The 112,075-nt window shown below is 60.0% G+C and carries 110 protein-coding genes and 1 pseudogene (2 of these 111 only partly in view); 45 read left to right on the forward strand and 66 right to left on the reverse strand.

The window, feature by feature from the left end:
• Window positions 1-1,556, reverse strand: partial view of a lytic transglycosylase domain-containing protein gene (locus tag QA646_RS03590; protein WP_283057654.1) — the 5' portion only. Its footprint begins 499 nt before the window's first position; the window shows 1,556 of its 2,055 coding nt (coding positions 1-1,556); the start codon lies at window positions 1,554-1,556; the stop codon falls past the left edge of the window.
• A gap of 218 nt (window positions 1,557-1,774) precedes the next feature.
• Between QA646_RS03590 and dapA the strand changes: the two genes are divergently transcribed.
• Together dapA and smpB are read left to right on the forward strand one after the other, a co-directional pair.
• Window positions 1,775-2,659: a 4-hydroxy-tetrahydrodipicolinate synthase gene (gene dapA, locus QA646_RS03595; RefSeq protein WP_283057655.1), complete on the forward strand. Its 885-nt coding sequence runs from the start codon at window positions 1,775-1,777 to the stop codon at window positions 2,657-2,659.
• Window positions 2,660-2,901: 242 nt separating this feature from the next.
• The gene (gene smpB, locus QA646_RS03600; RefSeq protein ID WP_283057656.1) at window positions 2,902-3,381 is read left to right on the forward strand and encodes an SsrA-binding protein SmpB; all 480 of its coding nucleotides are present in this window, start codon (window positions 2,902-2,904) and stop codon (window positions 3,379-3,381) included.
• A 64-nt stretch (window positions 3,382-3,445) separates the two neighbouring features.
• Here the strand turns inward: smpB and QA646_RS03605 are convergent, their stop codons facing one another.
• Window positions 3,446-4,027 carry an NYN domain-containing protein gene (locus QA646_RS03605; protein WP_283057657.1) on the reverse strand — a complete coding sequence of 194 codons (582 nt, stop codon included), beginning with the start codon at window positions 4,025-4,027 and terminating at the stop codon, window positions 3,446-3,448.
• 310 nt (window positions 4,028-4,337) lie between these two features.
• Between QA646_RS03605 and rpoZ the strand changes: the two genes are divergently transcribed.
• The 11 genes from rpoZ to recO all read left to right on the forward strand — a co-directional run bounded on the left by rpoZ (window position 4,338) and on the right by recO (window position 13,602).
• Window positions 4,338-4,742 (forward strand): DNA-directed RNA polymerase subunit omega, encoded by a 405-nt coding sequence (rpoZ, locus tag QA646_RS03610; RefSeq protein WP_283057658.1) that lies wholly within the window; start codon window positions 4,338-4,340, stop codon window positions 4,740-4,742.
• Window positions 4,743-4,841: 99 nt separating this feature from the next.
• Window positions 4,842-7,067 (forward strand): bifunctional (p)ppGpp synthetase/guanosine-3',5'-bis(diphosphate) 3'-pyrophosphohydrolase, encoded by a 2,226-nt coding sequence (locus QA646_RS03615; protein WP_283057660.1) that lies wholly within the window; start codon window positions 4,842-4,844, stop codon window positions 7,065-7,067.
• A gap of 189 nt (window positions 7,068-7,256) precedes the next feature.
• Window positions 7,257-7,406, forward strand: coding sequence for a DUF3563 family protein (locus QA646_RS03620; RefSeq protein ID WP_283057661.1), 150 nt, complete (start codon window positions 7,257-7,259; stop codon window positions 7,404-7,406).
• A 229-nt stretch (window positions 7,407-7,635) separates the two neighbouring features.
• Window positions 7,636-8,223, forward strand: a complete 588-nt coding sequence (locus tag QA646_RS03625; protein WP_283057662.1) for a DUF2062 domain-containing protein — start codon at window positions 7,636-7,638, stop codon at window positions 8,221-8,223.
• A 40-nt stretch (window positions 8,224-8,263) separates the two neighbouring features.
• Window positions 8,264-8,668, forward strand: coding sequence for a holo-ACP synthase (acpS, locus tag QA646_RS03630; RefSeq protein WP_283057663.1), 405 nt, complete (start codon window positions 8,264-8,266; stop codon window positions 8,666-8,668).
• Between the two features lie 115 nt (window positions 8,669-8,783).
• On the forward strand, window positions 8,784-9,530 hold the full coding sequence (gene lepB / locus QA646_RS03635) for a signal peptidase I (protein ID WP_107107573.1): 747 nt from the start codon (window positions 8,784-8,786) through the stop codon (window positions 9,528-9,530).
• A complete protein-coding gene (gene rnc, locus QA646_RS03640) occupies window positions 9,527-10,246 on the forward strand; it encodes a ribonuclease III (protein ID WP_283057666.1) in 720 nt (239 codons plus the stop codon). Before lepB ends, rnc begins: the two co-directional genes overlap by 4 nt.
• Before the next feature lie 28 nt (window positions 10,247-10,274).
• On the forward strand, window positions 10,275-11,216 hold the full coding sequence (gene era, locus QA646_RS03645; RefSeq protein WP_283057667.1) for a GTPase Era: 942 nt from the start codon (window positions 10,275-10,277) through the stop codon (window positions 11,214-11,216).
• Window positions 11,217-11,286: 70 nt separating this feature from the next.
• Window positions 11,287-12,039 carry a Crp/Fnr family transcriptional regulator gene (locus tag QA646_RS03650; RefSeq protein ID WP_283057668.1) on the forward strand — a complete coding sequence of 251 codons (753 nt, stop codon included), beginning with the start codon at window positions 11,287-11,289 and terminating at the stop codon, window positions 12,037-12,039.
• Window positions 12,040-12,374: 335 nt separating this feature from the next.
• Complete coding sequence (locus QA646_RS03655; RefSeq protein WP_349254256.1) at window positions 12,375-12,764, forward strand: response regulator; 390 nt, start codon at window positions 12,375-12,377, stop codon at window positions 12,762-12,764.
• Between the two features lie 58 nt (window positions 12,765-12,822).
• Window positions 12,823-13,602 carry a DNA repair protein RecO gene (recO, locus tag QA646_RS03660; protein WP_283057671.1) on the forward strand — a complete coding sequence of 260 codons (780 nt, stop codon included), beginning with the start codon at window positions 12,823-12,825 and terminating at the stop codon, window positions 13,600-13,602.
• A 73-nt stretch (window positions 13,603-13,675) separates the two neighbouring features.
• Here recO and QA646_RS03665 read toward each other — a convergent pair whose 3' ends face one another.
• The 5 genes from QA646_RS03665 to QA646_RS03685 form a co-directional block, all read right to left on the reverse strand.
• Window positions 13,676-14,356: a peroxiredoxin-like family protein gene (locus tag QA646_RS03665; RefSeq protein WP_283057672.1), complete on the reverse strand. Its 681-nt coding sequence runs from the start codon at window positions 14,354-14,356 to the stop codon at window positions 13,676-13,678.
• Window positions 14,357-14,430: 74 nt separating this feature from the next.
• Window positions 14,431-17,676, reverse strand: a complete 3,246-nt coding sequence (locus QA646_RS03670) for an adenylate/guanylate cyclase domain-containing protein (protein WP_283057673.1) — start codon at window positions 17,674-17,676, stop codon at window positions 14,431-14,433.
• 125 nt (window positions 17,677-17,801) lie between these two features.
• Window positions 17,802-18,650, reverse strand: a complete 849-nt coding sequence (locus tag QA646_RS03675) for an MOSC domain-containing protein (RefSeq protein ID WP_283057674.1) — start codon at window positions 18,648-18,650, stop codon at window positions 17,802-17,804.
• Window positions 18,651-18,659: 9 nt separating this feature from the next.
• Window positions 18,660-19,313 carry an HD domain-containing protein gene (locus QA646_RS03680; protein WP_283057675.1) on the reverse strand — a complete coding sequence of 218 codons (654 nt, stop codon included), beginning with the start codon at window positions 19,311-19,313 and terminating at the stop codon, window positions 18,660-18,662.
• A gap of 60 nt (window positions 19,314-19,373) precedes the next feature.
• A complete protein-coding gene (locus QA646_RS03685) occupies window positions 19,374-22,115 on the reverse strand; it encodes a DUF2339 domain-containing protein (protein ID WP_283057676.1) in 2,742 nt (913 codons plus the stop codon).
• Between the two features lie 303 nt (window positions 22,116-22,418).
• On the opposite strand from QA646_RS03685, the gene QA646_RS03690 reads away from it, so the two are divergent.
• The 3 genes from QA646_RS03690 (at window position 22,419) to QA646_RS03700 (ending at window position 23,891) form a co-directional block, all read left to right on the forward strand.
• Entirely contained in the window at window positions 22,419-22,748 is a 330-nt protein-coding gene (locus QA646_RS03690; RefSeq protein WP_283057677.1) for a hypothetical protein, read from the forward strand.
• 144 nt (window positions 22,749-22,892) lie between these two features.
• Entirely contained in the window at window positions 22,893-23,402 is a 510-nt protein-coding gene (locus QA646_RS03695) for a superoxide dismutase family protein (RefSeq protein ID WP_283057678.1), read from the forward strand.
• A gap of 231 nt (window positions 23,403-23,633) precedes the next feature.
• Window positions 23,634-23,891, forward strand: a complete 258-nt coding sequence (locus QA646_RS03700; protein WP_283057680.1) for a hypothetical protein — start codon at window positions 23,634-23,636, stop codon at window positions 23,889-23,891.
• A gap of 58 nt (window positions 23,892-23,949) precedes the next feature.
• Here QA646_RS03700 and QA646_RS03705 read toward each other — a convergent pair whose 3' ends face one another.
• The 7 genes from QA646_RS03705 to QA646_RS03735 all read right to left on the reverse strand — a co-directional run bounded on the left by QA646_RS03705 (window position 23,950) and on the right by QA646_RS03735 (window position 28,212).
• A complete protein-coding gene (locus QA646_RS03705) occupies window positions 23,950-24,483 on the reverse strand; it encodes a tyrosine phosphatase family protein (RefSeq protein WP_283057681.1) in 534 nt (177 codons plus the stop codon).
• Window positions 24,480-25,097 (reverse strand): HD family hydrolase, encoded by a 618-nt coding sequence (locus QA646_RS03710; protein WP_283057682.1) that lies wholly within the window; start codon window positions 25,095-25,097, stop codon window positions 24,480-24,482. Before QA646_RS03710 ends, QA646_RS03705 begins: the two co-directional genes overlap by 4 nt.
• Entirely contained in the window at window positions 25,094-25,933 is an 840-nt protein-coding gene (locus QA646_RS03715; RefSeq protein ID WP_283057683.1) for a folate-binding protein YgfZ, read from the reverse strand. Before QA646_RS03715 ends, QA646_RS03710 begins: the two co-directional genes overlap by 4 nt.
• Window positions 25,934-26,107: 174 nt before the next feature.
• Window positions 26,108-26,875, reverse strand: coding sequence for a hypothetical protein (locus tag QA646_RS03720; protein ID WP_283057684.1), 768 nt, complete (start codon window positions 26,873-26,875; stop codon window positions 26,108-26,110).
• Between the two features lie 15 nt (window positions 26,876-26,890).
• On the reverse strand, window positions 26,891-27,148 hold the full coding sequence (locus tag QA646_RS03725) for a hypothetical protein (RefSeq protein ID WP_283057685.1): 258 nt from the start codon (window positions 27,146-27,148) through the stop codon (window positions 26,891-26,893).
• A gap of 104 nt (window positions 27,149-27,252) precedes the next feature.
• Window positions 27,253-27,690, reverse strand: a complete 438-nt coding sequence (locus QA646_RS03730) for a TIGR02301 family protein (protein WP_283057686.1) — start codon at window positions 27,688-27,690, stop codon at window positions 27,253-27,255.
• A gap of 99 nt (window positions 27,691-27,789) precedes the next feature.
• The gene (locus tag QA646_RS03735) at window positions 27,790-28,212 is read right to left on the reverse strand and encodes an NUDIX domain-containing protein (RefSeq protein WP_283057687.1); all 423 of its coding nucleotides are present in this window, start codon (window positions 28,210-28,212) and stop codon (window positions 27,790-27,792) included.
• A gap of 169 nt (window positions 28,213-28,381) precedes the next feature.
• Here QA646_RS03735 and QA646_RS03740 point away from each other — a divergent pair.
• Together QA646_RS03740 and QA646_RS03745 are read left to right on the forward strand one after the other, a co-directional pair.
• Window positions 28,382-28,510 (forward strand): annotated as a pseudogene (locus QA646_RS03740) (hypothetical protein); the annotation flags it as partial.
• Between the two features lie 43 nt (window positions 28,511-28,553).
• Window positions 28,554-29,318 (forward strand): SOS response-associated peptidase, encoded by a 765-nt coding sequence (locus QA646_RS03745; protein ID WP_283057688.1) that lies wholly within the window; start codon window positions 28,554-28,556, stop codon window positions 29,316-29,318.
• Window positions 29,319-29,393: 75 nt separating this feature from the next.
• Here the strand turns inward: QA646_RS03745 and QA646_RS03750 are convergent, their stop codons facing one another.
• The 6 genes from QA646_RS03750 to QA646_RS03775 all read right to left on the reverse strand — a co-directional run bounded on the left by QA646_RS03750 (window position 29,394) and on the right by QA646_RS03775 (window position 36,781).
• On the reverse strand, window positions 29,394-29,534 hold the full coding sequence (locus tag QA646_RS03750) for a hypothetical protein (RefSeq protein ID WP_283057689.1): 141 nt from the start codon (window positions 29,532-29,534) through the stop codon (window positions 29,394-29,396).
• A 419-nt stretch (window positions 29,535-29,953) separates the two neighbouring features.
• A complete protein-coding gene (pssA, locus tag QA646_RS03755; protein WP_283057690.1) occupies window positions 29,954-30,814 on the reverse strand; it encodes a CDP-diacylglycerol--serine O-phosphatidyltransferase in 861 nt (286 codons plus the stop codon).
• Between the two features lie 20 nt (window positions 30,815-30,834).
• A complete protein-coding gene (locus tag QA646_RS03760) occupies window positions 30,835-31,533 on the reverse strand; it encodes a phosphatidylserine decarboxylase (RefSeq protein ID WP_283057691.1) in 699 nt (232 codons plus the stop codon).
• A gap of 311 nt (window positions 31,534-31,844) precedes the next feature.
• Entirely contained in the window at window positions 31,845-32,543 is a 699-nt protein-coding gene (locus tag QA646_RS03765; protein WP_283057692.1) for a phosphatase PAP2 family protein, read from the reverse strand.
• Window positions 32,544-32,672: 129 nt separating this feature from the next.
• Entirely contained in the window at window positions 32,673-34,559 is a 1,887-nt protein-coding gene (locus QA646_RS03770; RefSeq protein WP_283057693.1) for an ABC transporter ATP-binding protein/permease, read from the reverse strand.
• A gap of 185 nt (window positions 34,560-34,744) precedes the next feature.
• On the reverse strand, window positions 34,745-36,781 hold the full coding sequence (locus QA646_RS03775; RefSeq protein WP_283057694.1) for a LysM peptidoglycan-binding domain-containing protein: 2,037 nt from the start codon (window positions 36,779-36,781) through the stop codon (window positions 34,745-34,747).
• Window positions 36,782-36,936: 155 nt separating this feature from the next.
• On the opposite strand from QA646_RS03775, the gene QA646_RS03780 reads away from it, so the two are divergent.
• Entirely contained in the window at window positions 36,937-37,560 is a 624-nt protein-coding gene (locus QA646_RS03780; protein WP_283057695.1) for a TIGR00730 family Rossman fold protein, read from the forward strand.
• A 28-nt stretch (window positions 37,561-37,588) separates the two neighbouring features.
• Here the strand turns inward: QA646_RS03780 and rarD are convergent, their stop codons facing one another.
• The 11 genes from rarD to radA form a co-directional block, all read right to left on the reverse strand.
• A complete protein-coding gene (rarD, locus tag QA646_RS03785) occupies window positions 37,589-38,500 on the reverse strand; it encodes an EamA family transporter RarD (RefSeq protein ID WP_283057696.1) in 912 nt (303 codons plus the stop codon).
• 110 nt (window positions 38,501-38,610) lie between these two features.
• Complete coding sequence (cimA, locus tag QA646_RS03790; protein WP_283057697.1) at window positions 38,611-40,227, reverse strand: citramalate synthase; 1,617 nt, start codon at window positions 40,225-40,227, stop codon at window positions 38,611-38,613.
• 86 nt (window positions 40,228-40,313) lie between these two features.
• Window positions 40,314-41,273, reverse strand: a complete 960-nt coding sequence (gene pip / locus QA646_RS03795) for a prolyl aminopeptidase (protein ID WP_283057698.1) — start codon at window positions 41,271-41,273, stop codon at window positions 40,314-40,316.
• Entirely contained in the window at window positions 41,270-41,746 is a 477-nt protein-coding gene (locus QA646_RS03800) for a GFA family protein (protein WP_283057699.1), read from the reverse strand. The genes pip and QA646_RS03800 overlap by 4 nt, the downstream gene beginning before the upstream one ends.
• The gene (locus tag QA646_RS03805; protein WP_283057700.1) at window positions 41,739-42,224 is read right to left on the reverse strand and encodes a GFA family protein; all 486 of its coding nucleotides are present in this window, start codon (window positions 42,222-42,224) and stop codon (window positions 41,739-41,741) included. Before QA646_RS03805 ends, QA646_RS03800 begins: the two co-directional genes overlap by 8 nt.
• Before the next feature lie 60 nt (window positions 42,225-42,284).
• Window positions 42,285-42,659, reverse strand: a complete 375-nt coding sequence (locus QA646_RS03810; protein WP_283057701.1) for a DUF559 domain-containing protein — start codon at window positions 42,657-42,659, stop codon at window positions 42,285-42,287.
• A gap of 251 nt (window positions 42,660-42,910) precedes the next feature.
• Entirely contained in the window at window positions 42,911-44,302 is a 1,392-nt protein-coding gene (gene cysS, locus QA646_RS03815; RefSeq protein ID WP_283057703.1) for a cysteine--tRNA ligase, read from the reverse strand.
• Between the two features lie 363 nt (window positions 44,303-44,665).
• Window positions 44,666-45,406, reverse strand: coding sequence for an SDR family NAD(P)-dependent oxidoreductase (locus QA646_RS03820; RefSeq protein WP_283057705.1), 741 nt, complete (start codon window positions 45,404-45,406; stop codon window positions 44,666-44,668).
• A 51-nt stretch (window positions 45,407-45,457) separates the two neighbouring features.
• On the reverse strand, window positions 45,458-46,942 hold the full coding sequence (gene purF / locus QA646_RS03825) for an amidophosphoribosyltransferase (RefSeq protein WP_283057706.1): 1,485 nt from the start codon (window positions 46,940-46,942) through the stop codon (window positions 45,458-45,460).
• A gap of 164 nt (window positions 46,943-47,106) precedes the next feature.
• Window positions 47,107-47,721: a CvpA family protein gene (locus QA646_RS03830; RefSeq protein WP_283057708.1), complete on the reverse strand. Its 615-nt coding sequence runs from the start codon at window positions 47,719-47,721 to the stop codon at window positions 47,107-47,109.
• Between the two features lie 94 nt (window positions 47,722-47,815).
• Entirely contained in the window at window positions 47,816-49,219 is a 1,404-nt protein-coding gene (gene radA / locus QA646_RS03835) for a DNA repair protein RadA (RefSeq protein ID WP_283057710.1), read from the reverse strand.
• A gap of 256 nt (window positions 49,220-49,475) precedes the next feature.
• Between radA and QA646_RS03840 the strand changes: the two genes are divergently transcribed.
• Window positions 49,476-50,111, forward strand: coding sequence for a LysE family translocator (locus tag QA646_RS03840; protein WP_283057711.1), 636 nt, complete (start codon window positions 49,476-49,478; stop codon window positions 50,109-50,111).
• 5 nt (window positions 50,112-50,116) lie between these two features.
• Here QA646_RS03840 and alr read toward each other — a convergent pair whose 3' ends face one another.
• Window positions 50,117-51,289, reverse strand: coding sequence for an alanine racemase (alr, locus tag QA646_RS03845; protein WP_283057712.1), 1,173 nt, complete (start codon window positions 51,287-51,289; stop codon window positions 50,117-50,119).
• 183 nt (window positions 51,290-51,472) lie between these two features.
• Between alr and QA646_RS03850 the strand changes: the two genes are divergently transcribed.
• The 3 genes from QA646_RS03850 (at window position 51,473) to QA646_RS03860 (ending at window position 53,552) form a co-directional block, all read left to right on the forward strand.
• Window positions 51,473-52,294, forward strand: a complete 822-nt coding sequence (locus tag QA646_RS03850) for an AraC family transcriptional regulator (RefSeq protein ID WP_283058960.1) — start codon at window positions 51,473-51,475, stop codon at window positions 52,292-52,294.
• A gap of 254 nt (window positions 52,295-52,548) precedes the next feature.
• Entirely contained in the window at window positions 52,549-53,253 is a 705-nt protein-coding gene (locus tag QA646_RS03855; RefSeq protein ID WP_283057713.1) for an AzlC family ABC transporter permease, read from the forward strand.
• Window positions 53,250-53,552, forward strand: coding sequence for an AzlD domain-containing protein (locus QA646_RS03860; protein WP_283057714.1), 303 nt, complete (start codon window positions 53,250-53,252; stop codon window positions 53,550-53,552). The genes QA646_RS03855 and QA646_RS03860 overlap by 4 nt, the downstream gene beginning before the upstream one ends.
• A gap of 100 nt (window positions 53,553-53,652) precedes the next feature.
• Here the strand turns inward: QA646_RS03860 and QA646_RS03865 are convergent, their stop codons facing one another.
• Window positions 53,653-55,149 carry a replicative DNA helicase gene (locus QA646_RS03865; RefSeq protein WP_283057715.1) on the reverse strand — a complete coding sequence of 499 codons (1,497 nt, stop codon included), beginning with the start codon at window positions 55,147-55,149 and terminating at the stop codon, window positions 53,653-53,655.
• A gap of 345 nt (window positions 55,150-55,494) precedes the next feature.
• Here QA646_RS03865 and QA646_RS03870 point away from each other — a divergent pair, with 345 nt between their 5' ends.
• The 3 genes from QA646_RS03870 to QA646_RS03880 are packed head-to-tail and all read left to right on the forward strand — an operon-like array spanning window position 55,495 to window position 58,675.
• The gene (locus QA646_RS03870) at window positions 55,495-55,938 is read left to right on the forward strand and encodes a MarR family transcriptional regulator (protein WP_283057716.1); all 444 of its coding nucleotides are present in this window, start codon (window positions 55,495-55,497) and stop codon (window positions 55,936-55,938) included.
• 8 nt (window positions 55,939-55,946) lie between these two features.
• Window positions 55,947-57,593: an MFS transporter gene (locus QA646_RS03875; RefSeq protein ID WP_283057717.1), complete on the forward strand. Its 1,647-nt coding sequence runs from the start codon at window positions 55,947-55,949 to the stop codon at window positions 57,591-57,593.
• 17 nt (window positions 57,594-57,610) lie between these two features.
• Window positions 57,611-58,675, forward strand: a complete 1,065-nt coding sequence (locus QA646_RS03880) for an HlyD family secretion protein (RefSeq protein WP_283057718.1) — start codon at window positions 57,611-57,613, stop codon at window positions 58,673-58,675.
• Window positions 58,676-58,776: 101 nt separating this feature from the next.
• On the opposite strand, the gene rplI is transcribed toward QA646_RS03880, so the two are convergent.
• The 8 genes from rplI to QA646_RS03920 form a co-directional block, all read right to left on the reverse strand.
• A complete protein-coding gene (gene rplI, locus QA646_RS03885; RefSeq protein WP_283057719.1) occupies window positions 58,777-59,355 on the reverse strand; it encodes a 50S ribosomal protein L9 in 579 nt (192 codons plus the stop codon).
• A 20-nt stretch (window positions 59,356-59,375) separates the two neighbouring features.
• The gene (locus QA646_RS03890) at window positions 59,376-60,350 is read right to left on the reverse strand and encodes a DUF2232 domain-containing protein (RefSeq protein ID WP_283057720.1); all 975 of its coding nucleotides are present in this window, start codon (window positions 60,348-60,350) and stop codon (window positions 59,376-59,378) included.
• A gap of 164 nt (window positions 60,351-60,514) precedes the next feature.
• Window positions 60,515-60,763: a 30S ribosomal protein S18 gene (gene rpsR, locus QA646_RS03895; RefSeq protein WP_004122103.1), complete on the reverse strand. Its 249-nt coding sequence runs from the start codon at window positions 60,761-60,763 to the stop codon at window positions 60,515-60,517.
• Between the two features lie 12 nt (window positions 60,764-60,775).
• Complete coding sequence (gene rpsF, locus QA646_RS03900; RefSeq protein WP_149636725.1) at window positions 60,776-61,222, reverse strand: 30S ribosomal protein S6; 447 nt, start codon at window positions 61,220-61,222, stop codon at window positions 60,776-60,778.
• A 347-nt stretch (window positions 61,223-61,569) separates the two neighbouring features.
• Window positions 61,570-62,700 carry a hypothetical protein gene (locus tag QA646_RS03905; RefSeq protein WP_283057721.1) on the reverse strand — a complete coding sequence of 377 codons (1,131 nt, stop codon included), beginning with the start codon at window positions 62,698-62,700 and terminating at the stop codon, window positions 61,570-61,572.
• Between the two features lie 137 nt (window positions 62,701-62,837).
• Window positions 62,838-63,899 (reverse strand): adenylate/guanylate cyclase domain-containing protein, encoded by a 1,062-nt coding sequence (locus QA646_RS03910; RefSeq protein ID WP_283057722.1) that lies wholly within the window; start codon window positions 63,897-63,899, stop codon window positions 62,838-62,840.
• A gap of 164 nt (window positions 63,900-64,063) precedes the next feature.
• Window positions 64,064-64,510: an SRPBCC domain-containing protein gene (locus QA646_RS03915; RefSeq protein WP_283057723.1), complete on the reverse strand. Its 447-nt coding sequence runs from the start codon at window positions 64,508-64,510 to the stop codon at window positions 64,064-64,066.
• Between the two features lie 217 nt (window positions 64,511-64,727).
• Window positions 64,728-65,771, reverse strand: a complete 1,044-nt coding sequence (locus tag QA646_RS03920; protein ID WP_283057725.1) for an aldo/keto reductase — start codon at window positions 65,769-65,771, stop codon at window positions 64,728-64,730.
• 196 nt (window positions 65,772-65,967) lie between these two features.
• Between QA646_RS03920 and fabD the strand changes: the two genes are divergently transcribed.
• The 7 genes from fabD to gmk all read left to right on the forward strand — a co-directional run bounded on the left by fabD (window position 65,968) and on the right by gmk (window position 72,687).
• Complete coding sequence (gene fabD, locus QA646_RS03925; RefSeq protein WP_283057726.1) at window positions 65,968-66,912, forward strand: ACP S-malonyltransferase; 945 nt, start codon at window positions 65,968-65,970, stop codon at window positions 66,910-66,912.
• Window positions 66,913-66,941: 29 nt separating this feature from the next.
• The gene (gene fabG / locus QA646_RS03930) at window positions 66,942-67,679 is read left to right on the forward strand and encodes a 3-oxoacyl-[acyl-carrier-protein] reductase (protein ID WP_283057727.1); all 738 of its coding nucleotides are present in this window, start codon (window positions 66,942-66,944) and stop codon (window positions 67,677-67,679) included.
• A gap of 294 nt (window positions 67,680-67,973) precedes the next feature.
• Window positions 67,974-68,210: an acyl carrier protein gene (locus QA646_RS03935; RefSeq protein ID WP_003547058.1), complete on the forward strand. Its 237-nt coding sequence runs from the start codon at window positions 67,974-67,976 to the stop codon at window positions 68,208-68,210.
• Window positions 68,211-68,324: 114 nt separating this feature from the next.
• Entirely contained in the window at window positions 68,325-69,587 is a 1,263-nt protein-coding gene (fabF, locus tag QA646_RS03940) for a beta-ketoacyl-ACP synthase II (protein ID WP_283057728.1), read from the forward strand.
• 202 nt (window positions 69,588-69,789) lie between these two features.
• A complete protein-coding gene (gene mltG / locus QA646_RS03945) occupies window positions 69,790-71,031 on the forward strand; it encodes an endolytic transglycosylase MltG (RefSeq protein ID WP_283057730.1) in 1,242 nt (413 codons plus the stop codon).
• Window positions 71,032-71,133: 102 nt separating this feature from the next.
• Window positions 71,134-72,021 carry a YicC/YloC family endoribonuclease gene (locus QA646_RS03950; RefSeq protein WP_283057731.1) on the forward strand — a complete coding sequence of 296 codons (888 nt, stop codon included), beginning with the start codon at window positions 71,134-71,136 and terminating at the stop codon, window positions 72,019-72,021.
• 3 nt (window positions 72,022-72,024) lie between these two features.
• Complete coding sequence (gene gmk, locus QA646_RS03955; protein WP_283057732.1) at window positions 72,025-72,687, forward strand: guanylate kinase; 663 nt, start codon at window positions 72,025-72,027, stop codon at window positions 72,685-72,687.
• Window positions 72,688-72,694: 7 nt separating this feature from the next.
• Here the strand turns inward: gmk and rsmA are convergent, their stop codons facing one another.
• The 7 genes from rsmA to QA646_RS03990 all read right to left on the reverse strand — a co-directional run bounded on the left by rsmA (window position 72,695) and on the right by QA646_RS03990 (window position 80,981).
• The gene (rsmA, locus tag QA646_RS03960) at window positions 72,695-73,522 is read right to left on the reverse strand and encodes a 16S rRNA (adenine(1518)-N(6)/adenine(1519)-N(6))-dimethyltransferase RsmA (protein ID WP_283057733.1); all 828 of its coding nucleotides are present in this window, start codon (window positions 73,520-73,522) and stop codon (window positions 72,695-72,697) included.
• Window positions 73,522-74,547, reverse strand: coding sequence for a 4-hydroxythreonine-4-phosphate dehydrogenase PdxA (pdxA, locus tag QA646_RS03965; RefSeq protein ID WP_283057734.1), 1,026 nt, complete (start codon window positions 74,545-74,547; stop codon window positions 73,522-73,524). The genes rsmA and pdxA overlap by 1 nt, the downstream gene beginning before the upstream one ends.
• Window positions 74,548-74,554: 7 nt before the next feature.
• Window positions 74,555-75,445, reverse strand: coding sequence for a peptidylprolyl isomerase (locus tag QA646_RS03970; RefSeq protein ID WP_283058961.1), 891 nt, complete (start codon window positions 75,443-75,445; stop codon window positions 74,555-74,557).
• Between the two features lie 259 nt (window positions 75,446-75,704).
• Complete coding sequence (locus QA646_RS03975; RefSeq protein ID WP_283057735.1) at window positions 75,705-78,080, reverse strand: LPS-assembly protein LptD; 2,376 nt, start codon at window positions 78,078-78,080, stop codon at window positions 75,705-75,707.
• Window positions 78,081-79,166, reverse strand: a complete 1,086-nt coding sequence (gene lptG / locus QA646_RS03980; RefSeq protein WP_283057736.1) for an LPS export ABC transporter permease LptG — start codon at window positions 79,164-79,166, stop codon at window positions 78,081-78,083.
• The gene (locus QA646_RS03985; protein WP_283057737.1) at window positions 79,163-80,338 is read right to left on the reverse strand and encodes an LptF/LptG family permease; all 1,176 of its coding nucleotides are present in this window, start codon (window positions 80,336-80,338) and stop codon (window positions 79,163-79,165) included. The genes lptG and QA646_RS03985 overlap by 4 nt, the downstream gene beginning before the upstream one ends.
• A gap of 103 nt (window positions 80,339-80,441) precedes the next feature.
• A complete protein-coding gene (locus tag QA646_RS03990; protein ID WP_283057739.1) occupies window positions 80,442-80,981 on the reverse strand; it encodes a phosphatase PAP2 family protein in 540 nt (179 codons plus the stop codon).
• On the opposite strand from QA646_RS03990, the gene QA646_RS03995 reads away from it, so the two are divergent.
• From QA646_RS03995 to QA646_RS04005, 3 genes are read left to right on the forward strand one after another with little or no spacing between them, the layout of a single operon-like run.
• Entirely contained in the window at window positions 80,982-81,443 is a 462-nt protein-coding gene (locus QA646_RS03995; RefSeq protein WP_283057740.1) for a hypothetical protein, read from the forward strand. It begins immediately after the preceding gene.
• Window positions 81,434-82,924: a leucyl aminopeptidase gene (locus QA646_RS04000; protein ID WP_283057741.1), complete on the forward strand. Its 1,491-nt coding sequence runs from the start codon at window positions 81,434-81,436 to the stop codon at window positions 82,922-82,924. The genes QA646_RS03995 and QA646_RS04000 overlap by 10 nt, the downstream gene beginning before the upstream one ends.
• Window positions 82,925-82,956: 32 nt before the next feature.
• Window positions 82,957-83,406, forward strand: a complete 450-nt coding sequence (locus tag QA646_RS04005; protein WP_283057742.1) for a DNA polymerase III subunit chi — start codon at window positions 82,957-82,959, stop codon at window positions 83,404-83,406.
• 133 nt (window positions 83,407-83,539) lie between these two features.
• Here QA646_RS04005 and QA646_RS04010 read toward each other — a convergent pair whose 3' ends face one another.
• Window positions 83,540-84,463, reverse strand: coding sequence for a Gfo/Idh/MocA family oxidoreductase (locus QA646_RS04010; protein ID WP_283057743.1), 924 nt, complete (start codon window positions 84,461-84,463; stop codon window positions 83,540-83,542).
• Between the two features lie 228 nt (window positions 84,464-84,691).
• Between QA646_RS04010 and QA646_RS04015 the strand changes: the two genes are divergently transcribed.
• Both QA646_RS04015 and QA646_RS04020 read left to right on the forward strand, forming a co-directional pair.
• Complete coding sequence (locus tag QA646_RS04015; protein ID WP_283058962.1) at window positions 84,692-85,267, forward strand: TRAP transporter small permease subunit; 576 nt, start codon at window positions 84,692-84,694, stop codon at window positions 85,265-85,267.
• Window positions 85,267-87,036, forward strand: coding sequence for a TRAP transporter large permease subunit (locus tag QA646_RS04020; protein ID WP_283057744.1), 1,770 nt, complete (start codon window positions 85,267-85,269; stop codon window positions 87,034-87,036). The genes QA646_RS04015 and QA646_RS04020 overlap by 1 nt, the downstream gene beginning before the upstream one ends.
• Before the next feature lie 171 nt (window positions 87,037-87,207).
• On the opposite strand, the gene QA646_RS04025 is transcribed toward QA646_RS04020, so the two are convergent.
• The 6 genes from QA646_RS04025 to QA646_RS04050 all read right to left on the reverse strand — a co-directional run bounded on the left by QA646_RS04025 (window position 87,208) and on the right by QA646_RS04050 (window position 94,857).
• Entirely contained in the window at window positions 87,208-88,314 is a 1,107-nt protein-coding gene (locus QA646_RS04025; RefSeq protein ID WP_283057746.1) for a TRAP transporter substrate-binding protein, read from the reverse strand.
• Between the two features lie 144 nt (window positions 88,315-88,458).
• Entirely contained in the window at window positions 88,459-90,519 is a 2,061-nt protein-coding gene (locus QA646_RS04030; protein ID WP_283057747.1) for a prolyl oligopeptidase family serine peptidase, read from the reverse strand.
• Window positions 90,520-90,641: 122 nt separating this feature from the next.
• The gene (locus tag QA646_RS04035) at window positions 90,642-91,532 is read right to left on the reverse strand and encodes a polysaccharide deacetylase family protein (protein ID WP_283057748.1); all 891 of its coding nucleotides are present in this window, start codon (window positions 91,530-91,532) and stop codon (window positions 90,642-90,644) included.
• A gap of 211 nt (window positions 91,533-91,743) precedes the next feature.
• Window positions 91,744-93,633, reverse strand: coding sequence for an ABC-F family ATP-binding cassette domain-containing protein (locus QA646_RS04040; protein WP_283057749.1), 1,890 nt, complete (start codon window positions 93,631-93,633; stop codon window positions 91,744-91,746).
• 46 nt (window positions 93,634-93,679) lie between these two features.
• Complete coding sequence (locus QA646_RS04045) at window positions 93,680-94,186, reverse strand: hypothetical protein (RefSeq protein ID WP_283057751.1); 507 nt, start codon at window positions 94,184-94,186, stop codon at window positions 93,680-93,682.
• A gap of 161 nt (window positions 94,187-94,347) precedes the next feature.
• The gene (locus QA646_RS04050) at window positions 94,348-94,857 is read right to left on the reverse strand and encodes a DinB family protein (protein WP_283057753.1); all 510 of its coding nucleotides are present in this window, start codon (window positions 94,855-94,857) and stop codon (window positions 94,348-94,350) included.
• A gap of 226 nt (window positions 94,858-95,083) precedes the next feature.
• On the opposite strand from QA646_RS04050, the gene ndk reads away from it, so the two are divergent.
• Window positions 95,084-95,506, forward strand: coding sequence for a nucleoside-diphosphate kinase (gene ndk, locus QA646_RS04055; RefSeq protein WP_104822581.1), 423 nt, complete (start codon window positions 95,084-95,086; stop codon window positions 95,504-95,506).
• Window positions 95,507-95,578: 72 nt separating this feature from the next.
• Here the strand turns inward: ndk and QA646_RS04060 are convergent, their stop codons facing one another.
• Together QA646_RS04060 and QA646_RS04065 are read right to left on the reverse strand one after the other, a co-directional pair.
• Window positions 95,579-96,088: a hypothetical protein gene (locus QA646_RS04060; RefSeq protein ID WP_283057754.1), complete on the reverse strand. Its 510-nt coding sequence runs from the start codon at window positions 96,086-96,088 to the stop codon at window positions 95,579-95,581.
• Window positions 96,085-96,636, reverse strand: a complete 552-nt coding sequence (locus tag QA646_RS04065) for a CGNR zinc finger domain-containing protein (protein ID WP_283057755.1) — start codon at window positions 96,634-96,636, stop codon at window positions 96,085-96,087. The genes QA646_RS04060 and QA646_RS04065 overlap by 4 nt, the downstream gene beginning before the upstream one ends.
• A gap of 63 nt (window positions 96,637-96,699) precedes the next feature.
• Between QA646_RS04065 and QA646_RS04070 the strand changes: the two genes are divergently transcribed.
• On the forward strand, window positions 96,700-97,596 hold the full coding sequence (locus QA646_RS04070) for a branched-chain amino acid ABC transporter permease (protein ID WP_283057756.1): 897 nt from the start codon (window positions 96,700-96,702) through the stop codon (window positions 97,594-97,596).
• A gap of 3 nt (window positions 97,597-97,599) precedes the next feature.
• Here the strand turns inward: QA646_RS04070 and QA646_RS04075 are convergent, their stop codons facing one another.
• The 5 genes from QA646_RS04075 to QA646_RS04095 all read right to left on the reverse strand — a co-directional run bounded on the left by QA646_RS04075 (window position 97,600) and on the right by QA646_RS04095 (window position 102,165).
• Window positions 97,600-98,067, reverse strand: coding sequence for a molybdenum cofactor biosynthesis protein MoaE (locus tag QA646_RS04075; RefSeq protein ID WP_283057757.1), 468 nt, complete (start codon window positions 98,065-98,067; stop codon window positions 97,600-97,602).
• Between the two features lie 239 nt (window positions 98,068-98,306).
• Window positions 98,307-98,561, reverse strand: a complete 255-nt coding sequence (moaD, locus tag QA646_RS04080) for a molybdopterin converting factor subunit 1 (RefSeq protein WP_283057758.1) — start codon at window positions 98,559-98,561, stop codon at window positions 98,307-98,309.
• Window positions 98,561-99,148 (reverse strand): CDP-diacylglycerol--glycerol-3-phosphate 3-phosphatidyltransferase, encoded by a 588-nt coding sequence (pgsA, locus tag QA646_RS04085; protein ID WP_283057759.1) that lies wholly within the window; start codon window positions 99,146-99,148, stop codon window positions 98,561-98,563. Before pgsA ends, moaD begins: the two co-directional genes overlap by 1 nt.
• Before the next feature lie 210 nt (window positions 99,149-99,358).
• On the reverse strand, window positions 99,359-101,401 hold the full coding sequence (gene uvrC / locus QA646_RS04090) for an excinuclease ABC subunit UvrC (protein WP_283057760.1): 2,043 nt from the start codon (window positions 101,399-101,401) through the stop codon (window positions 99,359-99,361).
• Window positions 101,398-102,165 (reverse strand): SDR family oxidoreductase, encoded by a 768-nt coding sequence (locus QA646_RS04095; RefSeq protein ID WP_283057761.1) that lies wholly within the window; start codon window positions 102,163-102,165, stop codon window positions 101,398-101,400. Before QA646_RS04095 ends, uvrC begins: the two co-directional genes overlap by 4 nt.
• 360 nt (window positions 102,166-102,525) lie before the next feature.
• On the opposite strand from QA646_RS04095, the gene QA646_RS04100 reads away from it, so the two are divergent.
• Complete coding sequence (locus QA646_RS04100; RefSeq protein WP_283057763.1) at window positions 102,526-103,158, forward strand: outer membrane protein; 633 nt, start codon at window positions 102,526-102,528, stop codon at window positions 103,156-103,158.
• A 251-nt stretch (window positions 103,159-103,409) separates the two neighbouring features.
• Here QA646_RS04100 and QA646_RS04105 read toward each other — a convergent pair whose 3' ends face one another.
• Entirely contained in the window at window positions 103,410-104,009 is a 600-nt protein-coding gene (locus QA646_RS04105) for a glutathione S-transferase (RefSeq protein ID WP_283057764.1), read from the reverse strand.
• A 31-nt stretch (window positions 104,010-104,040) separates the two neighbouring features.
• Entirely contained in the window at window positions 104,041-104,892 is an 852-nt protein-coding gene (locus QA646_RS04110; RefSeq protein WP_283057766.1) for a 23S rRNA (adenine(2030)-N(6))-methyltransferase RlmJ, read from the reverse strand.
• Between the two features lie 63 nt (window positions 104,893-104,955).
• Between QA646_RS04110 and QA646_RS04115 the strand changes: the two genes are divergently transcribed.
• The 3 genes from QA646_RS04115 to QA646_RS04125 all read left to right on the forward strand — a co-directional run bounded on the left by QA646_RS04115 (window position 104,956) and on the right by QA646_RS04125 (window position 109,005).
• Window positions 104,956-107,097 carry a molybdopterin oxidoreductase family protein gene (locus QA646_RS04115; protein ID WP_283057767.1) on the forward strand — a complete coding sequence of 714 codons (2,142 nt, stop codon included), beginning with the start codon at window positions 104,956-104,958 and terminating at the stop codon, window positions 107,095-107,097.
• Window positions 107,094-107,687, forward strand: a complete 594-nt coding sequence (locus tag QA646_RS04120) for an NUDIX domain-containing protein (protein WP_283057768.1) — start codon at window positions 107,094-107,096, stop codon at window positions 107,685-107,687. Before QA646_RS04115 ends, QA646_RS04120 begins: the two co-directional genes overlap by 4 nt.
• Window positions 107,688-107,835: 148 nt before the next feature.
• Window positions 107,836-109,005, forward strand: coding sequence for an alpha-D-ribose 1-methylphosphonate 5-triphosphate diphosphatase (locus QA646_RS04125; RefSeq protein ID WP_283057769.1), 1,170 nt, complete (start codon window positions 107,836-107,838; stop codon window positions 109,003-109,005).
• Window positions 109,006-109,016: 11 nt separating this feature from the next.
• On the opposite strand, the gene purN is transcribed toward QA646_RS04125, so the two are convergent.
• Complete coding sequence (gene purN, locus QA646_RS04130; RefSeq protein WP_283057770.1) at window positions 109,017-109,694, reverse strand: phosphoribosylglycinamide formyltransferase; 678 nt, start codon at window positions 109,692-109,694, stop codon at window positions 109,017-109,019.
• Window positions 109,691-110,764, reverse strand: coding sequence for a phosphoribosylformylglycinamidine cyclo-ligase (purM, locus tag QA646_RS04135; RefSeq protein WP_283057772.1), 1,074 nt, complete (start codon window positions 110,762-110,764; stop codon window positions 109,691-109,693). The genes purN and purM overlap by 4 nt, the downstream gene beginning before the upstream one ends.
• 222 nt (window positions 110,765-110,986) lie before the next feature.
• Between purM and QA646_RS04140 the strand changes: the two genes are divergently transcribed.
• Window positions 110,987-112,075, forward strand: partial view of an AI-2E family transporter gene (locus tag QA646_RS04140; protein WP_283057773.1) — the 5' portion only. It continues 42 nt past the right edge of the window; 1,089 of the gene's 1,131 nt are visible here — the first part of the coding sequence; the start codon lies at window positions 110,987-110,989; its stop codon lies beyond the right edge, outside the window.

Genomic DNA, 112,075 nt, shown 5'->3' on the forward strand with positions numbered 1-112,075 from the left:
ACGCCGATCGGGAAGGCAAGGGCTGCAACATCGACGCCGCGGCCATAAGCGATCTTGCCGACCTGCAAGGAAAGCTGGTGATTGCCGGAGCGCTCGGCCCGTGCCGCCAGCATGGCGATCTCGCCGGGGCTCTGCAATTGTCTTGCCAGCGCCCGATAAAGGGCGTCGGCCCGCCAGCCGTGTCCTGCCGCTTCGAGATGCGCGATGGCCTGTACCGCTTCTCGGGATTGGAAACGCTCCCGGTCATCGGTCGTCGGCGAGGGGTAGGTGACGTTCAGCGTCCGGCGGCCTAATTTTTCGGCTGCGAGCTGGCCGTAGAACGTGCTCGGGTAGGACGCTGCCTTGGTATAGAAATCCGCCGCCTTGCCGGGGCCGCCGGCTTCAGCGGAGCGGCCGAGCCAATACCAGGCGCGAGACAGCGAGATCGGACCGTTCGATACCTGCAGGATTTTACGAAAATGCGTTTCGGCCGTCGCTCCGTCCTGCAGTCCGCGTAGTGCATACCAGCCGGCATGGAATTCCGCCTCGCCGACATCCTGCGCACTCTCTGCGACGCTGGCGTCGACGATGCGATACGCGGTTTTGAATTCGCCCTGATCCACCAGGCCGCGGCTGACGATGCGCTGCTCGTCCCACCATTGGCTGGCATTGACGAGTACGCTGCGGTCGCGCGGCATTTGCATCAGAAGATTGGCGGCATCGTCAAATTTGTCCTGGCGGCGCAGATTCTCGATCCGCATGAAAAGATAGGCGGGGTCCTTGCGCCATTGCGAATCGATATTGGCAAGCAAAGTTCCGGCATTGGCGGAATGATTGTTGACGGCTGCCCAGGCCTTGTAGAGCGATTGCGCCCGGCCGAGGTCGCCGAAACGCTTGGCCTGTGCGGTGCGGCCGCGATAAAGCAGATAGTCCATCCGCGCCTTGTGATCGGCCGGCGACAGAAGGCTGGAGAATTCGGCAAGGATCTTGTCTTCGAAGGACTTGTCGAGCCCCTCGTTGCGCCAGACCTTGCGGATGAGCTTGGCAGCTTGCGCGGTCGCGCCGCGCGAAACTAGCGCGCGCGACAGGATGACTGCGCCTTCCGGCGTTTCCGGCTGCGTATTGCCAAAGGCGGCAAGCACTTGATCGGCGGGGGGATTTTCAGCGTAAATCGCGCGTTCGGAATTGCCGCGCAGGCTGGCGAGACCCGGCCAACCGGCGAGCTCACGCGCTGCTGCGGCGATTTCGCCGGAGGGAACGCCGGGCTGGCCGGAGGTAGCGATTGCCCAGGTCAGAATGTGGCGGTCGAGCGTACCCTGGCCCATGCTGTTGCGGATGGCGAGCGCCTGCATCGGGTTCTTGCCGGTGAGGGCATCGAGACCGGCTTTCAGGTCGCCGCTGACGGGGGCTATCGCGGAGCCGCGCGGAATAGATCCGGTATTCAACGGATCGGGCACGGTCATCGCTACGTCAGTCGTGTCAGGGATTGTTGTCTGTTCGCCGGGAAGCTGTGAGGCAAAAGTGCTCCACGCGACCGCCATGCCCATAGCGGTCAAGATCATGACGGGTCTTTTCATTCGGCTACTCACAACAAAAAACAGGCCCCCTCCATTTGCCGAAGTTTATATTAACGAAACCTTAGCGTTGGCCCGAATTTCAATCAATTATGATATCGGAAACTGCCCTTTACCATCGAAAGCGCGCTTGTCGCCGTCAAGTGAGCGCTTTATGGTGCGCGGATTCATAACCATGGATTGCGGCTGAAGCATGAAAGCGGCGCCGCGAGGAGACTTGCATGTTCCAGGGGTCCATTCCCGCACTCGTTACGCCCTTCACTGACGCCGGCAAGGTGGATGAAGCATCCTTCGCTTCCCATGTCGATTGGCAGATCAAAGAGGGCAGCAGCGGGCTCGTTCCCGTCGGTACGACGGGCGAATCGCCGACCCTGTCGCATGATGAGCACAAGCGTGTCGTCGAGATTTGCATCGAAGTGGCCGGCAAGCGTGTCCCGGTCATGGCCGGCGCCGGCTCCAACAATACCCGCGAGGCGATCGAGCTTGCCCAGCATGCCGAGAAGGTCGGGGCCAACGCAGTTCTGGTCGTCACCCCCTACTACAACAAGCCGACGCAGAAGGGGCTTTACGCACATTTTTCGGCCGTAGCCGAAGCGGTGAAGCTGCCGATCTATATCTATAACATTCCCGGCCGTTCGGTCGTCGACATGACGCCTGAGACGATGGGCGCGCTCGCCAAGGCGCATACCAATATCGTCGGCGTCAAGGATGCAACAGGCAAGATCGAACGGGTCTCCGAGCAGCGCATCACCTGCGGTAGCGACTTCCGCCAGCTTTCCGGCGAGGATGCGACCGCGCTCGGCTTCAACGCCCATGGCGGCGTCGGCTGCATCTCGGTGACTGCCAATGTCGCGCCGCGTCTTTGCGCCGAATTCCAGGCGGCGACGCTTGCCGGCGACTATGCCAAGGCGCTGGACTATCAGGATCGCCTGATGCCGCTGCATAAGGCTATCTTCCTGGAGCCGGGCCTCTGCGGCGCCAAATACGGCCTTTCCCGCCTTGGCCGCATGAGCCGCAACGTGCGCTCGCCGCTGCTCTCGACACTGGAGCCCGGCACGGAGGCGGCGATCGACGCCGCCATGCGCCATGCCGGTCTGTTGAACTGACGGCAAAGCCGACGCGCTCATAAAATGTCCTGTCGAGACCGCTCTCTTCACAAGGAGGGCGGTCTCGCTTATCTAAAGCATGTCGCGCAAAAGTGCGCAGCGGTTTTGCGATAACGATATGCGCAAAATCAAAGACCTAAAGCGCAAGGAGCGAATCTGAAAGATTGCGACGCGCTTTAGGGTTTGAAACCTGTCGCGCCGGTGACTGCTGCCGGAATTGACGCACGAAAAGAAGAAGAACCATGGCACCCAAAGGCAGCCAACGCGTGGTGAAGAAGATCGTCGCGGAAAACCGCAAGGCGCGCTTCAACTACGAGATCATCGATACCTATGAGGCAGGGCTTGTGCTGAAAGGCACGGAGGTCAAATCGCTGCGCGAAGGCAAGGCCAATATCGCCGAATCCTACGCCTCCGATGAAGACGGCGAGATCTGGCTGATCAATTCCTATCTGCCGGAATATCTGCAGGCGAACCGCTTCAATCATGAGCCTCGCCGCCGCCGCAAGCTTTTGCTCTCCGGTCGCGAGATTGGCCGTTTGCGCTCCGCCGTCAATCGCGAAGGCATGACGCTGATCCCGCTGAAGATCTATTTCAACGACAGCGGCCGCGCCAAGCTGGAGCTGGCTCTCGCCAAGGGCAAGAAGATCCACGACAAGCGCGAATCCGAGAAGGAACGCGACTGGAACCGGCAGAGGAACCGGCTGCTCAAGGATAATGGGTGAAATAAGCGAATGCGAAGCCTTATCTCGGTCCGCACCGGCGAGATAAAGCTCCCTATTTCTTCGATTACTCGTCGACCTCGACTGCGGGCGCCGGCTCGACCGGGCGCGGCGGACGCTCGGAAGGATCTCGGCCGATTTCGGCCTTCAGTGATACGAGATCGATGAAGTGATCGGCCTGACGGCGCAGGTCGTCGGCGATCATCGGTGGCTGGGTGGCCATCGTGGAAATGACAGACACCTTGCGGCCGCGGCGCTGCAAAGCTTCCACCAGTGTGGTGAAATCGCCGTCGCCGGAAAAGATGACCAGATGATCGACGGTTTCCGATTGCTCCATGGCGTCGATCGCCAGCTCGATATCCATGTTCCCCTTGATCTTGCGGCGGCCCATGGAGTCGGTGAATTCCTTCGCCGGCTTGGTGATGACCTTGTAGCCGTTATAATCCAGCCAATCGATGAGCGGGCGGATCGAGGAATATTCCTGGTCTTCGATAAGTGCGGTATAGTAATAGGCCCGCAGCAGATATCCACGCTTCTGGAAGGCCTTCAACAGCTTGCGATAATCGATATCAAAACCAAGACTTTTAGATGCAGCGTAAAGATTGGCGCCGTCTATAAAAAGTGCAATTTTTTCGCGTGGGTCGAACATCGCTTACATATCCATTGTTACCAAAACGCAATTACTTTACTCAAAATGCAGTCAAAACAATGCCTTGTATGACGCCCAAGAATAATTCGTATTACTTTATGAATTATTCATATAAACGAGATTTAGGGCACGCTTTATGATATTCCAAGCAACTATGGGTTGAATACGCGATTTGTCTAATGAATTTTAGCGCATTGTGGAGGGATTGGCAGCCCTGAAGCAGGAAAAACTTGAATTTGCCATCGTTTGCTTGTATCGGGCGTGCTACTCCGAGACATGATGACGACATCACGACCGCAAAGGACAGGCAATGGCCCGTGTCACAGTAGAAGATTGCATTGATAAAGTAGAAAACCGGTTCGAGCTCGTACTGCTTGCCAGCCATCGTGCTCGCCTGATTTCGCAGGGTTCCTCGATCACTATCGACCGCGACAACGACAAGAACCCAGTCGTCGCGCTGCGCGAAATCGCCGATGAGACGCTGTCTCCCGATGATCTGAAGGAAGATCTGATCCACTCGCTGCAGAAGCACGTCGAAGTCGATGAGCCCGAGCCCGATCCGGCAAGCCTCCTGGCAGCCGGCGGCGCCACTTCCGCTTCGGGCGATGAGGAAGAAGATCAGCCGGAAGCCGTTACTTTCGACCAGATGTCGGAAGAAGAGCTTCTTGCCGGCATCGAAGGCCTTGTTCCGCCAGAAAAAAGCGACGATTACTGATCGACGCGCTTGATGCTCTAACCAAGAGCGATATGATGAAGTAATGCGTGCGCCGGTCGTATGACTGGCGCGCTTTTATTTTGCGGGAGTAGCTTGGGAATGATGCGGCAATACGAGCTTGTCGAGCGTGTGCAGAAATACAAGCCCGATGCCAATGAAGCGCTTCTCAACAAGGCCTATGTTTATGCGATGCAGAAGCATGGCCAGCAGAAGCGTGCCAGCGGCGACCCCTATATTTCCCATCCTCTCGAAGTTGCCGCCATCCTGACCGACATGCGCCTGGATGAATCGACGATCGCCGTCGCGCTCCTCCACGATACGATCGAAGACACGACCGCGACGCGGGCTGAAATCGATGAATTGTTTGGCGAGGATATCGGCCGCCTGGTCGAAGGGCTGACCAAGATCAAGAAGCTCGATCTCGTCACCAAGAAGGCGAAGCAGGCTGAGAACCTTCGTAAGCTGCTGCTTGCCATTTCCGACGACGTCCGCGTGCTCCTGGTCAAACTGGCCGACCGGCTGCACAATATGCGCACGCTCGACCATATGTCGCCGGAGAAGCGCGCCCGCATTTCCGAAGAGACGATGGACATCTATGCGCCGCTTGCCGGCCGCATGGGCATGCAGGACATGCGTGAAGAGCTGGAGGAGCTTTCCTTCCGCCATATCAATCCGGAGGCGCACGACACTGTCACCAAGCGCCTCGAAGAACTGTCGCGGCGCAACGAAGGCCTGGTGAAGAAGATCGAGACGGAACTGCGCGACCTGCTGGTCGCCAACGGCCTCGCAAATGCCATGGTCAAGGGCCGGCAGAAGAAGCCCTATTCGGTCTTCCGCAAGATGCAGTCGAAGTCGCTTTCCTTCGAGCAACTCTCCGACGTCTATGGCTTCCGTCTGCTCGTCGATGACGTTCCTTCCTGCTATCGCGCGCTCGGCATCGTGCATACGCGCTGGCGCGTCGTGCCTGGCCGCTTCAAGGATTATATCTCCACGCCGAAGCAGAACGATTACCGTTCGCTGCACACCACTATCGTGGGCCCGTCTAGCCAGCGCATCGAGCTGCAGATCCGCACCAAGCGCATGCATGAGATCGCCGAATTCGGCATTGCCGCCCATACGCTCTACAAGGACGGTGCCAATAATAACGGCGATGGTGAATTGCTGTCGCGCGAAAGCAACGCCTATTCCTGGCTGCGCCACACCATCGAGGCGCTGGCCGAAGGCGACAGTCCCGAAGAATTCCTCGAACATACCAAGTTGGAACTCTTCCAGGATCAGGTCTTCTGCTTCACGCCGAAGGGCAAGTTGATCGCCCTGCCGCGCGGCGCCACGCCGATCGATTTTGCCTATGCTGTGCACACCAATATCGGCGACACCACCGTCGGCGCCAAGATCAACGGCCGCATCATGCCGCTGGTGACACGCCTGACCAATGGCGACGAAGTCGAGATCATCCGCTCCGGCGTGCAGGTGCCGCCGGCCGCCTGGGAGGAGATCGTCGTGACCGGCAAGGCGCGCGCCGCAATCCGCCGCGCAACCCGGCTTGCCATCCGCAAGCAATATGCCGGCCTTGGCCACCGCATTCTGGAGCGCACCTTCGAGCGCGCTGGCAAGGTCTTTTCGCGTGAAGGGCTGAAGCCGGCGCTGCACCGTCTCGGCCAAAAGGATGTCGAGGATGCGATTGCTGCTGTCGGGCGAGGGGAGATGTCGTCGCTCGATGTGTTGCGGGCCGTCTACCCCGACCATCAGGATGAGCGCGTAACGGTCAAGCCTGCCGGCGACGAAGGCTGGTTCAATGTCCGCAGCGCCTCGGGCATGATCTTCAAGATCCCCGGCAAGACCAAGGCCGATCTCGCTGCCAGCGTCGAAGGCGTGGACGCTTTGCCGATCCGTGGCCTGGCGGCGGATGTCGATGTGCATTTCGCTCCGACCGGCGCCGTTCCAGGTGACCGTATCGTCGGCATCATGGAAAAGGGCAAGGGCATCACCATCTATCCTATCCAGTCGCCTGTCCTGCAGCGTTTCGACGACCAGCCCGAGCGTTGGATCGACGTGCGCTGGGATCTGGACGAGGCCAACAAGTCCCGCTTCACCGCGCGCATTCTGATCAATGCGTTGAACGAGCCGGGCACGCTCGCCAAGGTCGCGCAGACGGTCGCCGACATCGACGTCAACATCCGCCTTCTCAACACGGTGCGCGTTGCCGCCGACTTTACCGAGATGGCACTGGATGTCGAAGTCTGGGATCTGCGCCAACTCAACCAGCTCCTGGTGCAGCTCAAGGAGCTCGATTGCATCGCCACGGTGAAGCGGCTTTACGAATAATTAGCCTTTCCGGCTTCGATCGCGGCAAATTGCATAGTTTGTGATCATTTTATGATCAACTTTGCCCGAATCCTGGCGGAGGCATGCGCCGTTTGCATGGCTGCCTCTATTTATGAGCTGTGGTAATTAACTTTTGTCATGCCTATCTTCTGGTCATCGAAGAAACGAAACAGAGATGAGATAAGACAAATGTTTGGTCCGATCAAGAAATTCGCCCGCGCCTTGCGCGTTCCGAGTGCTCAAGAACGTGAAATGGCCTATCTGAATGGTGCGCACGACCGTTTTGACCTTGAATATCGTCAGCGTCAGGTCGATCGCGGCATCTTCCGTCAGCGTTAAGTGCTGACAATACTTCCAAAGTGGGAAGGGGCGTGCCTGTTGCCACGCCCTTGGAGCATCCCGCCTGAAGCAGGCAGGATGGTCTGCATCAAGTAGAGCCAGGACGGTCTGTTCCTGTTCGTTGAGCAAGTGGAACTCTGGAGAGTATAGGCGCTGCAGTCGGATAATCGACGCATGATATGCTACGCCGCCCTTGTCATGACGGCCCTCTCTGCACTAGATAAGCCGCATGTTATTTCGCCGCCGAAAACCATTGACCTTGAGTGAAAAACTGCGGGAGCATCTTTGGCCTCGCAAGGGTTTCGTTCGTTCGTTCCAATATTTTGGAAAACGCCTGGTGCGTCTTGCCGCTTCGCCGCATTCGGTGGCCGCGGGCTTTGCCGCCGGCATTGTCGTCTCCTGGACCCCCTTCATCGGCGTGCACTTCGTCATGGCGATCATCATCGCCTATGTCATCGGCGGCAACGTGATTGCAGCCGCACTTGGCTGCCTGGCAGCCGGCAATCCCATCACCTATCCTTTCATCTGGGGCCTCACTTGGGAAATCGGTCATCTGATCCTGGCGCGCGACAGTGGCGGCCAGAGCGGTGGCATCGATCTGCCGGCGCTATGGCATAAGGGCGACCTCCTGCAGCTTTGGGATCCGATCCTGAAGCCGATGGTGATCGGCGGCATCCCGCCGGCAATCGTCACCGGCCTCGTGGTCTATGCGTTGACTTATTATGGCGTGAAGAGCTTCAAGACCCGCCGCAAGGCCAGGCTGATTGAGCGGGCGCGCGAACGCCTGGCGCTTGCCGAAAACGTGTCGAGCGTCTGACGGGACGCGACGTCGCGGCGGCCGGTTGGAGGGCCTTCTCATGATCATCGGGATAGGCAGCGACCTCATCGATATCCGCCGCGTCGAAAAGTCGATCGAACGTTTCGGCAAACGGTTCACCGAACGCTGTTTCACCGACATCGAGCGCGCCAAATCCGAAGGACGCAAGAATAAGGCAGCGTCATACGCCAAGCGCTTCGCCGCCAAGGAGGCTTGCTCGAAGGCGCTTGGCACAGGTCTGGCACAAGGCGTATTCTGGCGCGACATGGGCGTCGTCAACCTGCCGAGCGGCAAGCCGACCATGCAATTGACGGGCGGTGCGGCCAAAAGGCTGGCCGCGATGCTTCCGGAAAATCATCGCGCCGCCATTCATTTGACGATAACCGATGATTTCCCTCTCGCTCAGGCTTTCGTGATCATCGAAGCACTGCCGATTGCGGGCTGAATGACGACAGTGTGTCGCTTTTAATACCTGCGCCATTGCCGCCGTGGTATGAAGCGGATAGAGAGTGCCTGAAAGTGAAGTGCGCCGGTGGGGTGCGAAAAAGGAATAAGACTGCGTGTCCGAGAAAGCCGAAAAACAGCAGAACGTCCTGTGGGAAAACATCAAGGTCATCGTCCAGGCTCTGGTCCTGGCCATGATCATCCGCACGGTACTATTTCAACCCTTCACCATTCCGTCCGGCTCGATGATGCCTACGCTTCTTGTTGGCGACTATATCTTCGTCAATAAGTTCGCTTACGGCTATTCGAAATATTCTCTGCCTTTCTCGCCCGATCTGTTCAGCGGCCGCATCTTCGGCAGTGAACCGAAGCGCGGCGATGTCGTGGTCTTCCGCTTCCCGCCGAACCCGGATGTCGACTATATCAAGCGCGTCATCGGCCTGCCGGGTGACCGCATTCAGATGAAGAACGATATCCTCTACATCAACGGCCAGGCCGTCCCGCGTCAGCCGCACGGAACCTTCGCCTCGGATTACAGTCAGGAGCCGGGCGACGATATCCCCGTTTACAGCGAGCGCCTGCCGGATACCGGCAAGGTCTATGATACGCTGGACCTGTCGCAGACGTCGCGCGGCGACAACACGCAGGAATATGTCGTGCCGCCGGGCAACTATTTCATGATGGGCGACAACCGCGACAATTCCGATGACAGCCGTTTCGACGTCGGTTATGTGCCGGCTGAGAACCTGATCGGCCGTGCCAGCGTTATCTTCTTCTCGCTCGGCCACGACACCTCGTTCCGCGAAATCTGGAAATGGCCGACCAACATGCGTTGGGACCGTCTCTTCAAGGTTGTCGAATGACGAAGACGCAGACGCTCCCGCAGGCGGATCGTGTCAGGCTTGAAGCCGTAATAGGCCACGAATTCGCAGAGAAGGGGCGCCTCGACTGGGCACTGACGCATGCCAGCGCCCGAACCCACAAGGCTGGCAATTACGAGCGGCTGGAATTTCTCGGCGACCGGGTTCTCGGCCTGTGCATCGCCGAACTCCTGTTTCAGACCTTCAGCACGGCGACCGAGGGCGAGCTCTCGGTGCGCCTCAACCAGCTTGTCAGTGCCGAAACCTGCGCCGAAGTCGCCGATGAGATGCAACTGCATCTCTTCATCCGCACGGGCGCCGATGTGAAGAAGTTGACCGGTAAGCGCATGTTGAACGTGCGCGCCGATGTCGTGGAAAGCCTCATTGCGGCGCTCTATCTCGATGGCGGCCTCGAAGTGGCGCGCAAATTCATTCTGCGCTATTGGGAGTCCCGCGCCGTTCGTCCGGATGGTGCCAGACGCGATGCCAAGACGGAATTGCAGGAATGGGCGCATGCGAAATTCGGCGTCACACCCGTTTACAGGGTTGATGACCGCAGCGGACCGGATCATGATCCCCGCTTCACGGTAACGGTGGAAGTGGCGGGAACCGCGCCCGAGACCGGTATAGATCGCTCCAAGCGCGCCGCCGAACAGGTGGCCGCGACACGGATTTTGGAGCGCGAAGGTGTATGGCAGCTCCAGTCTATTCAGAAGTGAAAATGACTGCCTAAAAATGACGGAAGAAATGACCAATCAGGAAGATCTGGCCGGCGAAGGTGCGGCTGAAAATACTAGCCCGACGCATTCGGGTTTCGTGGCCCTCATCGGCCCAACCAATGCGGGCAAGTCGACGCTCGTCAACCGGCTCGTCGGCGCCAAAGTGTCGATCGTCAGCCATAAGGTGCAGACGACGCGCGCCATCGTGCGCGGCATCGCCATCCACGACAATGCGCAGATCGTCTTCATGGATACGCCCGGCATCTTCAAGCCGCGCCGGCGCCTTGATCGGGCCATGGTGACATCAGCCTGGGGCGGCGCCAAGGATGCGGATCTCATCATGCTCCTGATCGACAGCGAGCGTGGTTTGCGCGGCGATGCCGAAGCCATTCTCGAGGGGCTGAAGGAAGTTTCCCAACCGAAAATCCTGGTTTTGAACAAGATCGACCGCGTTCGCCACGAGGACCTGCTGGCGCTTGCCGCCGCCGCCAACGAGAAGATCGCCTTCGAGCAAACCTTCATGATTTCGGCCGAAAACGGTTCGGGCTGCGACGATGTCATGGACTATCTGGCAAAAACCCTGCCGGAAGGTCCGTGGTATTATCCCGAAGACCAGATCTCTGACCTGCCGATGCGCCAGCTCGCCGCCGAAATAACCCGCGAAAAGCTGTTCCTGCGCCTGCATCAGGAGCTTCCCTATTCCTCGCATGTCGAGACGGAAAAATGGGAAGAGCGCAAGGATGGCTCGGTGCGGATCGAACAAGTGATCTATGTCGAGCGCGAAAGCCAGAAGAAGATCGCCCTCGGCAAATCGGGGGAGACGATCAAGGCGATCTCGACGGCCTCACGCAAGGAGCTGTCCGAAATTCTCGAACAGCCGGTGCATTTGTTCCTCTTCGTCAAGGTGCGGGAGAATTGGGGTGACGATCCGGAACGCTTCCGCGAGATGGGACTTGAATTTCCGCGCTGACGGAACAGTTTCCCGTTGAGCGTCTTACCTCGGACAGATCGCATCAGTCGGTGTGATCAAAGGTACGTGGATGGTCAAGACCACGACGATGCACAAAGAGAAAACGCCGTGCAAACTCTGCCCGCTGCGGCGCTTACCGCATTTTCGCGAATTTAGTCGCGAGGAGCTGGGTTTCGTCGCGGATTTCAAGAAGGGTGAACTTGTCGTCGACCCCGGTGCGACGATCTTCCTGGAGGGTGCCCACAGCGCTCACCTCTTCACGATTCTTTCCGGCTGGGGCTTTCGCTATAAGACGCTTGAAGACGGGCGCCGGCAGATACTCAACTATGTGATGCCCGGCGATCTCATTGGCCTACAAGGCTCGATCATGGGCGAAATGCAGCATTCGACCGAGGCTTTGTCCTCGGTCTTGCTTTGTGTTTTCGAGCGTGCGGAACTGATGACGCTCTATAACAAGCATCCGTCGCTCGCTTTCGATCTCACTTGGATCGCCGCGCGGGAAGAACGCATTCTGGACGAACATCTCTTAAGCATCGGTCGCCGGTCCGCGCTGGAAAGAGCCGCTTATCTGCTTGCCCACCTGCATCAACGGGCAAGTGCCCTACATCTCTTTGACGGCAGCAAGGGCATCCCGATCACGCAGCAGCACATCGCCGACACGCTCGGCCTTTCCATCGTTCATACGAACAAGACTTTGAAAAAACTGTCGGAACGCGGATTGATCCGCTGGCACGAACGCGGTTGCGACGTATTGAATGGTCAGGGGCTTGCCGCTCTCGCCGAATGGGAAGGGTTGGACCCAGGGATGCGGCCGTTCATCTGACATAGCGGCATTGATATGGCTGCCGCGTGTCTTTTTTAAATGTTCAAGGCTGGTGTATCAGCATAGACTACATTTTCGTCACTTTTCGACCAGTTTCACCTTTTACTAACCGCGGCGGCAAATGCGATTGGAGCATGATGACGAGCCCGTAGTCCCGCGGAACAAAAAGTGCGAAGCGGGTTAAGGCAAGGTCATGTCACATGAGATCTAGCCAACACGGATGGGGCAATGCCATCCATTCAACACGGGTCGATGATCGGCGCCGGAGGGATAGATGTGGGAATGTTTACGGGGCTCGGCGCCGCTTGGCGCATGCACGCGGGGATGGCGCTGATATGACGGTTCAGCGCGTTCTTATTTTGGAAGACAATCTGATCATTGCCATGGAGGCGGAAGAAATCCTTCGTCTCATCGGGGTCCAGGAGGTGGAAATCGCCTCGAACCTGGAGCAGGCAGTTAACGCCATTCATACGGAGCGTTATGATTTTGCGATGCTGGACGTCAATCTTGGGGAGTCGATGAGTTTCGGCTTTGCCCGGTTGTTGACAGAGCGCGGCATCGCCTTTGGCTTTGTCAGCGGCTATCCCGATACGCTCGATTTCCCGCCGGACCTGCGACATGTACCGTTGCTCAACAAGCCTTTCGACGAGGCTGCCATGTGGGCATTCGTGGACAGGCTGACATCGGCAGGCAGCCCTTCATCAGACGCATCGTCTGACATGTGACAGCGTCTGCCGTTTGTCCTAAACTCGAATCACGACATTCTGTGGGACGAACCGGCCGATGCAGTGGCAGGATCAGGCGATCATCTTGGGCGTCAAACGCCTCGGCGAGACCAGCGTCATTGCCGAGGTGATGACACGTGATCGTGGCCGGCACATGGGATTGGTGCGCTCCGGCCGGTCGCGTGCCATGCAGCCGGTGCTGCAGGCGGGCAATCTGGTCGAAGTGACGTGGCGGGCGCGGCTGCACGAGCATCTCGGCGAGTTCCGCATGGAGCCGGTGCGGTTGCGCGCGGCGAGGCTGATGGAGACGGCGACCGCCGTCTATGGCGTGCAGGCCATGGGCGCACTGCTGCGCCTGCTGCCTGAGCGCGATCCGCACCCGCATCTCTATGATGCGCTGAATGTCATTCTCGAAAACCTGCAGAACCCCATGGATGCCGGCGAACTTTTCGTCCGATTCGAGCTGGCGGTACTCAATGATCTCGGTTTCGGCCTCGATCTGACCGAGTGCGCGGCGACAGGCGCGCGTGACGATCTCGCCTTCGTTTCGCCAAAGACCGGGCGCGCTGTCTGCCGTGCCGCCGGCTTGCCCTGGGCTGATAAGATGCTTTCGTTGCCGCCCTTTCTTGCCGCGGGTGCCGTTGAAGCGGCGGATGGCGAAAGCCTCGCTGCTGCTTTCCGCCTGACCGGCTTTTTCCTGCATCGCCACGTCTACGAACCGCGCGGCATAGAGATCGCCGCGGCGCGCGACGGTTTCATCCAGGCAGCGTTGAAAGCTCTGAATGCGGCCTCCCCGGAAGCGCCGCGGGAGCGGCCGACCATTGCTGCCAAAAGATAGAGCATGATCCCGAAAGTGGGCAGCGGACAGGATCATGCTTAAGACGTGATTTGGAGCTGAAAGATCGCTCGCTTCAAACAGCCATATTCGATGCTGCCGACATCACCTCCCGAGGAGCGGGAACACCGAACATATGACGGCCGGCCTCTTCGACTTCCGTGAAAGACCAGCGGATGACGCCATCCCGATCGAGCAGGAATTCACCGACAAGCTGGCCTTCTCCGGTGGCGATCATCCGCTTGTCATCCTCGGTGAATTCATAGCCGTCCGCCTTGTCGAGGAATTCCATCGCCGCGATCGGGTTCATGGGCTCGGGTAGCTCGCCCGGCATGTCGATGCGCATCGACATCACCGCATCCATGCTGACCTTGTGCGGCCAGTCATTCTCGGCTTCGGTGAACTGAATATTCGGCAGGCCGAAGGCCCTGTGCGATACTCGCTCCGGGTCGGAGGCGGCCAGCAGATTGGGAAGCGGATGATATCGGAAGTAGAGCCGGGCGCGCTCGATCGGCGTGTTGACAACGGTCAGGCTGCCGATGCCTTTTTCCTGCAATGCATCGGTGAGTTCGGCCATGGCGGCGATCTGCCGGCGGCAGAAGGGACAATGCAGTCCGCGGAACAATCCGACGAACACCGGCCTCTGGCCGCGAAAATCGTCGATGGCGATCTTGCCCTGGCGGGTGATCGCATCCAGCACGACATTCGGTGCGCGATCTCCAGGCTGCAATGGTCTTTCGGCGTGGTTCTCCTGCATCTTTCGTTCCTCCCTTTAAGTGCTTGAATCGATTCCCCTAACGAAGCTCCAACGGATCGTCGCGACGAGGACAGTCAGTCGAGAAACGGCAATACGACGAGTGTGCCGGGATCAAGGTTGTGACGGGTGCACACATCCTGCGCCAGCGTGAAATACCGTTCCGCCTCGTCCATGTCGTCATGCTCAAGGCTCAGTGTCGCCAAGCCATCATAGCATGGAAATAGCAGTTGCGGTTCGTCGATTTCCTTCGCAACCTCAAGGGCTTCCTCGTAATACTTACGAGCTAGCTTCGGCTGTCCGTGGCACTGATGGATCTGCCCGAGGACAATCAAGGGGACGGAGAGGTGGTCGCGCTGATCGAGCGCCCGGTCGATTTCCACCGCTTTCTCCGCTGCCGGCACGCCCTCGACAGCGCAGCGGTCGGTAAAGGTGCAGCAGGAAACGGCGAGGTTGGCGAGAAGGCGCGCCTGGAAGCCGAGATCGCCGATGCGGGTTGCGACCTCAAGCCCGCGCCGGCAGATATTGATGGCGTTGGCCGGATCGACAATGGTGTAGAGCACGCCGAGATTGGAATAGGCGCGACAGGCGGCACTTTGCAGATCGGCCTTTTCGGCTACGGACAAGCTGCGCTCCACTTCCTGCACGGCATCGCGACGGCGGCCGAGGCGCGCAAGTGCTGCGCCCTTGGTGTTCAGCGCCTCTGCCATCGCGCGCGCCGCCTCTCGTCCGGCCTCGGTCGTGCCGTCGATGGGGAGCGTTTGCAGGCGTTGCAGGGCTTGAGTTGCCCATTCGGCGGCAGCGGCCTGATCGCCCATGCGGAAGGCCAGATGGCCGCGCTCCTGGAGGAGATGCGCGTGTTCGACCGGCGCATCGATCGTCGCGATCATGGCTTCCGCCTCGGCGCAATGCGCCTCTGCCTGATCGCGGCGTCCCGCCTCGAGATAGAGTCGGCCGATTTTGCACAATATCCGCGCTGCCGCGATCCGATCGTCTCCGCTGCGATGGATCGCCAGCGCTTGCTGATAATGGGTCAAGGCGGCGTCGCGGCGACCCGCAGGGCCGCAAAGATCGGCAAGACGCTCCAGGAGCGCCAATTGCTCCGGCGCCACCTCCGGTTCGTTTGCGAAGGTGGCAAGCGCCTGGCGGTAAAGGCGCATCGCGTCGTCATTGGCGTAGGTCTTGCGCGCGAGATCGCCGGCTGCCATCAGATAGCCGGCCCCCTTCGCCTTCTCGGTGGTTAGGCTGAAGTGATGGCCGAGCTGCGCCAGACGCTCGGGCCGGTCGGGCGCTGCGCCATATTGGCGTTCCAGAACTCCGCCGATGCGGCGATGAAGTTCCGTGCGCCGCTGCAGCAGGAGATTATGGTAGATGACGTCGTGCAGCAGCGACTGGCTGAAGCGATAGGTGGGAGAAGCACCGGCCTCGGGTCCGCGCAATTCCTCGATAATATTGGCATCGCAGAGATAATCCAACCCCGCATCGATGGCCGCCGGGTCGGTGGCGACGGTGCGGAGCAAAGCGGTGTCGAACTTCGGGCCGACCACCGCCGCCTCCTGCACCAACCGTCTGATCTCCTGCGGCAGACGATCGACGCGGGCGAGCAAAAGGGCCTGAAGATTGACCGGGATATCGACATCCGTGTCTTCCGCTGAAACCTGCCAGCGCTGACCGTCATTGTGCAGTCTGCCCATGTCGATCAATCCCCGAAGGATCTCTTCGATGAAGAGCGGATTGCCGCCGGCGCGATCGAGGATGCGCTTGCGCATGGCGACTGGCAGCTTGGCATGACTTTCGCCGAAGAAGGCTACGAGCAGCTTCTGCCCGTCGGCTGAATTGAGCGGGCCCAGACGTTGCACGGTGACACTGACGCGATTGGAGTCCAGCGGGTCGATCTGCGATGTCGGCCTATAGATGGCAAGCAGTATGAGCCGGCTTCGTTCCAGCCGATCCATCATGAAGCGAAGCACTTCCAGCGAGGCGGCATCGGCCCAATGCAGATCCTCGATGACAAGCAGCAGGGGACCTTGCGCCAGCCGCCGCTCGAAGACGGTCCGGACTGCATAGAAGATCTGCCGCCGCAATTGCTCCGGCTCGATGTGACGCAACGCCCCATTGGGGTCACCGAGGCCGAGGACATGCAGAAAGAGCGGCAAAAGTGCGTCGACATCCTCCTGCATGAGACCGAGTGCCCGGAATCCCGTCGTCAGCAATTGCCGCGTCCTGTCGAGATCGTCCCGCTCGCCGATGCCATAGGCACTGCGCACGACCGCGGCAAGCGTGCCATAGGATTGTTCGCCGAGAGGAGAGCAAGTCGCCTTGCGGATGGCGAGGCCCTGGTAGCGGGCTGCGTTGCCGGCGATGCCGATGAATTCGTTGACCAGGCGAGACTTGCCGATACCCGCTTCGCCGATGAGGCGGACAAGCTGTGCCGCACCGCCGCAGGCGAGGTCGAGGCAGGTCAGCAGCCGCGACAGCTCCGTATCTCTTCCGATCATCGGTGCCTGAAGGCCGAAACTTTCGAGCCCGCGCGCCGTATGCGGCGCTTCCAGCGGTCCCGTCAGCCGATGGACAAGCACATTGCCGCTTTTGCCGCGCAGGGTTTGCGCGCCGAGGCTATCGAAGGCGAAGGCATGGCGGGTAAGCCGATAGGTGAGCGGCCCGACGAGGATATCGTTTTCGCCCGCCATGGATTGCAGGCGCTGGGCGGTATTCACCGTGTCGCCGGTGACGGAATAGGACTTGGTGCTGACGGCGCCGAAGCCGCCGGTGACGACAGGGCCGCTGTTGATGCCGATATGCAGGCGCAGCGGCACGCCGGCGCGCGTCTGCCAGCGCTCGCCCACCTGCGTCGCCCGATCGATCATGTTGAGTGCGGCATTGAGCGCCCTAACCGGATCGTCCTCATGAGCAACCGGCGCGCCGAACAGCGCCAGCAGCGCATCGCCGACAAACTTGTCGACGAAGCCGCCATAGGCCTCGACCGCCTGCGTCATCTCTTCGAACAATTCGTTCTGCAGTACCCGCATGACCTCGGGGTCGATCTGCTCGCTGAGGGTCGTGAAGCCGCAGAGATCCGCAAAAAGCACCGTGACCGGCCGCCGGTCGGCATTATCCTCGGATTTTGTCGGTGCCGCCTCGATGATCGGCTTGGCAACGGGTTGGGCTTTGTCGGAAATCGCGGCGCCGCATTTGGGGCAGAAGGCAAAATCAGGCTGGCAGGGAAAGCCGCAAGCAGAGCAGGAGATAGGTTGCTTTGCGCCGCATCGCGGACAGAAAGCAAAGCCGCTCTGAATATCGAAACCGCAGCCCGCGCACTCCATCGCACGCACCTCGCTAGAGCCCGGTGCGCCACGGCTGCTTCAGCCGCAACTGACGGGTTCAAAATGAGCAATCAGCATGCGCCTGCTGCCTCAGGCCCGCAAGCACTAAACAAGCGGCGAAACGACTATCGCCGCTTGAGTGCCCAACCCTCCGGCCGTTTCTCGATCACGGTCACCGCATCGCCGATCTTCACCGAGCCTTCGCTCCGCGGCACGGCATTCCACCCGAAGAGCGGACCGGGGACTCGGCGATCGGCGGACATGCGGGCGCGACCCATGGCGGGCATCGGGTTCGGTACGTCGCGCGAGCCGGTCTTCTGGTCTTGCGTCGTCATGATGCAGCGGGAGCATGGCTTGACGAGATCGAGGTGAATACCACCGATTTCGATCGTGGCCCAGCGGTCCTCAGGCCATTCCTCATCGCAGTCGATGACGATGTTGGGCCGAAAGCGTTCCATGCCGACCGCACCCTCGCTGTGGCTGGCGAGATTGGCGTTGAGCGCCTTCAGCGATCCGGTCGTTGTGATCAGAATCTGGTATCCGTCTACAAAGGTGACCGGCGTTTCGCTGCCGGCCCATTCCGGATTGGCGATGCGCTTCGCAAGCCTGTCGAAGAAGGCCATTTTGACCTCGCGGCCGAGCCAGGCGGATAGGGCCTTGTTGGTTTCTTCATCGGCAACGGAGGCGCTGACCGTCGATTTCCAGACGACGACGTCCATGCGGTCGTCAGGCTGCGGCGGCGGCACGATGATGTCGGCCTTGCCGTCCATTTTGAGGCGCAGATAGGAGGGGCCGGGCTGGATGTCGATGCGGGCAAGATCCTGCACTTCGCGCTGCGTGATGAAATGGCCTGATGGTTCGACCAGCATGGCGCGACGATCGCCGATCAGGCCGAAAGCGTCGATCGAAGCGGATGGAATGGCGATGCCGCGCGCGCTCTTGAGCGGATAGATGAAGAGGTCGCTGACTTGCATGAATAGCCCTCAGATTTCCTCGATGAACATTGCCAGCACCGTCTTCAACCGCTCATGCCGCTCGCCAGCAAACCTCCGGCCGGTTTCGGTCTGAAACCCATCCGCCAGTTTGAACAGCTTTGTCTCGAAATGGTCAATGGCGAAGCGCTTGTCGTCCAGCGGCCGCTCCGTTGCGAGCGGGTCGAACGGATCGTAGAGACCGGAGCCCAGGCGGCCAGCAATATAGAAACAACGGGCAGCGCCGACCATGCCGATCGCATCCAGCCGGTCGGCATCCTGCAGCATTCTCGCCTCCAGCGTTTCCGGCGGAATATTGGCGGAAAAGCTGTGCGTGGTGATGGCATGTGCTACGGCCGCGATATTCTCGCCATCCCATCCAAGCTCCCTCAGGATTCCCGAGGCCTTCTCGGCGGCCAGCCTGGACGCCTGGGCACGATGCGGCGAATTCTTCTCCACCGAGACGCAGTCATGCAGCAACACTGCGGCGGCAAGGATGCGGGCATCGCCGCCTTCTTCGGCCTGGATGGACATGGCATTTTTGAAGACGCGCAGGATGTGGGCGATGTCGTGCGAACCGTCGTCGCCATCGGCCGCATAAGGAATAAGCTGCGCGGCGAGCGTCTCAAACGGGGCAAACGCCCGCGCCATTCTGTTGATATCCATCTTCGGCCCCATATCGGAATGATCCTGTGCGTTCCTACCGAGCGCAGAGATTCGCCGCAATCATTCCGTCGTTTTCTTATCCGTCAGAACCTTCTGATAGAAGAGGCCGATGCCGATCAGCACCGCGCCGAGACCGATGAAGGACAGTGCCCGCAGGAAGCCTTCGAGGTTTGACATGTCGATCAGGAAGACCTTCACGACAGCGACGAACACCAGCGCGGCCGAAGCGATACGCAGGTTGCGAGCGTCGAGACGCGCGCCAAGCCAGAGAAGGGCAATGCCGATCAGCAACCAGACGACGGAATAGGAATAGACCTCCCCTTGGATGAAGTCGTTCCAGACCGGAATGTATTCGCCCTGCCAGAAACGGCGAACCGACAGCGTCGCCCAGGCAAAAGCCATGACCGCACCGGCAATGGCCAACATCATCACATAGGGCAGGGGCCGCTTGTCCCGTGCATAGGCCGCCAAGCCGCCATAGGCGATCGCCGGCAGAAGATAGCCGAGCAGCAGCAGATTGAAGAAAGGGATCCGGCCCGTGCTCTCGCCTGTCATGAAGGGATTGAGTCCGAGCAGATGCAGTGCCAGGATCAAGATGACGGAGAGGACGCCGAGCGCCATTCCGCCATAACGGAAGACGAGGCTCGATGCGCTGAGATCAAGCGCCATCAGCGTCGCGGAGGCGCCGATCGCCAGCAATGTGTAGATCGATTGTTCGCCGAGCGTCGGAACGTTTGCATTCAAGACGCCGCCATTCATCGCATGGCGCACCAGGATTGCAATGGTCAGCAATACCAGAAAACTCGCAAGCGCCTGCAGAGCGTTGCGCAGCCTGAGGTCCGGCGAACGACGGATTTCGAAGGCGGCCCAGACTGCGAGTGCTGCGGGGATACCGTAGCCGGCAAGCAGCATGTTGAAGACAGGCGTCGTGCCGAGGTCGCTCGGATCGACGATGGTCGGCTGCCAGGCAATGCGCCCGAGGGTGATGATGAGCGCCGCGACCATCGTCCAAGGCAAAGCCGGCCAGGAGCGGGCGCGCCCGGCCAGCAAGAAGGCCATGCCAAGCACCGGCAGCAATATCGTTGGGACGGCGTCGTGGGCGAGCGTATGCAGGGCGAAGACCAGGGCGGCGAAGGAACCTGCCGCCAGAATATTGGTCGGCAAGGCCATATTTTCCGGGGATCGGCGGTGCTGCACTTCGGCGAGCGCCATCAGCACGGCGGCAAGTACTATGCCATAGAGCCCATGCAGCCAATCACGCGTCCAGTTGCCGAAGGTGACATAGCTGATCACGGCGATCGTCAGCGGCGTGGCGACCATGATCATGCTCCACAGCGCCGCAAAGGGCTTCTCGCTTTCGCCAAAACGATTGAGAAAGAAGAAGCCGACGATGATGAAGACCGCGCCGAGACCGAGACCGTCATAGACGACGAGATGGGACAACGCCGGAACGATCTGCGCTACGTTCAGCTCCGCACCGATCTCCGGCTGCATCAGAGCGACGAACATGCCAAAGCCGGCGGTTAGAGCCGCCAAGATTGCCGCCCAGGCCGCATACATACGGCCGGCTCCGAAGGCCGCAACAGTTGCAACAATCGCCGCAAAGAGAAGAGATGCGTCTGGCAGCGGGTATCCGTTCAAAAGGCTGTAAGCCAGAAGAGACAGGGCTACCACGGCGCTGCCTATGGATGCCGTCAGCGTCATTCCAAGCGGCGCACGCGCCAGGAATGTCGCCCAATGGCTGGTCGATGATGGGACGGACGGTTCTTCGATTTCATCCGACCGGACGGTGCTTTCCTCGCTCGTCGCAGCGACTTGATAGCGTCCCGGCCAAATGAAAATCGTGCCTGCCATCATTGCCAGCATAGTCAGAGTAACCGGGGTCAGGTCGACCACATCGCTGTTGAAGATGTAAAGCAGCGGCCAGATGCTGAGGAGGGCGTCGGCAACTGAGGGTACGGTATGCCAGCGGCGTAGCCGCGACGCGACAATGGTGACAAGCCAGGTGAAGACGAGGTAGCCGAAGAGCGTCCAGGGTCTCGGTGCCGTCGACGCGATGAGTACCGGCGTGATCATGGAAGCCAGGAGCCCGAGACCTGCAAGCGCTTGGCCATGCAGCAGCGACAGGCCAAGCGTGGCGAGCGAGATCAGGCCCAGAAGGACGAAGGCGGTCGCCGGTCCGATGAAGCCGTAAATACCATAGGCGGCATAGGTCGAGCCGAACAGTGCGACGACACCTGCCGCCGTCAGCACGCCGGGGATCATCGCGTTCTGAAAGGTATTGGCCGGAACAGGCTCAGACCTACGCCGGATGATTTCGCCGGCAGCGACGAGGACCAAACCGAAGATCGCCGCGAGCACCAGCCGCACGGCAGGACTGAGCAGGCCGCTTTCGATCGAATACTTGACCAGGAAGATGCCGCCGAGCGCCAGCGCGATGCCGCCCACCCAGACGGCCCAGCGGGCGCCGATCGTGCTCTCCAGGCTTTCGTCTTCCCGGATAAGGGCTGGGGCGACCACATCCTCGGTCTGTTCCAGGCTACTGTGTGCGGCGATAGCGGTATCTTCCGCTTCCTCCGCAGATTCTACAGCTTCGGTCAATGGTTCCGCTGCGCTTTCGGAAGGCTGCATGGCCTTTTCGGCAGACCCTGCCGCTGATTCGCCCGCACCGGCGGCCGGCACACGGCCGGCAAGCGCATTTTGCAGCTCCAGAACGCGGCTTTCCAATCGTTGTAGCCGTTGGTTGTAGCTGCGCAGGATCAAAATACCCACGACCACAATCACGATCAGCAGCAGTTCCATCATGCCCCTCCATGGGATTCTGTCGCCACATTATAGGAAATAGGCGGGACAGTAAGAGTCAGTCGGCGGATTTTCTCCATGATTCCAGGGAATTACCCTATGGGACGTAGGATGCTTCATATCGTAGGCCATCATAGATTTATTAGGGAATTCTGATTTACGGCCTGGAAACTATTGTTAATACCCATTAACAATTCGTCTTTACCCGCGGGGCAAATCAGCCTATCAACGCCTATAGTTAACCAGAACGTATTGCGTACAAACGACGTCGCATGAGGCGGCTCCTGACCTTAGGAGGTTTGTATGTCCCATGTATCTTCCACATCCAACAGTACCTACCCCTATCGCGGCACGCTTTCGCGGCTCGATGCGAATGACGACGGTGTTTTGAGCCGTGAAGAGCGCGAAGCCGACGAGCGCCCGGGCATTCTCGAAACCGATGCAGTCGATAGCGGCAGCGCGAATAGCGCATTGGGCAGCTTGATGGCAAAGCTCATGCAAATGCCGACCGGTGGCGTGACGACCGGCAAAATGTCCGAGTCGAGCAGTGCTTTCGATCTCGATATGCTGACGCCGATGGACGCCTACAACAACACTTACGGCCAATACGACGTGGACAGTATGGCTGCCTGAGCGGCTGTCTTTCCCAAATTATCGCAACGGCCCGCCGGATGGTGGCGGACCGTTTTGTGGTTTCGGCTTGTTCATTTCTCTCCTCGCGGGAACACCCGACCCTATGACGCGTTCCATTCACGACTCAAACGGGAGGAATGTTCCATGAGATCCATCCTTATTGCTGCGACTCTGGCCTTGGTGGCAGCTCTGCCCGCGACTGCGCAAGACAGCAAGCAGACGGCAATTGCCAATTTTGTCGGCATCGACGGCAAGCAGGCGGGGCGGGCGGTCCTGACTGAGGGCAAGGCGGGCGTACTGATTGAACTCGACGTTTCCGGCCTGCCAGCCAATCGCTGGGTCGCCTTCCATATTCATGAGAACAATCATTGCGACCACACGCACGGGTTTGAATCCGCCGGCGGCCATTTCAATCCCACCAATGCCGAGCATGGCTTGCTCGCGGCCAATGGCCCGCATGCCGGCGATATGCCCAACCAATATGTCGATCAGGACGGCAAGCTCAGGGCGCAAGTCTTCAACGGCATGGTGAAGCTTGACGGAAAGAACGGTATTCGCGGCCGGACGCTGATGATCCATGCGGAGTCGGATGATTACCGCAGTCAGCCCGTTGGTGGAGCAGGCAAGCGGATCGCCTGCGCAGTCATCGAATAGCCTTGTCTCCAGAGTGATTCGCCCGTTCGCCGTGATCTTTACCGAGCGGCGGTTGTCCGTCACTCGCAGAGGCCTACCACCAATATGATTCGATACCTGTCAATTGAGGTTAATGATCAATTAACAACTATCTTTGACCGCCTCCGCAAATCGGCTATGCCAATCGGCATTTCAACGAGCGTACTGCGTCTCACCGAAAACGCCTGGCGGCGTTTACTTCAGGAGATTTGAATGAGTGGTATTTCTTCAGTTGGAAGCAGCATGAGCGCTGCCTCGTACAATCCCCTTGATAAGAATCATGACGGCGTTGTGGACGCCCAAGAGCTGCAGGAAGCAGCGCAATCCGGTCTTCCGTCTGCAAGCGCTCTTGCCGACGAAAGTACGAGCACCCCCAGCAATTCCGATCAGAACCCGTTGGAAGTCTTCATCCGCGAGATGGAGGCCTCGATGAATGTTTTTCAGGATACCTACGATAGCGCTGCCGCTTGATCGGCCGTTGCGCATGAACTGGAAATGGACGGAGATTGCGCAAGCGCAGTCTCCGTTTTCATATGAGGTCGATGTCCGCCGACAGCGACAGGACGAAAGGCGCATTGCCGTCCGCGTCGGCGCCGCGGCCGATCGCCTTGACGGCGTCGACGAGTCGGCCTTTGCGGTCAAGCATCTGGTCCCCGATCATGATCAGCCGTGCATTCGGCGTCGCATAGGGCGAGGCGGTGCGCAGCCGCTGGACAAGCGCCAGGTCGTTCGTTTCGGGATGGACGGCAAGTGCTGCAATCAGCGCTGCGGCGGGTGATCGTGACACGCCCATCCAGCAATGGATCAGCAGCGGCGCGGTCTGATCCCAGTGTCTCGCGAAATCGATGATGTCGCGGACATGCGTCTCCTGGGGTGCGATGAGATCGCCGGTGCCGGCAAAGCTGATGTCGTTCATGCCAAGCAGCAGGTGCCGTTCCGCCTTGATCACGGCCGGCCGGTGAAAGGTGTGTTCCTTCGCCATAAGGCTGATCATTTCGGACGCGCCGTGACGAACGGCCATCTCCGCGATGCGTGCCAATGGCGATACGATGATCGTGGTCATGCGTCGGCTCTCACCGCGGCGCGTTCGGCCTCGATCGCCTCGAAGCGAGCCAGGAAAAGCCGCTGCGCTTCGATCGCCGGCATCGGTTCGATCGGCAACATCTCCCGCGTAATGCTGCGCGGTTGGCCGAAGAACTTGCGTGCTTCCTGCGGTGTGAAACCGGCGAGCAACGTCGCCTCGAAATAGGCGGAGACCGTATCGGCCTTCTTGATCTTTTCCTTCAGCTCCGGGCTGCAATGCGGCGGCAGGGCAAAACGTCTGTAGATCGCGGCTTCCAGGCGCTTCTCCACCACCTTGTAGTCACCCCCGACCACGGATTTGAACGGCGAGATCATATCGCCGATGACGTATTCGGGAGCGTCATGCAATAGCGCCGCAAGCAGCTCGTCCGGCGTCGCTTTGTTGAGGTGGCGGAAGATCGCCTCCACCACGAGACTGTGTTGCGCCACCGAAAAGGCATGGTCCCCGGAGGTTTGGCCGTTCCAGCGTGCCACGCGGGCAAGTCCGTGGGCGATATCGCTGATCTCGACGTCAAGCGGCGAGGGATCGAGCAGATCCAGCCTGCGGCCGGACAGCATGCGCTGCCAGGCGCGCGGGGTATTGGCCGCTGTCATGCCGAAGCCTCATCGCTCGCAGTGGGGAAGGAGAGGCCGGACCAGGCCGGCAACATGAGCGAAACTTCGCGATCCGCCGCCAGGATCGGCGTGTCGGCAGCCATGGCTTCGCCGGCCCGGTCGATGCGGACGATGGCGAGGCCCTTGGCGCCATCTGTGGAACCAAGCGTGCCGATCGGTTTACCGCCGACGGTCAATTCGGTGCCGGTGGCGGGCAAATCGGCGCTACCGGACACGATGACGACCCGCCGCCTTGCCGTGCCGCGATGCTGCATGCGGGAAACCACTTCCTGCCCGACATAGCAGCCCTTCCGGAAGCCGAGGCCGCCGTTGATATCCATCAGCACGTCATGCGGGAAAGTGTCCTGCAGGGCGAAATCCGGGCCGGAAACGGCGATGCCGTTGGCAATGCGCAGCGTCCGGTAGAGCGCCTCGGCATCGTCGCCGTGCTGGCCGGGCGTGCGCGTCAGCGTGATCCCTGCCTTGGCGAAACGGCTGTCCTTGCGGCTTTCGGCCGCATTCTCGCCCCAGGCGACGGTGACGCCTTCGGTGTCAACGGCCGCAAAATCGACGGGAGCGCGCAGCCGATACATGGTGAGCCGCTTCAGAAGGCCGTCTCTCTGTTCCGCGTCGGTCTCCAGCAGAAAGCCTGGACCGTCGCGCCAGATCATGAAGTCGAACAGGATCTTGCCCTGTGGCGTGAGCAGCGCGCCGGGACGGGCTTCGTTCGTGCCGAGCGAGGCAAGATCGGTGGTGATAAGATTGTGCAGAAAAGACTCGGCCTCCGCGCCGGTGACGCGAAGAAAGGAGCGATCTCTGAGGAATACGGCTGGCATTATGGACCCGCTAGAGCGGTTCAGCGTTTCACGGAATCGCTTTCCCGCTCTATCCCTTTGTTTTTACGCATTCCGGACGGAAAACCGCTGCGCACTTTTCCTGGAACTGCTCTAATTTGCCCTGTCGCCCAGAGGTAAGGCCTCCGGTCGGGAACCGCAAGTTCTGCGTCCGAATCATTCGCCCGAAGTGAAGAATTTCCACCTGCCATCGGGCGTGATCCCGACGCGGTAGAAATTATAGCCGCCGAATTCCAGCATGTCGGAGAAATCGCCGGCGGTCACGATGCGCATCAAATCGACCTTTTCCGGTGCAGTCAGGGTCTTGATGTCTTTTTCGGCGAAATAGGGCCAGACATACATTTCATCCGGTGTGCCCTGGCCGACATGGGCAAAGCCGGTCGACATGATGTCGAGGAGAATGGAGAGTATCTCGATGCCGTCGGGGTCGCCGGAAAGGTCATGCAGCGTCTTGATCGGGTCTTCGGTCGGGTCGTCCGCCGTCACCTGCGTCTGCTTGAGGCCGCCGCCGACATTCATCAGCGGACGCAGGCGCTCGAGATCACCGGAGGCGGCCGCTTCGACGATCGCTTCGCGCAGCTTTCGCACCGGCTCAGGCGCCTTGCTGATATCGAAGAGAATCTCCGCCTGTTTGCCGCCGTTCGAGGTATTGCCCGATGCGGTGCCGCTGCTCTGTCCAGCCTGGTTATTGACCAGCGGATCGGGCATGGGAATTGTCTTTGAGGGCGCCTCTAGCGCCTCTTCGACCGGCTTGTCATTGCTCTGCTGTGCGGATTTCCCGGCAGCACTCGGCTGGTTAGCGGATGAATTGAGCTGGGCGAAGGCAAGAGCCGGCAAAGGGAGGGCGAGGCTGCCGAAAAACATGGTCGCTACGGCTAGCGAGGCAATGGAACGTCGAAACTCATTGCCCGGTACGGTGTGCATAGGGATCTCTGGCTGTTATTGCAGGGTGCGGTTCGGAGAGAATTCACCAGCAAGCATGCGGTCCCTAAGTGATTCGAGCAAGGCTTCCGCGCCCTGTTCTCCTTGAATGCGAATAGTCTCGCGGATGGCATGGGCAATGGCGGCGTCAGCGATGATTTCCGGCTCGATACCATCGGCCATGCCGTCGGCCCAGGCCTCGTTCTGGTATTCCAGCGCCGCCAGCCTTTTTTCGTGGACGATCATGTCGTCGATGTCGTTCAGGCTTGGTTCCATTGTTTCGTTCCTCGAGACGTCCATGTCCTTACCGCTTGATTAACGACTTTATCAGCCTTTTCCTAAAACGACACGGCTCGGCACGAAAAGGGGTTAATAAATCGTCAATTTCCAAAGCGAGCGGTTATTTCTGTGGCAAGTGTTGCACCTTCGTTACGGTAGCGCTCCTCAGCCACGATGGCCTGCGGCGTGCAATCCGTGTAAACCGATGCGAAGGATCTATATCCTCGGTTGAACGAGGCGGTGAGTTTTTCCTTGCGTTTCGGCTCGTCTTTCGTCTCCGTGTCGAGCAGCCGCTGCATGTCGGCGCGCCAGGAATCTTCTTTTCCCGCGTTGCAGAGATTGCGCAGATAGTGGATCGAGCCGAGAATTTCGGCGAGCCGCGACAGTTGATCGTCATAGGGCGTCGGCCGCTCGGCATCATCGGTTCCCCTCGGTGCCTGCACCTCGGGAACGGTCGCCGTAGGCTGCGCAAAGGCCGGAAATGCGGCCGCAAGCGCGGCGCAGATCGGAAGCAGGTTGATGAGGCGACGATGATTCATGCGCCCACTTGATACGGCAAGCGTGACCGTAACAAGGCGAAAATCCCGCTTTCCACGCCCTTATTGCCTTGCATCGTTAACGCCGGAGCCCCGGAAGCCTTAGTGGGTTCGAGCCGCCGTCAGCCGTTCGGCGCATTCGAGGACGCTCGCCGGAACGGGAAGAGTGCGGATCTCTTCCAGCGAATACCAGCCGAGCGCCGCAGCGTCATCGGCAGCCTCGGCGATCGCATCCTCGTCGGCATCGACCAGAAAAACCGACAGAACGAAATGACTGACGAGCCTCCCATCTGCTGCATGGCTCCTGAGGTCGTAGGTCTCGAACAGACGGGGGTTTCGGGCGGTGATTCCGGTCTCTTCCCGAAATTCCCGCAATGCCGTTTCCGCTGGCGTTTCGCCTTCTTCGCCCCGCCCGCCGGGAAAGGCATACATATCGGCGGATGGCGGATTGCGTCGCAGCACCAACAGGAACCGGCCGTCACGTTCGAGGATGGCGGAAGAGGCGGGGCGAGGGATGGAGGTCATTGGCCAAGTGGGTTTTGAGGAAGATATCACGTGAAAAGATACGCGGGCGGAGGAGCTTTCAATTCCATAAGATACGGCCCTTGTCGCCCGAGAGGGAAGCCCTTTTTACTTGCAAAGGAAATGGCGGCGATTCGGGTCCGCCAACCAGGCCACCGAAAACATCTTTGCCGTCTATATCGTCGCCTCCATTCTCTGGCTGTGGCTGGTCAAAGGACGGCCGCCGGATCGTTGGGATCTCTCCGGCGCTGCCGTTTGTCTGGCGGGTGCGACCATAATCCTCTTCGGCCCGCGCGACTGACGTCCTCCTTGACCCGGCGCCTCGCGGGTGCAACACAAGCTGCATGTGCGGACGATTTGCATTGACGGAAACCGAGAAGAAGGTACGGGAATTGCTCGGCTATCTCGAGCATGAAGACTTTCCCGCGCGCTTCAACATTGCTCCGACGCAACCGATCCTGGTCGTCGTTTCCGGCGATCGGCAGGAGAGGGGCAGCAATTTGCCGGATCGCCGTGCGCTGCTCGTCCGCTGGGGTTTTACGCCGGCCTGGGTGAAGGATCCCAAGGAATTTCCGTTGCTGATCAATGCCCGAGCGGAAACTGCGATCGGCAAGGCCTCGTTCCGGGCGGCCATGCGTCATAGGCGCATCCTGATCCCGGCATCGGGATTCTACGAATGGCATCGCCCGTCGAAGGAAAGCGGCGAGAAATCACAGGCCTATTGGATCCGTCCGCGGCAGGGCGGCGTCATCGCCTTTGCGGGCCTGATGGAGACTTGGTCGTCGGCCGACGGTTCCGAAGTCGATACCGGCGCGATCCTGACGACGTCGGCGAACCGAACGATGCGTCCTATTCATGACCGAATGCCTGTAGTCATCAAGCCGGAGGACTTTACGCGCTGGCTCGATTGCAAAACGCAGGAACCGCGTGAGGTCCTGGATCTGATGGGGCCGGTTCAGGAAGATTTCTTTGAGGCGATTCCGGTTTCCGACCGGGTCAACAAGGTCGCCAATATGGGACCGGAGCTGCAGGTGCCGGTTGCGATCGAACAGCCGGCCAAGCCGTCGAAGAAGCCGGATCCCGGCGATGGCCAGTTGAGCCTTCTCTGAACGGCCTTCATTCGGATCGGCGTCGCCATGCACCCCGGTGTTCAACCATCGGGGTAGTTGGCGGATGTGGCAGGCTTAAGCGATCTTCTTCTTCAGCGGCTTGGTTTTCAGCATCAGATGGGCTGCCAGGACGGCCTTGAGTCCAAGAGGACGATAAAGCGCGGTAGGATCGATCTTTGCTTGCGGTTGTATCGTTTCGTCTTTTTTCGTGGTCATATGTTACTCCTCCACGTCTTCCCTAGTGTGTGTTTTTGGACTGCCGTGCCTCGTTGTTTTGTCATAAATCATGACAAATCAAAGGCATTCGCCGATCAGCTTTTGTAAACACCGACCATATTTCGCGAGGGTGACGCGAAATTTTACGAAAACTATATCTAATTTAGTTGTTTATTTTTCGTTAATTAGTTGCGTTCGGCATAGGCCGAATCCTATCGCAGAGACTAATTGCCCGCATGACCTTTTGTCGCAGCAACATCTTCCGGTTCTGAGCGGCAGTCTTCGAATCGTCTTAGGCAGACCTTGCCTGATTGCCGCTAATGCATGTCGCGCAAAAGTGTGCCGCGGTTTTGCGAGAACGACATGCAAAAACAAAGAGCTAAAGCAGGGGAGCGAATCTGAAAAGATCGCGACGAGCTTTAGATATGCCGGCCGATGTCGTCGTTGGAATCGTCCACATCAGGATCGGCAGGGCCATTGATGGTGTAGGTGCCGTATTTGCGCGTCCAGGAACGGGCTCCCAAGGGCAAGGACAGGAGATAGGCAACAACGGTTACCACCATGACATGCCAGGTATAGCTCATCAGCAGCGCCACATAGACGACGAGCGCAAGCATGATCGGCAGCACGAGATCGCGGCGGATGCGGCTGCTTTCCGTTTTTCCGGACCAGACGGGCAGGCGGCTGACCAGCAGGAAGCCGATCAGCACGGTGTAGGCAGCACCCCAATAGGCGAAGGTCCTGGTGGGCGTCAGGCCGAGGAAGCCGAGATAGACGGGCAGCAACACCAGCATCGCGCCGGCCGGCGCCGGCACGCCGACAAAATATTCGGACTGCCAGGACGCCTTGTTCTCCCGCTCCGCCATGACGTTGAAGCGCGCGAGCCGCAGACCCGCGGCGATGGTATAGATCAGCGCCGCGATCCAGCCGAGCGAGCGTGCCTGATCCAGCAGGAAGACGTAGACGACGAGGGCCGGTGCGACACCGAAGTTGACGATGTCGGCAAGCGAATCCATCTGTGCGCCGAACTTGGAGGTGGCCTTCATCAGCCGCGCTACGCGCCCGTCGATGCCATCGAGGAAAGCGGCCACCAGCACCGCCACCACGGCGAGCTCGTAACGGTTTTCGAAGGCGAGGCGGATGCCGGTCAGGCCGGCGCAGATCGCCAGCACGGTGATCATGTTCGGCACCATCAGCCGCAGCGGAATTTCCCGTAGGCGCGGCCCGCGCGCCTCGTCGTTGGGGCCATGCGGCTCGAAGGGCGGAAAAGGCGTCTTCATCTCGCTCGTTTTCTCCGGGCTCAGCTACGGCGGCTAATGATGGGGCCCTTCAGCGAGCCGAATTCGGCAATCACGGTTTCGCCTGCGATCGCCCTTTGGCCGACTGCGACACGCGCCGCCGCTTCTGCCGGCAGGAAGACATCGAGGCGGGAACCGAAGCGGATCAGGCCAATGCGCTCGCCGGCGTCGATCGGCTCGTTCTCGTTGACAAAGCAGAGAATACGACGGGCAACCAGGCCGGCAATCTGCACGACGCCGATCTCGCCATGATTCGTCTCGATGACGAGGCCGTTGCGCTCGTTCTGTTCGCTTGCCTTGTCCAGCTCTGCATTGAGGAAGCTGCCTTGGCGATAGGCGACAGTGGTGATGCGGCCGCGCATCGGCGAGCGATTCACATGGCAATCGAAGACGTTCATGAAAATCGAAATGCGCAGCATCGGCTCACGGCCCAGATTGAGCTCAGCTGGCGGCGTGACCATCTGCACGCCGGAGACCTTGCCGTCGGCGGGCGATACCACGAGATCGTCGTCTTGCGGCGTCATGCGCTCCGGATCGCGGAAGAAATAGGCGCACCAGAGCGTGAAGATCAAACCGATCCAAAAGAGCGGTTTGAAGATCCAGCCGAGAACCAGCGACGCAACAAAGAAACCCGCGACAAAGGGATAACCTTCCTTATGCACCGGGACGATGACGTTGCGCACGCTGTTCAACAAGCTCATCTACGGCCTACTCCGTTAGGGCAGTCTCACCAAAAACCGGGTTCCGGTTGTCGGACGTGATCATGCCAGTCAAAAGAATGAAAGCAAGATAAGCGGTCTTGCTCTGATTACCAGTCGAGCGTGACTACAGGCAAACTCTGTCATGGGCAATGCTTTCGCACGCTCTCCTCCAGCGCAATCCGCGCGGGGCCAAGATGCCAACGATCCGTAGCGTTGAAAAGCGTTGTCTGTGGAAACTCCGCGCCGGGCGCAAAGAAAAGGTCGCCGACGGGAAGCAGCGACCTTTCATGCCTGTGATTATAGGATAAAATTTAGAGGCCGAGAGCAGCGCGCAGCTCGGCCTTGGCGCCCTCATATTCGCTCTTGTAGTCGTCATGCGTCATGATGGTTTCGGCGATGACGGTGCCGGCGATATGGGCGGCTTCGATGTCGGAGGCGTAATGGATGCCGCCGACAACGCGGTTATGGCCATATTCCCAGGCGCGGGCCATGATGATGGCGCGCTTTTCCGGCACCATGTTTGCCAGCACGATGCCCATCAGCGTGCCGACCGTGGCGTGGCCGGATGGATATGAGCCGGACTTGGAGAGCGGTACGATCGGCTTTACGAGATCGCTGTAGAGGTGCGGACGCGGGCGCTTCCAGACATCCTTGGCCGGATCGACGACGGCGCCTTCGGTCTCGACGACGCGATCGAAGAATGCCGAGAACTTCGGCAGGTTTTCCTTGGTGAATTTCGGATTGTCGATAACGTCGGAGAAGCGCCAGACGTTCTCTTCGGCATCGGCAACGGCACGAGCTGCCATTTCCGGTGTGCGGGTAACCTGAATCATCAGGATTTCGCCGAGTTCGGCCTTCATCTGAGCCGAATCATTGGCAGGTGGCGGCGGCAGCAGGTTGAGGAGGTTTATCTCCTTGGCATCCGCGAAGGGTTTCGCATCACCGGCAAAAACCGGCGAGGCGGCGCCGACGACGAGCAGCAGCGTTAAGGTTCTGGCAAAATTACGCATTTGGGGCTCCCTTGATGTGAGACCCGTACCTATCAAGCTGTCATCTCAATCGCGTGACAAGCGAAGTCCGCAATGTCTCTGCGCCGCATTTGCCCGCAACGACGACGCAAGTCTCGCCGAGTCCACTCTTCAGTTCGCCGGCGCCAGCCGGCTGACCACGCCGAGTTCGTCGCTCTCGCGCACCTGTTTCAGATGTTCTTCCGCCTGTGTTGCCTCGCGCTGGCGGTTCCACATCGAGGCATAGAGGCCGTTTTGCTCCAGAAGGGCGGCGTGCGTGCCGCGCTCGGCGATCTCACCGCTTTTTAGCACGATGATCTCATCGGCGCCGATGACGGTGGAGAGTCGGTGGGCAATGACCAGCGTTGTGCGGTTTTTCGAGACGACGTCGAGTGCCGCCTGGATTTCCCGTTCGGTTGTCGTATCCAGCGCCGAGGTGGCCTCGTCAAGGATAAGCACGGGCGGAGCCTTGAGGATGGTGCGGGCGATGGCAACGCGCTGCTTCTCGCCGCCCGACAGTTTCAATCCGCGTTCGCCGACCTTCGTGTCGAAGCCCTCGGGCAGATGGCGGATGAAGTCGCCGATCTGGGCGATTTCTGCGGCGGTCGTCACCTCGTTTTCGCTCGCACCGGGTCGGCCGTAGCGAATGTTATAGGCGATGGTGTCGTTGAAGAGCACAGTGTCCTGCGGCACCATGCCGATGACCTTGCGCAAGCTCTTTTGCGTCACCGTGCGCAGATCCTGACCGTCAATGGTGATCGTGCCGCTCTGTACGTCGTAAAAGCGGTAGAGAAGCCGCGACAGGGTCGATTTTCCGGCACCCGAAGGGCCGACGACGGCGACCGTCTTGCCGGCCGGCACCTCGAAGGAAATGCCTTTGAGGATCGGCCGGGCGGAATCATAGGCGAAATGCACATCCTTGAACGAGATGGCACCGTTGCCGATGACCAGTTCCCTGGCGCCGGGAGCATCCGTCACCTCGGGCTTGACTTCCAGCAGATCGAACATCTCCTCGATGTCGGTCAGGCCCTGGCGGATTTCGCGATAGACGAAGCCGATGAAGTTCAGCGGCACAGAAAGCTGCAGCAGCATCGAGTTGATGAAGACGAAATCGCCGACCGTCTGATGCCCGTGAAGAACGGCCCAGCCGGAAAATACCAGCATGACCGTGGTGCCGAGGCCAAAGATCAGGCCTTGGCCGAAGTTCAGCCATCCCAGCGAAGTCCAGACATCGGTGGCGGCCTTCTCATAGCGCGACATCGACTGATCGAAGCGCCTTGCCTCCATCTCCTCGTTGCCGAAATATTTGACCGTTTCGAAGTTCAGAAGCGAATCGATCGCCTTGGTGTTGGCGTCGGTGTCGCTCTCGTTCATCGAGCGGCGGATGGAAATGCGCCAGTCGCTCGCCCGGACGGTGAACCAGATGTAGAGCCAGACTGTGACGGCAGTAATGGCGAGATAGGAAAAGCCATAACCGCGCCAGAAGATAACTGCGGTCAGCAGGAATTCGACGAAGGTCGGAACGGTGTTGAGAATGGTGAAGCGGACGATCGTCTCGATGCCCTTGGTGCCGCGTTCGATGATGCGCGACAGGCCGCCAGTCTTGCGCTCGAGATGAAAGCGCAGCGACAGCTCGTGCATGTGCACGAACGTCCGGTAGGCGAGCTGACGCACGGCATATTGGCCGACACTGGCAAAGAGCGAGTCGCGCAATTGGTTGAGGCCGAGCTGGATGAGGCGAGTAACGTTCGTGGCGACGATGAGCGCGATGGCGCCCACCATGAAGGCCGGCAGGATGCCCTGCATGTCCAGCTTGCCGTTCAGGGCATCGACGGACCATTTGAAGAAATACGGAACCAGCAGCAGGAAGAATTTGGAGACCAGCAGGAAGACGGTCGCCCAGACCACGCGCATCTTCAGGTCCATGCGTCCGGCCGGCCACATATACGGCCAGAGATTGACGATCGTATTCAACGGATTGCTGGAATCCGCCGATATTGTCTTCTTGCGGTCTGCCATGTCCGTCTCCGGCAAATATCTGAGCCAGCCGGGTACGGCGAGCGCTCGCGCAGCCTGGCTGGACGGCCCCGTCAGGTATGAGCAGGGCAATGAGGGTCGGCGGGAGGCTTATACTATTTTTATGTCGGGTAAAAGCAGAGGCCAGACGTTGATGTGCCTGGCCTCCTGAGGTGAGAGGTGATGTCTTAAAGATGTCCGCCTGAAAGCCGCTTGCGGTGCAGTTCTTCCGCATTCGGCAGCGCGTCCTTCGGCAGGCCGAAAACCTGGCCGGGCAGAATGCGGTCCGGATTGTTGATCTTGTCCTCATTGGCGAGATAGATCGTCGTGTAGCGCACGCCGGCGCCGTAGGTGCGGCGAGAAATCTGCCAGAGCGTATCGCCGCGACGGATGATGACCGCATTGGTGTTCTGCGAAAGGGGTGCTTGCTGCAGAGTCTTGGGGCCGCTGCCGCTGGAGGAGGTGTCGGCACTGGCCGGTGCCGTGGTGGTATTCTCGGGCTTGGTGACGGCAGCGATCATCTGTCCGAGATTGGGCAGCCCATCGCCGACCGACTTCGGGTCTCTCGGTAGAGCCTGCAGCGCTCCTAGCGCCTGGCCAGCCGCATTTGCCGCATCGGCTGCAGCCTGTTTTAGCGTGGGACTGGCATCGATCGCCGGACGGAATTCCGAAAGCGACTTCAGAGCAATTTCAGTTCCCGAGCGAGCGGCTGCAAGTTGTTCTGCATTCGGCTGCTTGCCGTTGGCAAAAAGGTCCTTCAGCAGGGCGAAAGCCTTGGCGGTATTCTCCCGCAGCTTGCCAAGCTCACCTTCGTCGAGCGGCACCATGGTTGTGGCCGAGGCGCTGCCACTGCTGCCGGAGGCCGCCGGTGTTTGCGCCGCGACGGTCACCTGATTGCCTTCCGGACGGGTGAAATTGACGCTGGTGCGCACCGTGACCTTGCCGGTGCCGTCGAGGACATCGACACGGATCTTATGGTCGCCCACCGTCAGCGGCATCGTGCCGTCGACGACGAAATGCCCGTCGGCTCCGGCTGCGATCTCGCCGATCAGCTTGTCGTCGGCATAGGCGCGAACCTTAGCGTTCGGCTTGGTCGTGCCGGCAACGAAGATGTGGTTGTTTTCGATCTCGACTGCATTGACCAAGACATCGGGCTGGCTACCCGTCGTTGTTGCAGGAGCGGTCCCGGCGTCGCTGGCCGGATTGGCGGAGGCAACAGCAGTGTTGTCCTGTGGTTTGGCCCCGGTTGCGTCGTTCGCGGGCGTATTGGCCGCCATCTGCTCGTCGGACGCGGCGCGCCCTTGCTTGGCCGACGGCGCGGTGATGATGCGGCTTGCCGCGCCGGGCTTGGAAACCATGGCGAGAAGCTGGCTCTTGTCGTCCTTCGGAACCGAAACGGTAGCAACTTCCTCTGAAGTGACGGCCTTGCCGTCCTTGCCGGTTGCACGCAACACAAGTTCATGATCGCCGGGCGGCAGCGGATTGTCGAGCACGGCGGCAAAATCGCCGCTCGGTCCGACCTCGGTCGTCGTCACCACCTTGTCTCCATCGACGATCTCCAGCTTGGAATTCGACTCGGCCTTGCCGGCTATGACGGTGGAGCCGTCGGGCTCGACACGCAGCACATCGAAAGAGGGCGTAACTGGGTCTGCCGCTTGCGTTTGCGGCGCGCTTTCGCCGGTGAGCGCTACGCGCGCCTTGTCGATTGCGGCGGTAGCATCCGCGATGTTCTCCGGAAGCGACTGGATGATGGCGAGCGCCTTGCCGGCGCCGTCATGGGCCTTGTTGACCAGAGCGGCCGTTACCGCATCCGTACCTTGGGGAGCGGCAAAATCGACGATCGCCTGCAGGGCAGTGGTCACCTTCGTCTTGGCCGAGGTGAATACATCCTCGCTCGGCCCCTTGCCGTCCTTGAAGAGCGCCCTGAGATCGGAAAGGGAGGTGACAGCCGTGCCGCTGAGATCGGTAAGCTTCTTCGTGACATCGGCGGCGTTGGTTGCGGTTGCGACGCCACCCTCCGTTACCTCACCAACCTTTTTCACGGAGTCGCCGGCCTTTTGGCCATTCTCCGAAATGGTGTTTTTCACCGCGTCGCTCGCCTGATTGATGGCATCACTGATTGACTTCTTATCGCCGTTGATACGCGGCATCACAAAGAAGACCATCAGGATAGTCGCAACTACCAGCACCAACAGAGCCAGCAAGCCGGCACGGTTCTTCATCATATTTATCTCCAAGCGGCGGAGTCATCTCCACTCTTGAAATTGCTAACGATTTCGCCTGCTTTTACAAGCTTTCTCAGCCATTTCTGTATGCCATGGCACAAGTTTTCTTTTGGAAAATTCTTGACTGAGCATTTGCAGCATAGTTGTTTGCATCCATGACTGACGATTCTGCGCCAATTCGATCCATCTGCGTCTATTGCGGCTCGAGGCCGGGGCGCGATCCTTCCCACATGGCTGCCGGCCGTGAGCTTGGTAAGAACATTGCCGAGAGCGGGTTGCGCCTAGTCTATGGCGGCGGAACGAAAGGCATCATGGGCGCCGTGGCAAGCGGCGTCTTGTCGCATGGTGGTCAGGTCACCGGCATCATTCCGGAGTTCCTCGTCGACATGGAAGCGACGCGCCATTCCCTCGGTCAATTGGACGAGCTGATCATAACCCCGGACATGCATACGCGCAAACACACCATGTTTGAGCGCTCTGACGCCTTCGTGGCGCTGCCGGGCGGCATCGGTACGCTGGAGGAGATCGTCGAGATCATGACCTGGGGTCAGCTCGGCCGCCATGAAAAGCCGATGGTCTTCGCCAATGTCAATGGTTTCTGGAATCCGATGATGGAGCTGATCCGCCATATGACGGAAGAAGGCTTCGTCCATACCGCCCATCGCGTGCAGCCGCTGGTCATCGACAAGATCGCCGACATCATTCCGGCGATCCGCAAGCATGCCGCCGAAACCGTGGGATCACGCGGCGGCGAAGAGGCTGTCATTTCGAAGCTATGATTAGAGATTTGCTAACCATGTCCAGTCGTTAGCGCGATCGGCTCTGACGCAACATCGACCAGCTATAAAGCGCTAGCCCCGCCCAGATCAGCGAGAAGGCGATCATCTGCGTCGTGCCGAAAGGCTCCCTGAACAGGAAGACGGCAATGAGAAAGACCATGGTCGGCACGATATATTGCATGATGCCGATCGTGGAGAGCCTGAGAAGCTTCGCTCCATTGGCGAAGATCATCAGCGGCAGGGCAGTCACAAATCCGCAGCCGAGCAGAAGTGCGGTATCCGAGAGGCCGGTCTGATAGAAGTGACCTTCGCCGCGCGCCTCAAGATAGAGAATGTAAAGTGTTGCGGGAATGCAGAGCAGCAGCACCTCGAGGAAGAAACCCTGGTTGGGTCCGACCGGGAGCGTCTTGCGGAAAAAGGCGTAGAAGCCCCAGGAGAACGTCAGCGAGAGCGCCACCCAGGGCAGGGTGCCGGCTTCGACGGTCAGGATGACGACCGCTGCGCCCGCCAGACCGATCGCGACGATCTGCGCCGGCGCAAGCCTCTCCTTCAGCAGCAAAGAGCCAAGCGCGATGCTGAACAGCGGATTGATGAAATACCCCAGCGCCGCATCGAGCGAATGTCCTGCGCCGATCGCCCAGACATAGGTACCCCAATTGATGGTAATCAGCGTCGCCGTCACCGACGCCATGGCGACCGTTCGCGGGTTGCTGAGCGCTGCCTTGACATCGCCCATACGGCCGAGCGCCAGAAGCACGGCGCCGGCGACGGGAACGGACCAGAAGATGCGGTGGGCGATGACCTCCATGGCCGGAATATGCGCCATCGCTTTCATGTAGAGCGGCAGGACACCCCAAAGCAGATAGGCCGTCAGCACAAAGCCGAATCCGCGCGGGCTGTCCTCGTTCTTGATCTCAGATGCGGCCGTGTCGGTAGCCATTGGTATTTCCCGCCGTACTATTTTCTTTTGCGACGGGCTTACTCCAATGCAGGTTGTGGCGCCAATTCATTTCCTTGACGGCATCGTCAAGGTTTTTGATGAGCGGCGGATCACTCCGCCGCGATCTTGCCCGCCATGTGCCGGTTCTTCATCAGTTTGTAGATGACGGAATCCATCAGCGCCTGGAAAGAGGCGTCGATGATGTTTTCCGAAACGCCAACCGTCCACCAGCGCACGCCGCTGCTGTCGGTGGATTCGATCAGAACGCGGGTGATGGCCTCGGTGCCGCCATTGAGGATACGCACCTTGAAGTCGGCAAGCACCAGATCGTCGATCTCATGCTGGTATTTGCCGAAATCCTTGCGCAGCGCCAGGTCGAGCGCATTGACCGGGCCATCGCCTTCGGCGACGGACATGATGGTGTGGCCGTCGATGATGATTTTGACCACCGCTTCCGAGACGATCTTCACCCGGCCGTGGGAATCGAAGCGACGCTCGACCATGACGCGGAAGCCGTCGATCGCGAAGAATTCCGGGATGGTGCCGAGGGTGCGGCGGGCCAGAAGCTCGAAGCTGGCATCGGCGCCCTCATAAGCGTAACCGGAAGCTTCGCGCTCCTTGACGATCTGGATCAGCCGGTCGAGCTTCGGGTCGTCCTTGCCGACCTCAATGCCGCGTCGCTTCAGCGCATTGATGAAATTCGACTTGCCGCCTTGGTCCGATACCATGACCTTGCGGAAATTGCCGACGCTTTCCGGCGGCACATGCTCGTAGGTGCGTGGGTCCTTCAGCAAGGCCGAGGCGTGGATACCGGCTTTGGTCGCAAAGGCCGAGGCTCCGACATAGGGAGCCTGATGGTCAGGCGAGCGGTTCAGCAGCTCGTCGAAGGCATGCGACAGAGTGGTCAGACCTAGCAGCCGTTCGCCATCGATCGCCGTTTCGAAGCGCTCGCTATAGGCCCTTTTCAGCGCCAGGGTGGGGATCAGCGTAATCAGGTTGGCATTGCCGCAGCGTTCGCCGACGCCGTTCAGCGTGCCCTGGATCTGCCGTACCCCGGCCTCTACGGCGGCGAGCGAATTGGCAACCGCCTGGCCGGTGTCATTATGGGCATGGATGCCAAGACAGTCGCCGGGTACGCCCTCGGCGATCACGGCTTCGACAATGGCGCGCACTTCCGGCGGCTGCGTGCCGCCATTGGTGTCGCAGAGCACGACCCAGCGCGCGCCGGCCTCATAGGCCGTCTTGGCGCAGGCCAGCGCATAGCTCGGATTGGCCTTGTAGCCGTCGAAGAAATGCTCGCAGTCGACCAGCGCTTCCTTGCCGGCTTCGATTGCCGCTTTGACGCTTTCGGCGATGCATTCAAGATTTTCCTCGTTGGTGCAGCCAAGCGCGACCTTGACATGATAATCCCAGCTCTTGGCGACGAAACAGATGGCGTCTGCCTCTGCCTGCAGCAGGCTGGCAAGACCCGGATCGTTGGAGGCGGAAACGCCGGCGCGCTTAGTCATGCCGAAGGCGACGAAGGAGGCGGTCTGCGTCCGCTTTTCATTGAAGAAAGCGGTATCGGTCGGATTGGCGCCGGGATAGCCGCCCTCGACATAGTCGAGGCCGAATTCGTCCAGCATGGTGGCGATGGAAATCTTGTCCTCGACCGAAAAGTCGATGCCGGGCGTCTGCTGCCCGTCGCGCAAGGTCGTGTCGAAGAGATAGATTTTTTCGCGTGTCATTCTGTTTCCTCCGGCGAACCGGTTCTTTCTTGCTCAGTCGCCCCCTCCGCGTTAGCGGGAGAGGGCTTAGGCGAGGGCCTGCTGGATCAAATTTTCCCGGCAAACTTATCTGTCGCGCGGATCAATTGGTCCAGTATCCCCGGTTCGGAAAAGGCATGGCCGGCCCCTTCGATCAGGTGGAACTCCGCCTTCGGCCATGCCTTGTGCAGAGCCCAGGCGTATTTGGCCGGGCAGGGCATGTCATAGCGGCCATGGACGATGACGCCAGGAATGTCCTTCAGCTTGTGCGCATCGTTGAGGAGTTGGCCTTCCTCCATCCAGCCGGCATTGACGAAGAAGTGGTTTTCGATGCGTGCAAAGGCGTGCGCATATTCCGCGTCTTCGAACGGCCCGCTGGTCGCCGGGTCCGGCAACAGGGTAATCGTCTCACCTTCCCAGATGGCCCAGGCCTTGGCCGCCTCGAGGCGCACGGCCTTGTCCTCGTGCGTCAGCCGGCGGTGATAGGCAAGCATCATCTCGTGACGCTCTTCCGGCGGGATCGGCGCGACGAAGCGCTCCCACTTATCGGGGAACATTTCCGAGACGCCAAACTGATAATACCAGTCAAGCTCGGCCTTGGTCAGCGTATAGATGCCGCGCACAACCAACTCTGAAATCCGTTCGGGATGTTTTTCCGCATAGGCGAGGGCCAGCGTCGAGCCCCAGGAGCCGCCGAACACCAGCCACTTGTCCACGCCAGCCATTTCTCGCAAACGCTCGATATCAGCGACCAGATGCCAGGTCGTGTTCGCTTCGAGACCGGCATGCGGCGTCGACTTGCCGCAGCCGCGTTGGTCGAATAGGGTTACGTCGTAAAGCGCCGGATCGAACACGCGGCGATGCTTCGGCGAGATACCGCCGCCCGGGCCGCCATGCAGGAAAACGGCAGGCTTTGCCCCAGGCGTGCCGATGCGTTCCCAATAGACCGCGTGGCCGTCGCCGACATCAAGGTGACCGGAGGCATAGGGCTCGATTTCCGGGTAAAGCGTACGCAATACTTCCGTCATATTTTCAATCCCTCGGCAGGCCAGACGTCCGTATCGTGATCGGGATGCTGGAAGGAGATGATCTGCTCCTGCCGCGCGTAAAAATCCGGATCCTGATGGATGGGCTGCTCGAATATGGTGTCGACCCAAGGCAGGCGCGAGGCGTAGTTGACCTGGATCTGCGGCGCCAAATCGTCGCGCTCATCAAAGGCGCCGATGGCGATCTCCAGCCCGCCCGGATGGCGATAGGTCAGCGGCGTGCCGCAGTTCTTGCAGAAGCCGCGATCGATGTTGACGGAAGACTGGAAATAGGTCGGCTCCCCCCGCGTCCATTCCAGGCCGTCGTCCGGCGCCGTGACAAGGGCCGAGAAGAAGTTGCCGAACTGCTTCTGGCACATGCGGCAATGGCAGATCGATGGGCGGCCGAGCTGACCGCGAATGCGAAACCGCACCGCGCCGCATTGGCACCCTCCGCTTCGGATGGCTTCAGTCATGGCTCTTCTCCTGTGGCCAGCTTTGCGTATCGTGATCGGGATGTTGGTATGAGACGATGTTCAGCACGAAGGGCGCCTGTTCCGCATCTTCTTCCGTCCGGTGTCCCGGCAGCAGATGCAGCCCGTCGACGAACCCTATCTTGCCTTCCATGCCGAATTGCACCACCGGCGGCAACAGCGACGGATCATCGAAAGCACCCGCCGCGATCGCCACGCCATCCGGCGCCTCATAGGTCAACGGCGTACCGCAATCGCCACAAAATCCGCGCTCGACGAAATTGGAAGACCGGAATTTCTTACGCTCTCCCCGCGTCCAGACAAGCTCGGCGCCACGGGCCGAGACCAGCGGCGCGTAATAGGCACCGAAGGCTTTCTGGCACATCCGGCAATGACAGATCGATGCGTCCTTAAGCTCGCCGCGGATACGGAAACGAATTGCACCGCATTGGCAGCCGCCGGTGTAGGTGGAGGAGGTCATGCTGGAAGCTCCCTATTGCGACTGAGCAAGTGGCTTTGGTTGTGAGGAACGCTATCCATCTCAAATATCCTCCAACAAGTGCTCAATATGTCTTTCGATTTCCAGAAACACATGATCTTGCGCCTGCAGCACATCAAGATTGTCGAATCGCAATATGCGGAAGCCCTGCCGTTTCAAGAATGCGTCGCGTGCGAGGTCGTGTAGTTTCCCCGCATCGGTCTCATGACTATCGCCGTCCACCTCTATGATGATCCTTGCAGAAAGCCACGCAAAGTCCGCGATGTAGGGACCGACCGGCGTTTCCCTGCGGAAACGCGCACCACGAGGGCGAAAATCACGCAACATATCCCACATGGCAGCCTCCGCCTTCGTCATCTCCGAACGAAGCTTTCGCACGCGTTGTCGGGTTACTGGCTTGATGTTGCTGTGTGGCATGCGGATGATCCTCTTAGATCATCAATTGATGATAGGTGGTGATGAAGGAAGACCCCTCCCCAACCCTCCCCACAAGGGGGAGGGGGTTAACCTGCGGATTGCCTTCGATAAAACAACTGAGGTCCGTGTTTGCTGAAGTTCGGATGTTTCCGCTTCCAATCGGCCAAATGGGTATGCGGAGGTTGCGGCCAGCGAGCCCCTCCCTCTTGTGGGGAGGGGTTGGGGAGGGGTGGTCGACGCAATCGAGAATCTCACCGCTTGACCTCCCAAGTCGTCGTCCGCTCACCGGTTACCGGGTCCTTGCCGTCCTTCAACTGAATGCCCTCAGCCAAAAGCACCTCGCGGATTTTGTCCGCTTCGGCAAAGTTCTTCGCCTTCAGCAGTTCCAGCCGCGCCCGCACCCGCCTGTTGATTTCCGCGACGACGGCGTCATCCATCTCCACCTTCTCGGGCAACAGGCCGAGAAGTGCCGCGCTTGCGGCGAAAGTCGGCAGGATGCTGGGATCGGCATTGGCAGCTTGTGCCAGGGCATGCAATGCCTTGATCGCGGCGACTGTGTTGAGATCGTCGGCGAGCGCCGCCACGATCGCGGCATCCGGCGCGGCATCGCCGATATCAGCCGCCGGCCATTTCGCCAGAAGCCGCTCAGCCTCTTCCAGCCTCTTCACGGAAAAGTCGATCGGTTCGCGGTAATGCGTCATCAGCATGGCAAGCCGCAGCACCGCGCCCGGCCAGACGCGGCTGCCGAGTTTTTCGGTGTGCAGCAGTTCGTAGATGGTGACGAAATTGCCTTCTGATTTCGACATCTTGCGGCCTTCGACCTGCAGGAAACCGTTATGCATCCAGACATTCGCCATCACATCGGTGCCATGCGCGCAACGCGATTGGGCGATCTCGTTTTCGTGGTGCGGGAAAATCAGATCCAATCCGCCGCCGTGAATGTCGAAGACGTCGCCGAGATAGCGCCCGCTCATGGCGGAGCATTCGATATGCCAGCCCGGACGGCCGCGGCCCCAGGGGCTATCCCAACCGGGCTCGTTCTCGTCCGACAGCTTCCAGAGCACGAAATCGCCTGGGCTCTTCTTGTGCTCTTCGACCGCGACGCGGGCGCCGGCCTGCTGCTCATCGAGGTTGCGCTTGGAGAGTTGGCCGTAATCTACCATGGATTTGGTGTCGAACAGCACTTCTCCAGCCGCCTGATAAGCATGGCCCTTGGCGATCAACTTTTCGATGATCTCGATCATCTGTGCGATGTTTTCCGTCGCCCGCGGCTGCACCGTCGGCTCAAGGCAGCCGAGGGCGATCACGTCTTGGCGATATTGCGTCTCGGTCTTCTCGGTGACCAGGCGGATCGCTTCGTTGAGCGGCAAACCGGGATGGTCACGCAATGCCCGCGTATTGATCTTGTCATCAACGTCGGTGATGTTGCGCACATAGGTGACGTGGCTTTCGCCATAGATCTGCCGCAGCAGCCGGAAGAGCACGTCGAAGACGATGGCCGGGCGGGCGTTGCCGATATGGGCGAAATCGTAGACCGTCGGGCCGCAGACATACAGGCGGACGTTCTTGCGGTCGATCGGCTTGAAGTCGACCTTTTCGCGCGTCAGCGTGTTGTAGAATTTCAGGTGCGGCTCGGTGCCCATTTCACTCTCCCAAAGGCATAAATCCGAAAAATATCGTCACCGGCAGGCCGGGACGTTTGTCATCTTGGATTTCGGGAGACGAAAACGGCCAGGCCAGCGGAACGCTAGCAAATAATCTTCCGGCAGATAATGCAGATAACCGTTTTCATGGGCGGCTTTATCGCGCGACTACGGTGATTGGTCAAGGGGGGAGTGTCCCCTTCTCCCCGTCGGGGAGAAGGTGCCCGAAGGGCGGATGAGGGGCTGTTGAGCGTCGCGAAACAGGCCTTGAGGGGCAAGCGAAAGGCAATCCCCCTAACGGTGCATTACCCCCTCAACCTGCGCTACGCGCATCCTTCTCGCCGGCGGGGAGAAGGTGATCATTCATTCCGGCATCCGATAGTCGACGAGCTTGTTCTCGCGCACGATGAAGAGCTTGCCGGTTTCGGTCACGTCCGGGCCGGCAAGCGGGAGGATGGCTTGCGCCACTTCGCGCGGATGCGGCAGCGTCTCCGGATCTTCGCCGGGCATTGCCTGTGCGCGCATTGCCGTGCGGGTGGCGCCTGGGTCGACGCTGGTGATCCGCAGCGCCGTACTCTGGGTTTCGCCGGCCCAAGTGCGGGCAAGCGCCTCGACAGCCGCCTTGGATGCCGAGTAGGGACCCCAGAAGGGCCGGCAGCGATGGGCTGCGGCCGAGGAAAGGATGATGGCGCGGCCCGCGTCCGCGCGCATCAGCAGCGGCTCTACCGAGCGGATCAGCCTCCAAGTCGCGGTAACGTTGATGGTCATCACCTTTTCGAACACCTTGGCTTCGACGTGGCCGATCGGCGAGATGACGCCGAGCACACCGGCATTGGCGACGAGGATATCGAGCTTGCCCCAGCGCTCGAACATAGACCCGCCGAGCGCATCGATCGCGGCCATGTCCGCTAGATCGAAGGGCACCAGCGTCGCTGATCCGCCGACAGCCTTGATGGCGTCGTCGAGCTCTTCAAGGCCGCCCACCGTGCGGGCGCAGGCAATCACATGCGCGCCGGCCTTGGCGAGTTCCAGTGCGGTGAAATAACCAATACCGCGCGACGCGCCGGTAACCAGGGCGATTTTGTCCTTGAGATCTATGCTCATACTGTCTTGGTCCGAATGCGCTGGAGAGGGAGAGCGGCGAAAAGCCCCGTGTCAGCCATTGCTGGCGAGCACGGAAAGCTTGCGCACATTGCTGGTGCTTTCCCGGTCGAGCAGGCGTGTCGGATAGTCGCCGGTGAAATAATGGTCGGTGAACTGTGGCTGCGCATTGTCGCGCGGTGCGCCGCCGACGGCGCGGTAGAGGCCGTCGATCGACAGGAACTCCAGCGAATCGGCACCGATGAAATCGCACATCGCCTTCAGGCTGCTGTACTGATTGGCAAGCAGCTTGTCAGCGTCCGGCGTGTCGATGCCGTAGAAATCCGGGTGGTAGATCATCGGGCTGGCGACGCGGATATGCACCTCGCGGGCGCCTGCATCGCGGATCATCTGCACGATCTTGACCGATGTCGTGCCGCGCACGATGGAATCGTCCACCAGAACGACGCGTTTACCTTCGATGATGGCGCGGTTGGCGGAGTGCTTCAGCTTGACGCCGAAGGCACGGATCTGCTGCGTCGGCTCAATGAAGGTGCGGCCGACATAGTGATTGCGGATGATGCCGAGCTCGAAGGGGATGCCGCTTGCCTGGGCATAGCCGATCGCTGCCGGCGTGCCGCCATCCGGCACCGGCACGACGACATCGGCCTCGACGGGCGCTTCCTTGGCGAGATTGATGCCCATATTCTTGCGGGCAACGTAAACGTTACGACCACCGACCACGGAATCGGGACGGGCGAAATAGACATATTCGAACAGGCAGAGACGTTCAGGCTGGGAAACGTCGGGCTTGCGGGCATCGATGGTGATCGAGCCGTCCGACTGGATCTCGCAGATGATGACTTCGCCGTTTTCAACGTCACGAATGTATTTGGCGCCGATAATGTCGAGCGCACAGGTTTCGGAGCAGAAGATCGGCTTGCCGTCGAGTTCGCCCATCACCAGCGGCCGGATGCCGATCGGATCGCGCGCTGCGATCAGCTTGGTGCGCGTCATGGCAAGCATCGAATAACCGCCTTCCATCTGGCGGATCGCATCGATGAAGCGGTCGGAAGAGGAGGGGTGCTTGGAGCGTGCGATGAGATGGAGAACGACTTCCGTGTCCGATGTCGACTGACAGATGGCGCCATCGGCGATCAACTGCCGGCGCATGGTCAGGCCGTTGGTGAAATTGCCGTTGTGAGCGATGGCGATGCCACCGACTTCCAGCTCGGCAAACAGCGGCTGGACGTTGCGCAGGATGGTTTCGCCCGTCGTCGAATAACGCACATGGCCGATCGAACGGTCGCCGGGCAGCCGGGCCAGGGTGGCAGGGTCGGTATAGTGATCGCCGACGAGACCCATGCGCCGCTCCGAATGAAAGCGCTGGCCATCGAAGCAGACGATGCCGGCCGCTTCCTGACCGCGATGCTGCAAGGCATGCAAGCCGAGCGCCGTCAGCGTCGCAGCATCGGGATGGCCGAGAATGCCGAATACACCGCATTCCTCATGCAGCGTATCACCGTCGATATCATCCTCGATGGAAAGGGAGTGGTTCATGGCTGCAGGCCTTTGCTCTCAACAGGGGACCGGTCAGGCGGCGTCGCGACTGAATGCAAAAATAACTGAAAATCCGGCGGGAAAGAATATCCGGCCGGATTTTCGGATTTCGTGCCGATCACATGGCGATTATCGCCCCGCGGGTCAAGCCTGTAAACGCACTGTTAATTGTTCGTCTGCGGCGCGGGCGCGTCATCGGACGGCGCGGCGTCGTTCGTTGTGCCGTCCTGCGGCTGCGATTGTTGCTGCTGCTGGTTCGGTGCGATCTTGTTGATGATCTCGGCCGGAAGCATCGCCTGAATGTTTTCCGGAAGCGCGGATTTGAGCTTCTCGACCATCGAATCGAGGAAAGGCTTCGACTTGGCGTTGTTGACCCAATCGGGGCGTGCGGGCGGCGCAACGAGCCAATTCCAGAAGGCCACGACGACGACCATCAGCAGCAGGCCACGGGCGGCCCCGAAGAGAAAGCCGAGTGTACGATCGAGCGCGCCGATGCGGCTATCGATGATGAAATCCGCGATCCTGATGGTGATGAAGGAGATGATGATCAGCGCGATCAGAAAGATGACTGCGGCCGACGCGATGGTCGCGATACGGACATCAGCCGTATAGTGCATCGCATACGGCACGAGCAGCGGATAAAAATAATAGGCTGCGACAGCCGAGCCGCCCCAACTGACGATCGAGAGAATTTCGCGGGAAAAGCCGCGGACCATGGCCAAAACGGCGGAAAACAAAATAACGCCGATAACAATACCGTCGAAAATCGTAATGGGCATGTATAATCCACTCCAAGACTTGCCATGCCAAGCATGGCTGCCATCGGCTTCAAATATGTACCTCTTTCCCCGTCAGGAACGGTTCAAGTAAGGCTCAGTCTTCGTCTTCCGCGCGCTTGAGCGCGCCCTTCGATCCGGCTATGCGCGCCACAAGATCCGGCAGGCCATCGATCTCGCTCCAGCGTCCGCCATTGCCTTTCGGCAAGTCGGAGGAGGCGGTGGGGAGAAGCGCTGCAGAAAATCCCAGCTTCTCGGCTTCCTTGAGGCGCTGAGCGGTGTGCGCAACCGGCCGGACGGCGCCCGACAGGCTGACTTCGCCGAAATAGACGCAATCTGCGGGAAGGGCAAGACCAGCCAGGGATGAAACCAGTGCAGAGGCGACCGCGAGGTCTGCTGCCGGCTCAGAAATGCGATAGCCACCGGCAATATTGAGATAAACGTCGTGCTGACCGAGGCGAACGCCGCAATGCGCTTCCAGAACTGCGAGAATCATCGACAGCCTCGCCGAATCCCAGCCGACGACGGCGCGCCGCGGCGTGCCGAGCGACGTCGGCGCAACCAGCGCCTGCACTTCCACCAGCACCGGCCGAGTGCCTTCCATGCCGGCAAAGACGGCCGCACCCGGCGACTTGGAATTGCGCTCGCCGAGGAAAAGTTCGGATGGATTGGCTACCTCACGCAGGCCGCCGTCGGACATTTCGAAGACGCCGATCTCATCGGTCGGGCCGAAGCGATTCTTCACCGTGCGCAGGATGCGATAGTGATGGCCGCGATCGCCTTCGAAGTAGAGAACGGCGTCGACCATATGTTCGACGACGCGCGGGCCGGCGATCTGGCCGTCCTTGGTAACGTGGCCGACCAGCACCATTGCCGCACCCGTCTGCTTTGCAAACCGGATCATCGCCTGCACGCCGGTCCGCACCTGCGTCACCGTCCCAGGCGCCGATTCGGCAAGCTCGCTCCACAGCGTCTGGATGGAATCGATGATGACGAGGTCCGGCCGCTTGCCTTCGGCGAGCGTCGCCAGGATATCCTCGACATTGGTCTCGGCGGCGAGCATCACGTCCGTATTGGCGGCGTTCAGCCGCTGGGCGCGAAGCCGAACCTGCGCCACCGCCTCTTCGCCGGAGACGTAGACGATCTTGTGCCCGCGCCGGGAAAGGGCTGCGGCTGCCTGCATCAATAGCGTCGACTTGCCGATGCCGGGATCACCGCCGACCAGCACTGCCGAGCCCCGCACGAAGCCGCCGCCAGTCGCCCGATCGAGTTCGGAGATGCCGGTGTGGATGCGCGGTGCTTCCTCGATCTCGCCCGACAGCGACGTCAGCGTCACCGGACGTCCCTTCTTCGGCACCTTGGCGGGGCCGCCCCCGATGCCGCCCATCGGGTCTTCCTCGACGATGGTGTTCCATGCGCCGCAGCCATCGCATTTGCCTGCCCAGCGGTTATGAACCGTGCCGCAGTTCTGGCAGACGAATTGTGTACGGGCTTTTGCCATCAGATGCTGTTCTCAATTTATAGGGCGGTTTAGCGTTTCCCGGAATCGCTTTCCCCGCTCTATCTCTTTATTTTCATGCATTCCGGACGGAAAATCGCTTCGGACTTTTCCTGGGATTGCTCTAATGCCTCGCTGTTCGAAGCGAATCGCGGCAGGCTGTCAGATAATGTCTTTCCCAACAGATCAAAACTAATGATTTCCGTATCAGCCGCGATTGTGTCAGCCTTTATGCCGGGTTTTCGATCGATGGTGACGGATGTTCGACTATACGCTTGCGCATTGGATCGCGTTTCTTTCGGCCGCCGTCCTGCTCAATCTGTCGCCGGGGCCGGACATCGCCTTCATTCTCGGCCACACGATCAGAAGCGGCAGACGCTCCGGTTTTGCCGCATTGTTCGGCATATGGAGCGGCGCTTGCCTGCATGTGCTGATGACCGCAGCCGGGCTATCGGCGATATTGGCCGCCTCGGCCATCGCGTTTTCGACGGTCAAATGGGCCGGCGCCGCCTATCTCATCTGGCTCGGAATACAGGCACTGCGCTCGAAGGGCGAAGGCGCCTGGATCAAGGAGGCCGGAAAGACATTGCCCTGGAGCCGCATCTACCGGCAAGGCATCCTGGTTTCGCTGCTCAACCCGAAAGTGGCCGTCTTCTTCCTTGCGTTCCTGCCGCAATTCGTCGTTGAAGGCTCAGGCCCGGTCTGGGCGCAGCTTTTGCTCCACGGCAGCCTCATCATTGTGGTTGCCGCCTTTATCGAGCCGCCGCTCATTCTTCTCGGAGGTCGCCTTGCCGAGGTATTGCGACGCAATCGAAACGCGGGCCTGTGGCTGGACCGGGGGCTCGGGACATTGTTCGTAGCGCTGGGTGTCCGCTTGGCGGTCAGCGTGCGTTGAGCCCGTTACTCGTCGGTCTCTTCAAAAATATACCGGCGCTCATGTCTGAGGCCCAGGCCGGTCAGCATCTCGTAGCCGATCGTCCCGGCGGCGCGGGCAGCGTCGTCGACAAGAATATTCTTGCCGAAGAGCTCGATATAGTCGCCGGCGCGGACCAGTTTTTCGGGAACGTCGGTCACGTCGAAGATCGTCAGATCCATGGTGATGCGACCGGCCACGGGCACTTTATGACCGGCGATGAAGCCCTGGCCGCCGGCAATTCCGGTCTGACGCAGCGGCACGCCTCCGCTCGACTGGCTGCGCATGTAACCGTCGGCATAGCCGGCGGAGACGATGGCAAGCCGGCTGTCGCGAGTGAGCTGTAGCGCCCCGCCGTAACTGACTGTCTCGCCGGCCTTGACCATGCGGGTCTGGATGATGCGGGCCTCGGCCGTTGCGACCGGCCGCATCGGATTCACCCTTCCGTTCACCGCTTGACCGCCATAGATGGCAATGCCCGGGCGCGTAAGGTCGAAATGATATTCAGAGCCAAGGAAGATGCCGGCGGAGTTGGCGAAGCTCGCCTCGATGCCTTCGAAGGCAGCGCTAACGTTGCGGAACACCTCGAGCTGCTGCCTGTTCATTGCATTGGCCGGCTCATCGCCGCAGGCAAGATGGCTCATCACCAGGACAGGCGCAAAACTCGCCGGGCGCGAGACATCGTTGGCGAGCGCAATGGCATCCTCTGCCTGCAGTCCCAGCCGGTTGAAACCGGTATCGACCTGCAGCGCGCAAGGGTAGTCGCCATAATCCGCCAGCACCGACATCCAGAAGGTCAATTGCTCTTCGGAAGCGATGACGGGCACGAGATCGTTTTCGAAGAACAGTCGCTCCGTCCCCGGCCAGATGCCGCAGAGCACGAAGATGCGGGCATCCGGTGCATAGAGCCGAAGCGTCACACCCTCTTCGGCCGTGGCAACGAAGAAATCGCGGGCGCCGGCGACATAAAGCGCCTCGCCCACATCTTCGATCCCCAGGCCGTAAGCGTCGGCTTTCACTGCAGCTCCGGTGCGCGCCCTGCCGGAGCGACGGGCCATGTCGAGCCAGTTTTCGACCAGGGCGCCCAAATCGACCGTCAGCCGAAGGCCGGCGGAAGCGAAGGCGTCATCGTCTTCGAAGGGGAGGGAAAAATCTGTCATGAATCGCCGCGATGAAAGGGAAGTTGTTCAGAGCACTGTAGAGAGCATTGTGGCAAAGAGAAAGCGCGGACAGGCAGATACCAGCCTTTCCCACATCCGATCACTTTTGTTCAAGACGCGCGGGAGCCGGCGCGCTAGTGTGCCGGCATGCAGAACGTTTCGCAGAAAGAGGCGGCTGACGCCATGCCGCTTGCCAAGGTGGAATCCACCCGCTTCTGGCGAGACGGCCGCTTTCGCGATATGGAATGCCTGAGCGCGAACTTCGTGACGCATGAATATGCGCCGCATGCGCATGACACGTTCAGCATCGGGGCGATCGAAAGCGGCAGCCAGATCGCGACACTGCGCGGCAGGCGGGAAGAAACCGGACCGGGCGATCTCTATCTGATCAATCCTGGCGTGGTGCATGACGGCGTTCCGGGCGGCGAAGGTTATCGCTATCGTATGATCTACCCGGACACGAAGCTCTTCGCCGACATTCTGGAAGATGTCACGGGCAAGGCTTTTAACGCGACGCCATCCTTCGCCAGTTCGCTGTCGCGCGATCCGCAGCTTGCCAGCGCCTTCCACAACGCGCACCGCACACTCGAGAGCGCCGCCGGCGCGCTGGAATCCGATGAGGGAATGTTCTCGGTGCTGGCGGCGCTCTTTGCGCGCTATGGCAGCACGATCGTCCTTCCCGTCGATACCAAGGAGCGTAGCGCCGTCGCACGCGCCCGCGATTACCTCGTTGAGAATTTCGACAGTGATGTCGGATTGGAGGAGTTGGCCAAGGTCGCTGGGCTTAGCCGCGCCCACCTGATCCGGGCTTTCCGCAGGGAGTATCACATTACACCCCATGCCTTTCTGACTGACCGGCGCGTGATCGTTGCCCGCCGCTTGCTCAGGGAAGGCCGCATGCCGGCCGACGTGGCCATGGAATGCGGTTTCGCCGATCAGGCGCATTTCACTCGCCACTTCAAATCGCGCACCGGCGTCACCCCGGGGCAGTTCCGCGTCGGCTAATGCATGTCGCGCAAAAGTGTGAGGCGGTTTTGCGAAAACGACATGCAAAAACAAGGAACTAAAGCGTGGGAGCGAATCTGAGAGATCGCGACGAGCTTTAGCGCATTTTCGCTCTGCGATTAGCGAAACGCTTTGCGGATTCTGGATGGAAAATCGCTGGGCGCTTTTTCTGGAAATGCTCCAATCACTTTCGTTCAATACAGCGCCGGCTGCCGTCGGCTACCTCTCCATCATTGTTGAAGTGGAGGTTGCCAATGTTGCAGCAAAGTCGGCCGGCCGGCGAATTCAAAGCCGGAATGCGTGCCATTTTTCCGCTGATCGTCGCCGTCCTGCCGATCGGCCTCGTTTTCGGCGCGGTTTCGGCGACCAAGGGGCTTTCGCCGCTGGAGACCACGCTGATGAGCGCGCTCGTCTTTGCTGGTGGCTCGCAATTTGTGGCGATGGATATCTGGACACATCCCGCAAGCTGGATTGGCGCCGGCTTCGCGGCCCTGCTCGTCAATGTCAGGCACTTGCTGATGAGCGCTTCGATCGGCACGAAGATGCAATCTTTCCCCGGCATCAAACGCTACATCGCCATGCTCTTTCTCGCCGATGAGATTTGGGCCATGGCGGAATTTCGCGCGGGCGCGACGTGGCTTACACCCGCTTGGTATGCAGGCGTCGTCACGCCCTTTTACTTGACCTGGGTCGGCTCGTCGCTTGCGGGTGCTTTGCTTGGCGCCTTTCTCGGCGATCCCGCCGTCATCGGTCTCGACTTCGCCTTTCCGGCCGTCTTCATCGTGCTGGTCATGGGCTTCTGGAAAGGACCGGAAACCGGCGCGGTCCTTGCCGCAAGCGGAATTGCAGCCGTTGCGGTCCATCAGTTCGTGCCCGGTGTCTGGCATATTGCAGCCGGCGCATTGGCGGGGTTGGTAATGGCTTTCTGGAAGGGCCGAGCGTGGGAGCAGGCGGCATGACGCTCGATCTCAACACTCTGCTCGCCATCCTCGCCATGGCTGCCGCAACGATCTTCACCCGCGTCGGCGGTCTTGTCTTGATTCGCTATGTGGAGATTGACGAGCGCCGGCGAACCGCAATCGAAGCCATTCCACCGGCCGTTCTGATGGCCGTGATTGCCCCGACAGCCTTTGCTACCGGCTGGGCTGAGACGCTGGCCTGTGCGGCCACCGCAATCGCCTCCCGCCGCTTGCCGATGCTGGCAAGCGTTGTTGTCGGCGTTGCGACGGTGGCTTTGCTGCGGGCTGCGGGCCTCTGAAGCGTTTCCGAGTAGAGCGTGTAGCGATTCTCCGCCCGGAATGCAGAAAACAACAATACGGAAGCGCTCCAGGGGACATTGATACGCGGTAAGCTTCGCGTCAATGTTCCTCATATTGCAGGAAGGACGAGTCGGCGAGATCGGCAAAACGCGTGAACTCCGACTGGAAGGCGAGCTTCACGGTGCCGGTCGGTCCGTGACGCTGCTTGGCGATGATGACGTCGGCCGTGCCTTTCACCTTGTCGAACAGGGCTTCCCATTCCGCATATTTCGGATCGGCCGGATCGCGCGGTTCGGAGTTCTTGACGTAATATTCCTCGCGGAACACGAAAAGCACCACGTCGGCGTCCTGCTCGATCGAACCGGATTCGCGCAGGTCCGAGAGCTGCGGACGCTTGTCGTCACGGCTTTCGACGGCACGCGAGAGCTGGGAGAGCGCGATGATCGGAACATTCAGCTCCTTGCCGAGCGCCTTCAGGCCGGTGGTGATTTGGGTGATTTCCTGGACGCGGTTTTCGTTCGATTTGCCGGAGCCGGTCATGAGCTGAACGTAATCCACCACCAGAACGTCGAGTCCGCGCTGGCGCTTCAGGCGTCGCGCACGCGCGGAAAGCTGAGCAATGGAGATACCACCGGTCTGGTCGATATAGAGCGGCACCTTCTGCATCATCATCGAGCAGGCGACGAGCTTTTCGAAATCTGCATCGTTGATGTCGCCGCGGCGGATCTTCGATGAGGAGACTTCCGTCTGCTCGGAAATGATACGGGTGGCGAGCTGTTCGGACGACATTTCCAGCGAATAAAAGCCGACGACGCCGCCGTTCTTTGCCTTCGTGGAGCCATCCGGCTGTACCTCGCCTTCATAGGCGGCGGCGATATTATAGGCGATATTGGTGGCAAGCGACGTCTTGCCCATGCCGGGACGACCGGCGAGGATGATCAAGTCCGAACGCTGCAGGCCGCCCATTTTGCTGTCGAGCGAGTGAATGCCGGTGGAAATGCCGGATAGACCGCCGTCGCGTTCCTTGGCGACAGCCGCCATGTCGATCGCCAGCGCCACGGCATCGTTGAAGGCCTGGAAGCCGCCGTCGTAGCGGCCGTTTTCCGCAAGTTCGAACAGCCGGCGCTCGGTATCTTCGATCTGCGTCTGCGGCGGCATGTCGAGCGGCGCATCATAGGCGATGTTGACCATATCCTCGCCGATAGTGATCAGCGCGCGGCGCAGCGCCAGATCGTAGATGGCGCGGCCGTAGTCCTCGGCATTGATGATCGAAACGGCTTCGGTTGCGAGACGGGCGAGATATTGCGCCACCGTCATGTCGCCGACCTTCTCTTCGGCCGGCAGAAAAGTCTTGATCGTCACCGGATTGGCCGTCTTGCCCATGCGGATGATGTCGCCTGCCACTTCGAAGATTTTCCGGTGCAGCGGCTCGTAGAGATGGATGGGCTTTAGAAAGTCGGAGACACGGTAATAGGCGTCATTGTTGACGAGGATGGCGCCAAGCAGAGCCTGTTCGGCCTCGATATTGTTGGGCGCTTCGCGGTAGTGCGGTTCGGCGGGAGCAATGGCGGCGATCTTTCGCGCAGCTTCGTTCATTTTCCGTCTCTTCGTATTCTTGAGTGCCGGTTGGTTTGCGACGATCCCGTGTCACGGTCAATTGCAGAAGGGTCGTGGCGTGCCGCAAGGCGCTGGTTCGACCGAGCTATTCACGTTGTTCCACTCGTCCACAGGGACAAACGCTCCGAAGGAAAAAAAGCCTTTGTCGCCAGTTTGCAACGCTATGTCTGACACGCGAATCACATACAAAAACCTCTATTGATGATTCTAGCCCGATCTGTCCCGGCTGACATCCGGCAAGGCGGCAATCGCGCTTGAAAAGATGTGAGAACCCCGCTATTTCGTTGAAATAGGGTAGGATACTAATAGTATAAAGCAGCAATAATGTCAGGTGCGCCATCACGCCGAGAACTGTTCGACGAGCTTTCCGCTTTCAATCGCAAGCTGAGGGCGGCGTTCGACGGCCTGGTGCGCGAGCACGGCATGACATTGGCCAGAGCCCGGGTTTTCCATAAGCTTTCCAAGCGCGACGGTATCAATCAGCGCGAGCTCGCCGACGAGCTGGAGCTTGAGACGCCAACCCTGGTGCGTATCCTCGACGCCATGGAGGCGCAGAATTTCATCGAGCGCCGCGCGGTGCAATCAGACCGGCGCGCCAAGCAGATTTTCATGACCGAATCCGGAAAAGTGGTGGCGGCCGAAGTTGAGGCCCTTGCCACCGGCGTGCGTGCGGATATCCTGCAGGGGATTTCGGACGAGGATGTCGGCATGGCCCTCAAGGTCATCCGCGCCATGACCGCCAATCTGCAGAATGTGGGCAAGTCATGAGGTAGCGTATGAGCGGCGAGCCGGCCCCGACGACTGCGGAAACCAATGCCGCCTCGCCTGCTGCCCCGCCGCCCGTGCCGCGCTGGAAGGTACCGCTTTATATCGGCGCTTCCGTCATGTTTTTCCTGACACAGGGCCTCGGTCTCAATCTCGCCTTCGCCAATCTCACGCAGATCCAAGGGACCATCGCCGCCACCACCACCGAAGCAGCGTGGTTGTCGGCGGCCTATATGGCGCCGAATGTCAGTCTCGCCATTGCTCTGGTGAAAATCCGCATGCAATACGGCGTGCGTAATTTTGCCGAGGTCAGCATCCTCGGCTTCGTCGTCGCCTCGCTGCTCAATCTCTTCGTCTCCGACCTGCATTCGGCCATCGTCGTCCGCTTTTTGAGCGGCATTGCCGGGGCACCGCTGTCGACGCTTGGTTTTCTCTACATGCTGGAAGCCTTCGAACCGGCCAAGAAGCTGACGATCGGCGTCAGCCTGGCGATGATGAACACGCTTCTGGCTGCGCCCATCACCCGTCTCGTCTCACCGTCGCTTCTCGATTACGGCGAATGGCGCGGGCTCTATACTTTGGAAATGGCGCTGGCGCTGCTGGTGATGCCGATCATCTACCTGCTGCCGCTGACACCGCCGCCGCGGGTAAAGGTGATCGTCTTCGGGGACATCATCAGCTATCTGCTGGTCGCCATAGGTTTCGGCTGTCTTGCGATCGTCCTTTCCGTCGGACGACTTTATTGGTGGCTGGAAGTGCCGTGGCTCGGCGTGTTGCTGGCCATCAGCATCGCCGCTTTGACGCTTGCAGCCGTCATCGAACTGCGCCGGCCGACGCCGCTCATCGATGTCCGCTGGCTGCTGAGCCCCGAGATATTGCACCTGACCGGCATTCTCCTGGTCTTCCGCATGATCGCCGCCGAGCAGACCTCGGTTATAATGACCTTTTATCAGAATGCCGTCGGCCTGCTCTACGATCAGCTCGCGATGCTCTACTGGATCATCCTTGCTTTCTCTATCATCGGCGGTCTCGTCTGCACGGTGCTCATGAGCTACGGCCTGAGCTGGCAGATCCAGTTCATAGCGCTTGTCATGTTGGGGGCGGGCTCCTTCATGGATGCCCAGGTGACGACGCTGACCCGGCCAGAACAGATGTATCTCAGCCAGGCGCTGGTGGCCGCCGGCGCCGCCCTTTTTCTGCCGCCATCCATGTCTGCGGGCTTCAAGGCAGCCTTTTCGAGAGGCGCACCATATTTGGTGACCTTCTTCGTGGTCTTCACCTTCACGCAAAGCATCGGCGGCCTGATCGGCTCTGCCTTCTACGGCACGCTGATCACCATCCGCGAAAAATTCCATTCCGCCATGCTGACCGAACATGTGTTGCTGACTCACCCCGATGTCGCCCAGCGTGTCAGCCAGCTTTCTGCGTCTTACGGCAAGGTCATCGGCGACAGCGCTCTCCTGAAGGGCGAGGGATTGGCGCTACTTGGCGGGCAGGTCAGTCGCGAGGCCAATACGCTCGCTTACGGCGATGCCTTCTTGGTAGCCGGTGTTATCGCGGTCGTGTCGCTTGCCGGGCTTTCGCTGCATGTATTCTACCGTTTCATCAAAGCGCGGCTTTTCGACGATCGGCCGCAGACCATGGTTTCCAACCCGTGAGGATATGAAATAGCTCCATGTCGAGGCTTGTTCGCTCCCCCATCGAAGTTATCGCCGTCCTCGCCGGTGTCGGCGGCGTCATGCTGGTGCTCTATGCCTGGCACCTGCCGCCTTTCCAAAGTTCCGTCGAGACAACCGACGACGCCTATGTCAAAGGCTATGTCACGACGATCAGCCCGCAGGTCAGCGGCTATATCACGGACGTCCCGCTCAAGGACTACAAGCTGGTCAAACAGGACGACGTGTTGGCCAGGATCGACGATCGCATCTATCGGCAGAAGGTGGCGCAGGCGCGCGCGACGCTCGACGGCCAGAAGGCGGCGCTTGCCAATTCGCAACAGCAGGAACAGGCTGCCCGCGCCGGCATTGCCTCCAGCCAGGCGCAGATCGATAGTGCCAATGCTGCGTTGAAGCGCGCCCAGCTTGCCTGGGATCGCGTGGCAACGCTGGTGGCCAAGGGCGTGTCGACGGCCAGCGATTCGGAGCAGGCGCAGGCGACGCTGGAACAGGCAAAGGCTGCGGTGAACCAGGCGAAAGCGGCCCTGGACGTGTCGCAACAGAATCTGACGACGATCATCGTCAACCGCGCCTCGCTGGAGGCTGGCGTCAGTGGCGCGGAAGCGGCCGTACAACTCGCAGAGATCGATCTGGAAAATGCGACGATCGTCGCGCCACGCGACGGCCGCATCGGCGAAGTGGGTGTACGCCTCGGCCAATATGTGACGCCGGGCACGCAGCTCATGGGCCTGGTTCCGAAAGACGTCTGGGTCATTGCCAATTTCAAGGAAACCCAGCTCGACGGCATGAAGGTCGGCCAACCTGTAACGATCTCGGTCGATGCACTGGGTCATCGCGAACTCAAGGGCCATATCCAGCGCTTCTCGCCGGCAGCGGGGTCGGAGTTCGCCGTTATCAGACCCGACAATGCCACGGGCAATTTCACCAAAGTGGCACAGCGCGTCGGCGTACGCGTCAAGATCGACGAAAATCAGCCACAGGCGGAAGATCTGGCGCCGGGCATGTCCGTGGTCGTCTCCGTCGACAAGAATTCAGCGCCGGTGCAGGATACGGCACAGAATTGAAACGCAGACGGCAAGCGTCGGTAAGCCATTGCAATCAAAGAAAAAGCCTGGGTCGCGAGACCCAGGCTTTTTCATGTTCGCAGCCGATGCGAAGACTTCGATCAAGCTTCGTCTTCGGCGTTGCCATCAGCTTCCGGATCGAAGAAGTCTTCCGGACGCAGGGCATCTTCGTCAACGCCATAGATGGCATCAGCGGAGGTGAGCGTTTCGCCCTTGGCCTGACGCTCTGCTTCTTCAGCGGAACGGGCAACGTTGAGCTCGACAGTGATTTCGACTTCCGCGTGGAGCGCGATCACAACCTTGTGCAGGCCGATAGCCTTGATCGGCGTGTTCAGGTGAACCTGGTTGCGGCCGATGTTGAAGCCTTCTGCAGCAAGGATTTCAACGACATCGCGAGCGGCGACAGAACCGTAGAGCTGGCCGGTTTCGCCAGCCGAGCGAACGACGATGAAGGACTTGCCGCCGAGAACGTCGGCAACCTTCTGAGCTTCGCTGCGGCGCTCGAGGTTACGGGCTTCGAGCGTTGCGCGCTCAGCTTCGAAGCGGGCCTTGTTGGCGGCATTGGCGCGCAGGGCCTTGCCGAGCGGCAGCAGGTAGTTACGGGCAAAGCCGTCGCGAACCTTGACCACTTCGCCCATCTGGCCGAGCTTGGAGATGCGTTCGAGGAGAATGACTTCCATTTTGTTGTTCCTTTCTGATGTCAGATTTTCGTGTCTTGTTTGGGTGTGTCGGCATTCTTGTTCGGGGTGAGCGATATCGCCTTGCGGGTATCGTAAAGACCGAGAACGAGAACGATGAAGAGCGGCAGCGTCACAAAGAAGCATACCAGGTAGCAGAGGATCAGAACCGGCAGGCGCCAGTCCTTGCCCCGCGTCCGGTAGTGCAGCGAAGCAAAGCCGGAAACGATGAAGCCAGCGCCGAAGGCGCCGAGTACGGCGGCGGCGACGAGGCCGAGGACGCCACCGAAGAAGATCGCAACAATCGCCGCGAGAAAGACGAAGATTGCATTGCGGTTCATGCGCAACGCCGAGGGAATGTCCTCGCGCGGACGCTGGCTGCGGCCAGAGGCGACAACAATACGCGTTGCAAAATAATAGGCTGCAAATACAGCAGAGACCCAGCACATGCCCCATGCGAAAGGGACTGCGTAAAGCAGGATAGTCTTCAACTTTTCGATCGATGCAGCATCTAACGCCTGTTGCTGCTGATCATTCAGAAGTTCCAGATTGAAAGCGATCGTCTTGCCAATAAGATCTGGACCGTAGCCCATGAGAACGCCAGCGGCGACGATTGCGATGGAGGCAACTGCACAGAGATGCAGCATGATGTCCGAGAGCGGATACCACGCCATTAGATGATCCGGGCCACCAAGCTCAGATGCTGGGCGCGCCAGACTTGCAAGATGGCTGAGCCAAGCTGGGACGGCGGCGAGAACGATTGCGGTCAGTGCAAATGGCAGCGGACCGATAACGATGCCGAAAATACCGGCAGCAACAACTGCGGTTGCGACAGCGATATTTCCCCAGCCGAGACCCACGATCAAAATAGGAAGAGCTGAAGCACTGATGAACACGATAGCGAGAAATGGCTGACGTAGCGCGCCATACACGAGTAGGGCGGCGGTCAGACCGGCGAGCGCGCCGATACCAAGCTCTTTTGCGTTCAACTTTTTCACGTCGCTGTCCTGCTTCGTATCGAGCAGTTAGAGGATGCCTTCGCCACACGGGCCTGAAAGCTTATCCCCAACATGGGGTTTCAAGGTTCCGATCCGCGCCCATCGCGAAAGGGAGAAGGGAAGGCATCGCTGCCTTCCCCTTATTCATTCTGCGTCGGTCGCTATTAGGCGACGACGTAGGGCAGCAGGCCGAGGAAACGGGCGCGCTTGATCGCCTGAGCGAGTTCGCGCTGCTTCTTCTGGGAAACGGCCGTGATGCGGGACGGTACGATCTTGCCGCGCTCGGAAATGTAGCGCTGCAGGAGACGGACGTCCTTGTAATCGATACGCGGCGCATTGGCGCCCGAGAACGGGCAGGTCTTGCGGCGGCGATGGAACGGACGGCGGACCGGTGCGGAGGAAACTTCAGACATTCTCAAATCTCCTTATACGCGGTCTTCGCGCGGACGGCGCGGACGGTCTTCGCGGTCACCACGATCCGGGCGCGGACCACGATCGCCGAAGCTGCGCTCCGGACGGTCGCCATCGCGGCGCGGACGGTCGTCGCGGTCGCGCTTCTGCATCATGGCAGACGGGCCTTCTTCGTGTTTCTCGACAGCGATCGTCATGTAACGCAGGACGTCTTCGCTGATGCGCATCTGGCGTTCCATTTCCTGGATCGCAGCGGCCGGTGCATCGATGTCCATCAGGGCGTAGTGAGCCTTGCGGTTCTTCTTGATGCGATAGGTGAGGGACTTGAGGCCCCAGTTTTCGATACGCCCGACTTTACCGCCGTGAGCTTCGATAACACCCTTGTACTGTTCTACGAGGGCGTCGACCTGCTGCGCGGAAATATCCTGTCGGGCAAGGAATACATGTTCGTAAAGAGCCATGGATAGCTTTGCCTTTCTTGCGTTGGTCTGAACCCGATATTCGGCGGCTAAGCCTCAACGACTGCTCCTGAGAGGGTGACCCCAAGCAAGAAAAGCGTTTCCGAGACGGTCGAGAGCGGAGACACGGGAGGCTGGAACGCTTCCGTTCCGAACGATTTTCAATGAAGAAAACCGGCCCTCCGTTCAGCCACCAGCCAGAAGACCGGGTTGCGAACAGGGCGGCTTATACGGATTTTTGCGCGAAAGGCAAGGGCCACATCTAAATCGGCTGCGGTCGATCGAAGACGTGCTTGCCGCAAAATGACCGAAGAGAACAAGTCGGCATGAGACTCAACTGCAAATGCGGCTTACTTATTTGACACTGCGGGGCTGCAACAAACTTCCCGGACATAAGTGTTGCCCAACGTGATGACAGCGTCTTTTGGGATTGCATGGCTTGCCAGCAATGACCGGAGCAGGGAACGTTCAAAGTCGTTGCCTCCTGTAGCCTTGACCGTGATCGCAAACCAGCCGTTTGTCGTTAAATGGGCAGCTAAAGGAATTTTGGAATTCAAGACGACCGAACGTGCGGCCTCTAAATTGTCGACGCTTTTGATCTGAATATAGCGCTTACCGAACTGATTTTCCTCGAATTCCCGAACCCATACCCAGGTATGGTGCATGTATCCAGTCTGGCCGGCGATTGACACCCGGTACCAGTCGCCGTCGCTGCCTTCGATGTTCAGCGCGCTTCCGTTCGCAAATTTGGCAACCGTTTTCGAGTCTGCCTTATCACTTTCCTTCAATGGCGCTGTGCCCATAGGATGCTGAACAATGCCATTTTGCGCGATCGGAATTTGAAGTGAGGCAGATATGTTGCTTGGAGCCTGTGATTCCGACTGCGGCTCCTCTTCATCCGGCGTCGTTACTCTATATCGCTTCATCTCGCTTGCCGACAGATAGCGAATGTCATCGGAGTCATACTGCAGGGAAAGTTTCAGTAGCCCGGGATCGGCGCCCATATCTGTCATGTAGGAAATGACGTCGGCAGTAATCGCTTGCACCGCCGCGACCGCCTCTTCCACACGCATCCCCTTCGTGTCGCTAAATGAGGCCTTATGGACACCGATAGAGCCGGCCTCCGCAACGCGGATGACGCCTCCAAGGAAGGCCAGTGAGCAGGCTGATGCACATTCTTTTGTGCGTACGGTGACTGTGTTCAAACCCAGCGATCGGATTAGCCTGCCGAGCTCGATCGCTTTTTCAACGTTTCCGCCAGGGCTGTCGAAGTTGACGGCGTCCGCATGGTAAGAAACGACCGCCCTGCGAAATTTGCTCAAATCGTCATCGGCATCGAATGAGCCGTTTACGATTACAAAACGTACTCCTTCGTCTGTCGTCAGTTCGGTATAAGTGAGATGGGCAGCGGCATCATTCACGAAAAGAGTCGCGCTCAAAACAAATAGCCATGCAGCACAGCTTATTTGATGTATTTTCATCGCACGTCCTCTTGTCCGCTGAGGACTATGAATTTCACAGCTTTTGTTTTTTTACAAGGTAAGCGTTTATTTTTGAATCTTGCTAATGTTAAAATTGCAGCGCGTAAGTAGGGCGGTCCGCACCCAGCCCATAAAGCTCAATCCTCCGGCAAGGTGAAGACCGCGCAGGGATCGGCGATGCCGCGCAGTGGGTGCTTGCCCAGAGGGATCAAAGTGGTTGTCGTCTGCGCCGCCACCGCGCCCGATATGAGCACGCTGCGGCCGAGCGGCTTGCATAGCCCTTCGAGACGGCTGACCAGATTGACCGCGGGGCCTATGGCGGTAAAGTCAAGCCGGTCGGCCGCGCCGATATTGCCCCACAGCATCTCGCCGAAATGCAATGCCGCACCAAAAGGCAGCGGGGGTAGCCCCTGTGCCTGCCGCACCTCATCAAGATGGGCCATGCCGGCGCGCGCGGCGGCGACCGCGCGCAGCGCCGCCTCGCATGCCTCGCCTGACGCGCCGGTGGCCGGGAAAATCGCCAGCACCCCGTCGCCGATAAACTTCAGCACTTCGCCGCCGAAGGCGTGCACCGCCCCGGCAACGCGGTCGAACCAGGCATCAAGGGCGGTGATCATCGCGGCCGGCTCCGTCGCCTCGGACAGGGCAGTGAAATCACGCAAATCGGCGCAGAGCAGGGCAGCGCGGATGGTTTCCCCGGTGCCGCGGTGCAGCGCCCCGGCTTGTACGCGGGCGGCACTGCGCCGGCCGAGATAGGCCTCGAGCAGCGCTGCCAGCGCCGCTTGCGCGGAAAGGGCGGCCAAGGGCGCTGCGGCGAAGCGCGCGGTTTGGCGCAGACGGTCAGCCTCGGCAGGATCGAATGGCCGGAGTCCGGCCCAGCCCAGAACCGGACTGTCCCCAGGCGAACCGACCGCATCTTCATGGACGGGGCCAAGCCCAGCCAGCCAGTCGTGTCCGGCTTGGCTTGGCGGACCGCCGGCAAAACCCAGCGCCTCGATCACCGTCCCGGTGGTTTCCGCCCGCCATAACCAGATGCGCCGGGCGATGATCGGATGCGGCACCGCAAGCGACAGGGCTCCGCCGGCAAGCGGAATGCCGTCGGCCAGCAACCGGCGGCCGAGCTCAGCCAGAAACCGTTCGGGGCCGGGCGAGGCTCCAGCCTCGTCAACAAGCCAGACAAGAGGGGCGGGCAGATCCATGTGTCGATCATGCCACGGCAGCCGCAGGGTGTCATCCGCCGTCGCGAAGTGCTCTTGCGTGTGAATGCAAGACCACGTCACTGCCGCTGTCGCAGCGCCTGCAGGTCGTGTCCGCCGGGAACCGCAACCGGCTCAGGACCGACGAATTCGGTACCGGAAAGCGGTCACTTTCTGCCAGCCATCGGGTCCGGACCCGGATCGCGCCCGGCGGCGGCTTCGGTCAGCCGGCCGAGATAGTGAGCCCAGCCTTCGGCATGTCCGGCGCATTGCTCGGCATTGGGCAGGCCGGTGTGGGTTAGGCGCAGCAGCGTTCCGTCCGGTTGCTCTATGAGGTCGATCTCGACGAGGCTCGATCCCGGCGGAACCACCTCGCTGCCATCCCAGCCGAAGCTATAGGCCAGGCGGTGCACCGGTACTACCTCGCGGAACGAACCGCGGGCGAAGCGAGCGCCAGTGACGTTGACGAGATAGAGCCCTTCGGGCTGAGGTTCGATCTGTGCCTCCGTACCCATCCAGCGCAAAATCTTCTCCGGATCGGTCAGCAGGGCGAACACGGCTGCGGGCGGTGCCGGGATGCGCCTTTCCTGGCGGACGACGAGGGGCTCTTGCATCGGTCTCTCCTTTGGTTGCATGGCCTGCCTCACCGGAGGCGGAGATTGAGCAGGCGCATCCTATCGCGGAATGTCCTCATAAAACAGCATGTGGAAGCAGGCTCGCCCTCAACAAGGATCGGCAAGGGACGGATTGACCATCGGCGCAGGAGCGGGCGGAAATATATCCCGCCGGTCGTCGCGCCTTGCCATAGAGGCAAGGCGCCTTCCCGGGACGTTACATCGGCATCGGATACAGCCGGTGTACCTTTTCGATCTCGGCAATCGCCTCTTCCGGCAGCGTGACGTAGGCCGAAGCGATGTCGGTTTCGAGCTGTGCCATCGATGTCGCGCCGATGATGACGGAGGTCATGAAGGGCTTGGTCAGGCAGTAGGCGAGCGCCAGCTTGGCAGGGTCGACATGATACTTCGCAGCGATCTCCAGATAGGCTTTGACCGGCGGTTCCTGCAGCGGCTGCAGACGGCCCCCGATGTCGGTATTGATCGAGCCGCGCGAGCCAGCCGGGCGTGCGCCGCCGACATATTTGCCGGTGAGGATGCCGCCGGCGAGCGACGAATAGGCAAGCAGCCCGACATCTTCGTGGTGCGACAGCTCGGCGAGATCGAGGTCGAAATGACGATAGAGCAGATTGTATTCGTTCTGTGTCGAGACGACGCGCGGCAGGCCCTTTTGTTCGGCAATCGTAAGATATTTCTGAATGCCCCAGGTGGTCTCGTTGGAGAGGCCGATGGCGCGGATCTTGCCGGCCTTCGCCAGCTCGCCCATCGTCTCCAGGATTTCTGCGATGTTGGCGACCGCTTTCTCGCGATCCTGGGTGAAGGGGTTGTAGTGCCAGTTCTGACGGAAATGGAAATGGCCGCGGTTTGGCCAATGCACCTGATAGAGATCGATATAATCGGTTTTCAGCCGCTTCAGGCTGCCGTCGATCGCCGCGCGGATATTGGCGGCATCGGCGCCCTGGCCGCCGCGCAGATAGTCGCGGCCGGGGCCGGAGACCTTGGTTGCAAGCACGACATCCCCGCGCTTGCCGGTCTTTTCGAACCAGGTGCCGATATATTCCTCGGTGCGGCCCTGAGTCTCCGGGCCGACCGGCGTCGTCGGATACATTTCAGCCGTGTCGAAGAAATTGACTCCCTTGTGAAGCGCATAATCCATCTGTTCGTGCGCTTCGGCTTCGCTGTTCTGTGTGCCCCAGGTCATCGTGCCCAGGCAAATCTGCGAAACGGAAATATCGGTGCGGCCTAAATTCTTATACTTCATGGGAAAACCTTGATGCTCGCGGGAAAGGTCATGGGAGAAGGATCGTGCAAATCTAGGTCGGAAATGAGCAAGCGCAAGAAGAAAATCGAGACGTCTCGCACACGCAAAAGGCAGGGACTGCAGGGGCTGCGCTATTGACTCCACCGCAAACAATGTCATTGGGAAGCGAAACGACCCCCGAAGGAAGCTTGATATAATGACTGTTGCTTTCACATTTCCCGGCCAGGGTAGCCAGACCGTCGGCATGGGCAAAGATCTCGCCGACAATTTCGCCGAAGCGCGTGCCGTCTTCGAGGAAGTCGACGAAGCGCTCGGTGAAAAGCTTTCCGACATCATCTTCAACGGCCCGGACGACAGGCTGACGCTGACGGCGAATGCGCAACCGGCGCTGATGGCCGTGTCGATCGCCGTCATGCGCGTTCTCCAAGCGCGCGGCCTCGATCTGAAGAGCAAGGTTGCCTATGTCGCCGGTCATTCGCTCGGTGAATATTCGGCGCTTTGTGCCGCCGGCACCTTCTCGCTCGCCGATACGGCGCGGCTGCTGCGCATTCGCGGCAATGCCATGCAGGCGGCGGTTCCGGTGGGCGTCGGTGCCATGGCGGCGATCATCGGTCTGGACCATGCCGACGTCGTTGCGGTTTGCACTGAGGCTTCGGCGATCGGCGCATGTCAGATCGCCAACGACAATGGCGGCGGTCAGATCGTTATTTCCGGTGAGAAGGCCCCGGTCGAAAAGGCTGCCGAGCTTGCGACCGCCAAGGGTGCCAAGCGCGCAATTCTGCTGCCTGTATCCGCCCCCTTCCATTCGTCGCTGATGGCGCCCGCCGCCGAGGCGATGCGCGCGGCTCTGGCAGAGGTCGTAAAATCCGATCCTGTCGTGCCTGTCGTCGCCAACGTTCGCGCGGCACCGGTGAAGGACGCCGGTGAGATCGCGGATCTGCTGGTTGCGCAGGTTACGGGCCAGGTCCGTTGGCGCGAGACGGTGGAATGGTTTGCCGCCAACAATGTGACAACATTGCATGAAATCGGCGCTGGCAAGGTTCTGACAGGCCTTGCCCGACGCATCGACAAATCGGTGAACGGCATCGCCGTCAATACGACGACCGATATCGACACCGCTCTCGCCGGCCTGCTTGGCTGATACATAAATTAAGGAACGAGGGACACGACATGCTCGATTTGACCGGCCGCAAGGCCCTGGTAACCGGCTCTTCCGGTGGTATCGGCGAAGAGATCGCAAGGCTGCTGCATAAGCAGGGCGCCATCGTCGGCCTGCACGGCACGCGCGTCGAGAAGCTCGAGGCTCTGGCCTCCGAACTTGGCGACCGCGTCAAGATCTTTCCGGCCAACCTTTCCGATCGCGATGAGGTCAAGGCGCTCGGTACCAAGGCCGAAGAAGAGCTCGGCGGCGTCGACATCCTGGTCAACAATGCCGGCATCACCAAGGATGGTCTCTTCGTGCGCATGAGCGACGAGGACTGGGATGCGGTTCTGGAAGTCAATTTGACGGCTGTTTTCCGCCTGACGCGGGAGCTGACCCATCCGATGATGCGCCGCCGCTATGGCCGCATCATCAACATCACCTCGGTCGTCGGCGTCACGGGCAATCCCGGCCAGGCGAACTACTGCGCCTCCAAGGCCGGCATGATCGGCTTCACCAAGTCGTTGGCGCAGGAGATCGCGACCCGCAACGTCACGGTCAACTGCGTCGCTCCCGGCTTCATCGAGAGCGCCATGACCGGCAAGCTGAACGACAAGCAGAAAGAGGCGATCATGGGCGCTATTCCCATGAAGCGCATGGGCAACGGTGCCGAAGTCGCATCCGCCGTCGCCTATCTCGCGTCCTCAGAAGCAAGCTATGTCACCGGCCAGACGATCCACGTCAATGGCGGCATGGCAATGATCTGAAAAAGGAAAAGTCTATTGGGGGGAACTTTCCCCTCCAATAGCATGTTGAGCAACCTGGAAGCGGCGATTTTCTGGCTTTGCGACAGACTTAAACCGTGTTAAGCGGGCCATGACTGTGATCAGTCGTCCCGAAAATGCAGACGGACCGGGCCGCGTGTATGGCGGGCGGACCGGATCTGAAAGCCGGGTTGAACGGGTTTGCCAGCGGCGCCATGCAGGCGTTGCAGGCTTGAACAGGGTAGGGATGTCACACGGCATTCTGATCAGGACATAAATAAGGTCGAGGAAACCGACATGAGCGATATCGCAGAACGCGTAAAGAAAATTGTTATTGATCATCTTGGCGTCGACGCCGACAAGGTTGTTGAAAGCGCAAGCTTCATCGACGATCTGGGCGCGGACTCGCTCGACACCGTCGAACTGGTCATGGCCTTCGAAGAAGAATTCGGCGTTGAAATTCCCGACGACGCTGCTGACTCGATCCTGACGGTCGGCGATGCGGTAAAGTTCATTGAAAAGGCTCAGGCCTAATCCTTTGCGCTTTGTGACGGGCGGGCTCTCTGAGTCCGCCCTATTTCGTCCGGCCAGGTCGGGCGGACCATATTCATACGCATGGCATTATAAAAAGACGGGGGTCTGCGGGCGATGAGACGTGTCGTTATCACGGGTACCGGCATGGTATCACCTTTGGGCTGTGGCACTGAGGTGTCCTGGTCGCGTTTGATAGCCGGACACAACGGCGCGCGTCTTGTGACGGAATTCGAGGTCGAGGATCTCGCCGCGAAAATCGCGTGCCGCGTTCCGGTCGGTGATGGCAGCGACGGCACGTTCAATGCCGACGACTGGATGGAGCCGAAGGAACAGCGCAAAGTCGACCCTTTCATCATCTACGGCATGGCAGCAGCCGATATGGCGCTGAACGATGCCGGCTGGCATCCGGCCTCCGATGAAGACCAGATCGCAACCGGCGTCATGATCGGCTCCGGCATCGGCGGCCTCGAGGGTATTGTCGAGGCAGGCTATACGCTGCGCGACAAGGGCCCGCGCCGCATCTCGCCTTTCTTCATTCCCGGACGTCTCATCAATCTCGTTTCCGGCCAGGTCTCGATCCGCCACAAGCTGCGCGGCCCTAATCATGCCGTCGTTACCGCCTGCTCCACCGGCGCACATGCGATCGGCGATGCTGCCCGTTTGATCATGCTCGGCGACGCTGATGTCATGGTCGCCGGCGGCGCCGAGGCTCCGGTCTGCCGTATTGCGCTCGCCGGCTTTGCAGCCTGCAAGGCGCTGTCGACGCAGCACAACGAGGATCCGCAGAAGGCATCGCGCCCTTATGATCGCGACCGCGACGGCTTCGTCATGGGCGAAGGCGCCGGCATCGTCGTATTGGAGGAGCTGGAGCACGCCAAGGCGCGCGGCGCCAAGATCTATGCCGAAGTGGTCGGCTATGGCCTTTCCGGCGACGCTTACCACATCACCGCGCCCTCCGAAGATGGCGAAGGCGCTTTCCGCTGCATGACGTCGGCCCTGAAGCGGGCCGGCCTGACACCGGCCGATGTGGACTACATCAACGCACATGGCACCTCGACCATGGCCGACACGATCGAGCTCAGTGCTGTCGAGCGGCTGGTCGGCAATGCCGCCTCCAAGATTTCGATGTCGTCGACCAAGTCCGCGACCGGCCATCTCCTGGGAGCCGCCGGAGCGATCGAGGCGATCTTCGCAACGCTCGCCATTCGCGACAACATCGCGCCGCCGACGCTGAACCTCGATAATCCGGAGCGGGAGACGGCCATCGATCTCGTTCCGCACAAGGCCCGCAAGCGGGACATCAATGTCGCACTGTCGAACTCCTTCGGATTCGGCGGTACGAACGCATCACTTGTCCTGCGTCGCTATGAGGCATAATAACAGCGCGTAGTTCCGGAAAGCGGGAGTGCTTTCCGGAAAGACTATGCGCCATCCTTGAATGTTGCTGTGCGCATTGCGTATCCCATGGATGCGCCACAGCAATGTCCGATCGGTCGAAAGCGGATCATTACAAGGCTCCGCTTTATCTTCTGAACCTGTTTTTTGCCGCATTGCTTGGTCAAAGAGCAGGCAATGACAAATGAAGGGACTGCCGGTGAGCGATACGAACCAGAACAACGGAACTCCGAACGGGCAGAAGGGGCCGATCATCCCGAAATCGGCCAATGAAGCCCTGCGTCCGGAGCGTGTTCCGGATCCGCCGAAGCGCTCCCGCAAAGCCCGCAGCCAGATGGTGATCTTCCTGAACTTTCTGATGACGCTGGTCGTCTTCGTGATCGTTCTTGCGATCGTCGGAACCTATTACGCCATCTCCGCCTATCAGAGCCCCGGGCCGCTGGCGACCAACACCAATTTCATCGTGCGTAATGGCTGGGGTCTTGCCGAGATTTCGAGCCGGCTCGAAGCCAGCAACATAATCTCCGATGCCCGCATCTTCCGCTATCTGACGGCAACCTATCTGCACAATGGCGAGACGTTGCGATCCGGCGAATATGAGATCAAAGCGGGCGCCTCCATGAAGGACATCATGGAGCTGCTGAAATCAGGCAAATCGATCCTCTATTCGGTCACCTTGCCGGAAGGTCTGACCGTGCGGCAGATTTTCAACAAGCTGCAGGCCGACCCGGTGCTGGAAGGCGATCTGCCGTCGGCCTTGCCGCCGGAGGGCAGCCTGGAGCCCAATACCTATAAATTCACGCGCGGCGCCAAGCGTACCGAAATCATCGATCAGATGAAGGCCGCGCAGGAAAAGCTGGTCGACGAGATATGGGACAAGCGCGATCGGTCGCTGCCGCTGACGAACAAGCAGGAGCTGGTCACTCTGGCGTCGATCGTTGAAAAGGAGACCGGGCTTGCTGATGAGCGCGCTCATGTCGCGTCCGTCTTCCTCAACCGCCTCGGCAAGGGCATGCGCCTGCAATCGGATCCGACGGTCATCTATGGGCTCTTCGGTGGCGACGGCAAGCCGGCCGATCGCCCGATCTTCCAGTCGGACCTCAAAAAAGAAACGGCCTACAATACCTACATCATCAAGGGCCTGCCGCCGACGCCGATCGCCAATCCGGGCAAGGATGCGCTCGATGCCGTTGCCAACCCCTGGAAGACACAGGATCTCTATTTCGTTGCTGATGGCTCGGGCGGTCACGTCTTCGCCGCGACGTTGGAAGATCACAATGCCAACGTCAAGCGCTGGCGCAAACTCGTTGCGGAAAAGGGCGAGGATCCCAGCGCAATTGCCGTCGACGGTCAGCCGGAAGATAGCGGCGCCACAGCCGCCGGTACGACGCCTTCCGGCACACAGCAGAAAAAGAAGACGAACTGATCTCTGCTGCGCTGTGCTTTCGATCGGGTGCACGGTGTAGTCTCATTTTGCATTGGTCCCTGATCGCCCGGCGATTGTGGACGAGAATTATCGGAGGCTTGCATGGCATTGCAGTCCATGACCGGTTTCGCCCGGCGTGAGGGAACGAGTGGGCGCTCTCGCTGGGCATGGGAATTGCGATCGGTCAACGGCAAGGGCCTCGATTTCCGCCTGCGCCTGCCGCCCGGGCTGGAGCGTCTGGAAACCGATATACGCAAGCTCATCACGGACCGGTTTTCGCGTGGCAATCTGCAGGTCGGTCTTTCCCTGTCTGTCGATGAAAGTCGTGTCGAGGCGGTCGTCAATCAGGATGCGCTGGCGACTGTGCTGGCGCTGCGCGGCCAGCTCTCCGGCGTTGTCGATCCTGCGCCGCTGCGGCTGGACACGCTGCTTGCCATCCGTGGCATAGTCGAGTTCAAGGAAGCCGAGGAGAGCGAAGACGCGCTTGCCGCGCGTGACGCCGACATCATGGCGGGTCTGGAAGCCGCGCTCGGCGATCTCAGCGATATGCGTCGCAGGGAAGGGCAGGCGCTCGGTCAAATCCTTCTCGGCCATGTCGGTGTCATCGAGACGCTGACGGCGACGGTTGAGAGCGATCCGTCCCGCTCGCCGCAGGAAATCGCCGCGAGGCTGACGGCGCAGGTTGCCGTGCTTCTGGACGGCACTTCCGGTCTGGACCGTGACCGGCTGCATGCCGAAGCCGCCCTCATCGCCACCAGAGCCGATCTGCGCGAGGAGATCGACCGGCTGAAGGCGCATGTCGCGGCGGCTCGCGACCTTATCGCCAAAGGCGGACCGATCGGACGCAAGCTTGATTTCCTTGCACAGGAATTTAACCGGGAATCGAATACTATCTGTTCGAAGTCGAACGCCGCGGCAGTTACCGCCGCCGGTATCGAACTGAAAGTGGTCATCGACCAGTTCCGCGAACAGGTCCAGAATTTGGAGTAAGCCATGAAGCCGGCGACATCCACATCCATTCCGATTGCCCGCCGGGGGTTGATGCTCGCCATTTCCTCACCGTCAGGCGCGGGGAAATCGACGATCGCGCGCACCTTGCTGGAGACCGACAAGCAGATCGGTCTTTCCGTCAGCGTCACGACGCGGCAACGGCGGCCGAGCGAGATTGCCGGCGTGCACTATCATTTTGTCTCGTTGCGGGAATTCGAGCGACTTCGCGATTCCGACTCCCTGCTCGAATGGGCTGAGGTGCACGGCAATTTCTACGGCACGCCGCGCGAGCCGGTGGAGACGGCGATGGCCGAGGGGCGCGATATGCTCTTCGATATCGACTGGCAGGGCGCGCAGCAACTGCAAGAGAAGATGCCCGCTGATGTCGTATCGATCTTCGTGCTGCCGCCGACGATGACAGAGCTGCAATCGCGCCTGCACCGCCGCGCCGAGGATTCCGAAGAGGTGATCGCCACGCGGCTTGCCAATTCCAGAGCCGAGATCGCCCATTGGCGCGAATATGACTATGTCATCGTCAACGACGATCTGAACGCCGCCTTCGACGCGGTTCAGTCGATCGTCAAGGCCGAGCGCCTGCGCCGCGACCGCCGCCACGGCATGTTCGACTTCGTCCGTGGCCTGTTGGAAGAAACGCCGAAGCTCTGAACTGCAATTAAAGGCAGTTCGCCAGCCGGCAGAACTCTTCGACAGAGAGCGTTTCGGCGCGTCGCTGAGGGTCGATATCGGCTTTCATCAGCAGTGCTTCGCCGCCGAGCGGCTTCAGGCTTTGCCGCAGCATCTTTCGCCGTTGGCCGAAGGCGGCTTGCGTCACCTTTTCGAGCTTGTCGACGGAGCAGGGGATCGGATTTTCCCTGGGCGTCAGATGAACGACCGTCGAGGTCACCTTCGGCGGCGGCGTGAAGGCTTGTGGCGGCACGTCGAAGGCCATGTGCGCGTTCGTGCGCCAGCCGCAAAGAACGCCGAGACGGCCGTAGTGATCGTCATCCTCGTCGGCGACGATCCGCTGGCCGACCTCCTTCTGGAACATCAGCGTCAGCGACTGCCAGAAGGGCGGCCACTGGCCCGGCAGCAGCCAATTCACCAGCAACTGCGTGCCGACATTATAGGGCAGGTTTGCAATGATCTTCACCGGCCCTTCCGGCGCCAGCGCCGCAAAATCCGTCTTCAGCGCATCGCCTTCGATGACGTCCAGCCGGCCGGGATAGTGATCGGCGATCTCGGCAAGCGCTGGCAGGCAGCGCGCGTCGCGCTCCACCGCGATGACCTTGGCGGCCCCGAGCGCAAGGATGGCACGCGTCAGCCCACCTGGCCCCGGGCCGACTTCGAAGACGGTGACGCCGTCTAGCGATCCGGCTGTGCGGGCAACCTTTTGTGTCAGGTTGAGATCGAGTAGAAAGTTTTGGCCGAGCGCCTTGCGCGCATCGAGGCCATGGCGCTGGATTACGTCGCGAAGCGGCGGCAGCCCGTCGAGTGCGGCCATCAGCGATTGCTTCCCGGCGCGCGGCTGATCTCGCTCGCGAGCTTAAGCGCCGCCACGAGACTGTCCTCCTTGGCAATACCCTTGCCGGCAATGCCGAAGGCGGTGCCGTGGTCCGGCGAGGTGCGGACAAAGGGGAGGCCGAGCGTCACGTTGACGGAATCGTCGAAGCCGAGCGCCTTGGCCGGAATCAAGGCCTGATCGTGATACATGCAGATGGCGACATCGTAGCGACGGCGCGCATCGTCATGGAACATCGTATCGGCGGGCAGGGGACCAAAGGCATCGATGCCTTCATTGCGCAGCACCTCGATCGCCGGACGGATGATTTCCTCATCCTCCTTGCCGATCGCGCCGCTCTCGCCGGCATGCGGATTAAGACCGGCAACGGCCAGCCGCGGTTTTGCGATGCCGAAACGCATTTTGAGGTCGTGGTCGGTGATCCGGCAGGTCTCGATGATGAGATCGGAAGTCAGCGCCTGTGGTACATCCTTCAGCGGTATATGGATGGTGACGGGAATTGCCCGCAGTTTCGGCCCGGCGAGCAGCATCACAGGCATCACCGGCTTGCCCATCGCGCGTGTCGCAAGATCGGCAAGGAACTCGGTATGACCGGGAAAGCCGAAGCCGGCGTCATAAAGGACCGACTTGGCGATTGGGTTGGTCACGACGGCAGAGGTCTTTCCCTCCATGCTGAGCGAAACCGCCATCTCGATGGCCGCAATCGTCGCATTGGCCGTGTTGATATGTGGTTCGCCGGCAACCACAGCCATGCCGGCAGCGATCGGCAGCACCGGCAAGGCATCGGCAAAGGTCTTAAAGGCAGTCGACGTATCGGCCTCCCGAAGCGGCACGATCAGATTCAACTGACGCGCTCGTGCCGAAAGAACGTTCGGATCGCCGAGGAACAGGAAGGGGGGCAAACCAAGCTCGCCGCGGCGAAGCCAGGCGGCGAGCGTGATGTCAGGTCCGATACCTGCTGGATCCCCTTGTGTGAGTGCAAGGGGGCGGGAAGGGCGCGAGGGCATCGGACGATCAGCGATAGAGAATCTGCGCCTTGGAGCGCAGTTCATCGATATACTTCTTGTCGTTGGCGCTGATGCCTTGGGCATTCGCCTTGCCGAGATCTTCGGCGCGGAAAACGGCGGCGGCGGCGATGTCGTCATTCACTTGGCGCTGCGAGCAGATCGCGACATATTCGACACCGCGGTCGGTCACGATCGCATCGGTCGTGTTGCCTTTCGCCTTTTCCAGCAGCGGCTTCCAGGCATCCGGAAGATCGGGAGCAAGCACGCGGCCGAGATCCTGGACGGAGACGTCGTGCATCGTCGCGGCGAAAACCTTCGCTTGGTCGCAACCGGGGAATTTGGCTCGCGACGCTTCCGCTTCGGCCTTGCGCTTGCCGAGGATTGCGTTGCGCTTCGCAGCCGGGACGACGAAGATCATCTGTTTCAGGAAATATTCCGTCGTGACCGGCTTCGTCTTGTTTTCCGTCATGCGCGTCACGAGGTCGTCATTCGACATGCGGCCGCCGCTTGAGCCGAAACGAGCGTTGACGACGCGCGGCCAGCTCATGGAAATGGCGATATAGGATTTGAAGTGATCGACGGTGACGCCCATTTTGTCCAAAATCTGTCCAAGCTGCTGCGGCGACATTTTGTTGCTGGCGGCGAAGCGGGCAAATGCGTTGTCGACATCCGTCGTGGACACCGACATGTGCACGCGGGCGATTTCCGCACGCTTCAGCGTCTCATCGACGAGTTGCTGTTGCGCCAGCTTATTGAGATCGCCTTTCGCATGCTGCAGTTTCAGGAAGTTGACGCGCTTGGCAATATCGCCTGATGTGATCACCGTGTTGTTGACGACAACCTTCACCTCACTTGCTGCGAAAGCAACATCGCTGCTTGGCATAGCGAAAGCGGCCATAACCAACGCTACGGCGCCGAATAGCGCAGCGCGCATCGGTGTCTTTCCAGAGAACATCAACTACCCCTTCCCAAAGGTCTTTGTCCGCACCGCGTCACATTGAGACGCCATTGGCGCAATACGGTAATTTCGCGCCAATATCTACAACAAGCACGACGAATTGCAAAATCCTTGCGGCGAAACAATGACGCGGAGGGGAACGCGATCCCATTCAAAGCAGAAGGGCCGGTCCAGAGCCGGCCCTTTTGGATTTGAGTGATCAGAACGTAGCGTCTTGAACATTGCCAAGATTGACGTCGCCGAGCGTACGGAATGTTATGCGGGCGCCGATAGACCAGTCGCTTCCCGATTGGTTCGTCGAATCCTTCTTATCCAGGAAGGAGACGGTGAAGATCGTGCATTCATCCTCATAGGACAGGCCAACGCCTTGGCGGGTGATCTCGCTGTCATTGAGATCGTAGCTGACCGTGCCGAAGACAGACCAATAGTTCTTGAACTTGATCTGTGCGCGGGTTTGGATTTCGTCCTGATCCGAGGTGAAGCCATATTGCGGCTGAGCGGCGATATGGGTGTAGGTCACCGACGTCTGGAAGTCGTCGTTTGCGAAACCGACCTGGGTATCGCCACGACGGAATGCAAAATCCTTTTCGTCGAAACGGTAGGACTGCGAAAGCGAGATGCCCTGCGGCGTCGTGAGACCGAACATCGTCACATAGTCGGAGCGGGTGGTTTCAAGCCCCGAATCCGAACCGGCACCTACCAGATCGTCGGTAGCGAATGAGTTTCGTCCGGCAAGCTGGTACGATTGGCCGAAGATATGCTGCAACTTATAGCCACTGTCGAAGCTGCCTGTGTAACGCCAGCCTACGTTGGCGCGAGTGCCGCCCTCCACGCGGTCGAAGCCGGAGAATTTGTCGCGATCGAAGAGATTGGTCGCATCGAAAACAAAGCTCTGGGCGTCTTCATTCGGCAGCCGCCCCGCAAGTTGCTCATCCGGGCGCACATAGACTTGCGCAATCGGTTCGAATACGTGCGTGCTGTTGCTCGTGGTGATGAGGAACGGGTACTTGGCTTCGAGGCCGGCCGTCACCATACCGCGCGTTGCGTAATCGCTGGTGTCGTAGTTGCCGGAATAGTCGCCGTTGGGCGAATCCATATCGAGGCCATAGACGTCCCCGCGAGCGGCTGCAAGCGGCGTCAAGACCAGACCCTGATCGGTGGTGAAGGTGCGCTGCCACTGCAGCTCGGTGCTAAGGCGCGTATAGCTCCCGGAAAGGCCGAGGAAGCGGTCGTTCAGGCTCGCGTCGCCGAGATTGTTGACGTTGTCGAGCGTTGACGCCTTGTCACGCGACAAATGCGTGAAGTTCATAGTCGCGGACAATTCGCCGCCATACACCGACTTCGGATCGACATAGTGATAGTCGAGGCTCGGATAGACGACTGCCTGCTGCTTTTCGGCAGTGTTGTTGTTATCCGCGTCCTGAATGTCGTAGTAGAAGGCGCGCATATCGAAATAATTGCGCTTGCCGAGACCCGTCAAATAGATATCGTTCGTGTGGGTGCTCTGGTTGAGACCTTGCAAGCCGTAGGTGCGCGAAAAGTTATTGTCGCTTTGCGCCATGACATCCCAGCCGAATGTCCAGCGTGGGTTGATTCTGAAATCGGCTTTCGACGCGATCACGCCGCGAGCCTTGTTTTCGGCGTCGCTGGTACCGGCCGTGAACTGCCCGGGACTCATCTGGTCGATGCCGGCGGCGCGCAGAATAAGCGTGCCGTTTTCAAAGCGTCGGCGGAACTCGCCTTCGAGCATTAGGCCTTGGCTCGTATAGCCGGTCGCGCTGATCGTCGCGTCCATGCTCGGCGAGATCACGTAGTAATAGGGAACCTTCAGACCAAAGCCGAGATTCTCCGAGATGCTGGCCGACGGAAACAGGAAGCCGGACTTGCGCTTCACCGTATTGTCGGGAACTTCGATCCACGGAACGTAGGCGATCGGCTGGCCGAACAGCTCGAAGCGGGCATGCTCGAGGCGGACGGTATGCGTCACGCCGTTCTGCACCACGCGCTGAGCCTTGACCTGCCATAGCGGCGCGCGGCCCTGCTCGGAGCACGGCAGACAGGCGGTGTAGACACCTTTCGTCAGGATCAACTGGTTACCGCCGACACGTTCGCCCTTTTCGGCGGCCATGCGGGTATTGTCTGGCATTTCGATGCGCAGAGCGTTGACGAAACCATCGGAGAAGCTGTCGGTGACATCCATTTTGTCACCGTACATGCGGTTGCCGTCCGGACTGATCAGCTCGACATTGCCGATCGCCGTCATGCGCCCGGTTTTCTGATTATATTCCACCTTCTGCGCGACCATCTTGTAGCCGCCATAGTTGATCTGAACCGCACCGGTGGCGGTGACGATCTGCGTATCCTTGTTATAGACCAATTCGTTCGACGAAAGGATCAGCTTGGAGCCTTCCGGCACTTTGACCTTAACGGGAGAGGTCGCAGCGCCGGCGCCGCCGTTATTATTGTTGTCCTGGGCGTAAGCTACGACCGGGCTCATGACAAATGCATACGCGGCCGCGCCCATGACGAGGGCAGCGACACATTTCCTGATACTCTTGCGGTTGCCTGCCGCCACTTAGCCGTCCTCCTGATGAAGCAGGATCGTTGCTCCGAATGCCAAAGCGACGATCACGGGTATCCATGTCGCCACGAAAGGAGGAACCACTCCGCTGCTCCCGAATGCCTTTACCAGCACGGTGACAACATAAAGCACGAAGCCTGAGAGGATTCCACCCAGAATCACGGAGCGCGATTGGTTGAATCTACTGAATTTTAACGAGACGGTGGCTGCGATCAGAGTCATCGCCACCAACAGGAATGGCTGCGATAGCAGCGAGTGAAATTGGGTCTCAAGCGCTTTGGTCGAGATGCCAAAAGACTTTGCTATCTTAATTCGATTAGAAAGATCATAAAAAGCAATGGTTTCAGGCTGCGCCAAACGCTCCGAAACGAAATCCTGTTTCAGATTCGTACGAACCTGTACCGTGGCTTTATGAACGGGAATTTCGCCCGGGCTGCGCTCGATGACGCCGTTAAGAAGCCAGTAACCATCTTCCAACTTTGCCGACTGGGCATCCTGCCTGAGAACGATATTCCCCTGTGAATCGAAGTGGATAAACACAACGTTCATCAGCGTCGTACCGTTGTCGAGAACGGCCTTGGCGCCAATGATGATGTCGTCTTTGCCATTCGATTGGCGCAACCACGGGATGGACAGTGTGTTGTGATAGGACGGATCGCCGCGCAGATCGGCTTCCATCGTCTCCGCCTGCTTTTGTCCCCATGCCGCAATTGGATTGAGGGCAAACATGGTCAGGAGGCCGACGACGAACGCGCCGATCAAGAAGGGCGTCATGAATTGCCAGACGGAGATGCCCGCCGCACGGGCAATCACGAGTTCACGACGCCGATTGAGCGCGATCAGCACCGTCATGCCGACGAACAGGGCGATGAACGGCACCGTCTGCTGCAGGATGAACGGCAGTCTGACGGCCGTCATCAGCAAGCCGATGCTGACCGTGTATCCGGGAAGGCCGGCAAGCCGGCCCGCGGTCTCGCTGAAGTCGACGAGATAGACGATCGAGATTACGCCAAGGAAAAACCAGAAGGTCGTTACGACGTAACGCATGAAGAAGTAGCGGCCGAGCGTATTGAAGATCATACGCCGCCCCCATTGGAGCTGCGGGGCGCCGGCATGCGATCCTGAATCTTCTGCCGCCATTTGCTGAAGCGGTTGCGGATCGACGTGGGCACCGACATCTTGCGGTTCCTGAACAGCAGGGCAATCGCAATCAGGGCCGCTCCGATGTTGACGGCATAGAGGACGCCGATGAAATAAGGGGCATTCTCGATCTGGTTTGCCGCATAGAAATCCGCCCAGCGCAAGGCAAAGGCAATAGTGAGCGCCGACACCATCGGATGCAGCCGCGCCTCGCGATGGGATCGTGCATCGCCGGCAATGACCAGGGATATCAGAGCAAAGATTGCCGGCAGCGCCCAGTCGGTGAGACGCCGGTGTAACTCCGAGCGGTAGCCGCCTGGTTTTGCTTTGTAATCCGCGTCGTTCGGGTCCGGGTTGAGCAGGAAGCCGAGATCGCGGTCGCCGGCGCGCAGCGTTGCCTGGCCGCGGCTCTGCGTCATGTCGGAAAGATCGAAGGAATAGGAGTCGAATTTGATGACGGAGACGTTGCCGTCGGGTGTCTTGCGGTGAACTTCGCCATCCTTCATCAGCAGTGACGTCCCGCTCGGATCGACGGCGCCTTCCTTGGCATAGTAGATGAGATCGAAGGCGGGGTCGCGCGAATCCACCACGAACAGCCCCTTCAGGATCCGTCCGGACATGCGCTGTGTGATCTGCACATAAAGTCCGTCTTCGATACGCCGGAAGTTCTTTTCTTCGATAACCGTCGAGAGCAGGTCGGCATAGGCTTCGGCCACCATCTGACGCGCGGCGACGCGCGCCTTCGGCTCAACCATATTGTCGACGACGAACGAGAAAACGCTGATAGCTATCGCGAGAATCATGATCGGGCGGATGATGATGCTGCGCCGTGCGCCTGCGGCCTCCATGACCGTCAATTCCGAATCGCTGTTCATCGCCGTCAGCGTCTGCGTGATGCCGATCACCAGAGCGAAAGGCAGAACCACGGGGATGATCGTCGGCAGGATAAGAGTTGCCAGCTTGGCAAATGAGCCAATCGACTGGCCGCTGTCGGTCACGAGATTGATGCGCTGCAACACCTGGGTCGTCCAGATAATGGCGAGCACCGGCAGCAGCGCTACCAGGAACATCATGCCGACACGCCGTACGATATATGTTTCGAATAACTTCATGCCGGCCCTTAAACGCAACACTCCGCCGTGCGAGACGGCAGAGATTCATCCTCCTCTACGCTGTTTGCGTTTTTTTGGCGACAACCCACTCGCAAAAAATTCGTTAATTTTCTGAATTTCTTCTGCTGTGTGTCGTTTGGGATAACGCCATGAGAGCGGAGAATATGACAAGCGAAGAAAGCCAGCCCAGCACAGCATCCGAGAGGTAGTGACCGCCGAAAGCCACTCTTAGGGCTGGAATGAGAATCGAGACGGCGGCGATCGGCAGCACGAGAGCCGTTCGCGCCGGCTGCGGGATGATGAAGATCAGGCAGAACAGCCAGCCGGCAGCGGCTGCTTCGCCGGAAATGAAGGAACAATTGCTGGCGCATTTCCCGGCAAAAGAACCGGCATGCACGAAATCGAGCATGCCGCCGAAGACATCCGTCTGCCGCGGCCGAGGGCGGCCCGAGAACGTCTTGAGCCAGAGATTGACGATCAGCACCGGGCCGAGAAGCAGCGAGCCAAGCGCGATTTTCAGATTGCGCGCCCTCAGCCTTTTGAAGGTTGCGCCGTGCTGCTGCCAGCACAGGATCAGCATCCAGCAGAGCGTGATCGCGACGATATAGGGAACCTGAAAGAAAATCTCCCTGAGCAGGCGCATGTGCGGATCGTCATTATAAGGAAAAATGCCGCAGATCTGGCCGGGCCTGATGGGAAGGATGCATTGCTCGGGCAGAAAGAACATATTGGCGACGGCAAGATCGATCTGCGGAAGAATCGAAAACAGCCCGAGCAGTATCCACCAGAGGCAAAAGAGAATGACGAACGCATCGCCTGCCGTGCGCTGTCGCAGGATTTCGGGAAAACGATCCCGGCGATCGAAGCTGGTGAAGTCTATGATCAAGGCGGCGTTCCGATAGACGATCGCGCCGCGCAGGCGGCGATACCCGATATATGCGCCGGCAAACTAGCGGTGATCGATGACAGGGATTTGAAGGTCTCGGAGATGTTTCTTCGCAGAGTGCTTCGCCAAAAGCTTGTATTTGATAGGGAAACCTTGAATGATCCGGAGTGTATAATTCTATTTTGCACTACGCGTTCATCGGAGCAAAAATGTCTGTGAAATTCGAGGTTTCCTTTGCCAAATCGGTCCGGCTGAATGGCGGTTTGGCCATTCTCCTGAAAGACACGGATAGCGAGTTGCCGGCAGGGGCGGAGAGCGCCGATCCGGCGAATGTTTTCGCCAAGGCCGCACGGATCGCCCGGTTCACCGCCAAAGGCTTGAGCAGCCTCGATATCGTCGCACCCGAGGGTTCGCCGGTCGACCGGATCATCGTCATCGGCACAGGCAAGGCGAAGGAACTGAGTGCGCATGATTGGCTGAAGCTCGGCGGCGGTGCGGCTGCGAAAATTCGCAACGTCGAAAAGGCCGCGATCTTCATCGATGTACCCGGCGCTGAGGCCAAGGCGGCAGCCGATTTCGCCCTCGGCATGCTGTTGCGCGCCTACAGCTTCGATACCTACAAGACCAAGAAGAACGGTGACGATGACAAGAACGGTACGCCGAAAACCGTCAAGGTGACCATCGTCACCTCGAATGCCGTTGCCGCCAAGAAGCTCTTCGCCGCATCGGAGGCGATTGCCGACGGTGTGATTCTCGCTCGTGATCTCGTCAACGAGCCGCCGAATGTTCTCGGCCCGGCCGAGTTTGCCGCCAAAGCCAAGGGGCTGGAAAAGCTCGGCGTCGAAGTGGAGATCCTGACGGAGCGAGAAATGCGCCGGCTCGGCATGGGTGCGCTGCTTGGCGTGGCGCAGGGGTCCGTACGTCCACCGCGCCTGGTGATCATGCAGTGGAAGGGCGGCAAGCCGAAGGACAGGCCGGTTGCCTTTGTCGGCAAGGGCGTGGTGTTCGACACCGGCGGCATTTCCATCAAGCCGGCTGCCGGCATGGAGGATATGAAGGGCGATATGGGCGGGGCCGCCGCCGTTACGGGCCTGATGCACGCGCTCGCCGCCCGCGGCGCCAAGGTCAACGCGATCGGCGTGATCGGTCTGGTCGAAAACATGCCTGACGGCAATGCCCAGCGTCCCGGCGATATCGTCACCTCCATGTCGGGCCAGACGATCGAAGTGATCAATACGGATGCCGAAGGCCGGCTCGTGCTCTGCGATGCGCTCTGGTACACCAACGACCGCTTCAAGCCGCAGTTCATGATCAACCTCGCGACGCTGACCGGTGCGATTCTCGTCGCGCTCGGCAATCTGCATGCCGGCCTGTTCAGCAACGACGATAAGTTGGCGAACGAACTGACCGCCGCCGGCCTTGCCACCAACGAGCGCCTGTGGCGCATGCCGCTCGGCAAGGACTACGACAAGATGATCGACAGCAAGTTCGCCGATATGAAAAATACCGGCGGACGTCATGCCGGTTCGATCACCGCCGCGCAGTTCCTCAAGCGCTTCGTCCAGGAAACGCCCTGGGCGCATCTCGACATTGCCGGCACGGCCATGGGCTCGATCCAGGACGAGATCAACCAGTCCTGGGGTTCGGGTTTCGGCGTGCGCCTGCTCGATGAGCTGGTTCGCCAGAACTATGAATCGTGACCTTCGAAGGTGTTTGAGATAGAAGGTACGCCATGACCGACGTTCTCTTCTATCATTTGACCGAATCGAAGCTGGAGGATGCCCTTCCGCCGCTGATCGACAAAAGTGTCGAGCGCGGCTGGCAGGTCGCCATCCAGGCGCGCGAAGCGGCACGCCGGGATGCTCTCGACGTGCATCTCTGGACCTATCGCGAGGACAGTTTTCTGCCGCATGGCACGGATGATGGAGAAATGCCGGACAAACAGCCGGTGCTGCTGACTGTTTCGTCCGATAACGTGAATAACGCCACCGTCCGCTTCTTCGTCGATGGCGCCGAAGCATCAGGGATCGAGAACTATCAGCGCGTCGTTTTCATGTTCGATGGCTACGACCAAGAGCAATTGGAAGGTGCCCGCGCGCAGTGGAAGAAGCTGAAAGGCGAGGGGCACAACCTTACCTATTGGCAGCAGACGCAGGACGGGCGCTGGGAGAAGAAGGCGTGATGTCTCTCCTTCTTCCCTGTAATGCCCCCTCAACCCGCGCTGCGCGCGACTTTCTCCCCGCTGCGGCGAAAGTAGGAGCTTAAGATGCGCCGCTTTAGTATTCCGCGCGGCGCGTCTCATCGATCAATAGAGTTTAGTCGTGGAAAGCCTCGACGAACTTGCGCTTGCCGAGCATGAAGGCGTCGGCGACGTGGCGAAGCGGGGCGAGGTCAACATCCGACGTGCCGGCTTTGACGATTTCGGCGAAGCGGCGATAGAGCGAAGGATATTCAGCCTCGGGAGCGGTGAACGTCAAATCGCCGTTCACGGAAAGCTTCGAGCCGCCCTCGGAGAGCACCATCTGCCCCGCTTCGGTTTCTGCGACGATATCCCAGCTCTGCTTGCCGGTCTGGCGCCAGTCGAATTCCGCATGGACGGCAAGCCCCTGGCCGCTCTTGAACTGCAGGTCGGCCGCAATCGGCGAATCGCGGTTTTCGGGGAATTCCAGCACGGCGCCCGTCAGGAACAGCGGCGGCAGGATGTGGGTGACGATCGACAGGGCATTGATGCCCGGATCGAAGACGCCGAGACCGCCCGCCTGCCAGATCCATTCCTGATTCGGATGCCAATGGCGCACGTCTTCCTTCCAGATGACATGGACGCTCTTGATCGTCGTTCCGGCGAGAAAAGCCTTCGCGGCCTCGACGGCCGGCGCATAACGCGAATGCCAGCTTGCGAAGAGGGAAACGCCCTTGGCCTTGGCGAGCGCTTCGAGATCGGCGACTTCGCTCAGCGTGGCGCCCGGCGGCTTTTCCAGGAAGACATGCTTGCCAGCCTCGAGCGCCTTGTAGGCAGCCTCGTAGCGATATTGTGGCGGCATGCAGAGCGAGACGGCATCGATCCCGGGAACCGCATCCAGCATGGCCTCGATGCTGGTGAAGGCCGGAATGCCGTCCACCGTGCCGTGGCGGCTTGCCGTGGCGATCAGTTTGAAATCTGGATTGTTCGCGATGGAAGGAAGGTGCTGGTCGCGGACGATCTTGCCGACGCCGACGATGGCGAGGTTGATGGGGGACATGGGTGTCTCTCGATTAGTATGATTATTTGTATGATCTTTTATCAGAATGCAGCGGGTGAGCAAGGCCGGCAAGCGTAATTGCAAGCAATCAAGCCGGCGCCCAGCATTTCTTACGGTCGTGCCATCACATTTGGAAAACCAGCTTACGCTCTTGATTCAGAGCCTGAAATCGGCACTCTGCCTGTATGCGGCAAAAAGATCAGAAGACCGCTGCGGGGGAGAAAAATGATAAGAGCATTGCTCGGCTTCAGCCGACTCGTGGATGCTGGGACGGAAATCATTGGCAAGGCGGTTTCCTGGCTCATTCTGGTCGCCGTGCTGGTCAGTGCCGGAAATGCCGTCGTCCGCAAAGTGTTCAACACTTCGTCCAACGCCTGGCTGGAAGCGCAATGGTATCTGTTCGGCGCCGCCTTCTTGCTCGCCGCCGCCTATACCCTTCGGCAAAACGAGCACATCCGCATCGATATCGTCTATGGCGCCCTGCCGCGGCGCGTCCAGCACTGGATCGATCTGCTCGGTCATTGCCTGTTCCTCATGCCATTCGTGCTTCTGATGGTTTATGATCTGGTGCCTTATGTCCGTATGTCCTTCATGTCCGGCGAGGTTTCGTCCAGTGCCGGCGGCCTGATCATCTGGCCGGGCAAGGCATTGTTGCTGGCAGGCTTCTTTGTGCTGGCGGTGCAGGGTGTTTCCGAAATCATCAAGAAGATCGCCGTCATGCGCGGCGATATGGAGGACCCGACACCGTACGTACCGACGCATGCGCCCCTTGATGCCGAAACGCCGGCCGGGGAGGCGCGCTGATGATCGAATTCGTCGCCGTGAACATGGCCCCGATCATGTTCGCTTCCCTGATCATTTTCCTGCTGATCGGATATCCCGTCGCCTTTGCGCTCGCCGCCAACGGATTGCTGTTCTTCTGGATCGGCGTCGAGCTGGCGCCTTATTCGGGCGGTTCCATCAATCTGTCCTGGCCTTTGCTCAACGCGCTGCCGGATCGATTCTGGGGCGTGATGTCCAACGACACGCTACTGGCGATCCCGTTCTTCACCTTCATGGGCATCGTGCTGGAACGCTCAGGGATGGCGGAGGATCTGCTCGATACCGTCGGTCAGCTCTTCGGCCCGGTCCGTGGCGGTCTCGCCTATGCAGTGATCTTCGTCGGCGCCCTGCTTGCCGCCACCACCGGCGTTGTCGCGGCCTCGGTCATCGCCATGGGGCTGATCTCGCTGCCGATCATGCTGCGCTATGGTTATGATCGCAGCCTGGCATCCGGCGTTATCGCCGCTTCGGGCACGCTCGCGCAGATCATTCCGCCGTCGCTGGTGCTGATCGTGCTGGCGGATCAGCTCGGCCGCTCGGTCGGCGATATGTATGCCGGTGCGCTGATCCCCGGCCTGGTGCTGACCGGCATCTACATGCTCTACGTGCTGATCATGTCGATCGTCCGGCCGAATTCGATGCCGGCGCTGCCGAAGGAGGCGCGCTCGCTCGGCTCCGGTGTGACCTCGCTTTTCATCGCGCTTCTGGTTTGCGCCGGGGTTGCCTATGCGGCGCACGTCTACCTGAAGCCGGCCTACGGTGAAAATGCCGATATTCTCGGCGCAACCGTGGGCGTCGCTTTCATCTATGTCGTCGCCGTCATCGACAAGACGATGAAGTTCAAGCTTATGTCACGTCTCGCCCAGCAGGTGATCATCGTGCTGATCCCGCCTTTGGCTCTGATCTTCCTCGTGCTCGGCACCATCTTCCTCGGCATCGCAACGCCGACGGAAGGCGGCGCTATGGGCGCGACCGGCGCTTTGGTGATGGCTGCGGCAAAGGGGCGGCTGAACATGGATGTCGTTCGCTCGGCACTCGCATCGACGACACGGCTCTCCTCTTTCGTGCTGTTCATCCTGATCGGCTCGCGCGTGTTTTCGCTGACCTTCTACGGCGTCAACGGCCATGTCTGGGTGGAACATCTGCTGGTGTCGCTGCCGGGCGGGCAGGTCGGCTTCCTGATTGTCGTCAATCTGCTGGTGTTCGTGCTGGCCTTCTTCCTCGATTTCTTCGAGCTTGCCTTCATCATCGTGCCGCTGCTGGCGCCCGCTGCCGACAAGCTCGGTATCGACCTGATCTGGTTTGGTATCCTGCTCGGCATCAACATGCAGACGAGCTTCATGCATCCGCCCTTCGGCTTTGCGTTGTTCTACCTGCGCTCGGTGGCTGCAAAGGTGCCTTATCTCGACAAGGTCACCGGCAAGAAAATGGCGCCAGTGACGACGGGGCAGATTTATTGGGGGGCGGTGCCTTTCGTCGGCATTCAGATCCTGATGGTGAGTCTGGCGATCATGTTCCCGCAAATGGTCATGCACTATAAGGGTGCGGGGGCCGGAATCGATCCCAATGCGATCAAGATCGAAGTGCCCGGCTTTGGCGCGCCCGGCCAGGATAATGGCAGTGGTCTTGGTTTGCCTGGCGGCCTGCAGCTTCCGGGCGCCAATCCGCTCGACAATAAGCCGGCTGATCAGGGCGGTGAAAAGAAAAATCCGCCCGCCAATGATCTCAGCCAGCCGCCGTCATTCAATTGATCTTACTTCTCTCAGCGGGGGAAGATGCTCCGAAGGAGCGGGTGAGACGCGTTACACCGGAAATATTCTTTGTTTCGCTAAAAGGCATTAAGCGGGCATTCCTTACGGTGCAATGCCCCCTCAACCAGCCCTTCGGGCATCCTTCTCCCTGCTGGGGAGAAGGTGTTTTCGTCAGAGCTTCCCGGCGCGCTGCTGTGTCATCATATACACGTCGTAGCTGTATTCTGCGACCTGGGCGTAGAGATAGTGGCGGCCGCGGAACGCCTTGATCGATTCCCAAATCTTTTTGAAGGTCGGGTTCGATGCTTCCATCTCGGCATAGACTTCGTTCGACTTGTCGAAGCAGGCGTTCATGATGTCGGTGCTGAACGGACGCAGCTTCGCGCCTTCGGCGACGACACGCTTGATGGCTGCGGGGTTGAGATAGTCGTATTTCTGCAGCATATCGGCATCGGTTGCCTGGGCGGCCGTGCGCAGCAGCGACTGATAGGCTTTCGGCAGGCCTTCATAGGCTGCCTTGTTGAACATCACGTGTACGGTCGGACCGCCTTCCCACCAGCCGGGATAGTAGTAATAGGGCGCGACCTTGTAGAAACCGAGCTTTTCGTCGTCATAGGGGCCCACCCACTCGGCCGCATCGATCGTGCCTTTTTCCAGCGCCGGATAGATGTCGCCGCCGGCGATCTGCTGCGGCACGACGCCGAGGCGCTCCACCACCTTGCCGGCGAAGCCGCCGATGCGCATCTTCAGGCCCTTGAGGTCGGCTACGGTGTTGATTTCCTTCCGGAACCATCCGCCCATCTGCACACCGGTATTGCCGCTCGGAAAGCCGATCAGGCCCTGCGTCGCCAGGAACTCGTTGAACATGTCGATCCCGCCGCCATGGTACTGCCAGGCATTCATGCCGCGGGCATTGAGGGCGAAAGGAACGGCAGCGCCCAGCGCCCAGACCGGATCCTTGCCCCAATAATAATAGGAGACCGTGTGGCAGGCTTCGACTGTGCCCGCGGATGTCGCGTCGGCAGCCTGCAAGCCGGGGACGATTTCGCCGGCGGCGAAGACCTGGATGGTGAAGTTGCCGTCGGTCGCTTCCGAGACGAATTTGGACAGCACCTCGGCGCCGCCGTAGATCGTGTCGAGCGATTTCGGGAACGATGAGGTCAGGCGCCAGTTGATTTTCGGATTGCTCTGAGCAATGGCGGGAGCGGCCAGCGCTGTTGCGGCGACCGAACCCGCGCCGGCAACACCGGCTTTCCTCAGAAATGAACGACGATCCATATAATTACTCCCCCCGTAGGTGAGCGGGCGAATTGGCCCGCTATTCGTGATCACGACGCAACTAATCATGTCATCGGACGCGTTTCAAGCGCGCCGAACAATCTTACAACTGCCGATTTTTATTTGATATCTAAATGGCTGAACTCAAACCTCATGCGGTTTCACGATCGTCTCCCGAAGGAAACTGTAACCGAGTGCGATGCGCGCCGCGAGTTGTGTCGATGCGCCGTCGCCCCCATGGCCGCCCGAATGGAATTCATGGAACAGCGGATGATGGCCGAGCTCCTCCAAACGCGCCGCAAACCGCCGCGCATGCGAGGGATGAACCCGGTCGTCATTGCCGGAACTTTCGATATAGACGGGCGGATAGGTGATCTCCGAAGCCGGCTTGAGATTGTGCAGCGGCGAATAGGAAAGCAGATAGTCCCGGTCCGCCTGGTCGTCTGGATTGCCATATTCGTCGATCCAGGCCTTACCGGCGGGGAAGACATGGAAGCGGCTCATGTCGAGCACCGGCACCTGACACCAGACCGCGCCGAAGTCGCGTGGGTAGCGCGTCAGCATCACGCCGGCAAGCAGCCCGCCATTGCTGCCGCCATTGGCAGCTATGCGCGACGGCCTGGTATAACCGCGAGCGACGAGATCGCGGGCGACGGCAACGAAATCGGCAAAGGCTCTGTGGCGGCCACGGCCTTTGGCGGCGCGATGCCAGTTCGGACCGAGTTCACCGCCGCCGCGGATATAGGCTTGCACATAGGCGCAGCCCTGTTCCAGCCAGCGGCCGATGACGCCGGAATATTGCGGACGGACCGAGAAATCGAAGCCGCCATAACCGTACATCAGCACCGGTAGCTCACCTTGGGTCCATGTCTTCGGCAAGACCAGCCGGTATGGCACCCTCGTGCCGTCTTCGGACGTGGCCTCGAGCAATTCGGAGGTCATGCCGTCCGTATCGAAATAGGCCGGAGAGCTTGCGGTGTGAATGAGTTCAAGCGGCTTCCTGCGGTCGGCAAGCTCCAGGCGATAGCAGGAGGGCGGCTGCAGGAAGCCTTCGCCATAGACCTGCAATGTATCGTCGCCGAGATGGAGGTCGGAATAGAGCGGCCAGACCGTTACCGTCTGGACATCTGCCGGCAGCGCGATTTCCTGGATCGTCGCATCTGCCCTGGTGAGGTCGAAGACGAAGAGGCGGGGCTGCAATTTGTCGGAAACGACAAAGACGCACCATTCGCGCATGAGCAGGAATTGTGACACTGACTGCCGCTCGCCAGGCGAAAACAACACGCGCATCGCCTCGGCGCTGGCATCGGTGGCCTGCCGTGGCAAGGGTTGCAGCGCGAGGCTGCCGGCCGGTATGCGCTCGTCGGTCTTGGCGAGCCAGAGACAATAGGAATAGCTGAGCTGGACGTCGATATCCCTTGGCAGATCGATCCGCCGCAACGAAAAATCCTGCTCTTTGATGAAGACGCTGGAACTGCCGATTTCGTGGCCGGTGATGAACAGGCGGATCGGCTTGGCCGTACCCTTCTTTGCGATGCCGGCAAGCACCGGATCGAAGACCAGGCAGGAGCCGTAGACGTCGGTGTCGGCGGTGGCGTAGAGCAGGGGTGCCTTTGCCGGCGGCTGGCCGCGTTTCAGACGGCGGCCGACGCGGGGCCAGCCGGAGCGCGTCGAGGAGAGGCGGTCGATCGAGCCGAAATAGGCGATCTCGTCGCGGCTGAGCCAGGTGGCATGGCAACGTGTCGGCGGCGTGTCGAATCCGCCTTCGACGATGCTCTTGGCTTCGCAATCGAACTCTAGCAGGCGCCCAAGATCGGAGCCGCCGTCGGAGAGGCAAAGCAACACCCGCGTCGGTTCCCACGGGCAGGTGATTGCGCCGCGCCAGAGCCAAAGCTTGTTCTCCGATGCGCAGAAAGCATCGAGATCGAAGATAGGTTCCCAGGGCGCGTCGGGCGAAGGGGCGAGATTGGCGGGCAAGCGGAACCACATGCCGAGAGGATGATCTGCGCTGCGATGGAAGTCGAACAGCCACTTGCCGCGGCGCACCACCTGGATCAGCCGCTCCTTACGCTCGATCAGAGCCTTGATCGCCGCGCTGTCCACCTCAAACTCAGGCGTCATCAGAGCCTGTTCAGACTGTGCATCCCTTTCAGCGACGAATTGCAGTGTCAGTGGATCGTCGTCGTGCTCGAGATGGAGATTCATAAGGGACCTGATATGCGATTGATGAAGTGACTCATATATAATCAAATCAAAATACATTCGGGGAAGCAACAGCGCTCCCCCGAATCTGTCCCATCATGCAGTTTTTCGGCTTTATCCGGCCCTCAGCGCATAACTCTGAGGCTGGCCTGGGCGATAAGATTCGTTGCCGGCGCTGAGGTGCCCTTGTACTTCAGCGTCACGACCTTGTAGCCCTCGCTTTCGAGGCGCGCCAAAAGAGTCGGCAGCATGGTGGCAGTGCGCTGGTGGATGTCGTGCATCAGGATGATGCCGCGACCGCGCCTGTGCAACTGGTCCATGGTGCGGGTGACGACGGCGGAGGGCTTCGAGTTGAAATAGTCCTTGCTGTCGATATCCACATCCATGACGACGAGATCACGCATGGCGACGGCGGTGCGCAGGCGCTTGGAATCGGCGAGATAAGGGAAGCGGAAGAAGGAAACATCCGTACCGATGACCTTGGCGACGGCGTGCTCGCCGCGGTCGATCTCGGCCATCGCCATGTCGAAGCTCATCTTGTCGAGATCGGGGTGGCGGAAGGTATGGCTGCCGATCGTGTCTCCGTCGGCAAAGACCCTGCGGGCGGTGGCCGGGTGCGCCTCCGCCATCTCGCCAACCATCATGAAGGTGGCCTTGACGCCGAACCTGTCGAGCGTGGAGAGGATGCGCTCCGTCTTGCCCGGTGCCGGACCGTCGTCGAAGCTGAGAATGACCTCCTTGTCGTCCAGCTTGAGATCGTGCAGCGAGGACACTTCCAATGTGCGCCCGACCAAGTGATGCGGGCCGCCGGTATCGCCCGTCTCCCGGGTTTCAAGCTCGGCACCGGCCCATTTCGTCGGCTCCATGTCGATGGGGTCGTTGGGCTTCAGCGGCTTATGATGCGGCTCTTCCGCGGCAAAACTCGTCTTCAGCGAGGCATCGTTGCCCGGTTTTGTCGCGCAACCGGCAACGGATAAGGACACGGCAAGACCGGCCAGGAGAAGACGGAAGGTCATCAGAATCGCTCAACAATACATTAATGAAAGTTGGGCGCATTTTTTCCGATTATGGTTAATGATTGGTTAGTGTTGACGCACGGATGGCACAGGAATTAACCTTTTTTCAAAGCGCTGTGGCGCTCATCCGAGCGAGCAAGATCGTTTTAACTCGTTGAAATCGAACCATCTTACGCGCTTGCAGGGTGATTCCACCGAAAAGCGGGATGCCTTAACCAGCCATTCCGCTTTCATATTCGGACGAAAGCTCAAGCCATTGTTCTTCGGCAGCGGCAAGCTTTTCCGCCGCGTCGGAGCGCTGTTTGGCCTTCTCGGCCGCTTTGGCGGGTGCCTTCTCATAGAGGGCGGGATCCGCAAGTTCCGCATCAAGCGCCTGAATCATTTTCTCCAGCTTGCCGGTCAAGGATTCGATTTCGTTGATCTTTTTCTTGAGCGGTGCGAGCGAGGCGCGGCGATCGGCATTGAGCTTGCGCTGATCCGCCTTGGAGACGGAATCGTCGGTGCCGTTGACCTTGCCCTTGTCATCCCTCGGCTTCGGGCTGGCGACGACGAGGCTGCGATAGTCTTCCAGGTCGCCGTCGAAATTGGAAACCGTGCCGTCGCGCACCAGCCAAAGCTGGTCGACCGTCGCCTCGATGAGATGGCGGTCGTGCGAGATCAGGATGACCGCGCCGGAATAGTCGTTCAATGCCTGGATCAAGGCATTGCGGCTGTCGATATCGAGATGGTTGGTCGGTTCGTCGAGGATCAGAAGGTTCGGTGCGTCGAAAGCGGCAAGCCCCATCAGCAGCCGCGCCTTTTCGCCGCCGGAGAGATCCTTGACCTGCGTATCCATCTTCTCGGTCGCAAGCCCCATCTGTGCGACGCGGGCGCGCACCTTCGCCTCCGGCGCGTCGGGCATACGGCGACGCACATGCTCGACGGCGGTCTGGTTGGGCACAAGATCGTCGAGCTGATGCTGCGCAAAGAAGCCGATCTTCAGGTTCGGCGCGAGCTTCACATCGCCGCTTTCGGCATCGAGGCGGCCGGAGACGAATTTCGCGAAGGTGGATTTGCCGTTGCCGTTGGAGCCGAGCAGGGCGATGCGGTCGTCGACATCGATGCGCAGATTGAGGCGCTTCAGGATCGGCTTGCCGGGCTCATAGCCGACAGCACCGCCGCTGACGGCGATGATCGGCGACGCCGCCTGTTTTTCCGGCTCGGGAAAGCTGAAGCCCATCACATGATCTTCGATGACGGCGGCGACAGTGCCCATGCGCTCCAGCGCCTTGACGCGCGATTGCGCCTGCCGGGCCTTCGTCGCCTTGGCCTTGAAGCGGTCGATGAAGCTCTGCAGGTGCTTGCGCGCCGCCTCGTTCTTCGCCTTCGCCTTCATCTGCAGCTCGTCGGCTTCCGCCTTCTGGCGCTCGAACTGGTCGTAGGAGCCGCGATAGAAGGTGAGCTTCTTCTGGTCGAGATGGACGATGGAATTGACGGCCGTGTTCAACAGATCGCGGTCATGCGAGATGATGATGACCGTGTGCGGATAGCGGCGGATGTAATCCTCCAGCCAGAGCGTGCCTTCGAGGTCGAGATAGTTGGTCGGTTCGTCGAGCAGCAGCAGGTCCGGCTCGGAAAACAGCACCGCCGCGAGCGCCACGCGCATACGCCAGCCGCCGGAAAAGGAGGAGGCGGGGCGATGCTGGGCCTCATGGTCGAAGCCGAGGCCGGCGAGAATGCTTGCAGCGCGCGCTTCGGCCGAATGGGCGCCGATATCGGCAAGGCGCGTCTGGATGTCGGCGATGCGATGCGGATCGGTTGCCGTTTCTGCTTCCGCAAGCAGGGCGGTGCGTTCCTTATCGGCTTTCAGCACGATCTCCACCAGCGGCTCCTCGGTACCCGGCGCCTCCTGCGCCACCTGGCCGATGCGGGCATTGCGCGGAATGGAAACCGAGCCGCTTTCGGCGGCGAGATCGCCGGTGATCACGCGGAACAATGTCGATTTGCCGGCGCCGTTCTTGCCGACAAGCCCGGCTTTCGTGCCCGCCGGAAGCGTCACGCTGGCATGGTCGATGAGCAGGCGGCCGGCAATGCGGGCGGAAAGGTCGGAAATCGAAATCATGGCGCGGTTTTGGCCGAACTCCGCGCCGAAGGCAAGAGCGGAGAGCTTAGACGCGGCTGCTGCGCGCTCGCGGCGCTGGGGCAGCGCAGTCCCTCAGCCTCTCCGTCAGCTCGGTTTCATAGAGCAGCAGATTGCTCAGCGACGCATTGAGACTGTCTATGGCGGCGGCGACATGCGGCGTCGTTTCGATCTCGCGGGCAAAGCTTTGCTTTTTCATCAGCCCCTCTGCCAGTTGCTCGGCCACTTCGCGCAACATCTCGGCAGCATCGGCCTCGGATTTCCCGGCGACCAGGCTGCAATGGCTGACGAGGCGATGCTTCAAGCCGATCTCGTCGAGACTGGCTTGCGAAGGGGAAGGGCCGAGCGCTGCGATCTCGCTGGCGATCCGGCGGTCCGAGCCGTGGAGTGCTTCATGGAAAAGCTGGTAGTTGCGCGGCAGGGCCTTGACCTTCAGCCTGGCCATATAACCGCCGATCATTTCGAGGTCGGTGGCTGCCTCGTTGTCGTCATTGCCGATGGGATATGCCGAAACACCTGCCTGCGAACTCTTCATGCCTACTCTCTAATGACCGCCAACTGATATATTTGACGAATTTGCAAGGGCGCAGGTTAAGGCAGCATGAACGGAGCATTCATACTGGCGCGATCTTGCAAGAAAATTAGACAGTCGAACAACGCCAAACTGTATTCGGGAGCGATGGCTCGCGCCTTGCTTTACATCCAGCGCTTTCCGTCCATGCGCAGGAAATAAATCAGATCGAGACCCAGCGACGGTTTGCCCATTCCTGTCAGTATCACGTGGCATTGGCCGCGATGGTGGGTCTGGTGGTTGAAGAAATGCGCGAGTGCCGGCCCCAATGGATGGGTAATGGTTCCCGGCCGGATGATTGGCGTATAGGTGATGTCTGCGGCAAGTGCATCGTTATCGAGCGTGTCTATCCAATCGATGATGCGCCGGTCTTCGGCCTCCCGAGCGGCACGAAGATCCTTGAGAGTGTCGTGCAATATGACGTCCAAGGCTGCCGGCATGTCACCTGTGCCGCTAAAACGATGCATCCAAGCGCGATCACCGACCAAGATATGATTGAGCGTGCCGCGCAGTGAGCCGAAAAATGCGCCTCGGTTCTCGCGATACTCGGCATCACTGAGTTGGGCGACGGCATCGTAGAGCAGGGCGTTGGCCCAGCGGTTGTAATCGGCGAACATTCTGTAATGTCTCAGCATACTGACCTCCTCAAGAGCGATGAAGTAAGCCTAAAATAGAAGGAGCAAATGGGGCTGATGGCACCCACGAAATTTGCTGATGGGATTGCCGGCCGGCCGCCGGCCTCACCCCCGAATCGGACATCCGGACTGTGACAGCAGCGTGAAATTGGCGAATCCCCCTTGTTTTAAGGCTGTGGGGCGGGTAAAGACCGCCCACTTTTCTCTGACGACAAGGAATTGACCCATGGCGATTGAACGCACTTTTTCGATGATCAAGCCGGACGCGACCAAGCGTAACCTGACCGGCGCCATCACCAAGATTTTCGAGGACAATGGCCTGCGCGTCATCGCTTCCAAGCGCGTTTGGATGAGCAAGCGCGAAGCCGAAGGCTTCTACGCCGTTCATAAGGACCGTCCGTTCTTCGGCGAACTCGTCGAAGGCATGACCTCCGGCCCGACCGTCGTTCAGGTTCTGGAAGGCGAAGGCGCCATCCTGAAGAACCGCGAAATCATGGGCGCGACCAACCCGGCCAACGCCGCCGAAGGCACGATCCGCAAGATCCACGCTCTGTCGATCGGCGAAAACTCCGTTCACGGCTCAGACGCTCCGGAAACCGCTGCGATCGAAATCGCCTACTGGTTCTCCGAAACCGAAATCGTCGGCTGAATCAGTCACTCAGCCTTCGCGCTGAAGAGATTGAATTGATAGAAAAAGCCGGGGTCTCGCGCCCCGGCTTTTTCATGCAGGACAGGCCTCGTCATGCCCATAGTCGATGCTGCCATCGGCTTTGAAGACATCCGGGTTTTTCGTGTAGCCCGGGCCGACCACGAGCGCCCTTGTCGGCAGCACGGTCTGATCGAGATCGGATTTCACCTCAGTCTTGATGGTCTGGATCGTCTTGTCTTTGGCATCGACCAGCTTGATCGAGACGGAATAGGGGCGGTCCTTGCGCACGCAGCGCAGATCCGGACTTTCGAGCGTGATCTTGTCCCAGAACGTATATATCTTTTCCCGCACTACCAGGGGATCGCCACCCATCGGATTCTCGAATTCCGCGACCGCCGTCGTCCCTTCCGGGATCGGCGCGATCTTTTTCAGCGTGATCACGTAGTTCGCGGTTGCGACACGATAGTCGAAGACGAAGAGCCGGCCGCTGAGTTCGGTCGGGCCGTTTTCGGCCTGCCGCTGGCAACCGGCAAGCGCAAGGCCCGCAATTGCGGCCATCAAAACGATTGCCTGGGTTCTCATGGTGCACTCTCCTCCTTCTTGCGGCGATAATGCCGGTTCGCCTTGGCGCGGTTGCCGCAGACCGCCATGTCGCACCAGGCCCGGCTCTTGTTCTTGCTACGGTCGATAAACAGCCAGCCGCAGTTGCGGCAGATTTTCATGCGGTCCGGATCGGGCATGGCAATGAGCCGCAGCGTCGAATGCACGGTCGCGGCATCGAGCCCATCGGGCGAGGCGGCCCGCCGCAGTACCGTCGACTGCGCCTCCAGCAGATCGGCGAGCAGCGCGTCGGCATCGCGGTCGAGAATGCGGGCGCGAAAATAGCCGTCGATCGCCTCACGCAGATCGATAAAGCCGGATTTATTCTCCTGACGCACCGGCAAGATATCGCCGAACAAGGCCCGCTCGGCGCAGAAATTCGCGGCCGCTTTCGGAAAACTCTCCATCTGCCCCGGCGCCTCAAAACGATCGATGCGTCGCTCGTCGTCATGGCGCATTATGACGCTGTTGGCGACGTCCAGCGCCAGCGCGCCGCCGGAAAACCGGTGTGGGGTCCAGGAAAAGCTCATGCCCAAAATTATAACTGGTAAAATGGATTTTACTAGTTACTATTCGTGATATCCGGAGGTTCTATGGCCTATCTCCTGCAGCAATTGGCGAATGCGGTTCCGCTCGCAGCACTCTATGCGGCGCTGGCTTTCGGCTATGCTGTCGCGTTCGGTGTGATGAAGCGGGCCGATATCACCTATGGCGCGCTTTTCGCCTTTTCCGGCCAGATGTTGGTCCTGTTCACCGATGTCGGCTACACGAGGATGTTTCTCATTCTGCCGGCCGCACTCGCCTTCGGCGGCGCCATCGCAATTACCTATACGCTGGGGACGAGCTTTCTCATCGGCCGCTCGGTCATGCTGCCGCTGTCGCGCAAATCGCCCAACACGATCATCGTCGCAGCACTTGGCATGATGATCATATTGATGGAAACGGCGCGGTTGGCCTCCAATACGCGCGGTATCTGGCTGCCGCCTTTCCTGAACGGCATGATCGTCTTCTGGGATAGCGGCAATTTCCGGGTCACGTTGACCGAGATCCAGCTCCTCAATACGGCGCTGATGGTTCTGGTGATCCTCGGCGGCACCTATGTGCTGAGATATACCGGATGGGGCCGTGTCTGGCGGGCGGTGACGGATGATGCGCTGGCGGCCGAGCTTTGCGGCACGAGTGCCAATCGCGTCTTTCTGCTGGCTTATGTCGCCTCGGCATTGGTCGCAACCGCCTGCGGCCTGCTCGCGACCTGCTATTACGGCACGATGGATTTCGGCGCCGGGCTGATGTTTGGGCTGAAGGTGCTGATGATAGCCGCTGTCGGCGGCTATTCCGATCCGCTGAAATCGGCTGGCGGCGCGGCGTTGCTCGGCCTGTTCGAGACCATGTGGGGCGCCTACGGACCGTTCCTGTGGCGCGACTTCGTGATCTTCTCGCTGCTCGTCCTGCTGCTGGTGTTAAGCCGGCGGGAGCGTGTGGTTCCGTAAGGATCAGTCCTTATCCGCCCACTTGGCGCGCGCGGCATCGTCCGCATCCTTGGCCGAAACCCAATCGCCCTCTTTCCCGTCTTTCGCATGTTCCTTCTTCCAGAACGGCGCCGAAGTCTTCAGGAAATCCATGACGAAATTGGCGCCGTCAAAGGCTGCCTGCCGATGCGAGGCGGTGGCCACGACGAGAACGATGTTTTCTCCAGGCGCAATTTTGCCGTAGCGATGGATGGCGGTCAGGCCGCGAAGATCGAATCGCTCGATGGCGAGCGTCGCGATCCGGGTAATCTCCGCTTCCGCCATGCCGGGATAATGCTCGAGTTCCAGAGCGTCGAGCGCTCCGCCCTCGTCGCGGCAGAGGCCGGAAAAGGTGACGACCGCGCCGATATCATGACGCCCTTCCGTCAGGCGGTCGATTTCGGTTTGGAGGTCGAAATCCTCTCGCTGGACTTTGACGAATGGTAAAATCATTGGCCTGTCCCCCTTCTCCCCACCGGGGGTCCGAAGGACGGGTCGAGACCAGTGGCTCGACCCTGGTTCGTGCCCGATAGGGCGGATGAGGGGGGCGAGGAGCGGAGCGCCGAGGCCTTGAGCGGCAAGCGAAAGGCAGTCTTACGGTGCGACGCCCCCTCAACCTGCGCTAGCGCGCATCCTTCTCCCCGCTGGGGAGAAGGTAAAGCCTCTTCCAACCTCCGCGAAGCAACCATATCTCACCCACCAGTCATCGGCGGAAACAGCCCGATCTCCTTGGCGCCGAAGACCGGTTCATCATGATCGGCATGTTCCATATCGATGGCAACGCGGATCGCCTCTGGAAACTGAAGCGCGGCTTCATATTCTTCTCCCAAGCTCCTCAAATGACTCAAGAGATCGCCGACGGTCACGACATCTGCAGGGAGGGAAATCTCTTCCTCACCCTTGCCGATCCGTTCGCGCACCCAGGCGAAATAGACGAGTTTCGTCATCATTCCTCATCCACGACATGTTTCAAACCGGCGCGGAAATAATCATAGCCGGTATAGATGGTCAGCAGCGCTGCGACCCAGAGCAGGACGATGCCGATCTCCGTCGTATAGGGTAGCACCTTGTCGCCTGCCGGCCCAGCCAGCAGGAAGGCGATGGCGACGAGCTGAGCGGTCGTCTTCCATTTGGCTATGCGGGTCACCGGCACGCTGACCTTCAGCGCCGCCAGATACTCACGCAAGCCCGAGACGAGGATTTCGCGGCAAAGAATGATGATGGCAGCCCAAAGCGACCAGCCTGCGATCGTGCCATCGGCGGCCACCAGCAGCAGGATCGCAGAGACCAGCAGCTTGTCGGCGATCGGGTCGAGCATGCGGCCGATATTCGAGGTCTGGTTCCAGATGCGCGCGAGATAGCCATCCAGGAAGTCGGTGATCGAGGCGACGATGAAGATCCAGAGCGCGACCCATCGCGCAAAATCAGAGCCTTCCAGTTTTCCTTCGATGAAGAAGCACAGGACGATCAAGGGCACGCAGAGAATGCGGCCATAAGTGAGCAGATTGGGAATGCTATATGCGCGCGAAGCCATGGAAATCGTTTCGTTTCAGTTGTTTCAGCGGACCAAAATGGCCTTCCCCAAGGCGTTATTTCGTTCCAGCTATTTGATTTAGCATGATCTTATCCAAAAACCGTTCCGCACCTCTTGGGACCATGCCCTAGATGGCGGTTTGAGGAGCTTGCCGTCAATATTGTTTCTGTTTTTTCATCGTCATTGCGTGGAATTTGCGACCAGCTTTTCCTATTTCGCGGCGTCCTCGTGAAAATGGTTGTAGACCTGCCGCGCTACCGCTTCGGAAATGCCTTCGACTGCCATCAGGTCGGAGAGCGCAGCGCGCGACACCGCCTTGGCGGTGCCGAAATGCTGCAGCAGCGCCCGCTTGCGAGACGGGCCGATTCCGCCGATTTCATCCAGCGGGTTTTTCACCATCTCCTTCTTGCGTCGCGCCCGGTGCGAGCCGATGGCGAAGCGATGCGCCTCGTCGCGCATACGCTGAATGAAGTAGAGCACGGGATCTCGCGGCGGCAGGGTGAAGCTCTCGCGGGCTGGCGCAAAGAAGCGTTCGCGTCCGGCATCGCGGTCGACACCCTTGGCGACGCCGATGGCGATGACGCTGTCGGTAATTCCGAGCTCTTCGAGAATGGCGCGCACCGCCATCATCTGCCCTTGGCCGCCATCGATGAGGATCACGTCCGGCCAGGCGGGGAAGGGTCGATCCGCTGCGTCGACGGCTACGGTCTCTGCGTCGAGGTTTCGATCTGGCTTTCCCTCTTCCTTCAAAAGGCGGGAGAAGCGCCGGGTCATGACTTCGCGCATCATGCCGAAATCGTCGCCAGGCGTGATGTCGGTCGATTTGATGTTGAACTTGCGGTATTGGCCTTTAACGAACCCTTCCGGTCCGGCCACCACCATGCCGCCGACCGCATTCGTGCCCATGATGTGCGAGTTATCGTAGATCTCGACGCGCTGCGGCACATAGGGAAGCTGAAATGTCTCCTTGAAGCCTTCGAGCAGCCGCGATTGCGAGGCGGTCTCGGCAAGCTTGCGGCCATGCGCCTCGCGGGCATTGGCGACGACATGATCGACCAGATCGCGCTTCTCGCCACGCTGCGGCACCAGGATCATGACCTTGTGACCCGCCTTTTCGCTAAGCGCTGCCGCCAGCAGCTCGATCTCCTCGACCGTCTCCGATAGCAGGATCTGCTTCGGCACCGGTTTGTCGTCATAGAACTGCGCCAGAAACGCGTTCAGCACTTCGGCGCCGGAAAGCGAAGGATCGGCCTTCGGGAAATAGGCGCGGTTGCCCCAGTTCTGCCCGGTGCGGAAGAAGAAGACCTGGATGCAGGAGATGCCGCCCTCGTGATGGATAGCGAAGATATCGGCTTCATCTACCCCGGCAGGATTGATGCCCTGATGGCTCTGCACATGCGACAGTGCCGCCAGCCGGTCGCGATAGACGGCTGCGCGCTCGAAATCGAGGTCTTCGGCGGCAGCGTTCATGGCTTCCGCCATGTGCGCCTTGACGTTCTGGCTTTTGCCGGAAAGGAAGTCCTTCGCCTCCTGCACCAGCTCGGCATAGCCCTCATCGCTGATTTCGCGCGTACAAGGCCCCGAGCAGCGCTTGATCTGATAGAGCAAGCAGGGCCTCGTGCGCGTCTCGAAAACGCTGTCGGTGCAGGTGCGGATCAGAAAGGCGCGCTGCAGCGAATTGATAGTGCGGCCGACGGCGCCCGCTGAGGCGAAGGGGCCGAAATATTCACCCTTGCGGGCCCGCGCGCCGCGATGCTTGAAGATCGCCGGCGCCCGATGATCGCCAGTAATGAGAATATAGGGAAAGGACTTGTCGTCCCGCAGCAATACATTGAAGCGCGGCCGTAAGCGCTTGATCAGATTCGCTTCCAGCAGCAGTGCTTCGGTCTCGGTGCGGGTGGTGACGAACTCCATATTGGCGGTTTCGCGCACCATGCGGGCGATGCGGTTGGAATGCACACGGCCCATCGCATAGTTGGCGACGCGCTTCTTCAGGCTGCGGGCCTTGCCAACATAGAGCACGTCGCCGTCTTCATTGAACATGCGGTAGACGCCGGGATTGTTCGGCAGGCGCTTGACGAATTCCGCGATCAGCTCGGCGCCCCGAAGACCGGTTTCGTTCTTGCCGCCTTCGTTCCAGTCGACAGGCACGACGGGGGAGGCGCCGGCATCGCCTTCCACCTCGACGTCGTCTTCAATGTCTTCTGATTCGTCATAGAGAATGCCGCCGTCGGGCAGCTTTCGTCCGTTCATTCCATGCTCTCCGACACGTCAGGCGTTTCCCAGGCAAGATGCTGGCCGCCATCGAGCGCTATCATTTGGCCCGTGATCGAAGGCGTGTCAAAAAGAAAGCGGACGGTGCGACCGAATTCCTCAAGCCCGGGCGCCACCTTCAATATGAGCCCATCGATTTGCGCCTGGAAGTCCTCTTCCGTCTGGCGGACGCTGCGCACCGTCGGACCGGGACCGATGGCATTGACCCGGATATCAGGCGCAAAACTCTGCGCCATCGTCTGGGTCGCCGTCCACAGGGCAGCCTTCGACAGCGTATAGGAATAGAAGCGCGGGTTCAGCGCCCAGACGCGCTGGTCGATAATATTGACGATCACCCCCGGGATACCCTTCGGAAGCTGCCGCGCGAAATCCGCAGCGAGGATAGAGGGCGCGCGGACATGCACGGCAAAATGCGCATCGAAAGCCTCGGCATCGAAAAGATCGGCAGAATCGCCCCGGAAAACGGAGGCGTTGTTGACGAGAAGATCCAGCGGTCCCAGCTCAGCAACGGCCCTTTCGATCAGCGTCGATGTCTCCGCCGAATTTTGCAGGTCGGCCTTGATCGCCACCGCCTTTTTGCCTTGTTGCCGCAATTTCGCCACGACTTCGGCCGCCTCGTCCAGCGATTGATTGGCATGCAGCGCCACCGCAAAGCCGTTAGCCGACAAATCCTCTGCGATCGCCCGGCCTATTCTTTTTGATGCACCTGTTATCAGCGCGGTGCGTAGTTTTTCCTGGCTCAAGATGTCGCCTTTTCGTCGCCGTTACCCAACTGGCACTCATATAGGGCGTCGATACACCATATGAAAAGGTGCTTCTGTACGGCGCTCGGCAGAAGCAACTTGCGTAAAACTTCAGTTATATTTCGATAAAAATAAGTATACCTGCTTTAACCGCTCATTATGGTTAACAATTCCTCTGTTGCGCTGAAGCAACATCGAAATTCAGCCATGTCTGTGCCACAATGATATCATATTTTAGCTCTTCGAATTCCTCAATTGCATTCCAATTTCAGTCCCGATCCGGGAGGGACATCTTGTAATTGCTCGTGGTGCTTCGAGGTCAACAGTAGACGAAGAACACGGGACTGAAAGGAGAAAAGTATGCGTACTCTCATCACGACCCTTATGGTCTCTGGTTTTGCTCTCGGTGGCTTCACCGCGGCTCATGCAGCCGATGCTGTGGAGCAGGTTCCGCAGCCGCCCGTCGCTCAGGAAGCTCCGCCGGCCGTCAACAACTGGTCCGGTTTCTACATCGGTGGCGCTGGCGACTGGAATGCCGGTCACTTCAACCATAACGGCAACTCCTATGGCTTCGGCGGCCAGGCCTTCACCGGCTACAATTGGCAGCAGGGCCAGATCGTATACGGTGTTGAAGGTGACCTTGGCTATGCCGACTCCGACTCGACCCGCAATGGCCTCACTGCCAAGAACGGCGTAAACGGCTCGGTTCGCGGCCGTATCGGTTACGACTTCAACCCGTTCATGCTGTACGGCACCGCCGGTCTGGCAATCGGCCAGAACAAGCTCGAAGACGCTACCTCGTCCGAAAGCAAGACGGCTGTCGGTTACACGGTCGGCGCCGGCGCTGAAACATTCTTGACGAACAACATCACGGCTCGTCTCGAATACCGTTACACCGACTACGGCAAGAAGAATTTCAACCTCGACTCCGGCAGCTTCTCGCGCGGCTATGACGAGCAGAGCGTCAAGGTCGGTATCGGCGTCAAGTTCTGATAATTTGATGGCATAATCTGACGAAAGCCGGGGTTTGCGCCCCGGCTTTTTCCGTTTCACGGTTCTGAATATTTAAGCGCGTCCTTCGGAAAGTCCGTCGAGGCGGCGCGTTTTCGTCGATTTCGGGAAGACTGAGGCAGTCTGCCAGAGCTAATGCATGTCGCGCAAAAGTGTGCGGCGGTTTTGCGAGAACGACATGCAAAAACAAAGAGCTAAAGCGTCGGAGCGAATCTGAAAGATCGCGACGAGCTTTAAGCCTGCTGCGGTTTCATCGCCTGATAATCCGGAAAGTGCTTTTCGAACTTGCCTGCCCAATCGATCAGGTCAGCGTGGTCCGCTTCCCATTGTCCCTCGAAGCGAAGTTGCAGATAGCCCAATAGGGAAGCGAGTGCGAAATGTCCGCCGTGCAGCTTCTTGCCAATCTTTGGCGGTTCGGCATTGAGATGGGCGAGCGTGCGGCTCACCTTCGTCCACTGCCGGTCGATCCAAGGCTGGTGCTGCTTCTCCTGATCGCGCAGGCGCCGCTCGTAAACGATCGACAAGAGGCATTCGCTGGTGCCGTCGCAAAGCGCTTCCAGCACCTCGGCGTCGATGCGCTTGCTATCCTTCGCAGGATAAAGCCTCTTGCCCTTCTGCCGATGGAAATGATGCATGATGGCGCGACTGTCGAAGATCGACACGCCGTCTTCCGTCAGCAGCGTCGGGATCTTGCCGAGCGGATTGTTGTCGACCAGCACGGCCGGACCGGCATTGGTGTCGACGTGGATTTCGGTGAGGTCGATGCCGAGATAGCGGGCTGCCATCCGCACCTTGCTGGAGAAGGGGGAAGGGGGCGAGCAGAGAAGCTTCATGGGATCACCTATGTAATGTGCGAACGAAATATCAATGTTCGCCGCGCAGCCAGAAGGCGCGTTGCGAGGCGAAGCGGTCCTGCGCCAGCATATCCTTCAGGGCCGGCAGCAATGCATGCAGCTCGTCCTTCAGCGTGAAGGGTGGGTTGACGATAATGAGGCCGGAGCCGGTCAGTCCGGTGAAGCCGCGATCGCTTTTGACCGTCAGCTCGGCGCAAAGCATCTTCGGAATCTCCAGTGCCTGCAGAGTCTCGTGAAAAGCCTTGATCGGCGCATCCTTCTTGAGGGGATACCACAGACAATAGGTGCCGCCGGGAAAGCGTCGCCAGGCCTTCGCAAGGCCGTCCACCAGCCGCTCATATTCGCCGTCCTCCTCGAAAGGCGGATCGACGAGCACGATGCCACGCTTCTCCTTCGGCGGCAGATGCGCGCCGAGCGCCAGCCAGCCGTCGAGTTCGGTGATACGCGCATGATGATCGCCCTCGAACAACCGATGCAGCCGCTGGAAATCCTCCGGATGCAGCTCCATTGCGGATAGCCGGTCCTGTGGGCGAAACAGTATGCGGGCAAGCTTCGGTGAGCCGGGGTAGAACCGCAGGCCGCCTTCAGGATTGAGTTCCCGGACCGCGGTGAGATAGGGCTCCAGCAGATCGGCCACTTGCGGCACGAGCTCGGCCTCCAGCAGCCGGCCGATCCCGTCTCGCCACTCGCCGGTCTTCTGCGCTTCTTCCGAAGAGAGATCGTAGAGCCCGATACCGGCATGGGTGTCGAGGACACGGAAGGCCTTGTCCTTGTTCTGCAGATAGCGGACGAGGCGGGCAAGTACCGCGTGCTTCAGCACATCGGCGAAATTGCCCGCGTGGTAGATATGCCGATAGTTCATTGTCGGTGAAGTCCGCATGAATTGTTGCGATGGGCCAGATTATGCCTTTTGGCCGGACAGGGCATGAAATATACAAAGGCCATGAACATTGCGACCCCTATTCACGCCAAATCGCGGATCGGACACACAGCCTGTCCGCATGACTGTCCCTCCACCTGCGCGTTGGAGATCGATTTGACGGAGGATGGCCGGATCGGCCGCGTGCGCGGCGCGGGCGACCATTCCTACACGTCGGGCGTCATCTGCGCCAAGGTCGCCCGCTATGCCGAGCGGCTCTACCATCCGGACCGGCTGATAAAGCCGCTGCGCCGCGCCGGCGCCAAGGGAGAGGGCCGCTGGCAGGAGATCTCCTGGGACGACGCGCTGGACGAAATCGCCAATGCCTTCGTCAAGGCTGAGGCAAAAGACGGCAGCGAGGCGATCTGGCCCTATTATTACGCCGGCACCATGGGCTGGGTTCAGCGTGATTCCATCAATCGGCTGCGGCATGCGAAGCGATATTCCGGCTTCTTTTCCTCGATCTGCACCAACCCGGCCTGGACGGGCTTCACCATGGCGACGGGTACGCTGCGCGGCCCCGATCCGCGTGAGATGGGCTACACCGATTGCGTGGTCATCTGGGGCACCAACGCGGTCTCGACCCAGGTCAATGTGATGACGCATGCGGTGAAGTCGCGCAAGGAGCGCGGCGCCAAGATCGTCGTCATCGATATCTACGACAATCCGACGATGAAGCAGGCCGACATGGCGCTGATCGTCAAGCCGGGCACCGATGCCGCGCTCGCCTGCGCCGTGATGCACATCGCCTTCCGCGACGGTCATGCCGATCGGGCTTACATGGCCAAGTATGCCGACGATCCGACCGGCCTTGAGCAGCATCTGAAGACGAAGACGCCGGAATGGGCGGCTGCGATCACCGGCCTGTCCGTCGATGAGATCGAAGCCTTCGCCAAGCTCGTCGGCACGACAAAGAAGACCTATTTCCGCCTCGGCTATGGCTTTACCCGGCAACGCAACGGTGCGGTCGCGATGCACGCGGCGGCCTCGATCGCCACGGTCCTCGGCTCCTGGCAATATGAGGGCGGCGGTGCGTTCCATTCCAACAGCGATATTTTTCGCATGGACGCGAGCGAGCTGACGGGCCGGTCGATGCTGGACTCGGATATCCGTATGATCGACCAGTCGCAGATCGGTCGGGCTTTGACCGGCGACGCCGTCGCTTTGCGCCACCGCGGCCCGGTGACCGCCATGCTGATCCAGAACACCAACCCGGTGAACATCGCGCCGGAACAGCGACTGGTGAAGCGCGGCTTTGCCCGCAACGATCTTTTCGTTGCCGTGCATGAACAATTCATGACCGACACCGCTGAAATGGCCGATATCGTCATCCCCGCCACCATGTTCGTTGAGCATGACGACATCTACCGCGCCGGCGGGCAGAACCATATCCTGCTTGGCCCGAAGCTGGTCGAGCCGCCGCCGGCGGTTCGCAGCAATCTCTTCGTCATCGAGGAACTGGCCAAGCGCCTCGGCGTCGCCGACCGCCCCGGTTTCGGGTTTTCAGCCCGCGAGATGATCGACCGCATTCTGGAGCGAAGCGGCCTGCCGGATTACGATCATTTCCTTGAGCATAAATGGTTCGATCGCCAGCCGGTTTTTGAGGAGGCGCATTTCCTCAATGGTTTCGCTCATCCCGACGGCAAGTTCCGCTTCCGTCCGGATTGGGTCAACCAGCCGGCTCCGAACCGGCCGCCGGAAGCTGTCGGTCTGCTCGGCCCCCATATCGAGCTCCCGCAGTTTCCGGACCAGGTCGACGTCATCGAAGTTGCAGATCCCGATCATCCGTTCCGGCTTGCCACATCGCCGTCGCGCAATTTCTTGAATTCGAGCTTTTCGGAAACGAAGACCTCTCGCCAGAAGGAAGGCCGCCCGGAAGTGATGATTAATCCGGCGGACGCCGCAGCGTTGGGCATCGCCCATGGCGACCTCGTTCAGCTCGGCAATCTCAGAGGCGATATCCGCATCCATGCGCGCATCACCACCGAAGTGAAGCCGGGCGTGCTGATTGCCGAGGGGCTGTGGCCGAACAAGGCGCATGTCGATGGCGAAGGGATCAATGTTCTGACCGGTGCCGATCCTGTCGCTCCCTATGGCGGCGCGGCCGTCCACGATAACAAGGTGTGGTTGCGGAAGGGTAGAGCATGAACAAGTTCGACAAGGCGAAGGTCGAGATCGTCAGCGAGAAGACGCTTTCCGACCAATGGACGCGGCTCAGCACCTTCGACATCGACTACACGGATTCGACGGGCGACACGCATCGGGTAAAGCGGGAAATCTATCACCGCACGCCGGCCGCCTGCATCCTGCTCTATGATCCTAAGCGCGAAAAGGTCATCCTCGTGCGGCAATTCCGTTTGCCGGCCCATCTCACCGGCTTTCCCGCCTGGATGATCGAAGTGCCCGCCGGCTTGCTCGATGGCGATCATCCGGAAGAGGCGATCCGCCGCGAGGCAATGGAGGAAACCGGCTTCCGTGTTCGTGATGTCCGCTTTCTGTTCAAAGCATTCACCTCGCCGGGCGCCATCACTGAGATCATCCATTTCTTTGCCGCTGTGGTCGATACCACGGACCGCATCGGCAACGGCGGCGGGCTCGCCCACGAGCACGAGGATATCGAGGTGCTCGAAGTGCCGCTTGCCGAAACCATGGCGATGATCGAAGCGGGCGAAATCTACGACGCCAAGACGATCATGCTGCTGCAATGGGCAATGTTGAACAAGGCAAGCCTGAAATAGGCCGCCCAGAAGCGTGCAGGCGCTGTCAAAATCGATGCCGTAGCTTTCATTATGATGTCACGAATCGCGACTACCGAGGAGCGCTCACCGGAATAGGGCCGGACCACCATACCTCCAAAACGATTGATGCTATTTCAGGAGAAAGCCGATGTGGCTCAGCAATTTCACGCTCGTTCTTCCCGGTGAAGTCGTCGATCAAGGCTCTGTTCGCATCGAGGATGGCGTGATCGCTGAGATCCGGCCCGAGCTGGTGGAGGCTGCGACGTTCGATGGCGGCGGACGGCTGCTGATGCCGGGCTTCGTCGATCTGCACGGCGACATGATCGAGCGCGAAATCGCGCCGCGGCCGAATGCGACGATGCCGATCGATTTCGGTATCCATGAACTCGACAAGAAACTCGCGGCAGCCGGTGTCACCACCGCCTATGCCGCCGTCTCCTTCGCCACCGAAAGCGTCTACGGGCACGTGCGCTCGCTGGAAACCACCTCGGCGGTGATCAAGGGCATCAACAGCCTAAGAGACCATCTGCTAATCGACCATCGCGTCCATGCCCGCTACGAGATCACCAATGTCGGCGCGGCGCCGACGCTGGAGCGGCTGCTGGAAGATGGTTTCGTCGATATGGTGTCGCTGACGGACCATACGCCGGGGCAGGGGCAATACAACAATATCGAAAGTTATATCCTCAGCATGTCCGAGCGCCGCGGCATCACCCGCGAAGCTGCCGAGGAAGTGCTGGCACGCCGCATCGCGATGCGGCAGGACCCGGCTATCGAACACAAGCTTCGCGATATCGTCGGCCTGTCCTTGAAGCACAGGCTTTCGCTCGCCTCGCATGACGATGACAGCGCGGAAAAGGTGGCCGAAATGTTCGATCTCGGTGTCACGATCAGCGAATTCCCGGTGACGCTGCCGGCCGCCGAAGAGGCCCGCCGTCGCGGCCTCTGGACGCTGATGGGCGCGCCGAATGCTTTGCGCGGCCAATCCATGTCCGGAAATCTGAGTGCGCTCGATGCCGCCGGCGCCGGCCTGCTTGGCATCATCGCCGCCGATTATCACCCGGCCGCTTTCGTCCCGGCGATTTTCAAGATCGCCGACGTCGTCAATGGCGGTCTCCTGGCAGCCGTGGCCATGGCGACGGCCAATGCCGCGCGGGCGGCGGGACTCACGGATCGCGGCGAGATCGCCGTCGGCCAGAAGGCCGATCTGGTGGCCGTCGAGCATGGCGCTGTTCACCGCATCCGCGCAACCTTCCGCAACGGCCGCGTCGTCTACAGCGACGGCACGCTGCATCCGTTGATGGTAATGGCTGCGTAAAGGAAACGCTGTTAGATCTGGTCGATATCACCGAGTAGTGACATGATTTGAGGCCCGCGGGCGACGGGTGTTTTGGCGGCGGCAATTGCCTTGCCACCCTCCATGCGCACCTTGCCCTCAGCCAGCAGCCGCAGCGACTGCGGATAGAGCTGGTGCTCGATCGTCAGCACGCGGGCGGCAAGCGTTTCGGCCGTATCGTCGGTCAGCACCGGCACGGCAGCCTGGCCGATCGCCGGGCCTTCGTCCATGCCCTCGGTGACGAAATGCACGGTGCAGCCGGCGATCCGCTGGCCCGCGTCGATGGCGCGCTGATGCGTGTGCAGGCCGGGGAAAAGCGGCAGCAGCGACGGGTGGATGTTGATGATCCGGCCTTCATAGCGCTGGATGAAGCGGCCGGAGAGCAGGCGCATATAACCGGCAAGGCAGATGATGTCGGGCGCCAGCGCATCAAGCTGCGCGAGGATCGCCTCCTCATGCGCATCCTTGCTGTCAAAATCCTTGCGCACGAAGGCAAAGGTGGAGATGCCCTCTGCAGAGGCTTTCGTCAGACCGCCCGCATCTGCTTTGTCGGAAATCACGCCGACGATTTCGGCCGGATAATCCGAAGCCGCCGCAGCCTTGACCAGCGCCATCATGTTGGAGCCGCTGCCCGAGATGAAGACGACGACGCGTTTGCGGCTTGAACTCATATTGCCAGCGTACCCTTGTAGACGGTGCCGGCGGCACCTTCGTCGCGAGCGATCATACGGCCCAGCGTGACGATGCTTTCACCTTCGGCCTCAAGTGCTGCCCGGACGGCATCGACATTCTCGGCCGCGACGACGGCAATCATGCCGATGCCGCAGTTGAAGGTGCGCAGCATTTCCTTGGCTTCGACGCCGCCTGTCTTGGCGAGCCAGGAGAAGACCGGCGGCACCTTGACGGCGGCAAGGTCGATCTCGGCGGCAAGATGCTTCGGCAGTACCCGCGGAATATTCTCCGGGAAGCCGCCGCCGGTGATATGGGCGAGGGCCTTGACGGCACGTGTCTCGCGGATCGCCTTCAAAAGCGGCTTCACATAGATGCGCGTCGGCGTCAGCAAGGCTTCGCCGAGCACCTTGCCATCGGCAAAGGGGGCAGGCGCGTCCCAACCAAGGCCGGAGAGGCTGACGATCTTACGCACCAGCGAAAAGCCATTCGAGTGAACACCGGAGGACGCGAGGCCGAGAATGACGTCGCCCTCGGCAATGTCTCCGGAGGGCAGAAGCTGCCCGCGCTCGGCCGCGCCCACGGCAAAGCCGGCGAGATCATAATCGCCATCGGAATACATGCCCGGCATTTCCGCCGTCTCGCCGCCGATCAGCGCGCAGCCCGCCTCACGGCAGCCAGCCGCAATGCCGCCGACGATGGCAGCACCCTGATCGGGATCGAGCTTGCCGGTCGCAAAATAGTCGAGGAAGAACAGCGGCTCGGCGCCTTGCACCACGAGATCGTTGACGCACATCGCAACGAGATCGATGCCGACGGTGTCATGATAATTCGCGTCGATGGCGATCTTCAGCTTGGTGCCGACGCCGTCATTAGCGGCCACCAGCACCGGGTCGGTGAAGCCCGCGGCCTTCAGGTCGAAGAGGCCGCCGAAGCCGCCGATTTCGCCGTCGGCGCCGGGGCGGCGGGTCGAGCGAACCGCCGGCTTGATCTTTTCGACAAGCAGATTGCCGGCATCGATATCGACGCCCGCGTCGCTATAGGTCAGACCGTTTTTTCCAGACTGGCTCATGCTTTCGCCTCCGGTGGCCATCGTTCCAACTGGAACAATTTTAATCGGGTCGCCATTGCATGACAGAAACCTTTATGCAAGGCGCCAGCGCAGGCAAACCCTCGATTTTCCCCGCTTCACAGCGCTCCAGGGCCGATTTCCGGCCGCAGGCTTGACCATAATTGCGGCGTCATCCTATGTCCTAAGCGAGCGGCAGACAGGCGGCGAAGAGTGGGGAAGTCGATGGAGCATCAAGTCAGCGGGGCGAGCCTCAAGCGCCAGGTCACTTTCTGGGTGATCGTGCTCATCGTCTTCATTGTCTTTCTCTATCTCTTCAGCTCGATCCTCTTGCCCTTCATCGCCGGCATGTCCGTCGCCTATTTCCTCGATCCGATCGCCGATCGGCTGGAACGGATCGGTCTCAGCCGCTTCATGGCAACAGTGGTGATCCTCGTTGCCTTCGTGTTGGTCTTTGCACTGGCATTGACGATCTTCATTCCGATCATCGTCAATCAGTTCAATGATTTCATTCAACATATACCGGGCTATGTGCAGCAATTCCAGAATTTCATCGCCCATACGCAGACCACGATGCTGCCGGATTGGATTCGCAATCAGCTCGGTGCCATCAAGGACAACTTCTCCAGCATACTGTCGGACGGGCTGAGCTTCGTAGCCGGCCTGTTTGCGCAGATATGGAGTTCCGGCAAGGCACTGGTCAACATCATTTCGCTGATGATCGTCACTCCGGTTGTCGCCTTTTATATATTGCTCGACTGGGACCGCATGATCGCCAAGGTCGATGCCTGGATACCGCGAGATCATGTCTCGACCGTACGCCAGATCGCCCGCGAGGTGGATCAGGCGATCGCCGGCTTCATCCGTGGCCAGGGCTCGCTCTGCATCATCCTGGGGGTCTATTACGGCGTCGGCCTGTCGCTGGTCGGTTTGAACTTCGGCCTGTTGATCGGTCTGTTCGCCGGCATGATAAGCTTCATCCCCTATGTCGGTTCACTCGTCGGCCTTTTCCTGGCGTTGAGTGTCGCCCTGGTGCAGTTCTGGCCGGACTATCTCTGGATCGGCCTGACGCTCGCCGTCTTCTTCACCGGCCAGTTCCTTGAGGGCAATGTGCTGCAACCGAAGCTGGTCGGCGAAAGCGTCGGCCTGCATCCGGTCTGGCTGATGTTCGCACTTTTTGCCTTCGGTGCGCTCTTCGGTTTCGTCGGTCTGCTGGTTGCCGTTCCTGCCGCAGCCGCCTGTGGCGTCCTTGTCCGCTTTGCCCTTTCGCGCTACCTTCAGAGCGACCTCTATTATGGACACTCGGAAGTCGGG

It is taken from the genome of Rhizobium sp. CB3090 (genome assembly GCF_029714285.1).
GTDB lineage: Bacteria > Pseudomonadota > Alphaproteobacteria > Rhizobiales > Rhizobiaceae > Rhizobium.

What these genes read in the sequence shown, in the direction of transcription:
- dapA (WP_283057655.1), top strand. Translation starts at nt 1,775, where the DNA reads ATGTTCCAGGGGTCCATTCCCGCACTCGTTACGCCCTTCACTGACGCC.
- smpB (WP_283057656.1), top strand. Translation starts at nt 2,902, where the DNA reads ATGGCACCCAAAGGCAGCCAACGCGTGGTGAAGAAGATCGTCGCGGAA.
- QA646_RS03605 (WP_283057657.1), bottom strand. Translation starts at nt 4,027, where the DNA reads ATGTTCGACCCACGCGAAAAAATTGCACTTTTTATAGACGGCGCCAAT.
- rpoZ (WP_283057658.1), top strand. Translation starts at nt 4,338, where the DNA reads ATGGCCCGTGTCACAGTAGAAGATTGCATTGATAAAGTAGAAAACCGG.
- QA646_RS03615 (WP_283057660.1), top strand. Translation starts at nt 4,842, where the DNA reads ATGATGCGGCAATACGAGCTTGTCGAGCGTGTGCAGAAATACAAGCCC.
- QA646_RS03620 (WP_283057661.1), top strand. Translation starts at nt 7,257, where the DNA reads ATGTTTGGTCCGATCAAGAAATTCGCCCGCGCCTTGCGCGTTCCGAGT.
- QA646_RS03625 (WP_283057662.1), top strand. Translation starts at nt 7,636, where the DNA reads ATGTTATTTCGCCGCCGAAAACCATTGACCTTGAGTGAAAAACTGCGG.
- acpS (WP_283057663.1), top strand. Translation starts at nt 8,264, where the DNA reads ATGATCATCGGGATAGGCAGCGACCTCATCGATATCCGCCGCGTCGAA.
- rnc (WP_283057666.1), top strand. Translation starts at nt 9,527, where the DNA reads ATGACGAAGACGCAGACGCTCCCGCAGGCGGATCGTGTCAGGCTTGAA.
- era (WP_283057667.1), top strand. Translation starts at nt 10,275, where the DNA reads ATGACCAATCAGGAAGATCTGGCCGGCGAAGGTGCGGCTGAAAATACT.
- QA646_RS03650 (WP_283057668.1), top strand. Translation starts at nt 11,287, where the DNA reads ATGGTCAAGACCACGACGATGCACAAAGAGAAAACGCCGTGCAAACTC.
- QA646_RS03655 (WP_349254256.1), top strand. Translation starts at nt 12,375, where the DNA reads ATGACGGTTCAGCGCGTTCTTATTTTGGAAGACAATCTGATCATTGCC.
- recO (WP_283057671.1), top strand. Translation starts at nt 12,823, where the DNA reads ATGCAGTGGCAGGATCAGGCGATCATCTTGGGCGTCAAACGCCTCGGC.
- QA646_RS03665 (WP_283057672.1), bottom strand. Translation starts at nt 14,356, where the DNA reads ATGCAGGAGAACCACGCCGAAAGACCATTGCAGCCTGGAGATCGCGCA.
- QA646_RS03670 (WP_283057673.1), bottom strand. Translation starts at nt 17,676, where the DNA reads ATGGAGTGCGCGGGCTGCGGTTTCGATATTCAGAGCGGCTTTGCTTTC.
- QA646_RS03675 (WP_283057674.1), bottom strand. Translation starts at nt 18,650, where the DNA reads ATGCAAGTCAGCGACCTCTTCATCTATCCGCTCAAGAGCGCGCGCGGC.
- QA646_RS03680 (WP_283057675.1), bottom strand. Translation starts at nt 19,313, where the DNA reads ATGGATATCAACAGAATGGCGCGGGCGTTTGCCCCGTTTGAGACGCTC.
- QA646_RS03685 (WP_283057676.1), bottom strand. Translation starts at nt 22,115, where the DNA reads ATGGAACTGCTGCTGATCGTGATTGTGGTCGTGGGTATTTTGATCCTG.
- QA646_RS03690 (WP_283057677.1), top strand. Translation starts at nt 22,419, where the DNA reads ATGTCCCATGTATCTTCCACATCCAACAGTACCTACCCCTATCGCGGC.
- QA646_RS03695 (WP_283057678.1), top strand. Translation starts at nt 22,893, where the DNA reads ATGAGATCCATCCTTATTGCTGCGACTCTGGCCTTGGTGGCAGCTCTG.
- QA646_RS03700 (WP_283057680.1), top strand. Translation starts at nt 23,634, where the DNA reads ATGAGTGGTATTTCTTCAGTTGGAAGCAGCATGAGCGCTGCCTCGTAC.
- QA646_RS03705 (WP_283057681.1), bottom strand. Translation starts at nt 24,483, where the DNA reads ATGACCACGATCATCGTATCGCCATTGGCACGCATCGCGGAGATGGCC.
- QA646_RS03710 (WP_283057682.1), bottom strand. Translation starts at nt 25,097, where the DNA reads ATGACAGCGGCCAATACCCCGCGCGCCTGGCAGCGCATGCTGTCCGGC.
- QA646_RS03715 (WP_283057683.1), bottom strand. Translation starts at nt 25,933, where the DNA reads ATGCCAGCCGTATTCCTCAGAGATCGCTCCTTTCTTCGCGTCACCGGC.
- QA646_RS03720 (WP_283057684.1), bottom strand. Translation starts at nt 26,875, where the DNA reads ATGCACACCGTACCGGGCAATGAGTTTCGACGTTCCATTGCCTCGCTA.
- QA646_RS03725 (WP_283057685.1), bottom strand. Translation starts at nt 27,148, where the DNA reads ATGGAACCAAGCCTGAACGACATCGACGACATGATCGTCCACGAAAAA.
- QA646_RS03730 (WP_283057686.1), bottom strand. Translation starts at nt 27,690, where the DNA reads ATGAATCATCGTCGCCTCATCAACCTGCTTCCGATCTGCGCCGCGCTT.
- QA646_RS03735 (WP_283057687.1), bottom strand. Translation starts at nt 28,212, where the DNA reads ATGACCTCCATCCCTCGCCCCGCCTCTTCCGCCATCCTCGAACGTGAC.
- QA646_RS03745 (WP_283057688.1), top strand. Translation starts at nt 28,554, where the DNA reads ATGTGCGGACGATTTGCATTGACGGAAACCGAGAAGAAGGTACGGGAA.
- QA646_RS03750 (WP_283057689.1), bottom strand. Translation starts at nt 29,534, where the DNA reads ATGACCACGAAAAAAGACGAAACGATACAACCGCAAGCAAAGATCGAT.
- pssA (WP_283057690.1), bottom strand. Translation starts at nt 30,814, where the DNA reads ATGAAGACGCCTTTTCCGCCCTTCGAGCCGCATGGCCCCAACGACGAG.
- QA646_RS03760 (WP_283057691.1), bottom strand. Translation starts at nt 31,533, where the DNA reads ATGAGCTTGTTGAACAGCGTGCGCAACGTCATCGTCCCGGTGCATAAG.
- QA646_RS03765 (WP_283057692.1), bottom strand. Translation starts at nt 32,543, where the DNA reads ATGCGTAATTTTGCCAGAACCTTAACGCTGCTGCTCGTCGTCGGCGCC.
- QA646_RS03770 (WP_283057693.1), bottom strand. Translation starts at nt 34,559, where the DNA reads ATGGCAGACCGCAAGAAGACAATATCGGCGGATTCCAGCAATCCGTTG.
- QA646_RS03775 (WP_283057694.1), bottom strand. Translation starts at nt 36,781, where the DNA reads ATGATGAAGAACCGTGCCGGCTTGCTGGCTCTGTTGGTGCTGGTAGTT.
- QA646_RS03780 (WP_283057695.1), top strand. Translation starts at nt 36,937, where the DNA reads ATGACTGACGATTCTGCGCCAATTCGATCCATCTGCGTCTATTGCGGC.
- rarD (WP_283057696.1), bottom strand. Translation starts at nt 38,500, where the DNA reads ATGGCTACCGACACGGCCGCATCTGAGATCAAGAACGAGGACAGCCCG.
- cimA (WP_283057697.1), bottom strand. Translation starts at nt 40,227, where the DNA reads ATGACACGCGAAAAAATCTATCTCTTCGACACGACCTTGCGCGACGGG.
- pip (WP_283057698.1), bottom strand. Translation starts at nt 41,273, where the DNA reads ATGACGGAAGTATTGCGTACGCTTTACCCGGAAATCGAGCCCTATGCC.
- QA646_RS03800 (WP_283057699.1), bottom strand. Translation starts at nt 41,746, where the DNA reads ATGACTGAAGCCATCCGAAGCGGAGGGTGCCAATGCGGCGCGGTGCGG.
- QA646_RS03805 (WP_283057700.1), bottom strand. Translation starts at nt 42,224, where the DNA reads ATGACCTCCTCCACCTACACCGGCGGCTGCCAATGCGGTGCAATTCGT.
- QA646_RS03810 (WP_283057701.1), bottom strand. Translation starts at nt 42,659, where the DNA reads ATGCCACACAGCAACATCAAGCCAGTAACCCGACAACGCGTGCGAAAG.
- cysS (WP_283057703.1), bottom strand. Translation starts at nt 44,302, where the DNA reads ATGGGCACCGAGCCGCACCTGAAATTCTACAACACGCTGACGCGCGAA.
- QA646_RS03820 (WP_283057705.1), bottom strand. Translation starts at nt 45,406, where the DNA reads ATGAGCATAGATCTCAAGGACAAAATCGCCCTGGTTACCGGCGCGTCG.
- purF (WP_283057706.1), bottom strand. Translation starts at nt 46,942, where the DNA reads ATGAACCACTCCCTTTCCATCGAGGATGATATCGACGGTGATACGCTG.
- QA646_RS03830 (WP_283057708.1), bottom strand. Translation starts at nt 47,721, where the DNA reads ATGCCCATTACGATTTTCGACGGTATTGTTATCGGCGTTATTTTGTTT.
- radA (WP_283057710.1), bottom strand. Translation starts at nt 49,219, where the DNA reads ATGGCAAAAGCCCGTACACAATTCGTCTGCCAGAACTGCGGCACGGTT.
- QA646_RS03840 (WP_283057711.1), top strand. Translation starts at nt 49,476, where the DNA reads ATGTTCGACTATACGCTTGCGCATTGGATCGCGTTTCTTTCGGCCGCC.
- alr (WP_283057712.1), bottom strand. Translation starts at nt 51,289, where the DNA reads ATGACAGATTTTTCCCTCCCCTTCGAAGACGATGACGCCTTCGCTTCC.
- QA646_RS03850 (WP_283058960.1), top strand. Translation starts at nt 51,473, where the DNA reads ATGCCGCTTGCCAAGGTGGAATCCACCCGCTTCTGGCGAGACGGCCGC.
- QA646_RS03855 (WP_283057713.1), top strand. Translation starts at nt 52,549, where the DNA reads ATGTTGCAGCAAAGTCGGCCGGCCGGCGAATTCAAAGCCGGAATGCGT.
- QA646_RS03860 (WP_283057714.1), top strand. Translation starts at nt 53,250, where the DNA reads ATGACGCTCGATCTCAACACTCTGCTCGCCATCCTCGCCATGGCTGCC.
- QA646_RS03865 (WP_283057715.1), bottom strand. Translation starts at nt 55,149, where the DNA reads ATGAACGAAGCTGCGCGAAAGATCGCCGCCATTGCTCCCGCCGAACCG.
- QA646_RS03870 (WP_283057716.1), top strand. Translation starts at nt 55,495, where the DNA reads ATGTCAGGTGCGCCATCACGCCGAGAACTGTTCGACGAGCTTTCCGCT.
- QA646_RS03875 (WP_283057717.1), top strand. Translation starts at nt 55,947, where the DNA reads ATGAGCGGCGAGCCGGCCCCGACGACTGCGGAAACCAATGCCGCCTCG.
- QA646_RS03880 (WP_283057718.1), top strand. Translation starts at nt 57,611, where the DNA reads ATGTCGAGGCTTGTTCGCTCCCCCATCGAAGTTATCGCCGTCCTCGCC.
- rplI (WP_283057719.1), bottom strand. Translation starts at nt 59,355, where the DNA reads ATGGAAGTCATTCTCCTCGAACGCATCTCCAAGCTCGGCCAGATGGGC.
- rpsR (WP_004122103.1), bottom strand. Translation starts at nt 60,763, where the DNA reads ATGTCTGAAGTTTCCTCCGCACCGGTCCGCCGTCCGTTCCATCGCCGC.
- rpsF (WP_149636725.1), bottom strand. Translation starts at nt 61,222, where the DNA reads ATGGCTCTTTACGAACATGTATTCCTTGCCCGACAGGATATTTCCGCG.
- QA646_RS03905 (WP_283057721.1), bottom strand. Translation starts at nt 62,700, where the DNA reads ATGAAAATACATCAAATAAGCTGTGCTGCATGGCTATTTGTTTTGAGC.
- QA646_RS03910 (WP_283057722.1), bottom strand. Translation starts at nt 63,899, where the DNA reads ATGGATCTGCCCGCCCCTCTTGTCTGGCTTGTTGACGAGGCTGGAGCC.
- QA646_RS03915 (WP_283057723.1), bottom strand. Translation starts at nt 64,510, where the DNA reads ATGCAAGAGCCCCTCGTCGTCCGCCAGGAAAGGCGCATCCCGGCACCG.
- QA646_RS03920 (WP_283057725.1), bottom strand. Translation starts at nt 65,771, where the DNA reads ATGAAGTATAAGAATTTAGGCCGCACCGATATTTCCGTTTCGCAGATT.
- fabD (WP_283057726.1), top strand. Translation starts at nt 65,968, where the DNA reads ATGACTGTTGCTTTCACATTTCCCGGCCAGGGTAGCCAGACCGTCGGC.
- fabG (WP_283057727.1), top strand. Translation starts at nt 66,942, where the DNA reads ATGCTCGATTTGACCGGCCGCAAGGCCCTGGTAACCGGCTCTTCCGGT.
- QA646_RS03935 (WP_003547058.1), top strand. Translation starts at nt 67,974, where the DNA reads ATGAGCGATATCGCAGAACGCGTAAAGAAAATTGTTATTGATCATCTT.
- fabF (WP_283057728.1), top strand. Translation starts at nt 68,325, where the DNA reads ATGAGACGTGTCGTTATCACGGGTACCGGCATGGTATCACCTTTGGGC.
- mltG (WP_283057730.1), top strand. Translation starts at nt 69,790, where the DNA reads ATGAAGGGACTGCCGGTGAGCGATACGAACCAGAACAACGGAACTCCG.
- QA646_RS03950 (WP_283057731.1), top strand. Translation starts at nt 71,134, where the DNA reads ATGGCATTGCAGTCCATGACCGGTTTCGCCCGGCGTGAGGGAACGAGT.
- gmk (WP_283057732.1), top strand. Translation starts at nt 72,025, where the DNA reads ATGAAGCCGGCGACATCCACATCCATTCCGATTGCCCGCCGGGGGTTG.
- rsmA (WP_283057733.1), bottom strand. Translation starts at nt 73,522, where the DNA reads ATGGCCGCACTCGACGGGCTGCCGCCGCTTCGCGACGTAATCCAGCGC.
- pdxA (WP_283057734.1), bottom strand. Translation starts at nt 74,547, where the DNA reads ATGCCCTCGCGCCCTTCCCGCCCCCTTGCACTCACACAAGGGGATCCA.
- QA646_RS03970 (WP_283058961.1), bottom strand. Translation starts at nt 75,445, where the DNA reads ATGGCCGCTTTCGCTATGCCAAGCAGCGATGTTGCTTTCGCAGCAAGT.
- lptG (WP_283057736.1), bottom strand. Translation starts at nt 79,166, where the DNA reads ATGATCTTCAATACGCTCGGCCGCTACTTCTTCATGCGTTACGTCGTA.
- QA646_RS03985 (WP_283057737.1), bottom strand. Translation starts at nt 80,338, where the DNA reads ATGAAGTTATTCGAAACATATATCGTACGGCGTGTCGGCATGATGTTC.
- QA646_RS03990 (WP_283057739.1), bottom strand. Translation starts at nt 80,981, where the DNA reads ATGCGCCTGCTCAGGGAGATTTTCTTTCAGGTTCCCTATATCGTCGCG.
- QA646_RS04000 (WP_283057741.1), top strand. Translation starts at nt 81,434, where the DNA reads ATGTCTGTGAAATTCGAGGTTTCCTTTGCCAAATCGGTCCGGCTGAAT.
- QA646_RS04005 (WP_283057742.1), top strand. Translation starts at nt 82,957, where the DNA reads ATGACCGACGTTCTCTTCTATCATTTGACCGAATCGAAGCTGGAGGAT.
- QA646_RS04010 (WP_283057743.1), bottom strand. Translation starts at nt 84,463, where the DNA reads ATGTCCCCCATCAACCTCGCCATCGTCGGCGTCGGCAAGATCGTCCGC.
- QA646_RS04020 (WP_283057744.1), top strand. Translation starts at nt 85,267, where the DNA reads ATGATCGAATTCGTCGCCGTGAACATGGCCCCGATCATGTTCGCTTCC.
- QA646_RS04025 (WP_283057746.1), bottom strand. Translation starts at nt 88,314, where the DNA reads ATGGATCGTCGTTCATTTCTGAGGAAAGCCGGTGTTGCCGGCGCGGGT.
- QA646_RS04030 (WP_283057747.1), bottom strand. Translation starts at nt 90,519, where the DNA reads ATGAATCTCCATCTCGAGCACGACGACGATCCACTGACACTGCAATTC.
- QA646_RS04035 (WP_283057748.1), bottom strand. Translation starts at nt 91,532, where the DNA reads ATGACCTTCCGTCTTCTCCTGGCCGGTCTTGCCGTGTCCTTATCCGTT.
- QA646_RS04040 (WP_283057749.1), bottom strand. Translation starts at nt 93,633, where the DNA reads ATGATTTCGATTTCCGACCTTTCCGCCCGCATTGCCGGCCGCCTGCTC.
- QA646_RS04045 (WP_283057751.1), bottom strand. Translation starts at nt 94,186, where the DNA reads ATGAAGAGTTCGCAGGCAGGTGTTTCGGCATATCCCATCGGCAATGAC.
- QA646_RS04050 (WP_283057753.1), bottom strand. Translation starts at nt 94,857, where the DNA reads ATGCTGAGACATTACAGAATGTTCGCCGATTACAACCGCTGGGCCAAC.
- ndk (WP_104822581.1), top strand. Translation starts at nt 95,084, where the DNA reads ATGGCGATTGAACGCACTTTTTCGATGATCAAGCCGGACGCGACCAAG.
- QA646_RS04060 (WP_283057754.1), bottom strand. Translation starts at nt 96,088, where the DNA reads ATGAGAACCCAGGCAATCGTTTTGATGGCCGCAATTGCGGGCCTTGCG.
- QA646_RS04065 (WP_283057755.1), bottom strand. Translation starts at nt 96,636, where the DNA reads ATGAGCTTTTCCTGGACCCCACACCGGTTTTCCGGCGGCGCGCTGGCG.
- QA646_RS04070 (WP_283057756.1), top strand. Translation starts at nt 96,700, where the DNA reads ATGGCCTATCTCCTGCAGCAATTGGCGAATGCGGTTCCGCTCGCAGCA.
- QA646_RS04075 (WP_283057757.1), bottom strand. Translation starts at nt 98,067, where the DNA reads ATGATTTTACCATTCGTCAAAGTCCAGCGAGAGGATTTCGACCTCCAA.
- moaD (WP_283057758.1), bottom strand. Translation starts at nt 98,561, where the DNA reads ATGACGAAACTCGTCTATTTCGCCTGGGTGCGCGAACGGATCGGCAAG.
- pgsA (WP_283057759.1), bottom strand. Translation starts at nt 99,148, where the DNA reads ATGGCTTCGCGCGCATATAGCATTCCCAATCTGCTCACTTATGGCCGC.
- uvrC (WP_283057760.1), bottom strand. Translation starts at nt 101,401, where the DNA reads ATGAACGGACGAAAGCTGCCCGACGGCGGCATTCTCTATGACGAATCA.
- QA646_RS04100 (WP_283057763.1), top strand. Translation starts at nt 102,526, where the DNA reads ATGCGTACTCTCATCACGACCCTTATGGTCTCTGGTTTTGCTCTCGGT.
- QA646_RS04105 (WP_283057764.1), bottom strand. Translation starts at nt 104,009, where the DNA reads ATGAAGCTTCTCTGCTCGCCCCCTTCCCCCTTCTCCAGCAAGGTGCGG.
- QA646_RS04110 (WP_283057766.1), bottom strand. Translation starts at nt 104,892, where the DNA reads ATGAACTATCGGCATATCTACCACGCGGGCAATTTCGCCGATGTGCTG.
- QA646_RS04115 (WP_283057767.1), top strand. Translation starts at nt 104,956, where the DNA reads ATGAAATATACAAAGGCCATGAACATTGCGACCCCTATTCACGCCAAA.
- QA646_RS04120 (WP_283057768.1), top strand. Translation starts at nt 107,094, where the DNA reads ATGAACAAGTTCGACAAGGCGAAGGTCGAGATCGTCAGCGAGAAGACG.
- QA646_RS04125 (WP_283057769.1), top strand. Translation starts at nt 107,836, where the DNA reads ATGTGGCTCAGCAATTTCACGCTCGTTCTTCCCGGTGAAGTCGTCGAT.
- purN (WP_283057770.1), bottom strand. Translation starts at nt 109,694, where the DNA reads ATGAGTTCAAGCCGCAAACGCGTCGTCGTCTTCATCTCGGGCAGCGGC.
- purM (WP_283057772.1), bottom strand. Translation starts at nt 110,764, where the DNA reads ATGAGCCAGTCTGGAAAAAACGGTCTGACCTATAGCGACGCGGGCGTC.